Below are 115343 nucleotides of genomic sequence, written 5' to 3' on the forward strand. Positions count from 1 at the left end.
TCATCCCTAAACTTGCCATTAAAACTTTCGTTGGTGCCGTTCTGCCATGGCTTGCCTGGCTCGATCAACATGTTTGTCATCCCATGGCGAGCCGCCCAGTCCAGCAACACCGTACTCACAAACTCCGGGCCATTATCGCTTCGCAGATAGCAAGAGCTGCGCCGGTGGGTCTACGGGGGCGGGAAAGTGCTGCCGGGACTCGTTACTCGGCGCGAGGCTGATGTCGCTTGGCTGCTTCGCAACGCCTGACCGCAGAGGCACGCGGAAGAGCTTGGCGGTAACGAAATTCCCTCCACCGGCCGCACCTGGAACTTGGCCTCGCCGCCGGTCTCCAGCAGCATGACCGCCCCGACTGGGAATGACCTGGCAATGCTCACCAGCAGACTGCGAATGTGCTGGTCATCCCACACCCATCCACGCTGAAAATCCGGTAACTGAATCTTCGCCTTGACGATTTCAGCCAGGATCTCAGGCAATAGCCGCTTGGTGCTGTCGAAAGTGCTCATTGTTCTGCCTTTTCTATGCGGTATTTTTGGCCATGAGTAATCCCATTAACCATCCGCCTACGATTCAAGTAATCCACGCATCCAGGAAGGAGTACGGACATCAAGCTGGCTTGACCTTCACGTAAGTCACATTGAACTCCTTGCACTGTCGATGCTGCTGCATTCGGTTCGCGAAATTGAAGGCATCGTTGAGCTCAAAACGCTGGAACACATCCAGTCCACGACTCAGCACGATCTTCCAGCCGTGGTCGGTCGTAATGTCGCGGTCATGCTTGGTGCCGGTGGTGTCGTATTCCCAGGTGAACTGAATGCCGATGCCAAGGCAAGAGTCCGCCATTTTTTGGAAGTTCTCAGTTTGGCGTTCACCGTTGAACTCATCTTCAGTCGTGATGACATGCACCGCCACCTCGTTCTCTCGGCCGACCTGTTTGCTGATTGTTTCTAGCAATTCCATCATGTTGCGTTGCTGATGAAACATCCGTAAGTAGGGGTCAGTCACAGTGATTCGGCTGGCTCCCATCAAGTAAGGCCCGAACAATTTGTCGAAACTTACGCCGCGTTGGTTTTCCTGGAAGACGAGGTGCGTCTCTTTCAGTAAGGTCGCTGCATCAGGTGAGGCGGCTGTGACGGTTGTGGGTACATTGGAATCAGAGACATCCGTTACCGATGAAGACAATTCTCTCGCTGGAGGCATCGCATCGTCTGAAGCGCCCTCAGCGGCCACGCGGCGATGGTAGGAGTTCGGATATTCCTCCTCTTCCAATGTGGTGACGAGTACCTCTCTACCATCCGGCGTCGAGTAGACAAAGCGCACTGGTGGATAGGTGGTATCAATTCTCAGCAGTTGATCCTTGACCCGTTTTCGGCCCTCAATGGCCACACGCAGGATCTCCTCGATCTCAGCATCGGTTGCCTCACCCTGAGGAAATAAAATCTTCATCAACCCCGAAAAGGTCTTGTTGATGCCGTCACGATCTCGTGTGGAGATATCGTCAGACAGTCGAAATTTTTCTTTGTAACGATCCGAAAAATCGTGACTGCGCAGTGAGCGCAGAATTTCGGCTATGTAGTCCACCACAAAGCCGTAGCCGTCAGAGAACATCTCGCCCCGAATGACATCTACTTCCCAACCTGGGATGTAGCTATGAATTCGGTCCAGAAAGGCTGAGTCGTGAAACTTTTCAGGCAGGGGGTCGAACAGATCCGAATGCTTGAGCATGTATGGCACCGTGTGGTCGGTATTGCCCACGAACACCATGCTGGCCTCGGCACCAAGCGTTTCCACGCCGCGCGAGAAGGACTTGTTCGCCATGTAGTTCTTCATGATGTCCACAAGCGCCTTGTCCACACGCTTCTGCTTGCCAGCGAATTCATCGAAGGCAACCACGTCCCAATAGCCCACTAATCCCAGCTTGCCGGTACCGTTGTGGACGAACAGCTTGGGCACTGTCACCTCACCGCCCGATATCAAAATGCCGTGCGGTGAAAACTCCGAGAAGATGTGCGACTTGCCAGTGCCCTTGGGGCCTAGCTCGATCAAGTTGTAATTGCGCTCACAAAAGGGGATGAGCCGGACCAACTGGCTAAGCTTGTTACGCTTGCCGAACATCTGAGGGTTGAAGCCTACGCTTTGAATCAGCAGGTCAATCCACTCCTCCGTGCTGAACTGCTTGCGCGCTGCCAGGTAACCGTCGAAGTCGAAGTGCGACAGCTGAATTGGCTTGATGGACGCGAGCACCCAAGGCGTCGCGTTTTTGTCCTCCGTGAACATGTACTCCAGGTCAGCGATGCACCACACGCCGCCCACCAGCAGCTTGGGGTGGGCCTTCACCGTGGCGGAGTCGATGATGATTTTCTTGATCCCCAAGTTAGCAAACTCGGCCTCATAGGCATCTGACTTGTCGTTCAGCGCAACGCTGATGCGGTCGATGACCTTGTGTCGGCCCTTTTCCTTGATGGTGGAGCGCACCAGACCCGCCTCGTTGCGATGCACATAGTGCTTGCGCAGAATCTCGCGAACCGTGTCGATCCCCGCCTGGATGGTGGTTTCATCGTTGGTTGCGCAATATTGGCCCAGCAAGTACTCCAGCACATAGGTGGGGACGATGGCGTTGCCCTTCACCGTTTTGACCAGATCCTTGCGGACCACCAGTCCGGCAAAGTGCTGGTTTATTTTGTCATCTAGCTGGCTCATGGGCGGTTCCTCGGGCAATCAATCAAAAATCAAACTCACTGGAGAACGAGCGCCGGATGGCGTAACGCACGGCCTTGTACTTGGAGAAATGCGAGGTTCCGTCAACCTGCTCATCCAACCGCAACTCCACCTGCTGGTTGTTGAAATCGTCGGCCTTGCGGCTCAGGATGAAGCGCACAGGCAACTCACGCTCGCGCGGGTTGTCAGAGGCAAAATCGAAGGTCAGGTCGTGCGTATCTGAAATCGGCTCGCCATCCAGGGTGTAAATGCCAGCCTTCAGTCGCCGCGCCTGCTGCTTTTCCGTGACCGGACCAGTCTGGTAAAGCACAACGGCTAGTTGTCCGGTTGTAATGGTTTTGCCTCCACCGCCGATGAACTCAACGTCCACCCGGCCCACATCGCTTTGGCGCTTTTTATTGATGCTGATGACAGGTATCACCACCTCTTGTAAGGTGGCGCCGCCATGCACAAACCGACTGCCAGAGCCCTTCAAACGCAGACGATTGATGGACTTCGGTATCTGCACTTCCAGCGTGCCCGAGAGCGACAGTTGCTCAGGGCTAAAGGTCTTGAAACTAGGATTGGCGCGCAGTCCCTTGCCCAGCACAAAACGGCGGTCGATGTAGAGTACCTGCCTACCTTCAGGCTCTGCGCTCAAAAAATCGCTCTCAGCCAAAGCGCGGTTTTGGTAGATGAATCCGTGATCTGCTGTAACGAGCAAATTACTCGCATTGGCATTGGTCAATTTCTTCACGAGGCGCAACAACTCGTCCAGCGTTTCTTCCGCCGCACCAAATACGCGCTCCTCGGTATCACGGGTGTCGCCGGTCTTGTCGATCAGGTTGTGGTAGACATAAACCACATCGTTGTCTCGGATCAACGCGCGCGATTCATCCCGCCCCATGCCCAGCACATCCTTGGCCAACACCACGGTTGATGCGGGCACCGACGTAGCCAGAATCTTGGCCCGGTTGACCGAACCCATGCTGCTTTGGCCGTCAACCAGCGCTTGGCCGCTGTCGTCATCCACCAACTGCAAGGTCTGGTTCGGCAATAGTGCGGCCATGCCCAGTTGGGTATAACTAGGCAAGCAAGACAAAGCTGGTTCCAGCTCTGCGTCAAAACGATCTTCACGCCGGATCAGGCTTTGCAACTCTTCGCCAATCTCATAACGGAATGCGTCCGAGATCAGCACACAAACCTTGGTTTTGCGTTCCAGATAGGGCCGCACAAAACGGTTGAAAAATTGAGCCTGAGAAACCACTGGTGCTGCTTCCCAGCGCGCGCTTGCATCCACAAAGGTTTGCCAACGGTCGTTGAGCCTTACCAGAAAGTTGTTCGTGTACAGGTTCTCGATCAGATGGTTCAAGTCCTGTAATAAAGAGGCCTGGCCGGATTCACGCGCGTGGTGGATGAACTTGCGATAGCGCTGATCCAACCGGAACCAGGTCTGGGCGTATTTCTTGACTCCATCCTCCAGCGAGTTCATCTCCAGTTGAGTCATGCCCAACAACTGTATGAACTGCGCGCCGTGTTCAATGGCCAGATAAACGTCTTTGAAACGGTCAAACCAATGCCCCTGCCGACGTTGCCGCACCCACTGTTCTACCTCCTGCGCCGTCACCGTGCGCGCCACCACGTCTCGCACCAAATCACTGAGGATCTTCTGGTCGATCAGCTCGAAATAGTCCAGATCCATAAGGGTGCGGTAATCGATGGCTTGCAATTTCTCATCGATTTGCAAGATCGCCGCGCACTCGTCGGATAAGGTTTCAAAGCGCTGGCTATGGGCTCGACTATCTTTCCAACGCCGAATGAACACTTGCGCCTCGGCAGAAAGACGCGCCTTGTATTCCGGCTCCACATCGGCAAAGAAGCAGGTTTTGAAAAGCTCAATAACAAAGTCGCGTAAGCCAGGCTGTTCAGAGGCATAGCCGTACGCACGCTTCATGCGTTCCCACAGGAACTCACCCAAACCGCTGCGCTCGATCAGTTTTATGCGCGTATCCACGCCCTCGGCCACGTCGGCCAATAGCGCTTCCAGCATCACATCCAGCCGAGGTTCCGTGCCCACGCACACCGCCAGCATCTTTTGGCGCAAGGCATTTTGGCTATCTCCGCTCTCCAGCATCCCGCGCAAGGCTTCGCGCCGTTTGCTGGACTCGAAAAATGCCACATGGGCTTCAAGCAGCGGGTAGCAGTCTGGCCCAAGCTCCAATTCAGCCAGCCACAGCGCCACTTGATCGGTGCGGAAGGTATGGCCACTGGCCAACTGGACATCGAGCAGCCAGTTATGCAGATGCTCGGGCTCCGGTCCGTCACGATAGAGCAGAAACTTTTGAGCTGGCTTCGCGCGCAATACGCGGTGCTTTACACCAAACTCGTTGTTAGCCAGCTCGATCTTCTCAATGCCCGGCAATTCCAGTGCAGCGAAGTCCGCCCGAAACTCATGGCGCGTGTCGTACCAAAAAACTACGCGCTGCTTTTCGAACAGATTGCTGAGTGCCTGGGTGATTTTTGGGTTGCTCATCAGGCTCAGTCCTCTTCCTTTGCATCCAGCCCGACGATTTTCTTCAGGGCTGGGCCGAGCTTGAGGTAATTGACTTTCACCCCGTCGTCCAGATTCAGGAGCTCTTGCTTTGTAGCCAGCGGGTAGAGCACGTCGCGCTCGTAGTCGTCCAACTCCTGCAGCTGCTTCTTGATGGTGTCGATTTCCTTGTTGGCTCGGGTCTTCTCGACCTGGCTGGCCGTGGCGCTGACGCCTACCTGCTGCAAGTAGCTCAGGTGTGCGGCCAGCTTATTACGGAAGTCGCGCAGGTAGCCGTTAAGTACCACACTCACCGTATCCGGGCGGTAGCGATGCAGATAGATCAGCGCGTTGAACGTACCTTTGGGGCTGGAGAACAGCCAGTAGATCGGGCGCTTCTTATAGCGCTTGACGTGATCGCTGTAGAACTCTTTGAGGAAGTAGTCGCGGATCGGTTGCGGCTTGCCTTTCTTGCCCAGCGCCTTTTCGACAAACTGCAGGTTTTCTTCGTAATGCGCCTCGCCAAAAGCCACACGTAAAAACTGGCGGAAGCGCTCGGCGATGTCGTCGGTGAACCAGTCGCCGTCCAGCATAGGAATTACGTTGTCGTCGTCCGCCGGAAAGCTCGGCTCAGGAACCTGCCGCAGGTAGTCCGCGAGGGTTTCCCCCTGGTTGGCTAGGACTAATCCCGACTTGTCGAGGCTGTAGCGGCCAAACATGCAGCCCACGGCATAGCTCACCAGCTCGCGCATGGTGTCGGCCAGCATCAGAGCTTCAAGCTCGTCCTCGCTCTTGTCCCCCCCGTAGCGGTAGTGCGGGTTACAGGTAAGCGTGATCTCGTTCAATGGCACATCTGGCTTCAGCTCATCCTGCAGGCCGTATGCGCCAATGAAAATTCGGTTGTTTTCCTCTTCTAACCGCTGCATCTCTAGCGTCATCTCGTGCCAGTGGGTGCGGAGATTCTGGTACGCAGACTCTATGGTTAATTTCCGGTAGTCGGGATTAAGCAGCGGCAAGCTCGTGAAGTCCCAAGATCTTTCGTAAGAGTCCCAATCGACTTGCGCAGTCTTAATAAGTTTCTCAGGATTAAGGTAGTGATCTTGATCGAAATAATCTTCGAAGACTGGAAGCAAAGCTATTTGCCCAGCCTCAAAGTTTAAAGTTGGGGAGATGCTTGCAAGAATTGATTTTGCTACCGGAGAATTGGCAAATCCCAACAGTGTTTTTAAGTCACGCTTGGTTTCTGAAAAAATTGAGCACCCAGCGACATCAAAGATGAAACCCTCTTGGAAATAGCGCATTGAGAAACCACCGGTCGTAACTTTTGACCAGCTAATCGACGGCTTAAAGTACTCCGAAATACTCTTTATCGTTCTTGTTGGGCTACCATAAAGAGTAGCAGCATAGCCAAGCACTTCCTCACCGTCATTTCCCCAATTTACAACATGCTCACAGTTTCCGTACCAACGGCGATATGCTCCACCCTTATTGTATGGAAACCATTTTTTTCCTGATTCTCTTGCGTCCTCACGTGTCTTCGCTCTGAAGCAAACTCTCTCGATATCAACCTCAAACCATTCGCGTAAGAACCTGTTGTTGTCGCTTGTTGCCATGCCTTGACGAGTGTCGCCTTTTTTCTTCAATGGGATACCTGAGGCAAACGCATTTCTCAGCTTATCTGAAACCCAATATGCAATTGGTGTTCCAGGGATTAGATGCATTTCATTGGATGAAACAGCCGAAAGGCGTTCATTCCTTGGAGGAAACACGAAAGGAATACCTTCATCATCAGTTTCGAAGTAACGAACACAACAGTAATGCCCCTTAAAATCTGGTTTCAGATCTTTCAGTGCTACGAAAGCACTTGTACCGAAGTTGATTCCCATACTTGTCCCCCCCTTGCCTGAATAGGGCATGTGAACAAGTGAGCAAATTGTTGACTGGCTCAAAAGTTTTGTGCGTAATCTTTCGAACGACGAAAGAAACATCCAGCTTTCCATGGTGACCATGGCGCTGAAGCATCGATCCTTTATTAACTCGAGCCCCCTTTCGATGAAGGCAGAAAACAAGTCATACTTGCTGTCTTGATACTGCTCTTTAATCCAAGCGCCCATACGCCCATTCATCCCCTTGCCCCCCATATACGGCGGATTGGCAATCACCACATGGTATTTGGGACTCAGGTAATCGGTCTGCCGCAGGGCTTGCAGCACCTTCTGATGGGTCATGCTGATAAACAGCTGCCCGGAGACGTTCTTTGACTCCAGAATCCTTAACATACCGTCTACATCGGTGACATCGGGTCGGATAAGAGAACCAAAGTTGTCGGCCTCTTCAAACTGGCGTAGCGTCGTTTGTAGCGGTGCGGTGAACAGGTCTCGACCGATAAAGTCCATGTACTCGGTTAGTTCATCCGCATCAAACTTCACGTTTTCCAATACGCAGATGTTGGGCCTGATGCCTTTGTTAAAGAACCTACGCTGTTTGGCGCGTGCCTTCATGGTCAAGGCAAAGGCGGCCAATTCTCCGGCGCGTTCGTCAATCTCGATGCCGTAGAGGTTATGGGTGAGGATCTTCTCCGGAATTTCAGCAGCATCAATGCCTTCTTCTTCATAGATAGCATAGAGCAAATCGAAGGCATAGGTCAGCATGTGGCCAGAGCCACAGGCTGGATCACAGATCTTGATTTCTTCTGGGCTGCTGATCTTCAGAAAATCGGTTTCCGGCTGCTCTGGCTTGATGTAGTAGCCCATCTTCTCGGCCAACCTGGAACTGGGTCGATTGAGCATCCACAGGCGACCAAGGGAGTTTTCCACCAGGTAGCGCACGATCCAGTGCGGGGTAAAAAGCTGGGTGGCAGCGGGGATGTTTTCAGGCGTGATTTTCTGGTTTTTTTTCAGCCCCTCGAAAACCGCATCTTTTTTCTCGGAGATATAGAACTGGTAGAGCCAGCCGATCACCTCGACATCTTCGCATGCATCCGGCGTCATCGCTTCGCGAGTGTAAGCGAGGATGGAGTTGCCCGAGAGCAGGTCGTCGGGCATCAGCAACTCGGTGTAATCGTCGATTCGTTCAAACAGAAATGGCATGGCGCGGTGAAAGGCGTTGCAGGCCGCGACCACCAGCAGGCGATAGGCCTCACCTTGTGGGTCATGACTGGGCGATTTGCCCTCGAGCAGCGCAAAAATTTGCTGGCGCGTTTTTGATGAAGCGCTTTCCGGCAGCATCTCGTCGTCGATGTGCCCCATCTTGGCCTCGGCCAAGATCTCTGGCTGGAACTGCCCCTCGGCGGGGGACACCACGCCGATGCGGGTATAGCGGTTCACATCCATAAAGCGCAGTGCACAAAAGCGGTTGAACCAAGTGTAGGCAACACGCTCAATAACCTGTGCCTCGCCACGCTCCTTGATTGCCTCCTCGAGTTTCTTGATGGCCTCGGCATTTTCACGCCGTGCAGCACTGCTCGGTTGCAAAACCAGTTGCAGGCGCGCCTCAACCAGCTCCATCAGTGTGCGGCGGGCGTATTGAGCGAAGCGGCGAAGTTTGGTTGTTTCCATTGTTCTTATGCTCCTGCGGCAGCGGCAATTCGCGTCACCGGCCACTTGGGGAAATTTTCGTTCCAAGTTTCAATGTTGAAGACTTGGCAGTTTTTCACTGGATGTCTTTTCCAGCGTGGTGAGTACTTATCCGTTGGGGACAGTTTTTTGGCGATTTCATCCGAAAAATTCGGCAAAACCTCGCCCTCAAGGGTGACCAAGCTGAGGTAGTGAATTTCTTTTGACAGCCTGTCTTCAGCCCAGCGGTAGAAAAAGCTATCTATAAATTTCGAGGCAAAAGTCGAACTGAGTCTTCCATCGTTCAGTTCGTCTCGAAACTTTTGAAGACCCTTTTCCTGTGCGTTGGGGTTGCCCGGATCTTTCACTTCAACGAACAGAATGGCCTCGTCAAGCTCGACGATAAAATCCACTCGATGCATTTGGCCAATGCCGTGATAGTTGGGTTGGCTGGACTTCATTTGATCGAAAACCAATGTATCAACCGCATTGGTAAAGTCGATCTCGATGTCTCGCTCCCTGAGTTTCGTGTTCAGCGCGGCACTCATTTCCCCAACCCCCCCATTTTCTTATTCACCTGTTCTTTGGTGAGTTCGTTGAATATGTCGGCAATGGCATTAGGGGTGATTGCACGGTAATCATCCACGCTATCCACTAGAACGCGGCCCTCGGTATCACGATAGAGCGCGTGGAAGCGCACATGATCTTCTTTGCCTTTATCCATCAGCAGATCAAACCACTTGAGCAGAACATAATCGTGCGTTGCCAAGATAATTTGCTGACCGTTGCGTGACAGCTCCAGCAGAATTTCAACCAACAACTTCATCAGCTTGGGATTCATATTGGTTTCGGGCTCATCCCAAAACAGAGCTCCTGTTCGACCAGGGTCAAGCTGATGGTTCTGCAGCAGCAACTGCAGGATGCCGAGTTTACGGATTCCCTCTGCAGCCATATTGGCAGACACACTTTCGCCCTTGTTGGCGACGAACTTTGCCTGCATGCGAGTATTAAGATCGTGCTGCTCCTTGTCTCGCTGGACCTGATACTGCCCGGGATCAAAGGACATATGCACCGACCCACCAAGGTCAGTGAGGCTGAAGCGCCCCTCTAACGCATTCACCAGCTTTTCGTACACTGCGCCGAAACGTGGATCACTTTCGATCATCTCCTCTGCTTTGATGGGCTTTTTAACCATCAACTTTTCGCAGAGGTCCAAATACGTGCTGTCGAAGATGGACTCTATCGTTTTCAGGTCGGCGTCTTTGTTTTTGATACCGCGCAGCAGCGATAGAACTTCTTTCGTTGGGAAAAACAGTGGTGCACCAAGCGCTGGCTGAGCGACGACCACCGGCAACGCAACCGTTTTTGACGCGGATGTGAATCTGGCTTGCAAGCGTTGGCCACCAGCAAAGTGCGCCTCGATTTCAGCGTGCGCCCCCACCGGCGTGCCATGCCGTACCAGTTTGCCCAGGCTGTCGCCAGTCGGTCGGTAGATTCTGCAGAGCCGCTTAGCCAGATCAGCACCTTGCAGCTCATCGCTTAACGCCGCATTGGCCGCGTAGGCGGCCTTAAGCAACTGTGTCTTGCCGGTCCCGTTTTCACCAATAACGATGTTGATGCGCGGCGAGAACTGAATCGGCAGTTCAGCGAACTTGGCAAAATTCTTGAGTTCGAGTTTTTCTAACATCGGGGCCTCTATACCTGCACGCGGTTACCTGCCTGAATTTCCTTCAGCCAGGCTTCACGCTGTTGTTTGAGGTACTCGTCCAACTCAGCCTCGTTGGCCAACCAGGGCTTTGGATACCCGACCTTGATGGTGCGCGCTGGCACCAAGCGAGGCTCCGCAACGACAGACGTGGGGGCAGTTGCCTGTGGCTTGCCACCTTCCACTGGCGGAGTGGTGTCGTTGGGAATTTTCGAGGGCGGCGCAACGGGTTTTGGCTTGGCCAAGCCTTCAAGTTGCAACAACAACTGTGGATAGCGTTCATCCTCAAAGTGACGTAACTGATCGCGGATCATGGCGATCCGTTTCTGACCTTGCAGCGCTTGCCCCGCTTCGGTAAAAGGCTTTGAAAGTCTGGCTTGGTCGTCTGGATTTAGGGTGGCGTATTCTTCGGTGGCTTGAAGACGCAATCCAAGCTCATCCAGTCGGTTGGCTGCGGTTGCCTTTTCGCTGGCTAGTTGATTGGCGATACTCTGCTGCAACGCATCCAGTTGTGGTTTGGCTTGTTGCAGTCGGTTGCCTTGCCATGGGCTTTTGTCGACCAGCAGGGTCTGAACAATCTCAACTTCCGTTGCGGGGACGTAGGCGAAGTTGTCCTCTTGTTCAGCAACGAGTTGGCGAGCTTGATCAAAAATAGCCTTTTGCGGGCTTTTCATGAAGCGGCGCAGCGGGTCAATCAGTTTTTCCTTGGTGTCCAGCAGTGCATCTTCCGCTCGGGCAAGATCGGTCAGGAACCAGTTGACGTTCTTCTCGGATACTTCTTTCAAAGTGACCAGAACGGCATCCAATACATTCAAGAATGGGTACAGGGCTTGTTGAGCGTTTAGCTCGACCAGCTCAATTTCCAGATCCTTGATGGCATCGATCGTCTCGCGAGCCAATGCCCGAGCCTCGTTACTAGCGGCAGGCTTGTCGAAGAAGTCGGCAAAGAATTCTTTGAGTGTGCGTACCTGTGAGGCCGTGAACTCTACCTGTGGCTCCAGGACCAGTGTGGCGTGAGCGTTGGTGTTGCGAAGGCTACGCTCCAGAGCCTCTGCCTCCAAGGTATTGCTGTCTTGACGGATCTCGACCTTGCCACGCGCACTGAGTAGGGCCAGGTTGCACAAAATGGCCGCGTAGTACCAACCGTAGTTCTTGCGCTCGAAGCGCTCGATCAAGCTCTTGACCGTGGTACGCACGCCGCTTCGCGCATTGCTCTGAATGAAGGCGAGCAGTTCTTGCTCCGCCTCAGTCAGACTGGTGGCGTCGTTGGCCAGCAAACCGTCTTCGACCATACGCAGATGCTTGCCCACATCGGCTTCATAGAACGGCAGATCGCGCAACATACGTAGATTCGGGTAAGTGGTCTGGATCAGATGATCGAAACCTTTGAGCACCCGTGTCTGACCATCCTCGCTACTGACATCAACATCTGCTGCGTTGATGATCAGTGCAGCCTTGCCAAGCAGCGCTTTCGCGCGCACTTGCAGGTCGCTTAGACGTTCCGTGTTCTGGAATCCCTTGGCGTCCAGAATTCGTTTGACTGCCTCTTGCTGCGTGTTGCTGTTCTGACGGATATATTTCTCCGTGCGCTTGTGCATGGTCAGGTCTTGCATGAAGCGTGCGTCGGCAGGAAGCACCACACGCAACTCGTCCCGGCCCATGCTTTGCATACGCTGCAGAGTAATGTTGTCAAAGTTGTCGGACAGAGGAGTAATGATGTGAATCGCAAGCTCGTACTCCCGGCTCAGTGCCCGGTCATCCATTTTGCGGGTGTACGCATAGTCCTGGCCGTTGCTGTGCCGAATCTTGCGCTGTTTGATCACACCGTCAAAAAGCAGCGTTTCCAGTTCCTTGATTACGTCGGCCGTTTCGACATCGGTATTCTTAATCTCTTCTTCTACGTCCTTTTCCTCATCGGTCAGGTATTCGTAAAGGTCGCCATTACGCTGAATGTAGGTTTGTTGCTCCAACAGATTCAGCGCCGCTTCCAGCTTTTTACGCTGGGCAGGAACGTCTTCGCCAAAGCGTTCCAACATCAGGACACTCAGATTGCGCAGTGTGGCCTTGAATTCTTTAACGTACTTGACCAGAAAAAGCGCCTTGAGAACGCGGATTGCATAGGGATCACCCAGGTTTCGCTCTGCCGTGTTGATCGCACTCTGTATGCCACTTTTTAGTGCCCCACGAATGCCTTCGAACATGCGGTCGAACGTGGCTAATTGCCCAACTGGTTCGTTATCGATGGCAATGGCTACTTCGCGGAAAACGCCAAGCATGGAGCGTTCACCGACAGAGCTGGCCTTGCCTTCAAATCCGTTGTGGACAGAGATGCCACGAATGGCCGATTGAAACAGCGGGAACTGATACGGTACAAAGGGGTAGGCATAAATGAAGTGATCTTCATCGCGGAAGTTTTGGTAAGCCTGCCCGCCGTCAGCAAAGTCAAACAGGGTTTTGAAGTTGTTGACCTGTTGGGCGTAGGTTGTCTTTAAAAGCTCTGCGCCAATTTCGTTTTTGGTAAGCAGTCGCTTCTGGATCACCTCAGCCACATCGGCGCTGGTAAGCTTAAGACGGTTGGCAAAGCGAGCCTGAATCTTGGTGAAGTCGTTGCTTTGCTGCTTGCTCAAGTCACCTAACACAGAGTTCATGTCCTCCTGTGCTGTGACGATGATCCACGCGCGCCCCTGACATTTGGTGGCCAAGCTCTCAGCCACCGTCTGCAGGTTGGTCATGAGCTTGGTGTTTTCGGCAATGTATTGGCCGACCTCATCCACAAAAAAGTTGAGCCGGAAGTTGGCTGGTTTATTGTCAAGCCAAGCTTTGACCTGATTGCCGAAGTCTTCAATCGAGACGCTGTACTGATTGCGGTACTTGTCGAGAATGCCTTTGGACAAAGCAGGATCTTCACCTGTGATCTCGGCATAGGCTTTGGCAATATTCCCCGCCTCCAAAAGCGCCTGCTCACGCCCCCGCTCCCAAGACTTATTGGCGTGGCGTTGATAAGCGTCCTTGAAGTGCTGTAACTGATCACGCCCATCGAGGTCGCGCTCGAACTGGGCAATGTAGCCCTGCTTGCCAAAATAGCCGCACATCTCGTTGAAGACTTTTACAAAAACCGACAGCAGCGCATCTATTTGCGTTTTGCTAATGATGTCGGCCTTCTGGTCGATATTGAACAAGATACTTTTAGATGGAATGGCGACGGCTTTTTTGAGTGCCGCGCGGAGTAACTCATCCTCTTTCTGTATTTTTGGAAGAAAGATATCTAGCGCGTTATCTCCGTTGACCTGACGGTTTTCCAACAGCAGGGCGAGCATTTTGAGCAGGTGGGATTTGCCGGAGCCAAAGAAACCTGACACCCATACACCATTGGCCCCGTGATAATCGTTGTAGGCATCGAGGAAATGCTCGAGGCGCTTGGCCACTTCGTCCGTTAGTACATATTCACTGAGCTCGTTGTGCAGACTGGACTCATCGTCAGCTTTGATGACGCCTTCGATGGGGCGACTGACGGGATTCAGAAATATACGATTGAGTTCCAAAGTCTTCCCCTCAAACCTGTGTTTCAAAGATGTTGAATGCGCGGTAATACTTGTCGTCGTGCAACAAACCAAAAAGCTCTAGCGATGCGCCTTGCTCAAGCGAGTGGCGGTACTCACCGGGAAAGAACATCACCGTTGGCTTGTCTTTGGCCGTACTCTGCAAATTGTTGAGTACGTTGTGCGAGCGAATGTGAGGAAATACTTCACCTATGCCCGACAAGAAAAGCACGTCGAACTCCGCCTGCCCCAGACGTTCGCCAATTGCTGGAATCAGATAATCCTCAATACCCAGCACGTTTTGGAGTAGTTCAAGAAGACTGTCTTTCTCAACTTCGCTTTCAATTGCAAGGATCTCATCCCACAAACTGCTATCGGGACTACTGCCTTCGCGAGCTTTGAGTAGTTCGATGCACAAATCGTAGAGGTTGATTTCCAGGACCTTGATGCCACGCCCGCCCAAGCATTCGACTGAAAGGCTTGCAAGGGTATTTATCAGCCGGCCTTGCATACGCTGCATCTCGAAGGCCTCGGCGGCCTTGAACTCGCAGATGTAGAACGGCAAATCATTGTTCAATCCGCGCATTTCAAGGAAGCGTTGACTGCTGATCACACTGACCAAGTGTTCAAAACGAGCAGACAGCGGCTGCTGGCTGATTTTCTGGCTCATGTCAGCCACCTTTGTATTTCGTTGTCAGTAGCGGGGAAGACCAACAGATCATCGCGCCCACGACGAGCCAATAACTGCGCAAGCCGAGGACTGAGCATGGCGGCCTGAATGTGCTGTTGATCCGAAATTAAACCGGCATCTCGTAGCATCCGGAACAGATTTTGCCGAAGCTTGTACTGCGTAGACTTAGCGATCTCGTCCAGCTCGGCGTGCCAAAGTGCCTTTGCGTTGTAAAACGCGTCGTAATCCCCAAAAGAGAGTTGGCGACGCATCAGGAGATAGTGCTCGCGCAGCACTTCAATAGCGAAATCATGGATGATGGCGTAGCGGCGACACGCTGCAACCCAGAGCAGGTAGCCGCGATCACGGGCATTACCATTGACTAATTCCTCAAGCTCATCCGATTCGAGCAGCTCCAACCGCGAAATTAATTCTTTACTGATCCTAAGAGCAGCCGCAGCAGTTCTCACCTGAAGCAAGTTGTCATTGCGCACTTGATCGCGAGTTTGCGACCAGTTACGCAGCGCGAGATAGCGCTCGACGATGACGGGAGCCTCCTGCAAGAACAGCCCTCCAGTTGTGAACGATAGGCGGTAGCGATCAACCATCACTCAATCCCCCATCAGGGCCATATCTGGTGCTAGTAGGCAGCTTTTCTGGGGCTACGTAGCCAGGGGCAAGTAATGCGTTTTTCACCCCGTATAGAGCCAAGTGGTCCCTCAGCCAGAGCCGATACTCATGGCCTTGCATACTGTGGTCGGGCGAGGCATCCACACCCCAGTGCAACAACATGTAGCCAGCGACAGCAGCCCGAACACGCATCCGAATCGAACCGTCTAGCATGCCGTAGTCCATCTCGGTTATCTCCGGCCTGGGTCGATCAGGATGTGGTACCAGCTCTAGTTCGACGATTCTGGTCCATTGAATGTCCTGGTCGCTGAGTTCATGGGGCTCGGGCTTATCGCTCCTAAGAACCTTTGGATGCTTTATCCGGGTGACGACGAAGTCTCGGAACTCCTGAGACTTCCGGTCGAACGCGCGCACGTGCCAACGCAGCCCGTTGTCGATTAACGCAAAGGGGACGATCACCCGCTCAGTACAGCCACTAGATATGGAGTAGTACTCAACGCGGAGCGGACACCCCTGATGGATAGCCCGGGTCACGCTCGCCAACACATCCAGATCCGGGTGTGTAAGCCGTGAGGGGCTCTCGCTGACCACCCACGCCTTGAGCCGCATCGGCTCGCCGTCACCAAAGCCCTGAGTCAGCCAAGACAGCACCCGTTCCGGGGGATAGTCGAACACGGGCCGGAAGTCCGGTCCCAGGACGTAAGCCTTGCCTTTGGGGTCGTAGTCGATGTTGCCCGGAGACAACTCCTTATAGAGCGCCAAATCCCGGGTTGCCGCTGCGGACTGGATGCCAAACCGCCCAACCAAGTCCTGCCTACGGATCTCCCCCACGAAGCGCACACGCAGCTCAATGAACGCGAGCCGATCGCGCTGAGGCTGGGTCAATTCTGCAAGTTTGTCTTTGGGCATTCCTGAGTGCTCTATCGGATTAACGAATGCTTGTACGGGTTGTTGCGTGAAGTATATAAGCTGCTCTAGAATGTGGCAATGCAATGTTTTTGATTCTTGTATGCGTTGCATTGTGATTACCACATGACAGGCAATGCCCGCACTTTGGAGCATGGGAGTGAAAGCAGACAAAGCCATCGCGACCTACCGGCGCATGCGGGCGCAGCCGCTGTGGCGTCTGCTTGCCTCGACTACCGGGCCTACCGTCATTGGCCTGCTTCAATCTCATCTGTATGAGAGCGAGCGAAGCCTCCCTGCCTCCATTTTTCACGAACGCATTGCAAGGGATCTGGAGGAACTGCGCGCCCAAGGCGAAGACTTTCCCCAAACGGCACAGGCGTATGTCGCTAGCTGGCTCGCCGATGGGTTCCTGGAGCGAAGCTTCCCGGCTGGGGCTTCAGAAGAAGAATATGAACTCTCCACGGCGGCTGTCGAAGCCATTCGGTTCGTATCTGGACTGGCACAGCCGCACTCCGCCGCGACCGAAAGTCGCCTGACGCTCGTCATTGAGGCATTGGCCCGACTTGCCGAGGACACCGACACTGACAAATTCCGCCGCATCGACCGGCTCATGGCCGAGCAAGCCCGCATCGATAAGGAGATTGATGCCATCCAGAAGGGGCAGATGCGCGTGCTGCCCCAAACAACGGCGCTCGAGCGCACGCGGGAGATCATCACGCTGGCCGACGATCTGGCCGGTGATTTCCGCCGTGTCCGCGATCAGTTCGACCAGCTCAATCGAGATCTCCGTGAACGCATCATGGACAACGATGGCAATCGTGGAGATGTGCTGGATTCGCTGTTCGCCGGAATCGACCTGATTTCAGAGAGCGACGCAGGAAGGACTTTCTCCGCTTTCTGGCGTTTGCTCACGGACCCAGAACAGGCGGCCACGCTTGATCAGGCACTTGATAGCGTCATGTCGCGGGAGTTCGTGGGGCAACTCGAAGCCAAGGAGCGACGGTTCCTTCTGCGTCTAACGCGCACCCTTCTTGAGCAGGGCGGCATGGTTCACGAGGTGCTCCAGACCTTCGCGCGCAGCCTGAAGCACTTCGTCCAGAGTCGTGAATACCTCGAGCAGCGCCGACTCAATCACCTGCTGAAAGACGCCCAGCGCGCAGCACTGGCCCTGAAGAACGAGGTCAGGGCCACAGAAACCCTCCAATACACGCTTGAGCTAACGAGCAGTCGTTTGCGCTCATTGTCTCAATGGGTGCTGCACGACCCATCCCTACAAGCATTGCCCGGGCAGATGGCAGAAGGGGATGCGCCGCCAATCGACCTTGAGTCTGTGAGCGAACTGGTCGCACAGTCCGAGATCGACTTCCGAACACTGAAGGCCAACGTGCTGGCTGTCCTGGAGCAACGCTCCCAGGCATCCATTGCCGACGTGCTGGAGCAGTTCCCCGCTGCACAGGGGCTGGGCAGCGTCGTCGGCCTGCTGGCGTTGGGCAGTCGGCATGGGTTCAAAGCCGACCACAGTGAAACCGTAGGCTGGGTTGGAGGCGACGAGCAGCGTCGTAGCGCCCGAATTCCAAAGATCTTCTTTTTGAGGGAGCGGGCCAATGAACTGGTCTGAGAACGACGAATCGGCAATACCAGCCGAAGCACAAGCGCCAGATGCTGCTCAAGCACCTACCAACACCCTCTTCATGGGTGACAGCGGCGAGTTGCCACTGGATACCCGGCGCGCATTAGTACAACTGCTGGCAGGGCCATCGCTCGACGGACGTCGGCATCCAAAACTCTGGCCGATCTTGGCGCGAGACGAAGCGGTGATCCGTCGGCGTCTTGCCGAACTGTTTCTCGAACTGGTCATCGATCGGGATGTGCAAGTGGCCTTCACGCGTCAGGCAGATACCGGCGACCTTGAAGTGCCCCTGCTGCTGCGTCGCGCCCAACTGACGTTCATTGACTCCATTCTGTTGCTCCACCTTCGCCAGCGATTGACCCAGGCGGACTCGCAGGGGGATCGTGCCGTGGTGTCGACAGATGAGATCACGGAGTTTCTATCCCTCTATGAGCGCGCCGCCAACACCGACCGTGCAGGGTTCGTGAAACGGGTTCATGCCTCCATCGAGAAGATCAAGAAGCACAGCATTCTTCAGAAAATTCGCTCGAGTGAGGATCGCTTCGAGATTTCGCCGACGCTGAAGCTCCTCTTCTCGGCAGAGGAAATACAAGCGCTGACGCACCTGTATCAGCGAATGGCTGCCGGAGAAACGCCAGCGCAGCTGGTTCAGACTGAAGCTGATGAGGAGGCTGGCCAATGATCTCGGAACCCCAAACCGCCTCCTTGTTTGCCCGCGAGCAGTTCCGGATGACCCGCCTGCAGGTTTACAACTGGGGTACTTTCTCCGACCTGCACGACGTACCAATCAGCGAGCGAGGCTTTCTGTTTGTGGGTCGATCCGGCGCAGGGAAGTCGACGCTGCTCGATGCATTTTCGGCGTTGCTGACGCCACCTCGCTGGATCGATTTCAACGCTGCTGCGCGTGAGGCAGACCGCAGTGGCCGAGACCGGAACCTCGTCACCTACATACGTGGTGCGTGGGCAGAACAGAAGGATGGGGAGTCGGGTGAGATCGCAACGCGCTACCTGCGCTCGGGGACAACGTGGTCAGCCTTGGCACTGAGCTACCAGAACGCCTTGGGCCAGTCTGTGGTGTTGGTTCAGGTGTTCTGGCTGCGGGGCAATGCGAACGGCAGCACCGACGTCAAACGCCACTACCTTGTCATGGAGCGGGCCTTTGACCTGCGCGAGCTCGAGGACTTCGGCCAATCCAACTTCGACATCCGCAAGCTCAAGCAGTCCTTCCCGGAGGCATTCGCCCGCGACGAATTTCGTCCCTATTGCGAACGGTTCTGCCGTCTGCTCGGCATCGAGAGCGAAATGGCGCTGCGTTTGCTGCATAAAACCCAGTCGACTAAAAACCTCGGCGACCTCAATACCTTCCTGCGCGACTTCATGCTCGACAAGCCCGAGACCTTCGAGGTAGCGGATCGCTTGGTCAGTGAATTTGGCGAGCTCAATGCGGCCCACCAGGCAGTCGTCACGGCCCGCGAGCAGGTTCAAACGCTCGCGCCAGCGCGGGATCAGCACCTGCGCAGGGACTCGCTGATGCTGCAGCGCAATAGCTTGGATGAGCTTCGGTTGGGCGTGGACGGCTACCGGGAGACCCGCCGCATTGATCTCCTCAAGCAGCATGTCCAATCCCTGCAGGTGCAAGCCAGTGGCACTGAAGGCGAAGTGAGTCGACGTCAAAGCACCCTGGATAACCACACCACGACCTTGCGCGATCTGGAGCGACAGCACCGTGAAGCAGGCGGTGATCAGATCGAGCAATGGGAAGCCGAGAAATTGGGGCTGGAGGGCCAGCGCACAGATCGCCTGCGCAAACGCAGTCAGGCCGAAGAGGCGTGCAAGAAGCTGGGCTGGAGTCTCCCGGATTCGCCTCAAGCTTTCGCTGAACTGTTGGGCAGCGCGCGGCAGGAGGTCGAAAACTGGGAGCAGCGCAGCAACGATAGCCGCGCCGAGCAGTTCCGCCTGGACAGAGAAAAGAAGGATGCCGAGACCGCGTTTTCGCAAGCATTGAAAGAGGTGCAGGCACTCCAACGACAGCCATCGAACATTCCGGCGGACATGCTGGAAATGCGTCGAGACATCGCCGCCGCCATCGAGATCTCGGAGTCGGCACTTCCCTTTGTTGGCGAACTCGTCGAGGTGAAGTCTGACGAGGCCGAGTGGCAGGGGGCCATTGAGCGCGTACTGCACGGGTTTGCGCTCTCACTCCTGGTAGACGAGCGCCAGTATTCAGCATTGGCCAATCACATCAACACCACCCACCTTGGGCAGCGCTTGGTGTATTACCGGACTGGCCGACCGGAGACGTGGCAGGCCAAGCCCATCGGGGCCAATTCGCTCGTCCTCAAGCTGAACGTCAAGGATGGGACGTATGCCGATTGGCTCCAGGCCGAACTACGGCAACGCTTCGATTATGCGTGCGTCGACTCTATTCAGTCCTTCAGGAGCGCAGATCGCGCCATCACCCGTGAAGGCCAGGTCAAGCACAGCAAAACCCGGCACGAAAAAGACGACCGTAGAAGTGTCGGCGACCGACGAAACTGGGTGCTCGGATTCGATAACCGGGAGAAGCTCGGGCTCTTTCAAGCTCAGGCGCAGGAGCTGGCTGACACCATTTCTCGCCTCGGCGTGGAGATCGACAAACTCTCCGACCAAGACAAGAATCGTGCGACCCGAGCGATGCAGTGCCAGACTCTGGTGAATCTCCAGTGGCAGGAAATAGATGTGCTCCCATTACTGGATCGCATCTCCACCATTGAACGGCAGATCCGCGAAGCGCGGGAAGGCAATACAGCCCTACTGCAAATCAGCCAACGGATCGACAAGCAAAAGGACCTGGTTGAGCAGGCTGACAAGGATCTCCGCGAAGCCAAGGTCGCGCATGACTCAGTTCTCAAGCAGATCAAAGACAGCACGCAAAAACTCGAATCCCTCCTTCAAGATGCTTCCAGAGTTTCATTGACCCCCCACCAGATCAAGGGGCTCGACGAACGATTCACCAAGCAGTCAGACGTGATCAGGCTCGAAAGCCTCGACAAGGTAACAACAGCTGTTGAGAGAGGACTCAACACAGAAATCAGTGAGATCAAAGATGAAATCGCCGATTGCGAGAAGGAAATAGAAGCACGCTTTGCCGATTTCAAACGGCAATGGCCGATGGACGCGGGCGACATGGACACGAGCCTTGCCAGCGCGCCAGACTTCTTCGCCAAGCTGGTTCGGCTGGAGACGGATGGTCTGCCCGCCTATGAGCAGCGGTTCTTTGAGTTGCTGCAGAACCAAAGTCACCAGAACCTGGCGGCGCTTTCCACCTACCTGAACGATGCGCGTAAGGCGATCCTGGAACGGATGGATCTGGTCAACGACAGTCTTGGTCAGGTGCCCTTCAACCAGAGCGCCAATCAACGCACCTATCTCCACATCGACGCCAGTGATCGGCAGCTTGTCGACGTCAAGGAGTTCAAGCAGGAGATCCAGCAGGCACTGAGCCATGCATGGACGGAGGATCGAGAGTTTGCCGAGGCGCGGTTCCTGGCCTTGCGACGACTTGTTGATCGACTCGCCAGTCAGGACCCCGAGCAAAAGCGCTGGCGTGAGACTGTGCTCGATGTTCGACAGCATGTCGAGTTCATCGGGCGGGAGATCGATGAAAGCGGCGTCGAGGTCGAGATCTACCGCAGCGGAGCAGGCAAGTCCGGCGGCCAACGGCAGAAGCTGGCCACCACGTGCTTGGCCGCAGCCCTGCGATACCAACTGGGCGGGAACGACCACGGCGTGCCGATGTATGCGCCCGTCGTTCTGGATGAGGCCTTCGACAAGGCGGATAACGAGTTCACCGCTTTGGCGATGAACATCTTTACCAATTTCGGATTCCAGATGGTGGTCGCTACGCCGCTGAAGTCCGTCATGACCCTCGAACCATTCATCGGTGGCGCTTGCTTCGTGGATATCAGCAATCGGCGCGTGTCAGGCATCCTGCTGATCGAGTACGACGGTGATCGTCAGCGGTTGAAGCTGCCAGAGCACGCACGAGAGGAGGCTGGCGTTGAAGCTTCCTGAAGATGTTCGGCAGTTTCTCGCCCGTCGCTTTCAAAGCAAGCACCGCGAGTGGTTGATCGGTGATCCGGGCGAGAGCCAGTGGCCGCTGGAAGTTCCCCTCGGCATACCGACGGAGCAGGCTGCGCTGAGGCAAGTCGACGGCGTTCGCGCTTGGGTGAGCGCATGGCAAGGCTGGCAAGGAGTCGGCACCCTGTCCTGGTGTGAGCGTCGGTGGAAAGCGCTTGGCGTCCAGCGACTGCCAGAGAAACTGGCGTTACGAGGCCCTGAAGATGTTGCCATGTGGATCGGTGCATCCGCACGGTGGGTTCGTTCCCTGTCTCGGTATCAGACGCTCACTGCTCGCTGGCCGGTGCTTGCGCAGCAGTTGCCGAGATATTTTGATGTCCTCGCTGACTACAGCGATGCCGATTTCCGTCGACTGGCAGAGATGCTGGATTGGATCAGTCGCAATCCGAAATCGAATCTCTACCCACGACAAATTCCGGTTGCCGGTGCCGACAGCAAATGGCTGGATTCTAGAAAGGGCATCATCTCTGACTTGATTGCAACGCTCCAGGGTGACCCAACAGGAGAGCGCGACTTCTTCTGGCGCTGCGGCTTGAGGGCACAGCCGCAGTTAATGCGTATGCGCGTTCTAGACCCGGATCTAAGAGCCCGTTTTGGCGGTCTTGGCGATATCTCTGCGCCTTGTGATGAGGTCGCGAGAATTGGTATACGACCAAAGAATGTCTTCGTTGTTGAGAACCTTCAAACTGGCCTGGCCTTTGATGATCTGCCAGGGGCGGTTGTGATCATGCGACTGGGTTACGCGGTTGACGTTTTGGGACAGCTTCCATGGCTACAACAGGCGCAATGTATCTACTGGGGTGACATTGATACGCATGGCTTTGCCATTCTTAATCGAGCCAGAACATACATCCCAAGCCTGAAGACTGTGCTTATGGACGAGTCTACGCTGATGAGTCATCGCGATTTATGGGTCGAAGAGAAAGACCAGCACTCTTCCACAGAGCTCCCACTACTCACCAATACCGAACAAAAGCTCTACCAGTCGATTAAAGGAAATGCCTGGGACCAACAAGTCCGCCTCGAACAGGAGCGGATACGCTGGGATGTGGCGTGGAATGCCATACAGGCAAGTATTCGATGATCCAGGATCAGGGAGGTCAGTCGTGAGTGGAAATCGATGGGACCAGCCGGGTGTGCCCCACAAGGGATGGCACTGCGTTGACGTGGTCGACCTGAGGGCCGATGGCGAGTCAGCAGACGAGACCGACTACGCGACCTGCCAAATGTGCGGCAACGAGAAGATCCGCTACGTCCACATCATGGAGCATCCCGATCTGGACGAGAGCTTCGACGTCGGGTGCGTCTGCGCCGAAAAGATGAGCGACGACCACGAGGGGCCGAAACGGCGTGAAGCCAAGTTGCGCAACCGAGCAGCACGCCGAACCCGATGGCTGCAGCGCAAATGGCGGGTGTCCTCCAAGGGAAATAGTTTTCTGAATGTTGATGGGCACAACCTCGGCGTCCACATGAACAAGTTCAAGCGGTGGGGCTACCGGATCGGCAGCCGGTTTAGCACCAAGACCTACGCAACCAAGGACGAAGCCAAGCTGGCGCTGTTCGATGACTTCTGGGCCACAACCCAAGATGACGACCGGCTGTGGGCCAGTGACTGATCAGGAAAATGGATTCGATGTCGCACAACTTACCTAGCAGCACACCACGAGATGGAAGCCCACTGCTCAAGGGCAAAAGGCCTGATTTGATCGAACTGATCGCCGCCACCCTTCATTCAGTAAAGGCGTATGACTTGCCGGCGGAATGCGAGCGGCTCGGATTGGCGACCGGGACAGGTAGCGAAGCGCACTCCAGCAAGCGCGTGTACGTGCGAAGCCGTCTCCAAGGACTGAGCAACGATCAGCTTCTCCTGCTCGCACGCCAGGTTGAGCAGGATCACGTCAGTTTTTCGCTGAGCGAATTTCTCCGACTGTTGGACGAGTCGAGCGACGGTCAGACAGTCACTGAACTCACGCGGTGCTCAATCCTCAAGCAGCTGAACGACGTGAATCTCTTCGGCGAACTCCCGCTTGTCGAACAATTGGCCAAGATCTGGCCATTGTCGGAAATGCGTGGCGTGGGCATCGAGGCAAACTTGGTGGAGTCCGTCATACGGCACTGCGTGAACAATGAAGACTGGTCCAATGCTGAATTGCTCGAGATGGTGGGTGCACTAAGCAGTTCCCGACAACTGTTCTTCAAGTTGCTTGAGGCGGTCGTCTCTCCGAATGCCCGAAGAGGAAAGGAGCAGACGCAGCTCGTTGAGACACTGAATGCTCCCTTCAAGGCGGACGGCTTCCAACTAAGGCCATCGGGGAGCATCTCAGGATATTCGGCGTTCGCGGTGTGTCGAATCAGTGGTGGCGTATCTGGCGCGCCCAAGAATTTGATCTTCGCGTCAACGGGGCCGAAGCCTGAGATCGTCATCCAGGCCGTGTGGTCGTCGAGGTTGACGGATCACAGCACTTCGCCGAAGACGGGAAGCCATCCCTCGCCAGGTACGCGGACATGGTGGCGGCCGATCGTGACCTACGGCTCGCCTGGTACGAGGTCTATCGTTTTGGGGCCAACGAGCTCACCGGCCACGGGTCAGCTGAACGGATCGAAGCATTCTTTCGGCGCTTACTTCGGAAGCACGCGGTCCTTCCCGGAGCCGGTTCGGCTGAGTGAAACCATACCAACTGATCCGGATTTGCGGACGCGGGTTCAATTCCGTGAATGGGAATCGAACTGGCGGCCGGTTACCTGCACACGGTTGATGCCAACGGGCAGTCGGAACTGGTAGGATAGCGGGCATCAAGGGCTGGATTCCGCACCTTTCCGCAGGAGTTAGAAGCGGTTGTAAGGCGCTGAGTTACTGAGGTTTGGCGCAGGGTTCCACCCCACCCATACCCAGAAATCGTTCGATTCTTTCCGCAGGAACCCGCAGGAGTTCGAAATAGTCCGCACGGGCTGACGGTAGGTTGTTGATTTTGAACAACCCGCTTGATCAGTCCGCGCTTGTGGACTGCGGACTTTCAATGTGCCCCATGACGGCCGCCGCGAGCCACTTCATGTTGCAAAACGTCGGTGCTTATCAATAACTGCCGACAAAACGGAACACATCAGCCAGCACTGGCTTGAGCCGTTGATGTCTTGGTCGACGTCGCCAAGCACGATTCCTCGTAGGCTTCGATGTCGACCTGCCTATACAGCACGCGCCCCTTCAGCTTCATGAATTTCGGCCCGATGCCTTCGCTGCGCCAGCGCTCAAGGCAGGCCTCGCTGAGATGCCAGCGCGCGGCCAGTTGTTTCTGATTGAGGTGAACGACTTCCATTTTGGTCTCCTTCCGAATGAGTTGGCAGGAGTCCATGAAGGCGCTGTTCCGCGCGTGAGCCAAGCGATATGTGGCGCTGACCCATTCGCCGCCAAGAGAAGATCGTGGCGCAGTTCTGAAAACCGCGCCACATTGGGTGTAAATGGGTGTCAATTTGGAATTGAGAGTGGTTCATTATTTCCCGATCGGGAAACAAATGGCCGAATCATGCCCTGAGCACACCGAACATTCCCGATCGGGAAATATCCCTTGCACTTAGTCCGGTTGTGCCCGATAATTTCCCGAACGGGAAACTGAGCAAACCATGACATCCATTCGATCACCTCAACAACTCGGCGATGCACTGCGTGCCGCTCGCAAGCAGCTCGGGCTGACCCAGCCCCAGTTGGCGCTGGCGGCTGGGGTGGGTGTGCGCTTCATTGTCGACCTTGAAGCAGGCAAGCCCACCTTGCGGCTAGAAAACGTGCTGCGGGTCATTGATGCCCTGGGCGGTGAAGTCCAGTTGAGTGGATTGCCATCTGCTGCTTCCGACGATCAACGAGAGGATGACGGCCATGGCACATGAGCTGGAAGTCTGGCTTTTCGCAGATCGTGTCGGCACGTTGGCGCTGGTCGATGGGCGGCTAAACTTTTGCTACGCACCCAGTTGGCTGTCACACAAAGACGCCGTTGCCTTGTCCGCCTCGCTGCCCCTGCAAGCAGAGCCGTTCGATGATCGCAAAACGCGTCCCTTCTTTGCAGGTCTTCTACCGGAAGGGCAGATGCGCCGCCTGATTGCGCAGCAGTTTCAGGTGTCTGGCCAGAATGACTTTGCGCTACTGGACCACATCGGTGGCGAATGCGCCGGAGCCGTGACGTTCCTTGAGCCGGGGCAGGCTTTGCCTGTGTCGACCCGCACCGATGACGTTCAATGGCTGAGCGACGACGAAGTCGTTGCCATCCTGGATGAATTGCCGCGTCGCCCTATGCTGGCAGGCAAAGACGGCTTGCGGCTTTCCTTGGCGGGTGCCCAAGACAAGTTGCCAGTGGTTTTCGATGGTGCGCGCCTCGGGCTGCCTCTCAATGGCACGCCGAGCTCGCACATCCTGAAACCTGCCATCCACGCTGTTGAAGACAGCGTGATCAACGAAGGATTTTGCATGGCACTGGCTGAGGCCATGCAGCTCAAACCGGCAAAGTCAAAAGTTCACAAAGTATTGGATCGCTCCTTTCTACTGGTTGAGCGCTACGATCGACTGATCGATGCCCAGGGGCACCGGCAACGGCTTCATCAAGAGGACTTTTGCCAAGCACTGGGCGTGGTGCCGGAAATGAAATACCAGAATGAAGGTGGCCCGGATCTGGCGCAGTGTTTTGATCTGGTACGCAGTTCGACGCGCCCCAGTGCGCCACAGGTACTGCGACTGCTCGACTACGTGATCTTCAATGCGCTGATTGGCAATCATGATGCGCATGCCAAGAATTTCTCGCTGCTGTACTCAGGCAAGGCCCCCGTTCTGGCACCGTTCTACGACACGCTGTCGACGGCGGTGTATCCAACCCTGACGCAGAAGATGGCGATGAAAATCGGCAGCAAGTACAAGTTCAGCGAAGTGCAGGCGCGGCACTGGGAGCAGTTCGCCGAAGGCGTGGGCTTTACCAAGGCGCAGGCCAAACGGCGCATTCTGGAATTGGCAAAGTTACTGCCAGTGACGGCGCGCAAGCTCCAGTCTGACCCCGGACACCGTTTTGCTGGCAATGTCGTGGTTGAGCAAATCAATACCTTGATTGAACAACGCTGTGCCCTGACGATTCGGCGGCTCACCGACCCCGCCGCCGACAATGACGCAGCCGCCGAGCCCTCCGTTTGAACCACCATGCGGACGCGGGTTCGATTCCGGGTTTGGGATTTGAACTGGCACTGGAACGCAGACGGGTTTGATGCCCGTTCCCGGCGACCAGCCCAGCTAGAAAACCCGCTTGCAGGTCTACAATCCGGCAGGCTTTTCGATGGAGTTCGCACTGGTTCGCAGCAGCCCGCAGCGCTTCGATTGCGTACTTTCAATAGTCGTTTGGTGCGGGGTTCCACCCCACCACCAGTACCGCACATACCAACCCTTCGGGGTTGGTATTTTTTTGCCTACAGCTTTGGGTTCATGCGGGTCTGTGGGGAGTGTTGCGGACTGTGGAGACGGGGGTTCGGGGTGTTAAAAGAGAGGGTTTTGTCTCTGGGGGCGGATAGTCTCTGGGAGTCTGTACCAGTGATATGGGTCGAAGTCCGCGAGTGGTTTTTTATAAACTCTTTAAAATCAATGGGTTACTTGCGGACTGATCGAGCGAGTTTTTGTGTGGCATTGGTAGGCAATCAAAATTTCTCGTCAACGCTTAAATTAGTTGCATAGCTAACTATTTTTCAATATAATAAAAACATGTTCGAACAATGCCTCTACTTCAATACAACATCTTTAGCTCGTCAGTTGGAACGCGAGTGGGTAAAAGCATTCAAACCTTTTGGTCTGACACCCTCTCAAGCATTTATGCTGCGAGTGATTTTAGACAAACCCCAGTCCTACCAAAATGAGCTGGCCAAAGAGATGAACATTACGAAGCCTACGGCCTCAAGGGGGCTTGATGGTTTGGCCAAACTTGGACTGATCGAAAGACGGGCTTCCGAACAGGACGCAAGAGAAATTCAGATTTACCCCACCACCAAAGCAAAAGAGCTGAAAAATGATTTGAATGCGGCAAGTGGTGAGGTCACAAAGAAACTGAAGAGATTATTGGGCTCAAACGAGTTCGATGATGTTGTTGGTAAGTTGAGAGGCATTAGCTCAGCCCTGAGATAGCCCTCTTTTTTTAAACTAATAGTTGCATAGCTAACATTTTGGAGAATGATATGCCCATTTTGAACGTAAAAGTCAGCGGAAAAAAGTCCATCGAAACTACAAAACAGATCAATGAACTTTTGCTTGATCTGACCCATCGTGTATTGGGCAAGAAAAAAGAAGTCACCGCAATTGCCATTGATTACGTAGATCACGACTGCTGGTTAGTCGGCGGTCATCTTCTCAGTGAACAAGGCAAGAACAGCTTTGGGTAACGTAGCCCTCTGGGGTGTTAATGGTGTCTTCTTTCCACATCATTTTTTGTTCGGCTAAGTCAAAGGCAGTCTGACTGTCGGCCCACATACCTGCATCGTGGAAAGCTTTACCTGCCTCGAGCAAATCGAGCAAGTCATCTTTATTGTAGGTAGGCTCATTTTTGCTATTTTTATACTTCATCGCAAAAGATTTGAAGTCTCCATTTGCAAGAGCATTTTTAGCCGCTGCGTCGTCTGAGGTTCTGGGCCCAGCACAACCTGTGATCAGTGCAATCAGGGCCAACACGGCCAGATTTCTGATCGTTCTCATCCGTATGTTCATTTGTCTCGCTCTCTTCTAATAGTGGATTCAACATCATGAGCTGTCTATGCGGGGTCACGCCAAAAAACAGCGTCAAGCGATCTATTCCTCAATGGCGAGGTCACACGCTCACACTTAAACAGTTAAAAAAAGTTAAATATTTGCGAAGAACATACCCCAGAATAAATGACAAGATTCCGCCAATTGAGAATAGTTAATGATTGTTTAATCCCGTGCAAAGGGGATTGCAGATGACTCACTCGCTCTGTATCGACAGAAAAACGTTATAGGCATTCATTTTGTTGGCTGGTTTGAATAATTGAATAAGAGCCAACGCACTACGATTGTTTTATTTCTGTCATATTTCAGCTATAAGATCGACCTCGGCAAGATTTGCCCTACTTTTAATAAAAATGTGCTGTTTGTCTGGTCAAGGCATTGCCTGTAGCAGTTACTTGGGAATGCCCATGAAATATCCCCTCAAATTTATCGGTTCTGTTTTCACGTCACTGCTACTGGCTTACACGCTATCAGGGGTCGCTTGGGCACAGCAACCGGCTTCCATTGAACCGACGAGTGAAACGCTAGAACAGCGGCAACGCAGCCTTGACAGCGCATTGACCTGGATTGATGAGCGCTTCAGCATCCACGGACAAATGACGTCCATTACCCAAGCCTACAGTGCGTTCAATGCGCCCTACTCTGGCGCGAACAGCCTACCCGGCTATAGCGACAGCGCTGGTACCTTCGACGGCAGCTTGTTTTTAGGGGCAAAACTATGGACGGGCGCAGAAGCATATTTCAATCCAGAAATCGAGCAGGGCTTCGGTTTAGCAGGAACCTTAGGGATGGCTGGGTTTCCCAGCGGTGCGGCTTATAAGATCGGCAGCGCCGACCCGTACTACAGAACCTCGCGAGCCTTTATCCGTCAGACCTTTAACCTGGGCGGCGAGACCATCAATCTTGAAAATCAACCCAATCAGTTTGCCAAGGCAATTACGTCAAACAACCTGGTGATTACCGCCGGTAAATTCTCGGTGGTAGATATCTTCGACACCAACAGCTATGCGCACGATCCTCGATCAGACTTCCTCAATTGGGCGGGGATTGACGCCGGCGCATTTGACTATGCTGCTGACGCTTGGGGGTACACGTATGGCGCAGCGATCGAATGGAGCCAAGATTGGTGGACGCTGCGCGGTGGCTTTTTTGACTTATCGGTCATCCCAAACAGCACGCAAATCGACATAGGGTTCAAACAATACGAACTGGTCACAGAATTTGAAGCGCGACACGAGCTCTGGGGACACAAAGGCAAGTTCAAGGTGCTGGGCTTTGTTAACCGAGGCAACATGGGTCGCTATGCCGATGCCGTCGCGCAGGCGCAGCAAACTGGCGGCACCCCCGATACAGCTCTCGTCAGACAAATGGGATGGAGACCCGGCATTGCCCTGAATTTTGAACAAGAAATCACGCCAACGGTGGGGATGTTCGTTCGAGCGAGTCAAAATTCAGGGGCGCAAGAGACTTTTGAATTTACCGATATCAATCAGTCACTGAGCGCCGGCTTGTCGATTAAGGGCACTCTATGGAACCGCCCTGACGACACGCTTGGCATCGCTGGGACGGTTAACGCGATCTCTAAAGATGCTCAGCAATATTTCGCGCTGGGCGGTCTAGGGGTGCTGATCGGTGACGGCGCCTTGAGTTATGGCCCAGAGCAAATACTCGAGGTCTACTACAACTTCACGGCCACTGACTATTTATCGTTCGGGCTCGATTATCAACACATCACCAACCCGGGCTACAACACAGCTCGCGGGCCGGTCAATATCTTCGGGTTTAGAGTCCACACCAGTTTTTAGTCGCTTGAACCTTGGTGGTCAGAGCTAGGGCAGTGTCGGCGATGACCCGCTGTGTGAGCTGACTTTATTACTAAGATTTATTTAATCTCAATGAGATTTTTTCATCACATTGAGATTACAATGCGGACATCGTGACTACGTGTAATTGCCTGCTCAGACATGAAGCTCTGGAGATTCTTCAAAGACACGATGTTATTCGTCATCGTCGGCGTCGCGGGCGTGGTTTTATCAATTTCCACTTTTTTATTGGTGCGGCACACCGAAGCCGAAAAAGAGCAGGCGCATTTCGAGAGAGTTGCTGAGCAGCAGCTCGACATTCTCAGCACCAATATCCGATTAACGCTTGATAATCTTGTCGCTGTGAGCGCATTTTTTGATAGCACGCCCAACATCGATCGTGCCACTTTCAGTCGACTCGTTAAACCCCTGATACAGCGTAATCCAGCGATTCAAGCCTTTGAATGGATACCGCTGGTTACCGACAAACAGCGTGAGCATTTTGAGTTAGCCGCTCACTCAGACGGCGCACCGATGTTTCAACTCAAAGAGCGCAACGGCCAGGGTGAAATGATTGTTGCGCGTGCACGGCATGAGTACTACCCAGTCTATTACGTTGAACCCTACCTGGGTAACGAAAAAGCCATAGGATTCGATCTTGGTTCGGATGAAGCACGCTGGATGGCGCTCGTCAACTCGAAAAAAACGGGTCAACTGGTCGCGACTAGCCGGGTCAAGTTGGTTCAGGAAACCACCGATCAATTCGGATTTTTAGTGTTTCGTCCGGTATACAGTGCACTCAAAACCGTGGAAGATCCGTCCGAGGACAAGCTGCTCGGCTTTGTGCTGGGTGTGTTTCAAATGCAAGATTTGATCGAAAGACTGGATGATCCCTCGCAGGCAAAGAAGCGAAATGGGGTGGCCTTATCGGTCTTCGATCTCGACGCAAAAGAAGGAGAACATCTGCTCTATCCGAAACAGGCCAACATCGATTCTGCGGCTGATTTGCCAGCAGGTAAACGGATTGAGAGACGCCTAGAGGTGGCCGGCCGTCATTGGCTGGCGGTGGTGATTGAGTCTGAGCCGGGCATAACCGATTGGGAGAGCTGGCTCATCTTGCTGGCAAGTTTGCTCATCACCGCGCTTGTGCTTGCCTACCTACGGCAGATGTTGGTTGGTCGCCAGGCCATTGCCGAAAAACTGGCCGCTGAACAAGCTGCTTTCGCAAAATCCCGTTTCCTTGCCACGATGAGTCATGAAATTCGCCTGCCCATGAGTGGGGTGATCGGGATGACAAGCTTATTGCTTGAAACGCCACTCAACGATGAACAACGACGCTTTACCGAAACTGTCAAAGTGTCTGCGACTGCACTGCTGACGGTAATCAATGACATCTTAGATTACTCAAAGCTCGAGGCTGGGCGATTAAGAATCGAACAACAGCCCTTTGATTTGCTCGAACTGACGCAGGGCGTGATCGATATTCTTGTCCCGCGGGCTCACGAAAAAAATCTTTCGTTCACGCAGACGGTGACGCATGAATCCATGGGATGCTATCTGGGCGATGGTGGCCGGTTACGTCAGATCTTGCTTAACCTGCTAGGCAACGCAATCAAATTTACCGAAACCGGCAGTGTTGATCTCACGGTTCGAGTCGCAAACCAGTCTGAGTCTGATGCAACCCTGCAATTCATTGTGACTGATACAGGTATTGGCATTGAAGAAGCAGCCCGACCAAGACTGTTCAACATGTTCGAGCAAGCCAATATCAGCACTGCCCGCAAGTACGGCGGGAGTGGTTTAGGCCTGTCAATTTGCAAGCTGTTGGCAGAGCAGATGTTCGCGACCATTACCTATACCAGCGAGGTGGGTCAAGGCAGTCAATTCACGCTGACCATCCCCTTGACACGTCTTGTCAATGAAGCAGGCGCGACGAACCACAGCAAAACGTCGTCCGCTCATGAGGCACGATCGCAAATGGGTGGATCGACCGAAGACTATAGCGCAGCGAAAATTCTGGTAGCTGAAGATAATCCGATCAACCGTTTAGTGGTCACCACCATGTTAGACAAACTCGGCTATCTGGCAGACGTCGCCGTTGACGGGCGTGAAGCGGTAGACATGGTGAAGGCGAACGATTACGCGCTTGTGTTTATGGATATGCAAATGCCAGAGATGAACGGCTTAGATGCCACGCGACTGATACGCGCCTTACCCTACCCAAAAAACCGCGTGCAAATTATTGCTGTCACCGCCAACATTACCAACGAAGACCGTGAAGTCTGTTTGGCCGCAGGCATGGATGATTTTCTGACCAAACCGTTTACCAAAGAAGTTATAGAAACCATCGTGACGAGTCGATTAAAAAGAACGTCTGATCGCAACCCTGCCGCATCGAGATAAAAAAAGCGCTTTTATGTGCGCTAGCAGACTTACACCCATCGAAGTAAGTCCTACAGTGGCTTGTCGGTCATTATTGACTTACATGAAGGGAGGCCTCTCTTTTCATCGTCTCAGGAGAAACACATGACTATTGAACAAAAACCAGCCATTGCCGCCACTGCCACTGCGCAGCAAAACCACGCCAAAGCAGCTGAACATCATGACGCTGCTGCCGTGGCGCACAAAGAAGCAGCCAAGCAGAGTGCAGCGGGTGATGCGAAACAAGCTGGCTTCCATGCAGCGGTTGCGCAAGGCCATTCTTTGCAAGCTGGTGAGCACAGTGACGCTGCCTGCAAGAAAGCTGCTTCCGCTGCGCCAGCAATGAAATAAGCTGATTAAGCCAACCAATTAGGTGATGCCTATTTGACTGAACAGGTATAGAAGCCAATGGGGTGCTCCTCGCTATGGTAGCCTTTGCCGACCAATGACAACTTCTTCATGTCGAACCCAGCACGGCCTAACAGGCGAATCGCCTCTTCAGCTTCAACGTGCGTATTAAAAATATAAGTAGGCGCTTTTTCGAGGGTCATGATGTGTCCTGAGGTGAGTGAAACGAGACTTGCCAGCGTTGAGCATCGTTTACCGTGGGGCTTGTGTCTGTGCGCTGACGCACCAAACCACACTCAGAAAACATGGTTCCATCAAGGCCGCGTTGTAGCCATCAGCGCAGAAATGATTGTGCTCAATATCATTTATCTTTAAGATTCTGATGGTTACTGCCCAACGAGACCTTATAAAGCGAGACAAAAGATGAGCGAAGTTCTGGAGAATCCCAACGAATTAAACCTTGGTCAACGAGAGTCAATTTATCAACCTGAACAACCGGGATTGATCTTCCCCGATCGACCCCGCTTTGAGTCTTATGCGCAAGAGCGTCAACATTTGAAAGAAAGACTCGTTGCCGCTTGTCGAGCGTTTCATATACACGGCTTTGATTACGGTTTTGCAGGGCATCTGACCGTGCGAGACCCAGAGCATCCCCATCTCTATTGGACAAACCCGATGGCCGTGCATTTCTCAAAAGTGCGTGTTTCAAATCTGATCCTGGCGGATCACGATGGTCGTGTGGTTGAAGGTCGTTATGCGATCAACCGTGCGGGCTTTGTGTTGCACGCGGCTGTGCATGAAATGCATCCAGATATCGTTGCGATGTGCCATGCTCATACGGTTTACGGCACCGCGTTCGCTGCCTTGGGTAAAAAACTCGATCCGATTAGCCAAGATGCCGCGGCCTTTTACGAAGATCACGCCGTCATTGGGGCCGAAGCGGGTCAAGTAGCCGTCGAAGTCAAAGCAGGCGGCAGCGTGGCCGCTCACTTCAAAGGCGTTAAAGCCGCGATCCATCGCAATCATGGTCTGTTAACGGCAAGCCGTCATAGCATTGAGGCAGCTGCGTTCTGGTTTATCGCACTTGAGCGTTGCTGTCAGCAACAATTGTTGATTGAAGCCAGTGGGCACAAACCGATGTTGGTACCTCACGAAAAAGCGTTGTACAGCCGAGAGCATGTGGGCAGCGAATATATCGGCTGGCTGCACTTTCAAACGATCTGGACTCAATTAGTCGAAGACCAACCTGACATGTTCGACTGAATCGAGTGATGCGCCAACCGATGGCTTATGATTCGAACGTTCGATCAAAAAAATAACTTACCATCCGGAGTTTTTATGCAAGCAATCCCTCTCAACATTGCGCTGATCATCTTGATTGCTTTAGCTCAATATTTGTTTTTCACGTTTCGCGTCGGAACCGCACGCGGGAAGTACAACGTGCCAGCGCCAAAAACAACAGGCAATGAAACATGGGAACGTCTGTATCGGGTGCAAATGAATACGGCTGAACTGCTGATTGTGTTCATCCCAGCGGTTGTGATGTTTGCACATTTCGTCAGTGCAACCTGGGCACTGGTGCCGGGGATTGCTTTTATCGTGGGTCGTGCACTCTACGCCAGGCTTTACGTTTCAAACCCAGCAAGCCGTACCCCCGGTGCTGCCTTGAGCCTGTTGAGTAATATCGGCATGGTGGTCATCACGCTGATCGTTGTTATCGTGGATATCGTCAAATAAACAATATCCACGTTTGTTCTGCTCTTGATGAATGGTCGACTCAGACCGCAGTCAGCATGGGGTAGTCGACGTAACCTTGAGCGTGACCACCATACATGGTGGCACGGTCGGGCTGATTCAACGACGCACGATGCTTGAAACGCTCAGGCAAATCTGGGTTCGCGAGAAACAAGGTACCGAACGAAACGGCATCCGCCCCCCCTGTCTCAACGGCGGTCGAAGCGGTTTGCTGATCGAAGCCAGTATTAATCAATAACAAGCCAGAGAAGGCCTGACGAACACGTGGTAACAAAGCGGTGACGCCAGCTGGCAGTTGGGCGGGCTCCATGAAGTGCAAAATACCGAGCTTGCGTTTTTCGAGTTGTTCGACCACATAGAGGTAGGTCTGCTCGGGCTGGCTATCGCTCATCCCGTTATAAGGGATACGAGGCGACAAGCGCACCGACACACGGTCTGGTCCCCAGACGTCCATCACTGCATCGGTTACTTCCAGCAAAAATCGCGCACGATTCTCGATCGATCCACCGTATTGATCAGTCCGTCGATTTGATCCGTCTTCCAGAAACTGTGCAGGTAGATAGCCAAAAGCGCCGTGAATCTCGACGCCGTCAAAGCCAGCGGCTTTCGCTGCTTCTGCACCCGCTTTGAACTGCGCAATCGCTTGTTCAATGTCGGCCAGGGTCATCTCTCGGGGAGTGACCGTGTCTTGAGGGCCACTCTCGGTATACACCTGACCGTGAAAAGAGATTGCTGATGGCGCCAAGGGAAGCTTGCCACCATGAAACGCTGGATGAGAGACGCGGCCGACATGCCACAACTGGGCGAACATCAACCCGCCCGCTTGATGGACCGCCTGAGTGACTTGTTGCCACCCTTGGATTTGTTCATCGGTATGGATCCCTGGCGTAAACACATAGCCGATACCTTGTGCGCTCACCTGGGTGCCTTCGCTGATGATTAAACCAGCGCTGGCGCGTTGCGAATAGTACTGAACCATTAAATCGTTGGGTACCCGTTGTGGGGCCCGTGAGCGCGTCATCGGCGCCATAAACACGCGATTTTTAAAGTCGAAAGGCCCATGCTTGAACGGGCTAAGTAGTTTGTCTGTCGGCACTGAAAACTCCTGGTTGAAGTGGCTTGAAACAGCCGTAGAGCCATCTTATGCTGTATCATTAATAAAAAATATATCGAAAAAATAAACAGATAGTCTCAAAATTGAAACAATTTAATTTCCAAGCGCTTGCCGATTTCAATTTGGTAGCTAGTTATGACGGTTTCGGTAAAGCTAGCCGTGCTAGTGGCAGACCCAAAGCCTCGCTGTCACGCCATGTCGCCGAACTCGAAGAAAGTCTCGGCGTGAGATTGCTCGAGCGGGTTGGTCGGTCATTTCGTTTGTCGGAAGAAGGCAAAACCCTTTACAACCGAACGGCTGGTCTGCTTGGCGAGGTATCCAATGCAGCAGAAGAACTGACCGCAGGGCTGGGTAAGCCGCGCGGCAAGTTAAGGATTAGTGCGCCTGTCACGTTCGGAAACGCTGCCATCGGCAGATTGGCAGCTGAATTCGCCCGCCTTTACCCAGATGTTCAACTAGAAGTAACTGTCGAAGATCATCACGTCGACTTGATTGAAGATGGCTACGATATCGTTATTCGTGTTAATCCAACCCCCGATAACGATCTCGTCGGTCGCTGTTTCTTTCGCGATCGACTTGCTTTGGTGGCGGCGCCGTCGTTGTCTTATCCGCAAGCAACAGGAGGTGCTGGTGCCACGCCCAGTATCCCCGCCATTGTTGGCACCACGATGCCAGATCATGGGACTTGGACAATACGGCGGGGCGGCATCATACAAACCGTGAATCGGCATGCTGTTCTCAAACTCCCAACCCCCTCTATCATCCGAGATGCCGCGATCGAAGGGATTGGGGCTGCTATTCTTGCGCGGAATTTTGTCGAAGAAGACATCGCCAATGGCAAGTTGACTGAATGGGGCGACGTGCCAGATCGTGCGGTTGAGATATGGGTGATGCATTCTTCGCGGCGGTTAGTGAGCAGCAAGGTTGCAGCGTTTGTGCGCTTTTTGTGCGATGCATTTGCCGATCAGTCTATCAGCTTGAGCGGTAAAACACGGCTGTCCTCGTCAAGTGCACTCCCTTAGAAAGCGCTCAGGTCACGCCGACGTGCTAATCAACATCTCCGACTCAGACATTGAATTGACCGCCATGCGGGCTCAAGGTGCGGGTGGCCAAAACGTCAACAAAGTTTCTAGTGCGATACACCTGCGGTTTTACATTCCCACGTCTTCTCTACCCGCTGACGTCAAGGTTCGCCTATTGGCACTCAAGGATCATCGCATCACCCGTGACGGTGCGATTGTGATCAAGGCTCAGACGCATCGAAGTCAAGAACTTAACCGCAGTGAGGCGATTCAACGTCTGCACGATTTGGTCAATAGCGTCGCGCACCCACCCAAACGTCGCTTAGCGACTAAACCAACTTACAGTTCGACGCAAAGACGTTTGGCCGGTAAGCGCAAACAGGCTGAGATTAAGGCAGGTCGAGGCAAGGCGATCGATTGATTGACTGATTGAGCATGCTCCGCTTATTGAATGATCGCCCTGTCTCAGGGGACTATTGGTTGGTTAGCCTTCTTGCATACGACGCCGCATAGGCAGACGAACGAAAGTTCAGCACAGGATCTGCAGTGGGTGCAACCCCATCGCTCATCACTAAGGGATCAAAATTGATTTTTTCGCAATCAGCCCCCTTCTGCGCATAAGCTTTGGTAATGGTCAGGATACCGGCCTTTACCGCCTTACGATCTTTGGGCCAATACACGGTCGGGTTGATCTCTTCATCACCCGCTTGGCCGATCGTGAGCACCATCTCCCATTTGATCGGTCCCGCTTCAGCGCGTTTGGTTATATCTTCATCAAGAAACCTAGCGGGCTTGGACGTGAGTTCTGCGTCAGTCAGCAACTGCACGCCCGCCAAAGGCACAAACTGCCATTTGACCAGGGTCGTTTGATTATTTTGATTAACGAACTTGAACGTGTGAATACTAAAATAATCGCTGGTGGCATAGCTGGCTGGCGGATGATGCGATGCCATGTAATCGCCCAAAGGGGCTACATCAGGATGGCCTGCTCTAAAAGCTTTGAGCTTGTCAGCATCGGGCTTGCCCGTCGCAGGATCAGGCGTACCAGCTTGCACCGCTTCATAAAAAGTAGAGGGCGTCGCGGCACCGAAAACCGGCACGTTCAACATCGTGAAGTGATGCAACTGACCACCAGGCAATTTAAATTCAAGCGCCATGCCACGCGGGCTCTTTGCCGTGTCGGGGGCTTTGGGGTTACCACCAGCCAACGACAGACGACCAAGCACAGGGATAGAAGCGCCAGAGAACAACGCCGACTTAGAATAAGCCTGAACTTCTTTGTTGCCAACAAAGCTGCCTGACACGCAGACCCCGACAATGTGATTGCGACGTTCGCCAGCAGTTACCCCATTTTGCCTTTCGAGCGCATTCACCACTTGCTCGCCCGTCGGTGGTGTTTGAGCCCAAGCACTCATACAGCAACTCAGGCCAGCGACGAAGGCCCCGATTGTCGGTAAACAAGTGGTAGATTTTTTTGCACTCATGTTGATTTCCATCCTTAGTTAGAACATCCACAATACTCTTTTTTTGCCATTTTTCTCTGTCACTTTGCTTGGTATTCAAACAGATGTTTCGGTGCGACAATCGAGTCAATTCAAATAATCCGGAGACTTCAAACATGAAACGCATTTCAAGCTTCACCGCTCTCTGCTTGCTCGCTTTGCTAGCCGCTATGCCTACTGCACAGGCCCAAGAACGGTTCACTCGGGTTCCCGTCGATCAGATGACACCAGAGCAAAAGACATACTTTGATCAACTGATGGCAGGCCCCGTCTCAGCGACGGGTAGTGCTGCCGTACAGGCAGGGGCAAAGAGCGTGGGGGCCCCGTTTAACGTGTATTTGCGCAGCCCACAGTTGGCGCAGGCTCTGCGCCAAACCGGAGAGCAACTGCGCTTTCATAGCTCGTTGCCGGCACGTCTCAACGAATTTGCCATCATCATTGTCGGGCAACATTGGGGTTCACAATATGAGTGGTATGCGCATACCCGCTTAGCGTTGAAAGCAGGGTTAGATCCAAAAATACCAGAGCAATTGGCCAAAGGCGAGCGCCCACAAGGGATGGGGAAGGAAGAAACGGCGATTTACAATTTCAGCCGCGAGCTGCTCGATACTCACCAAGTCAGTGACGAGCATTATGCCGCTGTCAAAGACTTATTCGGTGAACAAGGCGTGGTCGACCTGATGGCGGTGAGTGGCTATTACGTCATGGTTTCGATGATGCTCAATGTCAATCGAACCCCTTTGCCAGCTGGCGCAGAGCCCGCATTTCCGAGCCCCGCTGCAGCGACAAAAACCAAGTAATTAGTTCAGTGGTCGGATCCAGACGTTTCTGAATCTGACGTAACCGTCGAACTGAAACGCCAAGGGGCCGGCGGCGGGCAGCTTGCTGTTTTGCACATCGGCGGTTTTAGTTCCATTAACGGTATACGTCAAATGCGATCCGTTTGCGGTGATGTTGAGCGAATTCCATTTACCCGCAGCTCTTGGGAAGTCAGTCACTTTAGCGACATTGACGATGGCGCCTGTTGCATAAGTTGGGTCGGGCCTGACGTCCCACACGTTAAATTCGTAGCAATCATCAGCATCCACTTTGGGCGGCTTGGCGCAACGAATCATGACGCCCGAGTTGGCAACGCTATCGACATACACTTCGGCTGACAATTCAAAGTTTTGAAATGACTTTTTCGTCAACAGATAACCCGTGCCGACTTCAGCTTTTGCCATGCCGTTCTCGAGGCGAATCGGCGCGTTGCCAACCGGCACAAACGCGTTGAGATTAGTCCCGTCAATCAGCGCAATCCAACCTGCACCCGCTGGCGGTGCAACGGCGACTGGCGCTTGCTCTATCCCCGCACAGCCCGACAACACCAACACCAGCGCACTGGTTGCGCTGGCGATACTGAACTTGATAACTGTCTTCATTTTTATCTCCGGTTAGATCAAGTTCTTTACCTGATCAGTTTTTATAGACGCAACAGCAACGAGTTATCAACCTCAGCCATCGCATATTATTGCGTTGTCATGCTAGCCACATAATCGTGGATGGTCAATCGTGCTTCATTGTGTCGTTCTGAGGGGAGTCTAAATTGAATTTACTAAAAACCGCCATGAAAGCCCGTTTGCAACAAGCCCAAATTCTGCTTGCCCCAGGCATCTACGACGCGCTATCTGGTTTGATTGCAGAGCAAAGTGGTTTCGAAGCTGTCTATTTATCAGGCGCTTCGATTGCCTATACCCTGTTGGGGCGCTCTGATGTTGGTCTGACGACGTTCACCGAGGTCAACGAGAGACTTGCTCAAATCAGCGATCGCATCGGTCTGCCCATCATTATTGACGCAGATACGGGCTTTGGTAACGCGCTCAATACCGAGAGAACGGTGCGCGGATTTGAACGCAGCGGTGCGACCGTCATTCAACTAGAGGATCAAAGCTTCCCCAAACGCTGTGGTCACCTCGACGGCAAAACGGTTGTCTCAACGGTCGAGATGGTTGGCAAAATCAAAGCAGCTGTCGATTCGCGTCATCAAGCCAGCACGCTCATCATGGCCAGAACGGATGCGGTCGCTGTTGAGGGCTTTGAAGCCGCCCTCGATCGCGCCGAAGCCTATTTAGGCGCAGGTGCAGACATACTGTTCATTGAAGCCGTTCGTTCAGATGAACAGATGCGCGTCGTTAACGAGAGATTTAGTGGCCGTGTGCCCTTACTCGCGAATATGGTTGAAGGCGGGAAGACGCCCGTCAAACCCGTTGCTGAGCTACAAGCCTTCGGTTACTCAATCGCCATCTTTCCGGGTGGCGCAGCCAGGACGGTGGCGCATACCTTACAAGGATATTATGCGAGTTTGAAAGCCACGGGCAGCACTGCGGCTTATCAGGACAAGATGCAGACCTTTGACGGATTAAATGCGCTGATCGGCACCCCTGAGCTTCTGGCCCGCGGTCAAAAGTACGAATCGGGCGGTCAATGAACGACCGAACTCCACTGCTATACTGCACGGCATGCTGAGAAAGAGTAAACCCGCTTGGATCTGTGCCTGGCTCACCACGTTGGCGGTGTTGCTCTCGGCATTGATGCCTGCGTTGACGCAAGCCAGTCGGTCCTCTGATGTCTTTTCAAACTCGATTTGTACTTCAGCTGGTCTGTCATGGCTCGATAGCAACCAACAACCGCTTGATCAAGCATCAGGCCAAACGGTACAGCACCTGAGTGGTGAGCACTGTATCTGGTGTAGCGCTCAGCCAATTGATCTGAACCCGAGTCCGACGGTACTGCCCGTGCTGGCGTTGCCGTTTGCGATTGCGCACCCACCAGCCTATGCACTGCCTCAAGTCAGACGCCTGCCTTGGGCGATGGGCTCGCCAAGAGCCCCGCCTCACCTTACCTAAAACGAGCAGCGGCGACGCGACCCTTGCCGACCCGCTGGCCGTCTTCTATCTAAATCGTTTGCTGACCAACTATCGTTGGTCGTGCCATTCATCCATAGAATTTTTTAGGTTTCAACATGATATCTCACCCTTTATCCCGTCTGGGCGCCCTCACGGTTGCGCTGGGCACTTGTTTTGCCGCCCACGCTCAAGAAGCCAAAACCGAAGCACCCGCCTTGGAAGTCATCACGGTGACCGCTGGTCGTGGCACAGATCTTGAAGACATGCCCTTGAGTACGACAGTGCTGGATCGCAACGCAGTCCAGAACATGCCTGAGGCCACGGTTGACCAAGTGATCAATAAAATTCCTGGCATCTATATCAATTCGATTCCGTCTACATCGCTGCATCCCACGGGCAGCACGTTTAATATCCGTGGCTTTGGCACCAGTACCAACGTAAACACCTTGGTGATGCTAGACGGTATCCCCCTGAACGATCCATTTTTTCGGACTATCAACTGGGCACAAGTCCCCAAAAACTCGATCAACAGTATTGAGGTCATCAGAGGCGGTGGTGCAACCAGCCTGTGGGGAAATCTCGCCATGGGTGGTATCGTCAACTTAGTCAGCCGGCCGCCTCAAGATGACAAATTGAGTGTTTATGCCGACTATGGCAGCTACAACACCGTGAACACGGGTATCTCGGGTCAGTTATTTAAAACTGACAAAATGTCGATGGGATTGAGCTTTGATTATTCGAGAAGCGACGGTTTCAACACGACACCTGCAGATTACCGCAACCCGAATATGTCAGCCACCGCTTCGCAGGTATACAACGGCCTGCTATCAACTTATTTCACACCCGATGCGGACTCGACCTATTACTTGAAGTTCAGATTCAACCAGACACAGGAAACCGGTCTGACCTGGAACATCGCTGGCAATCAATGGAACTCGTATCTGCTGTCAGGGGGCGGCTCAACCAGATTTGCAGACGACAGCAGCATCAATTTCAATGCATGGGCAAGCTGGAACCAAATGCAGACCACCAATGCTGGTCAAACGCCATCGTTCAATATTTTGACCCCGAACATTGGCTCTGCTTATGTGAGCCAAAGCGAATTGGATAGCTATCAAAGCTACGGTGGCTCTGTGTTCTATCAAAAAGATGTTGGTCAGTTTAAAGCGGTGAAATTTGGCGCCGATGCTCGTCTTATCACCTCAAACGACAATATCGGGCAGTATGGCTCAACCGGCGCCATCACAGCCAATTTGATCAATAACGGGCAAAACACGTTTCAAGGTTTGTTCGTGTCTGGCACCTATAAATTCGAACAAATACCGCTCGATGTCAGTTTTGGTTTGAGAGAAGATTTCTATCAAATCTCAAACGCCAGTCTGTCGGGCAACGTCTTCTCGACGACAGGTGCGGCGAGCCCGATCAACTCAAGTTTGGCGAACAACAGCTATAACAGTTTCGATCCTAGTCTCGGTCTAAAGTTATACGCCAACGACAATCTGGATTTACGTGCGGCCATCTATCGCAACTTTGCCGCACCGGGCATGAACCAACTTTACCGGACGTATTTAAGTGGTTCATCCATCACGATCGCCAACCCATCGCTCACGCCGCAGACCAATGTCGGTCAAGAAATTGGCTTTGATCTTCACACGGCTCAGAAGGACGCTAAGCTTTCAGTGACCGCGTTCAACAACAACTTGAGTAACTTCCTTGATCTGGCAACAAATTGTTCGTCTGTCTCAACCTGCAACCCGCTGATCGCAGGTACGGGGCTCGCCGCGGGCAGTATCAGTTCGCTGAAGCAGTATGTCAATGCAGGCAACGCAACGATTCGCGGTTATGAGATTTTGGGTGAGGCACAAGTCTTAAAAAATCTTAATGTCAGTCTCGGCTTCACACAGACATGGGCTTACCTGACCAGCTCTGACTACGGCAGCGGCACTTCACCGTCAGACCCGACGAGCGCACAGCTAGGCCAAGTGCCTCCCTGGATGATTCAGGCTGGCGCGCAATGGCAAGCGACGCAAGACCTGATGCTAAGTGCGCATTTGCAGTCATTCCCTGCTTTCTGGCAGAACACGGCCCATACGCAACTCAATGACGGTGCCACGCTCGTCGATGTTGCTTTCAGATACCAATTAGACAAAACTGTGCAAGTGTATGGGGGCATACAAAACGTCTTCAACGTGCAATACCTGTCGCAAGGCTTGGGCGTGACGACCTTTGAGGGCAATACACTCAACACCGGGACGGTACCTTCGCTCGGCCTACCTCGTTGGTTTACCGTTGGCATGCGTGCCACTTTTTAAGCAAAAAAGATCATGAAACTTTCGGCAGGGTTTAACCGTCGGGTCAACGCATCGATGGCCATAGCTGCACTATGCATGGGTGTCCACGGCACCGGTATCGCACAAAGCGAACCCGCCGATCATCATGACGGGCTTGCCGCCAGCACTGCGCCCCCTCACTCGAGCTCAACTTCGATGGATGCTGCATCGGTCAGCCATGCAGCGATGACCCAAGGACAGTGTCAAGATCAGACCTTGCCATGCGCCAAAGCGGCCACACCAGCCTTTGCACCGGATGGGTCTCTATGGTTGACTTGGTCAGGCGGGGGCGCTGTCATGGCAGCGAGATCAACCGACCTGGGTCAATCATTTGGCCCCGCCATTGAAATCGCTAAGCACGACGCCTTTCTTGATACTGGCCCAGATGCCAGACCGAGCATCGTGATTGACAAAGATTACCGTATCTCGATTGCCTACGCTTTCTTCAAAGATAGGCAATGGAATGCTCAGGCAAATATCACGACGTCTCTTGACAGGGGTAATACCTTTACACCACCCCATGCGTTGGCAGATGACCCTTCGAGCCAACGATTCCCCAGTCTGGCGTTGACACCAACAGGCAAGTTGTTTGCCATCTGGATAGACAAGCGTCTGGTTGCAGCAGCAAAAAGGCAAGGCAAGCCCGCTGAGGGTGGGTCGATTGCCTATGCCTGGTCATCCGATATGGGTCAATCCTTTGAACCTGACCATATTTCAGAGCCCTCAAGTTGCGAATGCTGCCGCATCGCACTAGGCCTTAGCAAAAGCGGCCTGCCCGTCGTTGTCTACCGCGCAAACTTTGACGGCACTACCCGAGACCATGCAGCGCAAATATTTTCGTCGGCTACCCAGCCAGGAAGGCCACTGCCCATTGCGGATGATCATTGGGTGACCAACAGCTGTCCTCATCACGGCCCAGCAGTCGCGGTTTCGACATCAGGGATATTGCATACCGCATGGTACACGCAAGGGTCGAATCGTTCGGGCACTTTTTATGCACGTTCGACGGATGCAGGTCTGCACTTTTCGACGCCCATGCAACTGGGCGACAGTGACAAGCTAAGCGGCAGACCTTATCTGCTGACCGAAGGCAAGGCAGTTTGGCTGGTCTGGAAGAATTTCGATGGTCGGCAAGCCTCTGTCTGGTTGCAACGCTCTGTTGACGAGGGCAAGACATGGACGCCACCCAAACAAATCGCGCAGGCCACGGGGTACACCGATCACCCCTTGCTCATCAGTCACGACCAAAACGTCTACCTATCCTGGCTGACCGCAGCACGGGGATATCAATTGCAAGCCATTGAGCCTTAACCATGAATCGAATGAAATCGCTTGTCGGACTCTTCTGTTTGCTCTCGCTGCTTTGCACTCACGTGATGGCAAAGCCAGTGACCCCTTATCACGGCGGGGACTGGGCCAAACTGCTTGCGCAAGCCCAAGGGCACAACGCCATTATTCACATCTGGGGCTTCAGTTGCGGGCCCTGCGTGACAGAGTTACCTGCTTGGGGGTCATTTATGCAAACTCACCCCGGCGTGCTCGTCGCGTTTCTTGAGGTAGACCAAGTCCCCGAAGACATGACAATCAAAACCTTGACGCAAGCTAACTTAATAGAAGCGCTCCATTTCGTCTCTGCCGACTATTTTGATGAATACATGCGTTACGAGATTGACCCTAAGTGGCAGGGCGAATTGCCCATCACCTTATTGATCGACGCCCAAGGCAATACCCAAAAAATACGCGGAAGCGTGGATTTCAACCGGATCACCCGATGGCTATCGAAAGTGACTAAAGACGACTAACTCGCCACGGTATAGAATCAGGTGATCATTAGAAGTCACCAACCGAGACAGCGACATGAAAACCTATAAAATCGCGACCATTCCCGGAGACGGGATTGGCAAAGAAGTCATCCCTGAAGGCAGAAAAGTGCTCGAAGCACTTGCTGCTCACAATACCGCGCTCAACTTCGAGTTCGAGAATTTCGGATGGGGGGGTGATTACTATCGCCAGCACGGCATCATGATGCCAGACGATGGTCTTGATGCTCTGCGAGACAAAGATGCCATTTTATTTGGCTCTGCGGGCGATCCGGACATCCCGGATCACATCACGCTTTGGGGTTTGAGACTAAAAATTTGCCAAGGCTTCGACCAGTATGCAAATGTTCGTCCAACTCGTATTTTGCCAGGTATTGATGCCCCCCTAAAGCGCTGTACCCCTGAGCAACTGAACTGGGTGATCGTGCGCGAAAACTCCGAAGGCGAGTACGCGGGCGTTGGCGGCCGTGCCCACCAAGGCCATCCGATTGAAGTGGCGACAGACGTGAGCATGATGACCCGTGCAGGGGTTGAGCGCATCATGCGCTATGCGTTCAAACTGGCACAGGCCAGACCCCGTAAGCTATTGACGGTCATCACCAAATCAAACGCCCAAAGACACGCGATGGTCATGTGGGATGAAATCGCTGTACAGATATCGAAAGAATACCCAGATGTGACCTGGGATAAAGAACTCGTTGATGCAGCCACTGCCCGCATGGTCAATAAACCCGCGACGATGGACACGATTGTTGCGACCAACTTGCACGCAGATATTTTGAGCGACTTGGCAGCGGCACTGGCCGGCAGTCTTGGCATTGCGCCAACCGGCAACATCGATCCCGAGCGGCGCTATCCATCCATGTTTGAGCCGATCCACGGATCGGCTTTTGACATCATGGGCAAGGGCCTGGCCAATCCCATCGGTACTTTCTGGTCCGTGGTGATGCTACTCGAACATCTCGGCGAAAGCGCGGCGGCTGTAACGCTCATGCAAGCCATTGAAGCGGTCACGGCCGACAAAAAACTGCACACTCGGGACTTGGGTGGCTTAGCCAGCACAGCACAAGTCACTGCAGCCCTACTCAGTGAGATTGCAAAATGAATAAATCTACGTTTAAACGCAGCGTGACGGCCCTGTTGCTGACACTGTCCGGTAGCTTGTTCGTGTCGCAGGCGCAGGTGATTTCGGACAAACCGATACAGTATGTCATCCCATTTCCTCCGGGCGGTGAGTCGGATATCGTGGCTCGCTTGCAAGCTGACATTTCTTTTCAGCAGTATCACCAGCAAATGGTTATCCTGAACAAAGCGGGTGCTGGTGGCGGCATTGCCTGGGGCCAGATCAATAATTTCGCCAACGACGGCACGAGCATTGTGGGCGTGAACCTACCGCACGTGGTATTGCAACCGCTGCAGGAGGGCGCACAGTTCAAGACCGCCGACATCAGTGCCGTTTACTACTTTCACTACACGCCTGACGCCTTGATGGTTTCGGCAGATAGCCCTTACAAGACTTATCAAGATTTCGTGGCTGCCGCCAAGAAAAATCCAGGCAAATTGTCGCTGGCAGGATCCGGTCAGTACTCAGGTGCACAGATGGCAACCGAGCGACTTAAACGGTTAGCGGGCGTCAACGTTGAGTATGTTCCCTTCAAAGGCACAGGCGACCTCATCTCGTCGTTGATTGGCATGCACGTCGATGGGGCGATGGGGTATCTGCCACTGTCTATTCAACAAAAACAAAAAGTGCGTACCTTAGCGATCGCGACTGAACAGCGACACCCTTCATTACCAGACGTGCCAACCTTCAAAGAGCTAGGTTTAAACTGGGTCGATGGCGCCTATCGTGGCATCGCAATGCCCAAGAGTACGCCAGATGCGATTAAACAAAAGATGTCTGACTTTATGGCAAAACTTAATCGCGACCCGAAAGCGAAAGCACAACTCGAAGAAGGAGGCTTCGTTGTCGTCGATGTGCCATTCGAGAAAATGCAGGCTTTCATGGCAGAAAAGACGCCCTTGATCATGGATGATGCCAAGAACTCAGGCTTGTTGGATCGCTGAACATGCAGCACAGCGCGGACAAGTCTCTAAAGAGCCCTCTCCCTTTTCGAGGTTTGGTCGTCGTCGAATTGGGTCACAGTGTGGCGGCGCCTTTTGCGGGGCAAATTTTTAGTGAACTCGGCGCGCATGTCGTCAAGATCGAAAAATCTGATGGAGATGACGCACGCAAATGGGGGCCGCCTTTCTGGGAAGGTGCCTCCGCTTTTTTTCAATCGCTGAACCGAAACAAGCAATCGGTCGTCTGCGACCTGCGCGACCAAGAGCAACTTAACGCGCTTAAGGACTATATCAGCAAGCACGCAGATATCGTCATCCAAAATCTGCGCCCAGGCCACGTTGAAAAGTTAGGTTTGGATGGTGCAAGCCTGCTCGCGCTAAAACCTTCGCTCATCTACTGCAACCTCGGCGCCTTTGGTCATCTTGGCCCCTTGAAGGACAAACCTGGATACGACCCTCTCATGCAAGCCTTTGGCGGCATCATGAGCACGACAGGTGAACCAGGACGTCCCGCTGTTCGGGTGGGCGCATCCATTGTGGATATGGGGACGGGAATGTGGGCGGTGATTGGTGCACTCACTGCCCTTTATGAACGGCAAACGACAGGCATAGGCAAAGTCATTGACGTTTCTCTGTTTGAAACGGCGACAAGCTGGGTCTCGTTACTGGCATCGCAATATCTCGCCTCGGGCCTTGTGGCTGAGAAGCAAGGCTCTGGTGCACCAGGGATCGTCCCCTACAAAGGCTACCTCACCAACGATGGTGAGATTGTTGTGGCGGCCGGGAGTAACGCTTTGTTCAAATCATTGGCCACCGCACTTGGTCATGATGACTGGATCAACAACCCTAAGTTCATTGACAACCCAGCCCGCGTCGCCAATCAAGTGGAGTTATACGGGATGATTGATGCCATCATGTTGTCGCAATCGACAGATCACTGGATCAGCGTGCTGGAAGCGGCGGGGGTGCCCTGCTCGCCCGTCAACAACCTTGCGCAAATGCTCGCCCACCCGCAAACTGAAGCCATGGGGGTGGTGCAACCTGTCCCGGGCACTGAAATGAAGTTTATTGGTCTGCCTTTGAGTTTTGACGGGATTAAGCCCAGCCCTTATGGTGCGCCACCTAAGCTCGGTGAGCATACCAACCTGATCATTCAAAGCCCTCAAGGACAAGACGCATGAGTACGCTACCACGCTATGAAACAATTGCTTGCGACATGGTCGATGCGCATGTATTGAAGGTAACGCTGAACCGCCCCGCCGTCGGAAACTCAATCAATACTCAGATGGGACACGATCTGCTCGATCTTTGGAATCGACTGACAGCAGAGCCAGAGGATGTAAGGTGTGTCGTGCTGACGGGGATGGGCGAAAAAATATTCTGTGCTGGTGGTGATCTGAAAGAACGCAACGGCATGACCAAAGATCAATGGACTCGGCAACATGAATTGTTTGAGCGCATGTTCTGGACATTGGTCGATCTGCCCCTGCCTGTGATCGTTGCTGTGAATGGTCACGCTTATGCAGGTGGGCTTGAGATGGCACTCTGTTGCGACTTCATCTACTCGAGTCAGGCCGCGCGGTTTGCACTCACCGAAGTCACTTTAGGCATCATGCCCGGTGCTGGTGGTACACAAAATCTGCCACGTGCAGTCGGCGACCGTCGAGCCAAAGAAATCATCATGACCGGCAAACCCTTTCAAGCCGAGCAAGCCCTGCAATGGGGTTTAGTCAATGCTGTTTACGATCCGCAGGATGTGTTGACAAAGGCTATTGAAACGGCCCAAACTATCGCAGCCAACGCGCCTCTGTCAGTTCGGCAAGTTAAAAAATCGATCAGATATGGTGGGCAAATGGAACTTCGCACAGCATTTCGCTTCGAAGTCGAAGCCTACAACCACTTAGTCGATACTGAAGACCGATTGGAAGGCGTCGCTGCCTTTAATGAAAAACGTCAAGCAAATTTCAAAGGTCGCTGAATCTAAACCGTAGAGAGGCAAGGTCGTCATGAAGCAAAAAGTCACTGTCCGTGAAGTCGGATTGCGCGATGGTCTACAAATTCATCCGACCTTCATGCCTACCAACGCCAAAATGGCCTGGATACAAGCCGAGGCCACTGCTGGTCTGAGCGAGATTGAGGTCACGTCCTACGTCCCCGCAAAGCTGATCCCACAGTTCGCCGATGCGGCTGAAATCACTGAACAAGCGCTAAAGATACCGGGCCTGCTGGTCGCGGCGCTTATCCCCAATATGCGAGGTGCCCAGCGTGGCGTTGAACTTGGGGTTCATAAATTGAACTTTGTCATGTCAGTCAGTGAAACGCACAACATGAAGAACGTGCGTCGTCCACGCGAGGAGTCAGTCGCGGATTTTCGCGACATTGTGGCGATGATCAAACAACAACCAGAAGGTAAACGTCCTTTGATTGTGGGGGGATTGTCGACCGCTCTGGGTTGCTCATATGAGGGTCGTGTCTCGGTCGCTGAGGTTGTTAAATATGCGACAGCACTCGTCGAGGCGGGTGCCGACGAACTCGTGATTGCTGACACCGTGGGTTACGCAGATCCTAATCAAGTACGAGGTGTTTTTAAGGCGGTGCTTGCTGAGATTAATCGGCTGCCGATTGCCGCCCATTTTCATGACACCAGAGGCACGGGGCTAGCGAACGTGACCGCTGCCCTTGAATGTGGCATCGTGCATTTCGATGCTTCATTGGCCGGGCTCGGGGGATGTCCTTTTGCGCCGGGTGCAAGCGGCAACATTGTCATGGAAGACCTGTGTTTCATGCTTGACTCGATGGGCCTTGACACTGGCGTCGACCTCAACAAACTGGTCGAGGTGCGCAAAATCATTGCAGCGTCTTTGCCAGACATCCCTATGCAAGGCGCGCTTGCTCGAGCCGGTCTGCCACGCAATTACTTAACCGCATCAGAGCGACTGGCTGCTGCATAAAGCAGCCCGCTATTTCAGCGCATATTCAAGTACCCACCCACCGTGTCGGATTTCAAATGAACCAAGATTTAACGATTGCAATCGGTGAAGATTACGCAGATATCCGCGAAGCAGTACGCAAAGTTTGTGCGGATTTTCAAGGGCCCTACTGGCGCGACTTAGAAGCGAATGAAGCCTACCCGACAGCGTTCGTTCAAGCCTTAACGAAGTCTGGATTTTTGAGTGCACTGATCCCGCAAGCGTATGGTGGCAGCGGTATGCCCTTGAGAGCGGCGGCCGTCATCCTTGAAGAAATCCATGCATCGGGTTGCAACGCCGGGGCCTGTCACGCGCAGATGTACACCATGGGAACGGTCTTGCGCCATGGCAGCGAGGCTCAGAAACAACAATACCTGCCTGCGATCGCCAGTGGTGAGTTGCGACTGCAGGCCTTTGGCGTGACTGAACCCACGTCCGGCACAGACACCACGAAGCTGAAAACGCGTGCCGTTCGCGACGGCGATAGCTATGTGATCAACGGCCAAAAGGTTTGGACGTCTCGCGCGCTGCACTCAGACTTGATGTTGTTGCTCGCCCGTACGACACCGATCGAAGCCTGTCAAAAGAAAAGCGAGGGCCTGTCGGTTTTTTTACTCGACATTCGCGACCTGAGAGACAAGGGACTGGATATTCGTCCCCTCAAGGCGATGATCAACCACAACACCACTGAAGTTTTTTTTGACAATGTCCGAATTCCAGCGTCAAGCTTAATTGGTGAAGAAGGCAAGGGCTTTAAATATATTCTCGATGGAATGAATGCTGAGCGGATTTTAGTGTCAGCCGAAGCGATTGGCGATGGACGTTGGTTTACCAAGACGGCCATCAACTACGTCAAAGAACGCCGAGTATTTGACAGGCCGATTGGTCAAAACCAATCAGTGCAATTTCCGATTGCGCGGGCTTACGCTGAAATCGAAGCCGCCGATCTGGTCCTGCGTCGCGCGGCGGCCATGTTCGATGCGGGCCTGCCTTGCGGGGATGATGCCAACATGGGCAAACTGCTCGCGGCAGATGCCACCTGGCACGCAGCAGAGGCGTGCCTACAGTGCCACGGTGGCTTCGGTTATGCACGTGAATATGATGTTGAACGGAAATGGCGTGAAACGAGGTTGTTTCAAATCGCCCCGATTTCAACCAATCTGGTGTTGTCTTATATCGGTGAACATATGTTGGGGATGCCTCGATCTTTCTAGCCTTGGGTCTTGCACCGCGTTAGCCTACCCCGCGGTCACGCGAAATCCGCCATCAGCGCCGTCGATCAACAAAATTAGCACTTAGGGAGTCACCGACATGTCAGGCCTTACCGCAGCACTCGGCCACTACGTTGCACATCCAGGTTTTGCAGGCAAAGAAGACGAGGCCTGTGCCGTCGCCAAGACGGGATTTATCGATACGATTGCCACGATGATTGCAGGCAGCAATGAGCCCGTCGTGAAAATTATCCAAACGTTTTTTGGTGAAGGGCGTTTGAGTGATCAGGGTACTGATCTGGCGCCTGTGCCATTTGCAGGCAACTATCGGCCTGCTCATCAAGCAGCGTTTGTGACCGCCGTGGCAGGTCACGCACTGGATTATGACGACGTCGCTTTATCGGGACACACCAGCACCGTGCTCGTCCCGGCTATTCTCGCCGAGAGCCATGTACTGGAAGCGACTGGTCGCGACGCGTTGCTGGCGTATGTGGTCGGCTACGAAGTCTGGGCCGAGTTAATTAAGCGAGAGCCTGATCAATACCATCTCAAAGGCTGGCATCCCACCGGCGTGCTAGGCGCCGTTGCATCCGCAGCCGCAGTGGCTTATCTGAATCGGCTGGATGCTGATGTTGCGGCACGTGCCCTGGCCATTGCTGCCAGTATGGCAAGTGGTTTGGTGGCCAACTTCGGCACCATGACCAAGCCTTTTCACGCAGGCAGAGCGGCTTCACACGGCATCGAAGCCGTGCGCCTTGCCAAACTAGGGATGACCGCGGCGCCTGATGCCTTTGAGCATCACGCGGGCTATTTGGCGGCGCTCTCACCGAGTGGCCGAGTCGATCGCCAGCGAGCTGCGGCATCCTTGGGGGGCACACCTCGCATACTCGAGAGTGGTGTCTCTATCAAGCGCTATCCAGTCTGTTATTCCTGCCATCGCACGATCGACGGGGTGTTGGCGATCGCCGAGCGCGAAAATCTCACCGCAGCGGAAATTAAAGCGATGCACCTGACGACTGGGGCTGCACAGGCATCGATGTTGCGCAATCATCACCCAAAAACCGGCCTTGAGGCCAAGTTCAGTGCAGAGTTTGCGATCGCGTCTGCCATCGTGGCCAGAGAAGTTGGTTTAGCTCAACTGACCGATGCTTTCGTCAACCGCGCAGATGTCAGCAGCTTGTACAATAAATTGTCTATTTCAATCACTGACAAGGCCTGCCCCATCGACCCCTCATTTGCCCTTACTGACCGCATCGTGATTGAGACAATCGATGGCAGGGTTTTTGACTCAGGCGACATCCGTTTCCCGTTGGGCAACGCGTTGAACCCCATTGATACAGCTGGGCTCAAACAGAAATTCGATGACTGCGTCACGACCGGTCAGATGAACAACCCATCACTGACGGGCGTTGAACCGAGTTTGTATCACCGCTTGAACACACTCGAAGCCATCTCTAACATGCGTCACCTATTTCAAGCAGTATGAACCATTTAGTCTGGTTTCGCTATCTCATCGCGCTTGACGAGCATAAGCACTTTAGTCGAGCGGCCGACGCTTGCAATATCACCCAACCGGCCTTATCGAACGCGTTAAAAGCGCTCGAAGAAAGTTACGGCATCAGCATCATCAGTCGAGGCCGCAGCTTTATCGGGTTCACTGATGAGGGTCAAAAAGTCCTGGCAAGTGCCCGCCGCATCATGCGCGAACACGAAACGCTGCAGCAAGAGATTCACGGCGGTTCGTCCGAACCGACTGGGCAATTAACCATTGGGGCGATCCCCACTGCGATGCCTATCGCAAGCAGGTTTGCCGCCTTCATCCAAGCAAAGCATACGGCTGTGTCGATCGACGTAAAAAGCCTGAGTTCCCAGGATTTGGAAGCGAGCGTCGAGAATGGCTCACTTGATATGGCCTTAGGCTATGCGAAACGACTCTCTAGCCGGCATAGCCATTTAACGGTAATGCACCAATACGACGAACAGTATTACTTTGTCCAAAAATACCAACCATCTGAACGGGTTAATGGTCAAAAAGGATCACCGATCGCGTGGGCTAACGCGGCTAATCACCCTTTGTGCCTGCTGTCCAAAGCCATGCACAATCGCCATATCATTGATCAGACCTTCAAAGACGTTGGTGCGACCCCTCACGTCGTCATTGAAACGAATTCGATTGCGACGCTCGGGATCGTGGTGATGGCGGGTCATGTGGCGACCATCATGCCCGGTGCCTTGGTCTATCAGATGCGCGCTGAACCGGATATGGAAATCCACCCTCTGATCTCGCCCGAGATCAACACCGACATTTCGTGGATTTTGCTCAAAACAGAAAGGCAATCACATGTGCTGAGCGCGGCGCTCGCCTTTGCTCAATCGCCCGAGTGGGCTCTGCAACTGCAGCAGCATGCAGGTGCGCTGTCGGCCTAATCGGGCCACCAAACGCTCGATCATCCCATCCTAGGGATTTCCCTTCATTCAGCGAGTGAATCGTCACATTATTGAAATAAATTGGCGTGCCATCCTATAGTTATGGAATCATCTCGCTCGCGAGGAGATCCTTTCAAAAAACCAACAGGATGCTTAACTATGTCTGTAGACGCAGCAGTTGCAAACGCCAGCAGTAGCTGGTTGGATAAAGAGAGAACCATTGCTGGTTCTGGGTTCAACCGGTGGCTCGTGCCGCCAGCTGCACTTGCCATTCATCTGTGTATCGGGATGGCTTACGGCTTTTCGGTTTTCTGGATTCCACTGTCTAAAGCCATCGGTATCACGGCGGCCAAAACCTGCCCGCCGACCATGGGGATTTTGACCGAGTTGTTCACAACTGATTGCGATTGGCGCATCTCCAGCCTAGGCTGGATGTACACGCTTTTCTTCGTGATTTTAGGTCTATCAGCGGCAATCTGGGGCGGTTGGCTCGAGCGCGTCGGCCCTCGTAAAGCGGGTGTTGTCGCAGCCGTTTGCTGGTGCGGTGGTCTGTTCATTTCTGCGCTTGGCGTTCACCTGCATCAACTATGGATGCTGTGGCTTGGTTCTGGCGTGATTGGTGGGGTTGGTTTGGGTTTGGGCTACATCTCGCCAGTTTCAACCTTGATCAAATGGTTTCCTGACCGTCGCGGCATGGCGACTGGCATGGCCATCATGGGATTCGGGGGTGGTGCGTTGATTGGCTCACCATTGGCTGCGATGTTGATGTCTTACTTTGCCAGCACCACGAGCGTTGGTGTAATGCAAACATTCATCGTGATGGGATTGATCTATTTCGCCTTCATGATGGCAGGCGCACTGGCTTATCGTGTGCCACCGACGGGATGGAAGCCCGAAGGTTGGACGCCCCCCATCGCTCAGGCCAGCAATGCCATGATTACGCAGAAGCACGTTCACGTGAGCAAGGTCTGGGGTATCCCCCAGTTCTGGCTCATCTGGATCGTTCTGTGCATGAACGTCAGTGCAGGTATTGGTGTGATCGGAATGGCAAGCCCCATGCTGCAGGAAGTGTTCGGTGGACAACTGATTGGCGTTGCCAAGAAGTTCGGTGAACTCAACGCTGGAGAGAAAACGTCTATTGCCTTGGTTGCCGCTGGTTTCGCTGCCTTGATCAGCTTGTTCAACATTGGTGGCCGGTTTGTATGGGCCAGCTTCTCTGACAAGATTGGTCGCAAAACAACTTACTTCGTGTTCTTTGTCCTCGGCGCAATCCTTTATGCCAGCATCCCAGTCAGTGCGATGAAGGGCAGCGAGTTCTTCTTTATCGCCGCTGTGTGTGTGATTCTCAGTATGTATGGCGGTGGCTTTGCTACAGTACCTGCCTACTTGGCTGACATTTTCGGCACGCAAATGGTTGGGGCAATTCACGGCCGTCTGCTCACGGCATGGTCAACGGCTGGCATCTTAGGGCCTGTGGTTGTGAACTACATGCGTGATTATCAGATCACGATGGGCATCCCCGTAGACCGCGTCTACAACCAGACCATGTACATTCTGGTCGGCTTTCTCGCCATTGGCTTTATCGCCAATTTGATGGTGAAGCCCTTGGCTGACAAATGGTTCATGACGCCCGAAGAGCTGGCGCGCGAAAAGCAACTTGCGCATGAACGTGCGCTGGCCAACGAGGTCGGGTCAGCCAACGGATCAGTCACCAAAACGCCCCTGGTCATCGTCGTCGTTGCTTGGCTGGTTGTCGCCATACCTTTGGTTTGGGCAATTTACAGAACGTCGCTAAGCATTGCCAAAATGTTTAATTAAGTCACCTATTTAAAGAGAAAAGCATGACTGTCGATGCATTACCTGTCAGCGAACAACAAAAGCTAACGGTTCATGAGGTCTTGCATCGGCGCAAAGATGAACCCGGCGCGCTCATGCCGATTCTGCATGACATCCAGGACGCGCTTGGCTACATCCCAAGCCAGATGGTTCAAGATATTGCCAGCGCGCTCAACCTGTCTCGGGCCGAAGTACACGGGGTCATTACTTATTACCATCACTTTCGCATGACCCCTGCTGGGCGCCATGTCGTTCAGATCTGCCGCGCAGAATCCTGCCAGGCCATGGGTGCTGAAGCCCTGTTTGCTCACGCCCAGCAGCACCTGGGCTGTCAAGCGCATCAGACGACCGCTGACGGTCAACTCACGCTTGAAGCAGCCTACTGTTTAGGGCTTTGCGCGTCATCGCCCGCAATCGCCATCAATGACGAGGTGCATGCACGCGTTACACCCCTTAAGTTTGACCGTTTGATGGCAGAAACCAGGGGGCAGGCATGAGTATCACCGTTTTCGTTCCCAGAGATTCTGCTGCGCTAGCGGTTGGTGCCGACCGTGTGGCCAAGGCGGTTGCTGCTCAAGCACAAACGCGCAACATGGATATTCGGTTGGTGCGCAATAGTTCGCGTGGCATGTTCTGGCTAGAACCGCTGCTTGAAATCAACACGTCTGACGGACGCGTGGCTTTCGGGCCAGTTGAACCAGAAGATATCGTCGATATTTTCGAACAAGGGTTGGGACAAGCAACTCAACACCCGCTCTATCTCGGCAAAACGCAAGACATCCCGTATTTGAAGAACCAAGAACGCTTGACCTTTGCTCGGATGGGTATCACTGACCCTCTGTCCTTAACAGACTATGAAGATCACGAGGGCTTTGCAGGCTTACAGCGTGCTTTGACTATGTCTGGCCAGGACATCATTGCACAAGTGCTGGAGTCGGGCCTGCGTGGGCGTGGCGGTGCTGCCTTCCCCGCCGGCATCAAATGGAAAACCGTGGCTGCAACCCCTGCCAAACAACGCTATATCGTCTGCAACGCAGATGAAGGTGATTCAGGGACGTTCTCTGATCGGATGACGATGGAAGGTGACCCCTTCATGCTCATCGAAGGCATGACGATTGCAGGCATTGCAACGGACGCCACGATTGGCTATATCTACGTGAGATCTGAATACCCTCACGCCATCGCCGTGCTGAACGAAGCCATCCAAATCGCTGAAGCGGCAGGCTATCTTGGGGCGAACATTCTCAATAGCGGCAAATCATTTTCTCTCATTGTTCGTAAAGCGGCTGGTTCTTATGTTTGTGGTGAAGAGACCGCGCTACTGGAAAGCCTTGAGGGCAAGCGAGGCATCGTGCGCGCGAAACCCCCACTGCCCGCGATCGAAGGTTTGTTCGGTATGCCTACCGTCGTCAATAATGTGATTACGTTAGCCAGTGTGCCCATCATCATGGCACGAGGTGCCGCTTTTTACAAAAACTTTGGTGTTGGTCGTTCAACAGGCACGCTACCTTTTCAACTGGCCGGCAATATCAAGTTTGGCGGGCTGGTCGAAAAAGCCTTTGGGTTAACCTTGCGCGAACTGGTGTTTGATTTTGGTGGCGGCTCAGCGTCTGGCCGACCGATCAAAGCGATTCAGTCTGGCGGGCCCTTAGGCACTTACATCCCTGAATCGCAATGGGATTTGCCGCTGGACTATGAAACCTACATCGGTATCGGTGGCACCTTAGGACATGGTGGCATGGTGGTCCATGATGACACCGCTGACATGTCCAAACTCGCCCGCTACGCCATGGAGTTCTGTGCGCTTGAATCCTGTGGCAAATGCACCCCCTGCCGGATTGGGTCAACGCGCGGAGCGGAGGTGATCGACAAGATTACCTCGGGCAAAGATCGCGAACATCAAGTGGTGCTGCTCAAAGACCTTTGCAACACCATGACTTACGGCTCATTGTGCGCAATGGGCGGGATGACCCCGAATCCAGTGTTATCTGCACTGAATCATTTTCCCGAAGACTTTGGACTGACCCACGCACCAGTTACCGCGTAATCGCACAACACTGACGCAAAAGGAACCGACATGCTTGAGCAAGTCATACAACGCGATTTTGGCACGCCAGAAGTCGTGTCTGACAAAACCGTCACGCTGACCATAGACGGCACTGACGTGACGGTTGCTGCTGGCACCTCGTTAATGCGTGCTGCCATGCTCGCAGGCACCAAGATACCGAAGTTATGTGCCATCGATAGCCTCGAACCCTTCGGATCCTGTCGCCTGTGCCTGGTTGAGATTGAGGGGCGCAAAGGGTTCCCCGCTTCTTGCACAACGCCCGCTGAACAAGGCATGCGTGTCTGGACGCAAACCTCTAAGTTGCAGGATTTGCGTAAAGGCGTGATGGAGCTCTATATCTCTGATCATCCACTCGACTGCCTCACCTGTCCCGCCAATGGTAACTGCGAATTACAAGACATGGCAGGTGTCACGGGCCTGCGCAACGTTCGCTACGGGATGGAGGGTAAGAATCACATCCATATGACCAAGGACGAATCGAATCCTTACTTCACCTATGACGCCTCAAAGTGCATTGTTTGCAATCGCTGTGTACGTGCCTGTGAAGAGACGCAAGGCACGTTTGCGTTGACCATCAGTGGCCGCGGCTTTGACTCGCGCGTGTCGCCCGGTCAGGACGAAGCTTTCATGTCTTCAGAGTGTGTCAGCTGCGGGGCTTGCGTCGAAGCCTGCCCGACCGCCACGCTGCAAGAGAAATCAGTGATCTGGCTCGGTCAGCCTGAGCACAGCGTCACAACCACTTGTGCCTACTGTGGAGTCGGCTGCGGCTTCAAAGCCGAGATGAAAGGCAATCAGGTGGTTCGCATGGTTCCCTGGAAGGACGGGAAGGCCAACGAAGGGCACTCTTGTGTCAAAGGCCGCTTCGCTTGGGGCTATGCGACACACAAAGACCGTATGACCAAACCGATGATCCGCCACAAGATCACGGACCCTTGGAAAGAAGTTAGCTGGCAAGAAGCGATCAACCACGCGGCCTCTGAATTCAAACGTATTCAAGCCAAATACGGCAAAGACTCGATTGGTGGCATCACGTCGTCTCGTTGCACCAATGAAGAAGTCTATCTGGTTCAGAAACTTGTTCGCGCAGGCTTTGGCAATAACAATGTAGATACCTGTGCAAGGGTCTGTCACTCTCCGACAGGATACGGTTTGGGTCAGACCCTGGGTACCTCGGCAGGGACGCAGACCTTCAAGTCGGTGGAACACGCTGACGTGATCTTGGTCATGGGTGCCAACCCCACCGATGGTCATCCTGTGTTTGCCTCACGCATGAAGCGGCGGTTACGTGAAGGCGCTCGCCTGATTGTGATCGATCCACGTCGCATTGACTTAGTCAAATCCCCTCATATCAAAGCGGATTACCACCTTGCTTTGAAACCCGGGACGAACGTCGCCATGATCAGTTCGCTGGCACATGTGATTGTGTCAGAAGGATTGTTGGATGAGGCCTTTGTGCAATCACGCTGCGACGACAAATCTTTCAGGGATTGGAAAGCCTTCATCACTCGCCCAGAAAACTCCCCTGAAGCGATGGCTGACATTACTGGGGTTGCTGCCGAGTTGGTGAGAGGCGCTGCCCGACTGTTTGCTAAAGGCGCGCAGGGTCAAACGCTCAGTGGCCCCGCGGGTCGCGTCAACAGCGCCATTTATTATGGTCTGGGTGTGACCGAGCATGCGCAAGGATCAACGACGGTCATGGGGATTGCGAACCTCGCCATGGTAACTGGCAATATCGGTCGTGAAGGCGTTGGCGTTAACCCGCTTCGTGGGCAAAACAACGTCCAAGGCAGTTGTGACATGGGCAGCTTCCCGCACGAATTACCCGGGTACCGCCACATCTCTGACACCACCACTCGCGCTCAGTTCGAAGCGGCTTGGGGGGTCACGCTGGATGCTGAACCCGGCTTACGCATCCCCAATATGTTTGATGCGGCGATGGATGGCAGCTTCAAGGGCTTGTTCTGTCAAGGCGAAGATATTGCGCAATCCGACCCAGATACCCAGCACGTAGAGTCAGCGTTGAAGGCAATGGAATGCATCGTTGTTCAAGATATCTTCTTGAACGAAACCGCCAAATTCGCGCACGTCTTTTTGCCAGGCGCATCGTTTCTTGAGAAGGACGGTACCTTCACCAATGCTGAGCGTCGCATCAGCCGCGTGCGTCAGGTGATGCCACCGATGGCCGGCTTCGGCGACTGGGAGGCGACGCAAATGCTCGCCAACGCGCTTGGCTACGAGATGAACTACAGTCATCCTAGCGAAATCATGGATGAGATTGCCGCCTTGACCCCAAGTTTTAGTGGCGTCAGTTTCGACAAGATCGATCACCTTGGCAGTCTGCAGTGGCCTTGCAATGCAGAAACAGATGTTGCGGGCACCGCCACCATGCACATTGATCGTTTTGTGCGTGGCAAAGGACGTTTCATCATTACTCAGTACGTGGCCAGCACAGAGAAAGTGACCCGCAAGTTTCCATTGATTCTGACCACCGGCCGCATTCTGTCGCAATACAACGTCGGCGCACAAACTCGACGCACTGACAACAATAGGTGGCACAGCGAAGATACGCTGGAGATTCATCCGCATGATGCAGAAGAGCGTGGTATCAAGACGGGTAATTGGGTGGGGATTCAAAGTCGAGCAGGCGAGACTGTGTTGCGGGCAACAATCACAGAGCGAGTGCAACCAGGTGTTGTTTACACCACATTTCACTTCCCTGAGTCAGGGGCGAATGTGATCACCACAGATAACTCTGACTGGGCGACAAATTGTCCTGAGTACAAGGTAACGGCGGTTCAAGTGGTCCCGGTCACTCAGCAGTCGGCGTGGCAAGCGGATTACGCTCAGTTTAACGATCAGCAAATGAGGCTGCTGCATCCGAAAGATGAGACGTCGTCCGTTGTCACCAGCTAAGGCGTTGCCTTGAAACCAGAGATTCCGCCTGGCTGCTCAACCCCCGGTGCAAGCCAGGTGACGGTGCGAGTTGTGATCGGTGCTCAGATAGGCGATGCGTCAATCGATTGGGTTGCCCAAGAGAGACCCGTAGCGCTCGAATTCAATGGCGTGTCTCATGCCGTCATGTTGGCCACACCAACAGAGCTCGAAGACTTTGCACTCGGCTTTGCTGTGACTGAGGGTATCGTTGAGGCGGCAAGTGACGTTTATGGCGCTGAGGTCGTCGAGCATGCCGACGGTATTGCGGTAAAGATCGATATTGCTAGCCGTTGTTTCGTTCAATTAAAGGACAAGCGACGCAACCTCACGGGTCGAACAGGTTGCGGGCTTTGCGGCACAGAGAGCCTCAGCCAAGTCATTCGTCCTTTGCCATTGATCGCAACTGACGCAAAAAACATTCCAGCCGCCTCCATCAGCCATGCACTGGTGCAATTGCGCAGCCATCAACAGCTTCAGCAAACCACTGGGGCGACACATGCTGCGGCCTGGTTTGATACGCACGGCGAACTTCAACTGATCCGCGAAGACGTCGGGCGGCACAATGCACTCGACAAGCTCATCGGCGCGGGCCTGCGCAGCCAACGACAGAGCTGGCGGCAAGGCATGATCCTAGTGACAAGTCGTGCAAGTATGGAGATGGTTCAAAAAACGCTCATCGCAGGCTTTAACACCTTGGTTGCTATCTCTGCCCCCACCCAACTGGCGATTGAACTAGCACAAGCCCACGGCCTATGTCTTGTCGGTTTTGCCAAACCTGACCGATGGATTATTTACAGCCATGCAAATCGAATTGAAGGATTAGCACCATGAACAGCAACAACCTTGTCTCAATGGCCAATCAAATCGGCGATTTCTTCGCTGCGATGCCGGATCACAATGAAGCACTTGATGGTATTGCCGATCACATCAAAAAGTTCTGGGATCCGCGCATGCGCCGTGCATTGAAGCAACATATTGACCAAGAGAACGGACAAGGTTTGAATGCACTGGTCCGTGAGTCTTTGCTATCCCGCGCTCAAATATGGATGTGATCCAAACCTAGAACACGCTGTTCGTCGCACCTTCAAAATCTTCTCATTCAGCCTGCTGACTTGTCCACAAAAACTGTGGATAACCCTGTAGGTATGTCAGCGATATGACATACCGATCAAGCATTTAGCGCATAAGCGTAATTGCTAGTCACTTGGCGACTCACCTGAATCAATGGGTCTGCTTCACCGTCAGCACCTCACCCTCAGCGGCTGTAAGAATCAGGGATTGGCGTTATGCTATGTGACCTTTGACTCACGTAGCAATGAGTCGGCCCAATTCGCCAGTGTGCTGATGCTTGAGCACCCAACACGCTGATCAATATAATGAAATCGAAATGACTAACGAACTCCAGCTAGTCTTATCCATGGCACTATTCGCCTTTGTGTCCTCCATCAGTCCTGGCCCAAACAACATGATGCTGTTGAGCTCAGGTGTCAATTTCGGCTTTAGACGCACGTTGGCGCACATCTTTGGGATCTCGTGCGGGTTTTCTGTGATGCTTCTCGCGGTTGGTAGCGGCCTGATGGGAATCTTTCAAGAAATCCCGCTAATCTATCAGGTGATGAAGGTCGCTGGCTTTGCTTACCTGCTCTACTTAGCCTGGGGTATTGCCAACAGTGGCGCCCCCAGCAAATCCAAAGACGACACCGCTCGACCAATGAGTTTTATGGCCGCCGCACTCTTCCAGTGGATTAATCCTAAGGCATGGTTGATGTGCATTGGGCTCTTCAGCAGTTACATGCCTGCTGATGCCTCTGCTGGGTTTATCTTTGCCATGTGCTTTATGTTTGGCATCATCAACTGCCCATCTTGCGGCGTTTGGGCACTGATTGGCAACCAACTGGTGCATCGTCTTCAAAACCAAAAATATCGACAAATTTTCAACTGGGTGATGGCAGGCTTGTTGATCTTATCGATGATTCCGGTGCTATTTGTTTAATCACCGGTCGATGTCTTGCGAGCGGCGAGCGGCGAGCGACAATTGTTCAGCGATCAGACACGACTCGTCCTTGAGCCAAGCGAATGACATGATCACCCAACACGAAGGCATCCTGTTCGTCATGTGTGATCAAGATCATGGGGATATTGAGTTCTTTCTGTAACAAGCTCACTTCTTCTCGCATCCGTGCTCGTAAAGCCTGATCCAATGCAGCAAAAGGTTCATCCAGCAAGAGGACGTGCGGATTAGCGACCAGCGCGCGAGCTAGGGCCACCCGTTGCTTTTGGCCACCCGAAATCTGGTGTGGATAGTTCAATGCCACTGCCCCTAACTCAAACTTTTGGATCCACTCGACCACCTCGGGGGAAGAGTCCTGTTTAGAGGGATTCAGCCACCCCTTGCTCAACCCAAACGCAATGTTTTGTCCAACGGTGAGATGGGGAAACAGGGCATAGTCTTGAAAAAGAAGCCCCGTCTTGCGTGCACACGCGGGCAGATGAACGCGGGCCTTCTTATCGAAATAGACTCGACCATCAACAATAATTCGCCCTGCATCTGGCTTGATTAAACCAGCAATAATTCGCATCGTCAGACTCTTACCTGCACCGGATGGGCCCAACAAAACCAAGCGACGACTATCCGTTTCAAATGACACATCAAGCTCAAATTCGCCGCTGTCGCTGACCAAGGTCTTCTTCAATACCACGTCAATCAGACTCATTGCCGCACCCTTTGCCTTGCGTACCGCGGCGCTAGCCGCCCTGCAACCATCAGCACGACAATGCAGGTCAGCGACGTGAGTAACACCATCACGAGCGCACTATCATCGTCACCTGCTTGCACGGCTTCGTAAATGGCGACGGACAGCGTCTGCGTGCGGCCAGGCAAGTTGCCAGCAATCATGAGTGTTGCGCCAAACTCACCCAGCGCGCGCGCAAAGGCGAGCAGAATGCCCGCCATAATCCCACGAGAAGCGAGCGGCAGCGACACCCTGAAAAAAAGCGCAACCTCTGATAATCCCAAAACGCGTGCAGCATTTTCCAATAACGGGTTGACCCCCTCTAGCGCCGCCCGCGCAGAGCGCAAGACCAGAGGAAAAGATACGACGCTGGCAGCGATCACGGCCCCTTGCCAAGTGAACACAAGCTCAATCCCCAGCTGGCTCAGCCATGATCCAAATACGCCACGCCTGCCCAGTAAGACCAATAAATAATAGCCCAGCACGGTTGGCGGTAGCACCAAGGGCAGTGTCAGTAACGAGTCGACAACGTGAGCGAAGGGCGAACGCCATCTTGACAGGAGATAGGCGGCGGCAATGCCAAGCAAAGCGTTGATGGCCGTCGCCCAAAGCGATACTTTCAACGATAGCAACAGCGGCATCCAGATCGACTGAGAATACGTCACTAAAACATTGCCTCTTCAGGATTAACTAACATTTGATGAAAATAGCCGATATTGTCAAAAAGACAGGCTTTCCTTTTGCCATCCTATCACCAGCGTCAACGGGAAGCTTAGGGCTCAATCATCTCTCATTCTAATCGGACAGCATTTGAACATCGCCCCTGCGAATATTAAGCAAAGACCCGCTGATCAGGTTACGATTGAGCAACGCCTCTCGCTGCATACGATATGTCCTATCAACTCGTCTGGTTCAAGCGCGACTTAAGACTCCATGACCATGCCGCGCTGCAGGCTGCAACGGCCAAGGGGCCTGTGGCTTGCCTCTACATCATCGAGCCGAGCCTCTGGGCGCAAGCTGATTACTCTGCCCTGCACTACGGCTTTCTCATTGAGAGTCTAAGAGACCTGCACGCCCATCTCAAGCAACTTGGCGCAACGCTCTATATTCTGACGGGAGAAGCCATCGAGGTGCTGGATCAAATCTATGCCAAGGCGCCGTTTGAAGCACTGTACTCGCATGAAGAGACAGGCAACGCGTTTACCTTCAAGCGAGATAAACAAATCGGCAACTGGTGTAAGGATCGTGGTCTAAAGTGGCACGAGTTCAGGCAGTTTGGCGTCGTCCGCAAACTAAAAAATCGCAATGACTGGAAAGACGCGTGGGATTTACACACCTCTCGACCGTGCCTTCCCGTACCAAGCCTGACCCACGCTGCTCTGCCCTTACCAGCACCTCAAGTGCCGTTGGTAGACTCCATGCAGATTGATTCACACCAAGCGCCGCGCCGGCAGAAAGGTGGACGTCAAGAGGGTTTGAACGTGCTCAACAGTTTCATCGACCATCGTAGCCAAAAATATCGTGGTGGAATTTCTTCGCCGCTGTCTGCCCCGACGGCCTGCTCCAGGATTTCACCTTATCTTGCTTTAGGCTGCGTCAGTCTTCGTGAAATCGTCAAAGCCACTCAACTCAAACTCTTGCAATTACCGCTTCATGAGACAAAACAACGGTTAGGGTTAAATGCCTTTGTGAGCAGACTTTACTGGCACTGCCACTTTATCCAGAAGCTTGAAAGTGAACCCGCGATTGAGCATCAAAACATGCACCGAGGTTACAACGGGTTTCGCGAGAAAGACTTTAATCAGGCGCACTTTGATGCGCTGATCACTGCCAGAACAGGCTGGCCCATGGTCGATGCCAGTGTGACCATGCTTGCACAAACCGGGTGGTTGAACTTCAGAATGAGAGCCATGCTCGTATCCACTGCCGCCTACCCTTTGTTTTTGCATTGGCGTCCGGTCGGTGAATGGTTAGCGCGGCAATTTCTGGATTACGAGCCGGGCATTCACTGGAGCCAGATGCAGATGCAATCCGGCACCACTGGGATTAATGTGCCTCGGATTTACAATCCGATCAAACAAGCGAAAGACCACGATCCTCAGGGGCAATTTGTACGACAGTGGCTACCGCATTTGCGTCAAGTACCAGATAGCTGGCTCTTTGAGCCTTGGCGCATGCCAAAAGACATTCAAGAGAAGTGTGGCGTCTTTGTTGGTAAAGAGATCCCCATCCCTGTTGTCGATTTGGATAGAGCGACTCGAGAGGCCAAGTCCAAGCTCTTTGCCTTACGAGAAAAAAAATCAGTCAAAGCAGGCAAAGCGGGCATCATTGAAAAACATGGTTCGCGCAAACCGCTGGTGAAAACCCCTCGAAAACCGGCTAGCAAAAACAATGACCAGTTGGGCTTCGATTTTTAGCGTCATGCCCGAACATCCCCTCGTTCGGGCGGAGGATGTCAATCACGCGACCAAGTCATCGATTGCATGCGCCAGCTCGATGTCGCGCGATGAGATCCCGCCGGCTTCATGAGTAGTCAACGTAATCTCGACTCGGTTAAAAAGATTGAACCATTCGGGATGATGGTTGCTACGCTCGGCAATGAGGGCGACTCGGGTCATGAACGCGAAAGCATCAGAAAAGTCTTTAAAGGTTATCGTTCGTCGCAACACACCACCACGTTCTGCCACGCATTCCCAAAGACTTTCTTTACCTAAAAGCTCAATGGCTTCAAAGGGTTGTAAACGGACGGCTTTCATCGTGACAGGTACCTCATGCGTCTTTCACGCTTGATTCACTCGGAAGCATTACCACCACCAGTGCCGTCAGGACAGCCACAACGGTCATGATCGTGAACAATGCGCTAAAACCCATTTGTTTGACCACCGGTCCCAACAGCCAGACCGCTGCAGAGCTAATCCCAAGCGATACCGCCAACCTGATACCAGCCACTCGTGAGCGCACGCGATCATCGACATAACGCACAATCAACACATCGGTAAACGGTACCGCACCAAACACAAACACCATCACACCCAGCATCGCCACAAACATCCACCATCCTTGTGCTTGTGCGGCAAAGATGACGAAAGGGATTTGACACAACACAATCCCCAAAAAGATGGGCTTAGCAGGAAACCGATCCACCAATCGCCCCACCACGACTTGCGCCAGTGAGGCCACCACGTAGATCACGGCCAACAACATCCCAAGGACCGCAGGGTCATCAACAACCCCCCTGAATCGTTCAATCATTAATTGACTGTTGCCATTGGTCGTGAAGTTAAACAAGATACTGCCCGCCACTGCCGCAGTTGTCACCACCAACAGGACGCGGGCCAGCATGTTCGCGGGTAACTGAACCTTGACCGCGCTTTTGCGCTTAGCAGGTGCAGCGACTTCGATGGGGCAGAACCGAATGAACAAAAAGCCGCACAACAACGACAAACAAGCGGGAACGGCAAACGCGGCACGCCAGCCCAACCACTTGACTAAAAACCCCGTCAACATCGCCGCAAGTGCGACACCGAGATTACCTGCCAAACCGTTAATCCCAATCACCGCCCCTGGTTTGGCGGCAGATTGCACCAACATGGGCACCCCAACCGGGTGGTAAATCGAGGCAAATGCCCCCATCAATGCCAAGGCAACACCTAACGCCCAAGCCGAGGGCACGACGGCCACCAGCAGCGCCGAACCGCCCATCCCCAGAAAGAACACCACCATCATTTGACGGCGCCCCCACAAATCTCCCAGCCGTCCGGCTGGGATAGAGCCAAGTCCGAACAGCAGAAAAGCCCCTGCCCCATAGGGCATGAGATCCTCCCAATTGCTGAAGCCGAACTCTTGAGATATCACCCCGACAGAGGCCGCAAAGATTAACAAAAACATGTGGTCAATGGCATGGCCCACATTTAATAACAACCGAACGGCAAGCGAGTGATCTTTCATGAGTGTGGTCTTTGATTGATAGCGATAGATGATTTGATCGGCGAGCGCTTATGCGCTTGTGTGCTTATGCGCGCCCAATAATGAACGCGGTGCGCATGAGTTCTTCGAGCAAGGCAATCGACATCGCACCAGACACAGAATACGGATCAAGCTCTGGTTTTTCTGAATACTTCAAAATCACCGACGTATTCAGTTTGCTCAAATTGACTTGCCCCATCGTCCAGTTGCCGAAACGGCGCTCAGCGATCTCTTCGTAATGCAACAAAACGACGTCCTTGTGCCGCTTGTCTTTCACAATATGACTGTACAGTTCATTGACTTGACGGCGTCCACCTTCGAGTGCCTGAAGGTAAATGCCCCCGCCATAACAAAGAATGCCGGTGATGCCGTTGCTGACATTGTGCTCGCGGGCAGCGTCCATAATAGTTTGGACATCGATCAACGAATCCGGATCAAGCGCTCGACTGACGTATAACAGACGTACCAGCATGATTAATCCTCTCGATGGATTAAAGAAAGAAATTCGCGACGCAAATTGACGTCTTTGAGAAACGCCCCACGCATGACCGAGTTGATCATGCGAGTGCCCATATCTTTAACGCCACGCCACGACATGCAATAGTGCGTTGCATTCATGACGACCGCCAAACCGTCGGGTTGCGTCTTTTCTTGAATCAAATTGGCGAGTTGAACTACTGCCTCTTCTTGAATTTGCGGTCGACTCATGATCCACTCGGTCAAGCGTGCATACTTGGACAGACCAATCACATTGGTGTGTTCGTTGGGCAAGACGCCAATCCACACTTTGCCAATGACTGGGCAGAAGTGATGGCTGCAGGCGCTTCGAACGGTGATCGGGCCCACAATCATCAACTCGTTCAAATGTTCAGCGTTCGGAAACTCGGTGATCGCCGGTTGACCGACATAGCGGCCACCAAAGACTTCCTGAAGGTACATTTTTGCAACCCGACGAGCGGTATCGTTGGTGTTGTGGTCGTGTTCAGTGTCAATCACCAAGCTTTCAAGAACACCTTGCATTTTGACTTCAACTTCATCGAGCAACAAGCCGAGCTCACCAGGCTCAATAAACTCGGCAATATTGTCGTTGGCGTGAAACCGCTTGCGCGCGTGTCGAATCCGCTCTCGAATCACGACAGAGATGGGCCGACCAGTATCTTGATCAATCATATTCATGGTGTTTGATGCTCGCCTTTTTTGTCAGCGCTAATGTTGTCGGTGCAATAAGCATTAGAACCGACAGATGTCTCATCTTACCGTTTAAGTGCATTCTGACAAAATGAATGAGAGAATGCAGGATTCAGTCTTGATTAAACCCGTTTTGGAAGGCACAGGAGCAAAGCTTTGGCGCAATCAGTCTATGGTCTTCGCGGTATTGCGGTTGCACCGCATTCACTGGCCGCAGAATCGGCAGTTGCGGTGTTGCGCGAAGGTGGCAACGCGCTTGAGGCAATGATTGCGGCGGCGGCAACGATTGCGGTCGTCTACCCACACATGAACTCGATCGGTGGAGACGGTTTCTGGGTCATTAACGGCCCAAATAATCGACCCATGGGAATTGACGCCAGCGGGCGTAGCGCCAAAGCGGCAACGATCGATTGGTACGCCAAACAGGGTATCCATCAAAGTATCCCTTTTAGGGGTGGGGTTGCTGCCAACACGGTTGCAGGGACAATCTCAGGTTGGGGTGCCGCCCACGAATTATCAAAAACGACCATGGGTGGCAAATTGCCATTGAGCCGGTTGTTATCAGACGCCATCTATCTGGCTGAAAACGGCATTCCCGTCACGGCGAGCCAATCTCTTTGCACGCAGGCCAAACGGGCTGAGCTTGAAGCGCAACAAGGTTTTGCGGAAACCTTTTTGCCTCAAGGCGAGGTGCCGCGCCAAGGGGTTTTATTTAAGCAATTTCGGCTTGCAGATACCCTGGCAACCATTGCGACAAAAGGCACAGAGAGTTTTTATCGCGGTCAGCTGGCTGAATCATTAGCCGCCGAACTCGGCCGAGCAGGCAGCCCAATCACGCTGTCAGATTTGAATGACCATCAGGCTCAGATGGTCAGCCCACTGAGTTTGCAGCTTGAGAATCGCGGGCACAACACCCGCGTTTTCAACATGACCCCTCCTTCTCAAGGATTGGTCTCATTGATGATTCTGGGCCTCATGGATCGTGTCAAGGGGTGGGATCTTGACCCTGAAGGCGCCGCGTTCATACACGCCCAAGTAGAAGCAACCAAGCTAGCGTTCAGTATTAGGGATCAGCATCTGACCGACCCCGCCTTCATGACGATCGATCCCGCGTCGTTGCTCAGCGACGCACACCTCGATTCACTTGCCAAGCGCCTTGACCTCAGCAAAGCTGCGGCGTGGGGCAAAAAAACGTCACCGGGGGACACCGTCTGGATGGGTGTCATCGATAAAAACGGGATTGCCGCATCTTTTATTCAAAGCATTTATCATGAGTTTGGCTCTGGCGTGGTTCTGCCGACGTCAGGGGTCAATTGGCAAAATCGGGGTTGCAGCTTCTCGCTAAACCCATCACACATCAATGCATTATTGCCTGGCAAAAAGCCCTTTCACACGTTGAATCCCGCCATGGCGTGGCGGGAAGATGGCGGCTTGATGGTATACGGCACCATGGGGGGTGATGGACAACCGCAAACACAAGCAACCATCTTTCAACGCAACGTCGCATTTGGCGATCATCCCCAGCAAGCTATTGAAAGACCCCGATGGCTCTTGGGCCGCACGTGGGGCAATGCTAACGACTCACTCAAACTTGAGAGCCGCTTCGACACCAACACAGTGAATGCGTTGCGTCAGCTGGGGCATGACGTCGAAACGATTGGTGCTTGGGATGAAGCTGTTGGACACGCGGGCATGCTGATTCGTCATCCGAACGGGGTTATGGAAGGCGGCTACGACCCTCGTTCAAACGGGGGTGCGGTGGCTTTCTAATGTTTTCAGAGCCACTTTTGCATCAAGAGCGCTTGTCCGTGTTCTGACAGCAACTCATAGCGCTCGAAGCCAAACCGTTGGTAGGATCGCATGGCGCTTTGATTACCACTGAGGACTTCTAGTGTTAACTTGCAACACCCTTGGCTGACTGCATGGGATTCGGCAGCCGCGAGCAAGGCCTGAGCCACCCCTTGCCCGCGAAACGCCGGCATGACTGCAATGTCGTGTGCATTGAGTAGCGGCCTAGCCTTGAAAGTCGAGTAGCCCATGAGCGCGTTAAGCAACCCCACAGGCTGGTCGGCCAGATAGGCGATAAAGCTGATCGCACCGGGATTTTTCGCCAAATCAGCACACAAACGCTGTTTCACGTCCTCGCCCAACGCCTCACCCCCGCCCATCGGATCACGTGCATACATATCGAGCAAACCGATCAGCGCTTGCTGCTGAACAGGATCATGAAAGTCAACGACACGCACTGAAATATTGCTGAGCATAAAGAGTTACTGTGGTCAAACGTCTGCAAGCTTGTCTGGCAAACGAGGCCCGCCGCCTGACGCCAGGGTGTTATAAAGATTGGGCAGAATATCATACCTTCTGTCGACCGATCTCATTAGAACAAGACTGACCTCAGACAATCATGACGCAACCCACCCCTCTCCCCCTAGACGGCATCCGAGTGGTTGAATTCACCCATATGGTCATGGGGCCCACCTGCGGCATGATCTTGGCCGATCTTGGTGCAGAAGTCATCAAAGTCGAACCCCTGACGGGTGACAACACTCGCAAGCTGCTCGGTTCCGGTTCGGGATTTTTCCCGATGTTTAACCGAAACAAAAAAAGCATTGCCGTCGACGTGAAGACCCCCCGCGGTCAAGAGATTGTGTTGAAGCTGATCGCTGGCGCCGACGTGTTCAGCGAAAATTTCAAAAGCGGTACCGTGGATAAACTGGGTTTCAGTTACGCAGCCTTATCTAAACTGAACGAACAACTGATTTATGTGTCGCATAAGGGCTTTCTGCCAGGCCCTTACGATCATCGCACTGCGCTCGATGAGGTCGTACAAATGATGGGCGGGCTAGCCTACATGACCGGGCCTGCTGGTCGGCCGCTGCGGGCTGGTAGCAGTGTCAACGACATCATGGGCGGTATGTTTGGCGCCATCGGGGTACTCGCCTCGTTGCAACAGCGTGCGCGTACGGGTAAAGGTCAAGAAGTCGCAAGCGCGTTGTTTGAAAACAATGTCTTTCTGGTCGCTCAGCACATGATGCAATTCGCGGTGACGGGCAAGGCAGCGAATCCCATGCCGGATCGCATCAGTGCTTGGGGCGTTTATGACGTATTTACCGTCAAAGACGATGAGCAGATTTTTTTATCGGCTGTGAGCGACACACAATGGGCCATTCTCTGTCAAGCCTTCGGGTTTGACGATTTGCGTGACGATACCCGCTTGGTGACCAATAACGATCGAGTACGCGCCCGCGAGTGGCTCATCCCCATCCTACGTGAAAGATTTAGCAACTACAGCGCAACGGAATTAAGCTCAATATTTGAGCAGGCTGGGTTGCCTTACGCACCCATCACCCGACCTCAAGACTTGTTTGATGACCCTCACCTGCTGGCGACGGGCGGCTTAGCCCCTGTCACGATTGCCGCGGACAATACCGGTGCAGGCAAAACGATTGAAACTCGCGTCGCGCTATTACCGCTCGCACTCAACGGAGACCGTCTCGGCGTTCGGAGCGCCCCGCCTCGTTTAGGCGCAGACACTCAAGCAATTTTAAAAGGCATCGGTTACAGCGACGCCGACATTCACACCCTGCTCGCGGACGGCGTCGTAGGGGCATCGACCCACTCTGAAGAAGGACAACACTGACATGGATTTACATCTTAACGATCAGCATGTTTTGATTACTGGCGGTAGCAAAGGCATCGGCCTCGCATGCGCACGCGTGTTTTTACAAGAGGGTGCCAAGGTCAGCCTCGTGTCGCGAGACCCAGCCAACCTCGATCAGGCTAAGCAAGCACTCAGCAAAGAGACGCCCGCGTGGGGGCACAGAATTGCTATTTTTGCAGCAGATCTGGTCAGTGCGGACGCTGCCTTACTCGCTGTTAATGCGGCCGAGGCGGCCATGGGCCCCATCGATGTTTTGGTCAATTCGGCGGGCGCTGCAAAGCGCGTGGTCGCAGGTGAGCTTACGCCAGCGCGCTGGCGCGACGCTATGGATGCGAAATTCTTCACCTATATCAACGTGCTAGATCCGGTCATCAAACGAATGGGCGAGCGTCGCAAAGGGGCAGTGGTCAATGTCATCGGGGCCGGCGGCAAGGTGGCGTCCACGGTTCACCTCTCGGGTGGCAGCGCCAACGCAGCCTTAATGTTGGCCACCGCCGGTCTTGCTGCCGCCTACGCACCTATGGGTATCCGGGTCAACGCAGTCAACCCCGCATCGACGTTAACAGAACGGTTGAAAGAGGGGATCAAAGTCGCAGCAGCAAACGACAACGTGTCTGAAGAACAAGCGTTGAAAGACGCAACACGAAAGGTACCGCTTGGCCGCCTGGCAACGCCAGAAGAGGTCGCTGACACGGTCGCCTACCTCGCGTCAGATCGGGCCAGCTACGTGACGGGAACCATCATCACCATGGATGGCTCACAGACCCCCTTGGTGGTTTAAGTTGATGGCTTAAAGATGTAATCACGGCGCCACGGATAAGCCTGATCGTCAGGCTTATCTAGTTCGTCTGCACGCCCGGTGGCGAGATGTTGTCCCAAAATCTGGTGTAAGGACACCCACCCTTGTTCAAACGCCAACGCACATCCCGCTAAATAAAACCGATAGGCTCTGATCGCCCGGCGCCCTTGCTCACCCGGCAACACGGCGGCGGCCGCAGCCAGCTGTTGCTCAAGCGAGTCACTCCAGGCCCAGAGCGTCCGAGCGTAGTGAGGTCGCAAATTCTCGATATCGACTGCCTCTATCCCACCGTCGGTCATGTGGGCAAGCACCTGACTAATGTGACACAACTCACCACCCGGAAAGATATAACGCTCAATGAAGTCGCCAATCCCGTTTCCGATCATTGGGTTATCGGGCGTCGCGGCCGTGATGCCATGATTCAATACCAAACCCCCGGGCCTCAGCAGGGATTGCAGCTTGCTAAAGTAGCCAGTCAAGTTTGCTCGGCCCACATGCTCAAACATCCCCACTGACGAGATCTTGTCGAACAAATGATCGGGATTGAGCTGTCGATAATCAAGCAACTGCACCTGAACTCGACCGCCTAGCCCTTTTTCGGCGATGAGATTGTTGACATAGGTGCATTGGTTTTTAGACAGCGTTATACCTGTTGCAACGACCCCATAATGCTCAGCTGCCCAGAGCAGCAAGCCGCCCCAACCCGAGCCGACATCCAGATAGCGCTCGCCCGGGGCGAGCTTTAACTTTCGGCAGATCAGATCTAGTTTGGCCTCTTGGGCTTGGGCAAGCGTGAGATCCGGCTCTTGGTAAAACGCACATGAATACACCCGTCGGGGATCGAGCCAGAGACGATAAAAGTCATCGGACAGGTCGTAATGAAATTCGATCTGTTGAGCATCTCGCTCGAGTGAGTGCCGAGCAGCCGACTTAAATCCATCCAGAATTCTGCCCAGCCATGAGGAGCGCCCCTCTAAGACGGGATTCTTCGGTAACAAAGCGATGGCGGCGGCCATGATATCACGCATCGACCCATCGATTTCACACCGACCTTCGACAAAATCAGCAGCAATATGCCCCACGTCACCAGCTGCCAAATCCAACAATACCTTTTTATCTTTAGCGTGTAATTTGATCGGGGCCTGAGCATCGCCTAGCTGAGTTCCGTCCGGAAGCACCAGGCAGAGTTTGACCGGTAACGATGCTAGTTTTTCACCAATGACATGAGCAAACGGATTCAAACTGATGTCCTCCAGAACCATCCCAGAATAGATTACAAGTGCGTGGCGCAAGACAATTCAATCAATTTATCTAATTTTTGATCAAAAGGAAATATTTCCCTTGTTATTGCAAGAGATGTGCCTGTTCGTATCTGAGCGATAATGCCGAACTATTCAATCACCTCGGATCGGTCATGACAAAAAAGCTGGCCTCCCCTTACATGCCTGGCTGGCTTGTCTTGATGGGGGCGTTAACTGCTATTGCACCTGTCTCTATTGACATGTACCTCCCGACATTTCATTTGATCGCACAGGATTTTCAAGTGCCTTCGGGGGATGTTGAACGTACGCTTGCCGTTTATCTGTTTGGCATGGCGATCTCACAATTGCTTTATGGCCCACTGGCTGACCGCTTTGGGCGCAAACCCCCTTTGCTGGGTGGCTTAATTGTCTATCTGCTGGCATCCATTGGTTGTGCGCTATCGCCCAATATCCACCTGCTGACAGTCTGCCGCCTATTTCAAGCGATTGGTGGGGCGGCGGGCCTTGTGGTGCCTCGTGCCGTGATCCGCGATCACTATGACACGCAACAGGCCGCCCGTGCGCTCTCTTTGTTAATGTTGATCATGGGGGTCGCCCCCATTCTTGCGCCCGTCATTGGGGGGCAGCTGGTTGGATTGCTTGGATGGCGCGGTATTTTCGGTGTCATGGTGGTGGGGTCAATGGTTCTTTTCATGACCGTAAGCCGGATCATGACCGAATCACTCAACCCTGATAACAAGACGTCGCTTCATCTGACAACAATTTTAAAAACCTATACAGAACTGCTCTCGACACGGCGTTTCGTGGCCTTCGCGGTGTCGGGCGGGATGATTTCGGCCGCCATGTTCAGTTACATCGCTAGTTCGCCCAGGATTTTTATTCAACATTACGGCGTCGACCCACAGTATTACGGACTACTTTTTGGCTCAAATGCGCTCTGCTTGATCGTTGGCTCACAAGTCAGCGCCAGGTTGCTCAAAACCAGACCCCCGATCGCCATTTTGCCGAAAGCGCTTGCGGGGACAGCCCTGGCAGGGATGGCAGCACTATTATTTAGCCTCACTGGGCTGATGACCCTGCCACTGCTGATGGCGTGCTTGATGATGTTTATGTTCTCAATGGGCTTTGTCGGCCCCAACTCGGCCGCCATGGCACTGGCAGACCAAGGACGGCATCTGGGGTCGGCGTCAGCCATGCTCGGGACGTTGCAGATGTCTTGCGGGGCAATCGCCGGGGCGGTGATCAGTCTGATCCCCTGGCCAGGCCCTTTGCCGCTGACTTTAATGTTGGCTGGATGCACGACTTTAGCCTGGGTAATCGGGTTAATTGCCAGAAGGACTTGATTAGCAAGTGGTTTCCGTAATAGAATAGAAGGCTAACTGTAAAAAGAGGTGCAATCATGGCACGCGTTTGCCAAGTAACCGGTAAAGCCCCAATGGTGGGCAACAATGTTTCTCACGCTAACAACAAAACCAAGCGTCGTTTTCTGCCGAATTTGCAGTCACGTCGTTTCTGGGTTGAGAGCGAAAATCGCTGGGTGCGCCTGCGCGTATCCACTAACGCCCTGCGTACGATTGATAAACTCGGCATCGATGCCGTGTTGGTTGATCTGCGTGCCCGTGGCGAAATCGCCTAAAGGAGCACATCATGGCAAAAGGTATCCGCGAAAAAATCAAACTCGAGTCCACTGCTGGCACGGGTCATTTCTACACGACAACTAAAAACAAACGCAACATGCCAGAGAAAATGCTGATCAAGAAATTTGATCCAGTTGCTCGCAAGCATGTTGACTACAAAGAGACCAAACTGAAGTAATTCAGCGCGCGCTCAAGTTTACAGTTGCTGTATTGCACTGCCTGACAACCCCGCTTGATGCGGGGTTGTTCGTTTAAACGATTTTTATTGGCCCATCTCCATGCAGGATCGCTACCAGCCCACCGTTGTTGAAATCGCCGCGCACACCAACTGGGAGGCTCGTGATGCGTATCGCGTCACCGAGTTTGCCAAGGATGCCTCTGGTCAATTAAAGCCCAAGTTCTATGCGTGTTCAATGCTGCCTTATCCAAGTGGCAAACTACACATGGGGCACGTTCGCAATTACACCATCAACGACATGATGACCCGACAGTTGCGCATGAAGGGATACAACGTATTGATGCCCATGGGCTGGGATGCGTTCGGCATGCCCGCTGAAAACGCAGCGATCAAATCCAAGACCCCGCCGGCAAAATGGACGTACGACAACATCGCTTATATGAAAAAGCAGATGAAAGCGATGGGGCTTGCGATTGACTGGTCACGTGAGATGGCGGCCTGCGATCCCAGCTATTACAAATGGAATCAATGGCTATTTTTAAAGATGCTCGAAAAAGGCATCGCCTATCGTAAAACCCAAGTCGTTAATTGGGATCCGGTTGACAACACGGTCTTGGCCAATGAGCAGGTGATCGACGGCCGTGGCTGGCGCTCTGGTGCCCTCGTTGAAAAGCGTGAGATCCCGGGCTATTACCTTCGCATCACGGATTACGCCAGCGACTTGCTCGATCAAGTGAAATCAGGCCTTGATGGCTGGCCTGATCGCGTGCGTGCAATGCAAGAGAACTGGATAGGCAAAAGCGAAGGTGTTCGCTTTGCGTTTACCCATGACATCAGACAAGAAGATGGCAGCCTCATTCAGGATGGCAAACTGTTTGTCTTTACGACGCGTGCAGACACCATCATGGGGGTCACCTTTTGCGCGGTAGCGCCCGAGCACCCGCTTGCTCAGTACGCGGCGAGATCAAAGGCTGCTGTGGCGGACTTTATCGAGCATTGCAAACAAGGGGGTACGACTGAGGCAGAACTCGCCACCCGAGAAAAAGAAGGCCTCGATACTGGCCTGTTCGTGACGCACCCCATCACCAGAGAAGCGGTGCCTGTCTGGGTCGGTAATTATGTCCTGATGAGCTACGGTGACGGGGCAGTGATGGGTGTACCTGCTCATGACGAACGCGATTTTATTTTCGCGAACAAATACCGTCTGCCTATCAAACAAGTCGTTCAAGTGGGCGATAACGCCTTTGATTCAACGGTTTGGGCTGACTGGTACGCTGACAAGACCGCCGGCAAGCTGGTTAACTCTGGCCGTTACGAGGGCTTGTCTTCAGCACTAGCCGTTGATGCCATTGCCAAGCAGCTTGAGGCCTTAAGCCTCGGTACTCGGCAGACCACCTGGCGTTTGCGCGACTGGGGCATTTCGCGGCAACGGTACTGGGGTACGCCCATACCGATTATTCATTGTGCAGACTGTGGTCCTGTTCCTGTCCCCGAGGCTGATCTGCCGGTGGTTTTGCCCGACGACCTGATCCCTGATGGCAGCGGCAATCCGTTAACCAAGCACGAGGGCTTTTTGTCGTGCCAATGCCCCACTTGCGGCAAGCCAGCAAGGCGCGAAACCGACACCATGGATACCTTCGTCGATTCGTCCTGGTATTTCATGCGGTACACCTCGCCTGGCAACGATCAGGCGATGGTCGATGAGCGCAACGATTACTGGATGCCGATGGATCAGTACATCGGGGGTATTGAACATGCCGTACTGCATTTGTTATACGCACGCTTCTGGACCAAGGTCATGAAAGACCTGGGTCTGGTGAAGTTTGATGAGCCTTTCACAAAGTTATTGTGCCAAGGCATGGTGCTGAATCATATTTATTCTGCCAAAACCGAGATCGGCGGTATCGAATATTTCTGGCCAGACGAGGTTGCCAACACTTATGACGCCAAAGGTGCCATTACAGGGGCGACGCTGAAATCGACGGGTCGAGAAGTGACCTATGGCGGTGTGGGTACGATGTCAAAATCGAAAAACAATGGGGTTGATCCGCAATCACTGATAGACACTCAAGGTGCTGATACCGCGCGCTTGTTCGTGATGTTTACTAGCCCGCCTGAACAAACCCTCGAATGGTCTGACGCAGGGGTTGAAGGGTCTAACCGATTCTTGCGCCGTCTCTGGTCTCTTTGCTTCAAACTCAAAGACACCGTCGCTCGCGGACTTCCAATCAGCTCACCGGCTTGGTCAGACGCCCCAACAGAGATCAAAAAGCTGCGCGTTGAGATGTACGGCCTGTTGAAACAAGCAGACTACGATTATCAACGGATTCAATACAATACCGTGGTGTCCGCGTGTATGAAAATGCTCAATGCGATCGATGATGCAAGTTTTGCCCCATCGGCTCATGCGGATGCAGTGACCTCAGAATCACTTGGTATCTTATTGAGAGTTTTGTACCCTGTCGTGCCACACATTACTTGGACACTTTGGGCTGAACTTGGCTTTGCACAGCACTATGGCGACCTGCTGGATGCGCCCTGGCCTCAAGTGGATGAGGCGGCCCTGGTTACCGATGAAATCGACATGGTCTTGCAAGTCAACGGTAAACTAAGGGGCGCTTTAAGCGTGGGACGCGATGCGACGAAAGAGCAAATCGAACAAATCGCCTTGGGACATGAAGCGGTCGTTCGTCATCTCGACGGTAGAGCGGCAAAGCGGGTTATTGTTGTGCCCGGTAAACTTGTTAACGTAGTGGGCTAGTCTCCACCCAGTGACACCCCAAAGGATCACCTGATGTTTGAGTTATCGAAGTCGCGAAGCTTAATGAAACTGCTGGGTCTGGCGAGCTCGTTATCGCTGTGTTTGGCGATCTCTGCCTGCGGTTTTCATCTCGCTGGCGAAAGCCCACTGCCTTTCGATAGTCTCTACATTGGCGTTCAAGAAAACAGCAAATTTGGTGCTGACATGCGCCGCGCTTTCAAAGCAACTTCGCCTAAGACCAAGATCGAAGAAAATCCGATCTTGGCTGAGGTACAGCTACAACAGATTGCATACAGCAAGTCGTTGAGAGAGATCTCGCTGAACTCCCTGGGTCAAGTCCAAGAGTATGAATTGACGCTGGTCATTGTGATTCAACTCACCGATAAAGACGGCCAGATCATCATGCCGTCAGAAGAGTTTCTCAGCGTACGTGATTTGCCATACGATCCAAACGTGATTCAAGCAAAAGAAGGGCAAATTGCCAGCGTCTTCAAAGACATGGAACAAGCAACGATTTCTCGAATCGTCAGACGCGTCACGTCACCCGAAGTAATTGACCGAGCAGAGCGACTTATGGCCACGGGTTCAACAGATTTGTCGGGTGAGCCGGCTCAAGTTGCTCGTCCAATTCGGGGGCCTTCTGAACAATTGCCCGATGCCGTCCAGCGCTCGCAACTGATGCCCAAACCTGACGTTATTCAAAAGTAAGCAGGGCTGTGAGCGCCGAGCGTCTTCTCAGACAACTTGATAATCCCGACGCATCGCTAAGTGCGTTGTTTGTGATCACGGGCGACGACCCGTTACTGACCATAGAAGCCAGTGATCGTGTGCGGATCGCTGCCCGGCGTGCGGGTTACACCGATAGAAAGTCGCTCGTGATGGATGCCCGCAGTGATTGGGGTGAAGTCGCACTGACGACTCAAAGTGGCTCACTGTTTGGTGACAAAACCCTGCTCGAAATCTCTATCCCCACCGGTAAGCCCGGTAAGACGGGTGCCGACACGCTGATTGGGGTTGCCACCGCCTCGCAGGGGGTCACGGGTTCGGATGTTCTCACGATTGTCACCCTGCCCCGACTGGACCGGGCGACGCGAGAATCAAAATGGGCTCAACAGTTGTTTGCTGCATCGTCTCTCATTGACTTGCCCAACGTTGAACGCCATCAGCTTCCACAATGGATCGCCGAACGACTGAGTCATCAACAGCAAAGCGTGCAACCAGATGTTTTGCAATGGCTTGCCGACAAAGTTGAGGGCAATTTGCTCGCGGCACACCAAGAGATATTGAAACTGGCCCTTTTATTCCCAGAAGGCGAACTAGACGCGACTGAGGTCGAACAGGCCGTGATGAATGTCGCACGCTATGACGTTTTTGGCTTGCGTGACGCGATGCTAGTGGGCGATGTCGAACGAATGCTTAGAACGATGGCTGGCTTGCGGGCAGAAGGCGAAGCCTTACCGCTCGTGCTTTGGGCCATCGGAGAAGAAATCAGATCGCTCGCTCGTGTGGCTCAGGCTATCAGCCAAGGGCAAGATGCATCTGGCATACTGAGAGCCTTAAGAATCTTCGGCGCACATGAGCGATTGGCGCGTCAAGCGATCGCCCGCGTACCTGCCAATAGTTGGCCGGCCGCCGTGCAGCACGCTCACGAGGTCGACCGACTGATCAAAGGCATTCAGGTGTCAGGCCGCCTGCATGATCCTTGGGAAGAAATGACCCGTCTCGCGATGCGGGTGGCGGTAGGTTCAAGCAACAGGTAATAGTAAAAATGAATTCAATACAAGAACACATGCACATGATGGGGCGGCAAGCCAGAGCGGCGTCGCGCCTGCTACTCAAAGCGAGTACTCAACAAAAGAACCATGCATTACTCGCGATGGCCGAAGGCCTTGAGGCGGCGCGCGTTGAACTGAAAAAGGCAAATGCGATTGATCTCGAGGCTGGCAAAGCCAAGTCATTGTCAGCACCACTGCTTGATCGGTTAACGCTGTCTGATAAAACGATTGACACCATGAGTGACGGATTGCGTCAGATTGCAGCGCTGCCGGACCCCGTTGGAAGTCTGACAGCCAGTATCGTTCGGCCAAACGGTATGCGCGTGGGACAGATGAGGGTGCCGATTGGCGTGATCGGTATCATTTACGAATCACGGCCTAACGTCACAATCGATGCCGCAGCACTTTGTTTAAAATCCGGCAACGCCTCGATTTTGCGAGGTGGCAGCGAAGCCTTGCATTCAAACATGGCCTTGAGTCTGATTGTCAACGCGGGACTACAAAAAGCGGGTTTGCCTGCGCACGCAGTGCAAATCGTCGATACGGCTGATCGCGACGCTGTTGGCGAAATGATCACCATGACTGAACATATAGACGTCATTATCCCTCGAGGGGGTAAAAGCTTGATTAGTCGACTCGCTGAACAGGCCCGAGTCCCCATGATCAAGCACCTCGATGGCAATTGCCATGTATATATTGATCAGTACGCGAACCTCAGGCAGGCCGACGATATTGCGTTCAATGCCAAGACCTATCGCTATGGCGTTTGTGGCTCGATGGAGACTTTGCTTGTACACGCTGCGGTTTCAGCCGAGTTATTGCCCGCCTTAGGGCAACGATTGATTGCACACGGGGTGACCCTTCGCGGTTGCGAGAGAACCAGACAACTTGTGCCCGACGCCGAAGTGGCGATAACTGAGGACTGGGAGACCGAGTACCTCGGCCCTACGCTTGCGATCAAGGTTGTCGACCATCTGGACGACGCCATCGCGCACATCGCGACGTATGGCTCTGGGCACACAGATTCGATCGTCACCGAAAGCATTGCATCAGCAGACAAGTTTCAGCGCGAAGTCGATTCTAGTTCGGTCTACGTCAATCTGCCCACTTGCTTTGCAGACGGTTTCGAATACGGACTGGGTGCAGAAATCGGTATCTCGACGAATCGTCTCCATGCTCGCGGGCCTGTCGGTCTCGAGGGTCTCACCACCTTGAAATGGGTGCTTGAAGGTACGGGTCAACTAAGACATTGACCGTCGCTCTTATTAAGGATTGAATCAACATGCTTTGGGTAAAAACGTTCCACCTTGTTTTTGTCGCATCCTGGTTTGCAGGTTTGTTTTACTTGCCACGGATTTACGTCAACTTGGCACAAACGCAAGACGAGGCGTCGACTCAGACCTTAATTGGGATGGCGCAGCGACTGTATCGCTTTATGACCATTCTGGCGATCCCTGCGGTGTTGCTTGGTCTATGGCTATTGTTGAGCCATTATGGGGTTGGAAGTGGGCCAGGCAGCTACTGGATGCACGCTAAATTGCTATTTGTCGTGTTGATCATCGGTTATCACCATGCCTGCGGCGTCATGTTGCGTAAATTTCAAGCGGGTGCCAACCAACGATCGCATGTTTTTTATCGCTGGTTTAATGAAGTCCCCGTTGTGCTTCTCGTCGTGGTCACTGCACTTGTGGTGGTCAAACCCTTTTAATGACGACTGAATCACCATGACACCTCCCATCAAGACGCTGACGCTTAAAGCCAAGCCCAGCGCATCCGCTACGAACGCCGATCAAAACACTGATCGTAAAACGGATCCCCGAACCAAGCCCAAGACACGCATCGGTGCACGCGCAAGACAGGTCGCCCAATTGACGCTCGAAAAAGCTAAACAGGCTCGTTTGAAACAAGCCAATGAGCCCGCGAGCGAACCCAATGATGTCCCCGTAGAGCGACCCTATGACCGCAATAAGCGCGGCAATCCGCGACGCGATCCCGCGGACAGAATTCAGCTGGTTGAGCGAACTCGTCTCGTGCAGACCACCGAGCTGTTTGCTGCTTTCGCACCTTGCCCAATGGGTTTGGAAACGGTGCTTGCCGACGAACTTGAGGCTTTAGGTTTCAACAAAGTAGCGCCAACGAGGGCGGGTTGTCATTTTGAGTGCGATTGGCTTGGCGTTCAACGAGCCAACCTGTACTCGCGACTGGCAACACGGATTTTGGTGCGTGTTGGGCAAGCCCCGGTCGTCCACGAAGACGACATCCTTGAATTGGCGCGCTCTATCCCTTGGGAGCGCTGGTTCGGTGCCGAGCAAACGCTTCGCGTTGACACCTCAGCGGTGCGCAGCCCGATGCAAAGCCTGCAGTATTGCAATTTGCGCGCAAAGGACGGGATCTGCGATCGTCTCAGAGAACTCGAGGGCGAGCGTCCTTCAATCGATACTGTCAGGCCGGATGCACGCGTCCATCTGTTTTTGTCCGAAGACACCGCGACGCTCTATCTCGATACCTCGGGCGAATCCTTATTCAAACGTGGCTGGCGGTTTGACAAAGGCGAGGCACCTTTGCGCGAAAATCTGGCTGCGGGTCTGCTCGCCTTGTCCGGCTGGGATCCCGCGGGTGCCCTCCTGGATCCCTTTTGCGGCAGTGGCACGGTGCTGATTGAAGCCGCTTGGATAGCGCTCGGCGTCCCACCGGGCATTGCCCGTCCATTTGGGTTTGAGCGGTTGCGGGATCACGATGTTCGCCAATGGGATGACCTCAGAGCCGAAGCACAAGACAATATTTTGCCCGAGCTAGACGCCCCGCTAATTGGTATGGACATTGATCCAGCTGCGATTGAAGCTGCTGAGCGAAACGCCGAACGAGCCTACCTCACCCCCGAGACGATTCAATTCAAAGTAGGTGATGCTAGAGATGCTGTGGCACCCGTGAAGTCAGGTTGGTTAGTCACCAACCCACCTTACGGAGACCGCCTAGAAGAACAGGATCTTGAATTCTGGCGAGACTGGTCGGCCAATCTCAAACGAGAGTTTACGGATTGGCAGGTCAGCGTGATCACCTCCGATCACGACTTGCCAAAGCATATGCGGTTAAAGCCGTTACGGCGGTACCCGCTCTTTAACGGGGCACTGGATTGTCGTTTGTTTACCTTCGAACTCGTGGCGGACAGCTATCGACGAGACTAAGTTGTTGGCAAAGAGTTGCTGCGTCGCAACAACTGCGTGCCCATCGCAACGGTGGCTTGCTTTCGACTAGGGTTTTCCCTATAATTAGGGTAATCCCTAACGGATAAGGAAGCCATCATGAAATTCAACACTGACACACGCCTGACCGACACCCTCGAACGCGAGATTCTCGCGCAAGTGCTCGAAGACCAATATCGCTTCAGCCCACTGCGTTCTATCCAGAAATTGGTGAGCAAAGCCGCCAAGTTGAGAGAAAAAGGTTTAGTTGCCCGTGGCAATACTGCTGTTGCGACAATGATGTAAGTCGTCAGTGCCAGAAAGTGCGGGATAATAGTGGGGATGAATATCTCTACACCTGCCCTGTCTGACATCGTGCCCCAAGCACCCCCGCGATCTAGGCGTTTTGCGTCGATGATCTACGAGGGTGTTTTGCTTTTTGGGGTCGTCTTTATTGCCGACTATGCATTTGATACCTTGACGCAAAGCCGCCACGCTTTGATGTTGCGACATTCTCGGCAAATTTGGCTCTTTCTCGTCATCGGTTTGTATTTCATGGCCTGTTGGCGCCGCACGGGTCAAACCTTGCCCATGAAGGCTTGGGATATTCGTTTGGTCGACAAAACCGGCGCAAAACCCAGTATTGCGACGCTTCTGTTTCGTTACGCTCTCATGTGGGTCATCCCAACAGCAGTCACCGCCGTCATTTGGGCGGTGACCCATTTAATCGGATGGCCAACCCTGTTGATGCTCTCTGTTGCCGCCCCCTTTGCCAATCTCATCCCGACATGGTTTACCCAAGGACAGCAGTTTTTGCATGACCGTCTGGTTGGCACGGCTTTAATCGGCTTCAAACGTTAAAACAAACTAGTAAAAACCCTAGGTTTGAGCGCAGATGCTTAAGCGGTAGTTGCATCAAAAGCGTCGCTGGGCCATGCTATGGGGATTATGTCTTTCGACCCGCAGAATGTCTGACCAATACGCTCATTATTACGACTCGTTTCGCTGGTTGGTACCGTCCAGCCTGAACATCGGTGTTGAATGTTGCCATCGCTGGGCACAGAGCACAGCGCACGCTCGCCAGATCGCTATTTATTTTGAGCACGAGTCTGGGCAAAGAGAAATCTGGACCTATGAGCGCCTGTCTCAGACGGCCAATCAGCTCTCTAACGGGCTCACCCGAATGGGTGTCAAGCGGGGCGATAGGATTGCTGTCGTGCTTGGGCAACGGCCCGAGAATGTCGTTGCGCACATGGCGATCTACAGCCTCGGCGCGGTCGCCCTGCCCCTGTCAAACCTGTTCGGACCAGAAGCACTCGAACAACGGATCAAAGATGCCGAGGCACGGGTCGCCATTTTTGACGAAACATCAAGCACCAATGTGTTGGCCACATTACCGCGTTGCCAGACGTTGAAGCAGCTGATTGGTATCAACGTTCAGGATGAGCGCGTTTTGCATTGGCGCAGTCTGCTCATCCGGCAATCGACTGAGTTCAAACCAGTACAAACTCGCTCAACCGACCCCGCCTTATTGTTGTACACCTCAGGCACCACCGGGTCACCTAAAGGGGCGTTGCTGCCTCACAGTGTGTTAATTGGTAATTTGCCTGGCTTCGTCGCGTCTCAAAACTGGTTTCCTCAGCCAGGGGATGTCTTCTGGTCACCGGCTGACTGGGCTTGGACAGGGGGCCTGATGGATGCCCTATTACCCACACTCTATTTTGGGCAATCCATTGTCGGTACCCGAGGTCGTTTTAGTGCTGAGAGAGCCTTCGAGATCATGGAACGCTACCGCGTGACCAATACCTTCTTGTTCCCGACCGCACTAAAAATCATGATGAAGGCAGTCCCTGTGCCCAGTGAACGTTATCGCTTGGTGCTTCGCTGCATCATGAGCGCCGGAGAAAGCGTGGGTGAAACCGTTTTTTCCTGGTGTCAGCAGGCGTTGGGTATTACCCCCAACGAAATGTTCGGTCAGACTGAAATGAACTATCTCGTAGGCAACAGCCACCAGAAGTGGCCGGCGAAGCCGGGTAGCATGGGTAGACCCTACCCTGGGCATCGCGTGGCCGTGATTGACGATGATGGCAATATTTGCCCTCCTGGCGAGATCGGCGACGTTGCACTCAATCGGTTTGATATCCACGGTCACCCAGATCCCATTTTGTTTCTCGGCTATTGGCGCAATGAAACGGCAACCAATGAGAAATTTACGGGGGATTGGTGCCGCACGGGCGATCTGGCAAAGATGGATAGAGAGGGCTACCTTTGGTATGCGGGTCGAGCCGACGATGTCTTCAAATCCTCAGGTTATCGAATCGGCCCGGGTGAGATTGAGAACTGCTTGCTTGAGCATCCCGCCGTTGCCAACGTCGCCGTCGTCCCGAAACCAGACGAAGAACGAGGCACGCTTGTCAAAGCCTTTATCGTGCTGACCAGTGAATATCAGCGCCATGAAAAACAAGCGGTGATTGAGTCACTGCAACAACATGTGAGCACTCGCTTAGCGCCTTATGAATACCCCAAAGAAATTGAATTCATTGCCGAATTGCCCATGACGACAACGGGCAAGATCCAACGACGCGTCTTGAGACAACTCGAAGAAGGCCGCATCCATCCAAACAAAGTAGCTACCCGCAAGCACAAGCCTCATTAAGCGATCAAACGAGTAAAATCACGCTCATAGTCAACTGACAGGCGTGATTCAATGGCACTTTATCAATTGGGCGACTTAGCGCCTCAAATTCATCCCACGGCATTGGTGTTCGACTCTGCTGATCTGATTGGCGACGTGGTCATCGAAGAAGGGGCCAGCGTTTGGCCTAACGTCAGTATTCGAGGTGATAACACACGCATTCTGGTGGGTGCTCAAAGCAATATACAAGAAGGTAGCGTCTTACACTCAGACGCAGGCGTGCCACTGACCATTGCCCCACGAGTCACTGTCGGCCACCAAGCGATGTTGCATGGTTGCACCATCGACACCGGCACGCTCATTGGGATGCAAGCAATTATTCTGAATCATGCCAAGATCGGTAAAAACTGTTTGATCGGTGCTGGGGCAATTGTCCCTGAGGGGCGCGAAATCCCCGAGGGCAGCTTAGTGATTGGTGTGGGCAAAATTGTGCGTACGATCTCAGCCGAAGAGATTGAAACCATCCAAAAAAACATCATGAACTACGCTCAACGCGCGCAAATGTATCTTAAACAACTCAAGCGTATTGGTTAAGGGGCGTTATGACAGACACGCTCAAAAAATACCTGTTTGCCGATCGCAGTGTTCGCATAGAAAGCGTTCATCTCACCGACACTTGGCGAGCGGCACAAGCTCACCACGACTACGCAGCACCCGTGGCCAGCTTGCTTGGCGAACTCGTGGCAGCCGCCGTCTTGCTGGCCGCCAATCTCAAGTTTGATGGCTCGCTTTTGTTACAAATGCAGGGGGATGGTGCCATCGCACTGATGGTTGCTGAATGTCGTGCCGACTTGAGTGTTCGAGCTACCGTCAAACTGCGTGATCAACCGTTGCCTGAATCAGGTGACTTACAGGCACTGCTCAACCCACACGGCACGGCGAGGTTTATCGTGGTGCTTGACCCCCCGAAAAACACCCCTGGCCGACAAGCTTATCAAGGCATCGTTCCTCTAGAAGGCGATAGTATCAGCGAGGCACTCGAACAGTACATGATTCGATCCGAACAATTGCATACCCAAATTTGGCTATCGGCAGATCGACAAACCTGTGCAGGCTTGCTGCTACAAAGAATGCCTGTGAGTGGTGGCGACGCACAAACCAGTGAAGACGCTGCCGCATTGTCATGGGAGCGCGCGACCGCGTTGAGCAACACGTTAACCGGTCAAGAATTGCTAGAAACGCATCAGGATACGATTATTCATCGTCTGTTCTGGGAAGAAAGTTTGCTCGGTTTTGACGCACAACCAATTACTTGGAAGTGCTCTTGCACCCGCGAACGTGTCACCGACATGCTCAAAATGCTAGGGCAAGCTGAAGTTGACGATATCTTGACAGAACAAGGTAAGGTCGAAGTTGCCTGCGAGTTTTGCGGCAAACCTTATCTCTTTGATGCGATTGATGCCACGAGCCTCTTTCAAACGGTGACGGTCGCAGATAACAAGACGTTACACTGACGACGGTTGTTTCACCAGCATCGATTGCGATGCGATCCTATTGAATTCAAGCGTGGTGGGGTGCGATGTTTATCAACTCTCTTTTTGCATCGATGGTCATCGGGGTTGCGACCTTAATCGGATCCCCCGTTCAAGCGGCTTACCCTGATAGGCCGATCAAAGTCATTGTCCCGTCTGCTGCCGGCGGCGCGGCCGATGTTTTGGTACGAACCCTCACCAATCAAATGTCGATCGACTTGGGCGTGCCCTTTATCGTTGAAAACAAACCCGGTGGCTCATACGTGATCGGGACGATGGAGGCAGTGCGGGCAGCCCCAGATGGCTACACCCTGCTCTACGCAAACGCGGTTTCGCTCGCCACTAACAGTTCTCTGATCAAAAACATCCCGTACCACATTGACACTGATCTCACCATGATCGGCAATGCTTTGCGGGTAGTCAATTTAATGGTGGTCAACAAAGACGTCCCTGTTAACAACGTGCAAGAGCTCATTTCGTACGCGAAGCAGTATCCGGGGAAGTTGGCCTATGGGTCTGAAGGCAACGGCACCACGTCTCACTTGGGTATGGAGCTCTTCAAATCCATGACGGGTATCGATATGGTGCACGTCCCCTACAAAGCCGCAACCAATGCAGTCACTGATTTGTTGGGTGGCAATATTCAGGTGCTGATGATCAACGCCCCCAGCACGGCTAGTCATGTTGAAGCGGGCCGTATGCGAGCCCTTGGTGTCTCAAGTAGCAACCGATCGCCCAGTTTCCCGACCATCCCCACCATCGCTGAGCAAGGGGTCACGGGCTTTGAGTTCACGGCATGGGGAGGCTTGGTCGGGCCCGCGAATCTGCCACAAGATATTGTCGAGAAGCTCAATGCTGCCATGAGAAAGGCGCTAACCAATCCCACCTTGTTAGAAAAGTTTAAGGCCACGGGATCCGAAGCTGAACCAAGTACGCCTGAAGCTTTTCGTCAGATGTCTATCAGCGAGACGGCCAAATGGGCGACAGTCGTGAAGCAATCAGGGGCAAAGGTCGATTGAACCTGTTGTCAGCTCGGTCGCTTAAGCAGTTGGTACGTCACGTTAATCAACGATCTCCGTTCAAACCTCACGCCGCAATAGTCTGCCGGGTCTCTGCCCGGTCGAGCCACCGTCACGCCACACCACCTGCCCGTTGACGATCACGGTATCAATCCCGATAGCTGGCGCGATCGGTTTTTCAAAAGTCGCCCCCTCGTCCACGGTATCGGGGTCGAGTAACGTAAGGTCTGCATAGGCACCTGCTTTCACCAGACCACGGTCTTTAAGGCCGAAGTTTTTGGCAGTCAGGCCCGTCATCTTATGAATCGCAGTCTCTAGAGAAAACAAGCCCATTTTTCGACCATAATGCCCCAGCACACGGGGAAAGCTACCCCACAGTCTTGGATGCGGTGCGGCATCGTGTGGCAGGCCATCTGATCCGATCATGGTGTCGTCAAACTGAAGAATCCGCTGCACATCTTTATCGTCCATCATGTAATAGATGGCACCCGCTGGCAGCAAGCGTTCGACCACCTCTTCGACCGTGCCCCCCATTTTTGCGACGATGTCAGACAAATCCATGCCAGCATACTCGGGCAGTGTCTCTGACCACGTGACCGTGACACGAGTTGCATTGACAACGCGATGCGCAGACAAGATCGTTGAAGATGCGGGGTAGGGATAGCAATCCAGACAGATCTTCTGGTGCTTCATGTGTTGAGAGATGAAATCCAAGGTCTCAGCAGATCGCCCGTAATTTTGAACACCAACCACTTTATGGTGCGATAACACGACCGGGACATCCAACTCACGGCCGATCCTAAACGTCTCAGTCATTGACTCAATAATGTCATCCCCTTCATTGCGCATGTGGGTGCAATAAACACCCCCTAGCTCTCGCATCGGTGCGCAAATGGCAATCACCTCTTCCGTTGGCGCAGCAATGGCGGGCTCATAGTACAAGCCCGTTGAGACACCGATGGCGCCCGCCTCTAGCGCCTCTTTGACCAACGCACGCATGGCCGCGATTTCAGTGTCGTTAGCCGGTGCGTCTAAATCGTCCATGGTGGCTACGCGTAACGTGGTGTGGCCGACCAGCATGGCACAGTTAGTGGCCGCGGGCTGATCGCTCAGGGCTTTGACGTAACTCGCAAAATCTTTGAATCTGAACCACTCGCCATCGCCATCCAATAAATTCAACGGTGGGGTCACTGGGTTGGGAATAGGTCGAGGCATCGGTGCCAACGAGATCCCGCAGTTACCGCCGACGATAGTGGTAATGCCTTGGCTCACCTTGGGGGCCATATCCCCACCCGACAACATCAAACGATCATCGTGGGTATGAGCATCGATAAAACCGGGGGCAACGACTTTGCCGCTGGCATCAATGTCGATATCACCGCTTGCTCGCGAAAGATCGCCAATGCTCGCAATTCTCTCGCCCTTGACGCCGACATCGGCGCTGAATTTTGGGGTACCGGTGCCATCCACGACCCAGCCATTGCGGATCAGTACATCGTAGTGTTCGGTCATGTCGCTATCTCGTGTTGGTTGATGTTGGTGAATATTGAGTCGCGTTGCTTGGCTTCATCGAATTCATCGATTATTGCGTATTTTTGCTAATCGATCACGATATTCAAAACAAGCACACTGGCTTCACACTGCTGTCCTCACTCATTGCACCAGTTCAATAAGCCGATTCATGATTCAACGCGCCAAGCACTGCAGCCCCAAGCACTACAGCCACAACCACAACAAGAACCAACGAGGTGCCAGCTTTGTCGAATTCAACATCGTCGCCCTACCCTTGATCTGCTTATGTTTGCTGGGGATGGAGCTGATTTACTTTAATCAGACGCGTCTGATGGTCACGTTAGCTCTCAACGAAGCCATGCGAACCTGCATCACGCATCATCAACAGCCTTCAGTTACCCTAAGCGCGTTCAATACCGCTTTATTGCCGTTATTCGCCCCCGCAGGCAAACACGCGAGCCTGCGCGCAAAGCAGACTTGGGTGCATCAAGACTTTCTGGCACGGCATCGCTTGCCACCTTGGCAATTACTACATCTCGGCCCAGATCATCGCGACTTTACCGATTTCGCCCACCCCCTGCTGACCCAACGAAATGGGCAAGCCACCATTCGCAACACTTACCTGCTTGAGCAACATCAAGAAAACATACGATTGGGCTGGGTCAATGGCAAAGGTCCTGTATCCCGTCGTGACGTTTTCGAGGCGAATACCGCCTGGCTGCAGTTGACTTACCTGCATCAACCATTCACCCCCGGGGTGGCGCTTGTCATTAAAGCACTCCTGAGGTCGGACGATGAGTACATCCAACGCGCCTATCAACAAGGCTTAATTGCCATTCGGGTAGAACAAAAGGCCTTAATGCAAAGCGACCCGCAGCAGTGGTGAGGTGATCGCTTAACGGACGGGGGGCTTTGCCCGAGAGGGATTGGCCGCCGGGGTTGCGACAACTGGGGGTTTTGCCGCTGATGGTTTCACTTCGGCGGGTTTCGCTGCAGGGGGCTTCACATCGGGCGGGAGTACCTGCACGAAGATCTCATCTTTCTTCATCATCCCAAGCTCACCACGGGCAATTTCTTCGCCTGCTTGTGTGCCAGACTCGAGATCGTTGATCTCTGCCTGAAGGGCCTGATTTCTGAGCATCAAGCCCTCGTTGATATTTTTTTGACCGGCCAGTTGCTCTTGTAGTTCTCTGACTTCAAACCAGCCACCGCGCCCTTTCCAGAGTGGATACTGAATCAGGGCGACGAGTGCCAGCAGAATAATGAACAGCAAGCGCATTGGCTCGGCTTATCCGCGATTAACGCAAATTGTAGAAAGCTTCACGACCTGGATAGCTAGCCACTTCAGCAAGTTCTTCTTCAATACGCAAGAGCTGATTGTATTTCGCCATGCGATCTGAGCGCGACAATGAGCCTGTTTTGATTTGCATCGCGTTGGTCGCCACGGCAATATCAGCAATGGTCGAGTCTTCAGTTTCACCTGAACGATGTGAGACGACTGCCGTGTAACCTGCACGTTTGGCCATTTCGATGGCAGCAAAGGTTTCGGTCAAGGTGCCAATCTGGTTGATCTTGATGAGGATCGAGTTGGCAATCCCTTGCTGAATTCCTTGCTTCAGAATCTTGGTGTTCGTGACGAACAGATCATCACCCACCAATTGGACTTTTTTACCCAACTGGTCGCTGAGCAACTTCCAGCCGTCCCAGTCGTTCTCAGCCATCCCATCTTCAATCGAAATGATGGGGTACTTATCGCACCAGGTTGCTAATAAATTAGTGAATTCTTGTGACGACAACTTGATGCCACCTTCCCCTTCAAGCACGTATTTACCATCACGGTAAAACTCAGAGGCAGCACAATCCAGGCCCAAGGCAATCTGACGGCCTGGCTCGTAACCAGCCATTTCAATAGCACGCAAGATCATTTGAATCGCTGCCTCGTGATTTGGTACGTTGGGGGCAAAACCACCTTCGTCACCCACAGCGGTCGACATGCCTTGGTCATTGATAATTTTTTTCAGTGCATGAAAAGTTTCTGCGCCCATCTGCATGGCCTGACGAAAACTCGATGCACCGATCGGCAAAATCATCAGCTCTTGCAGGTCAAGCGTGTTGTTGGCATGCGCACCGCCATTGATCACATTCATCATCGGCACGGGCATGCTCATCGGGCCACTGCCGCCGAAATAGCGGTACAACGAAAGCCCTGACTCATCGGCAGCCGCGCGAGCGACAGCCATGCTGGCCGCCAGAATGGCGTTAGCGCCCAAACGCCCTTTCGCCTCGGTACCGTCCAATTCAATCAGGGTACGGTCAACAAACGTTTGCTCTTGTGCATCCAAGCCCATCAGCGCTTCGGATATTTCGGTATTGAGATTTTCAACCGCGCGCAACACGCCTTTACCCAAGTATCGTTTTTTGTCGCCATCGCGCAACTCAATGGCTTCACGTGAGCCAGTCGAAGCACCCGACGGGACAGACGCCCGCCCCATGGCACCTGATTCAAGCAGCACGTCACACTCGACCGTGGGATTGCCGCGCGAATCGAGAATTTCGCGGCCGATAATGTCAACAATTGAACTCATTGCTTGATTTCCTATATTTAAAAATGAATCTATGCCACGGTGTTGATTGTGTTTTCAAGAAAACCCGCTTTCTTGACCACTGAATCAATGTCCATCAACGTCGTCAGTAACGCTTTCATGGCGTACAACGGAACCGCATTGGGGCCATCAGACATTGCCTTGGAGGGATCGGGATGAGTCTCCATGAAGAGACCCGACACACCGGCTGCAACTGCCGCACGTGCCAGCACGGGCACAAACTCTCGCTGACCACCCGACGACGTCCCTTGCCCACCGGGCAGCTGTACCGAGTGCGTTGCATCGAACACCACTGGGCACGCGGTTTCGCGCATGATCGCCAGCGAACGCATGTCAGACACCAAGTTGTTGTAACCAAATGACGCACCACGCTCACAAACCATCAAAGCCTCTGCCACACCAGCAGCTTTTGCCGCTGCGCGGGCTTTTGTTACCACTTGCAACATATCGTGTGGGGCCAGAAACTGACCTTTCTTGATATTGACCGGCTTACCACTTGCTGCGCAAGCGTGAATAAAGTCAGTCTGTCTGCACAAAAACGCGGGGGTTTGCAGCACATCAACCGCTTGCGCCACCACCTTAATTTGATCAATGCTGTGTACGTCAGTCAGAACAGGGACGCCCAACGCCGCCCGAATGTCAGCCAAAATCTGCAAGCCTTCATGCATCCCCGGGCCTCGGTACGAAGAACCAGAGCTTCGATTGGCTTTATCGAACGAGCTTTTATAAATAAAAGGAATCCCCAGACCCGCCGTCACTTCTTTCAGCAACCCTGCCGTATCGAAAGCCATCTGACGCGATTCAATCACGCACGGCCCCGCAATCAGAAAAAAAGGCTGGTTTAAACCAATCTCAAATCCGCAAAGCTTCATGATTTCACTTGGCCAGCTTGCTGTTTAGCCAACGCGGCGCGCACATAGCTGGTAAACAAGGGATGACCGTCTCTTGGTGTAGAAGTAAATTCTGGATGAAACTGCACACCAACAAACCAAGGATGATCTGGGATTTCAGCGATCTCGGGCAGGTTCTCTGTCGGCGTGCGGGCACTGATCACCATACCGGCTGCTTCAAGCTTAGGCACGTAGAGGTTATTGACTTCATAACGATGCCGATGACGCTCGTTGACCTCGTCCCCATAGATCTCATGCGCGAGCGTATTGGGCTTGACGGGGCAACGTTGTGACCCTTTGCGCATGGTGCCGCCAAGATCCGATTGCTCATCGCGGCGTTCAACTTTACCTTCGCGATCCATCCACTCATTGATCAAAGCAACGACAGGGTGGGGAGTCTCAGCATTAAATTCAGTACTGTTTGCATCGGCCAAACCGGCCACATCACGGGCAAACTCAATCACGGCCAGTTGCATGCCCAAACAAATGCCCAGGTAAGGCACCTTGTGCTCACGAGCGAAACGGATTGCGGCAATTTTTCCTTCGGTCCCCCGTTTACCGAAACCACCGGGCACGAGAATGGCATCAAAGCGCTCGAGGATCGCCGTGCCCTTCTCTTCGATCTCTTCAGAGTCAATATATTCGACCACGACATTAGCGCGCGTGTGAATGCCGGCGTGAATCAAGGCTTCGGTCAGCGATTTATACGATTCAGTCAGGTCAACATACTTGCCAACCATGGCGATATGAACTTCGTGCTCAGGATGTTCAAGCGCTTGAACCAAGCCGTCCCACATCGTGAGATCTGCAGGCGGTGCCTGGATATTCAAGGCCTCGAGGATCAAGTCATCCAAACCCTGTTTTTGTAACATGGTTGGGATTTTATAGATGGAATCCGCATCCCAGACCGAAATCACCGCATCCAGCGGCACATTCGAAAACAAGGAAATCTTGGCACGTTCTTCGTCGGGCACTGGCCTATCCGCACGACAGAGCAGCGCATGGGGGATCACGCCGATTTCGCGCAATTTCTGCACAGAATGCTGTGTTGGCTTAGTCTTGAGTTCGCCCGCAGAGGCGATGAAGGGCAATAGCGTCAAGTGGATAAACGCCGCGTTATGACGCCCCAGCCGAAGACTCATCTGGCGCGCCGCCTCTAAAAACGGCAGAGATTCGATATCGCCGACCGTGCCACCAATCTCAACGATCGCCACATCCGTTTGCCCATCCCAAGCCTGCTCGGCCCCGCGCGCAATGAAATCCTGGATCTCATTGGTGATATGGGGAATCACCTGTACCGTCTTGCCCAGATACTCGCCCCGGCGCTCTTTGCGCAACACAGATTCGTATATCTGGCCGGTCGTGAAATTATTGGATTTGCGCATCTTCGACGAAATGAAGCGCTCGTAATGGCCGAGGTCAAGATCGGTCTCGGCACCGTCTTCGGTGACGAAGACCTCGCCATGCTGAAACGGGCTCATCGTGCCCGGATCGACGTTAATGTAGGGATCTAATTTGAGCATCGTGACTTTCAAGCCACGTGACTCGAGGATTGCTGCAAGAGATGCGGCGGCTATCCCTTTACCTAAGGAAGAAACCACGCCACCGGTGACAAATACGTATTTGGTCATGTCATATACGCGCCCGAGAAGAAGCGCATGCTGGAAATTTGGATTATAGCCTCGCAAGTAAACTCTGCGGTGCTGTCAATCGGCCAAACACCAATAAATTTATACTCAGACCGGTTCTGTGCGTGTCATTAACCAAGTAAGTGCGTCGCCAGACAGCCTGGGGGCCAGACGCTCTCTCACCGTGGCGTGGTAGCGATTGAGCCAATCTTTCTCGGTTTGATCTAAGTGATCCAATAAAATCGGCCGGGTATCAATGGGACACAGCGTCAACGTTTCAAACTGTAAAAACTCGCCAAATTCTGACTCACCTGCCGACTGATTGCACACGAGATTTTCGATCCGAATCCCCCACCGCCCTGGTCGGTATAAGCCTGGCTCATTCGAGGTAATCATGCCCACACGCATGGCGGTGTGCAGAGCAGGCTGTGCCCGATAGGAAATCACCTGTGGCCCTTCGTGCACATTGAGAAAATAGCCAACGCCGTGCCCCGTCCCGTGGCCATATTCAGCCAGTCTAGCCCACAAAGGTGCCCTGGCCACCACATCTAACATGGGCGCGGGCACCCCTTCTGGAAATTTCAGCCGCGACAACGCAATCATCGCCTTCAAGACCGACGTGTAATCTTCTTTTTGTGCTTGGCTCGGCTGCCCGACGGGGACCACACGGGTGATATCTGTCGTGCCACCTAAATACTGCCCGCCCGAATCAATCAATAACAGCCCGTCGCCCTCAATTTTTGCAAAGGATTCGGGGGTGGCTCGGTAATGCGGCATCGCACCATTGGCGTTGAAAGCAGCGATTGTCGCAAAGCTCGGTGACACAAACCCGAATTGAGTGGCCCGCAAATCAAGCAGCTTCTCATCAATCTGCAGCTCGTCAAGTGCGGGCTGGTCTGGTTGATTCACGTGGGCTTCAAACCAGGCAAAAAACTCGCACAAGGCAGCGCCATCAAGCTCCATGACCCGTCTGACATGCCTGAGCTCATGTCGGGTTTTTTGCGACTTCATGAACGTGCTGGGATTGATCTGACGCACGGTTTTGATGGTGATCTGATCGATCAAACCGCACGTGGTACGGGCCGGATCAAACAGCAAGGTGTCTGTGACAGGCAGCCCTCTTAGCGTGACAGCGGCATCTTCATACGGTAAAACCACCACTCGCTCGGCTTTCAGCTCATCCGCAAGCGGCGGCGGGATTTTACCTTTGGCAATGAATAACCTCGTTAACCCTTCGCTGATCAACAGGTGTGACAAGAAGACTGGGTTGTAATCGACGTCGCTGCCACGCAGGTTCAATAACCAGGCAATATCGTCGAGCGTCGAGATCAGATGCCATTGCGCGCCTGCGTCTCTCATCGCCTCACGCACTCGGGCAATCTTGGCTGTGCGCCCTTCGCCGGCATACTCAAGAGAAAAATCCAGCACGGGCGCTTTCGGCAAGGGGGGACGATCTGCCCAGCAGAGCCCAGGTACATCGAGATCTAATCTGAGAATAATGCCTGCGTCTTTGGTCTCAGCAACTAGCGTGTCACGAGCACTCAAACTCAAAGCCCGACCATCAATGACAATCGTGTCGCCCGCATTCAAGTGACTTGCCAGCCACTCGACGTGCCCTGGATCGCCGCCGCTACCTAGCTTCATCATCACAAAGCCAGTGCCTGCTAACTCTGTCTCAGCTTGCACCCAATAGCGACTATCAACCCAGACGCCAGCAAAATCCTGAGTGATCACCACCGTACCGACCGAGCCCGTAAAACCAGTCAGCCAACGGCGTATCTGCCAGTATTCGGGCAAGTATTCTGACAAATGCGGATCTGCCGAAGGGATTAAGCACGCCTGAACACCTTCGCGGGACATGACACTGCGTATTGCAGCTAGCTTGAGGGATTGATCCATGGTGACTCGCGATTTAACTTGCACGGTGACGGTTGCCAATGCGTTCACCCAGGTAAGCAACGAAACCGGGTAACAACGACAGAATAATAATAGCGATAAGCACCAAGGTCAGGTTATCGCGAATGAAGGGCAGATTGCCAAAAAGATAACCGACCAGCGTGAGTGAGATCACCCAAAGCAAGCCACCGCTCACGTTAAACAGAAAAAATTTGCTGGAGTGCATCCGACCAAACCCCGCGGCGAAGGGTGCCATGGTTCGCACAATGGGCAAAAAGCGAGCGATGATAATGGTCTTACCACCGTGGCGCTCAAAAAAACTTTGTGTGTAAACCAAATGATCTTGACTAATCAATCTGGTGCGTTGAATCAAAGCCTGACCGAACCAGCGCCCCACCGCATAGTTCACGGCATCACCAAGGATAGCGGCGACAGATAGCAAACCCATCACCAACAAAGGATCCATCTTACCAACGGCACAAATCGCGCCTGCCACAAAAAGCAGCGAGTCACCTGGCAAAAAGGGGGCAAACACCAGGCCCGTTTCGGCAAAAACAATGATGAATAACAGCGCGTAAATCCAGTTACCATTTTGCGCAATGAAATCCAACATCGTTTTGTCGATGTGCAACAGAAGATTTAATAAGCTTGTGATGAGATCCATTGGATTACCGTTAGTTTGACGACAGACACGAAGCGTGAAAGTTGCCGCATTGTAGTCATCGAACGGTCAGTTAATGTCAATGTCATTAAAGTACAGGCCTGTATCAGGCTGAACGTAAACCCCGGACAAGCGCCGGTTTTTAACAAACAAAATATCTGACGTCACGAGAAAAGCCCACGGTGCCTCACGCCAAATAATGTCTTGCGCGTCTGCATACAGCCTAGCGCGTTCAGTGTCGTCACGAGTTTCGAGCGCCGCCGCAAGCTCTGCATCGACCGTATCATTTGAGTAATAAGCGGTATTGTTCGCATTGGGGGGGGCTGAGGCTGAACCGAACAACGGCTGCAACGCCCAATCAGACTCACCCGTGCCCGACGACCACGTCGAGTAATAAAGCCTGACTTTTGCATCTTCTGGCTTCTGCACCTTGGTCACGCGTGCCGCCCGATGAGCGTTGTCCAGAATATCAATGGTGGTTTTGATCCCAACTTCATTGAGGGCCGATTGCAAAAACTGCACGATCCGAATGGACACCGGATCGTCATACGCAGACCATAACGTCGTTTCAAATCCATTGGGGTATCCCGCTTCAGCCAACAACTGTTTTGCTTGATGAGGATCGAAAGGCCAAGCACCCGTTCGTTTGGAATATTGCACCCCGATTGGCACGACCCCCGTGGCGGGATTCGCGTGACCAAGGTAAATCACTCGCGCAAGCGCCTGCTTATCAATTGCGTAATTGATTGCCCGTCGAACCTTTACATCGTTAAACGGTTTCTCTCTGACATTCATCGACACGTAGCGAGCCATGATTGAAGGCCCATTATCGACAACTTCTAGGTTTTCACTTTGTTTGAGTTCATCAATCACCTCAAGTTTGACCGGATATTCGAATTGCACCTCGCCCGATTTGATCAGGGCAACTCGAGCGACGTCATCAAGCACGGTACGAAAAGTCAACGTATCAATCTTGGGCAGGCCTTTAGCCCAGTAGCGATCAAACTTTTCAACTCGCAAATACTCATTAGGCTTAAAGTCAACAAACTTAAACGGACCAGTGCCAACCGGATGGCGGTTAATGGCCCCACCATACTCAGCCAACGCTTTGGGTGAAATCATCATGGCACCGGGGTTGGCCAGCACGTTGAGAAAGGCAGAATAAGGCTCACCCAAGGTCACACGGACGGTGTAAGGATCTATCACCTCAGTCTTTTTAATTCGACTGAATTGCCAGTGGCGGGCCAACTTTAGCTCAGCGCTGGACATCCGATCGAGATTGACTTTGACGGCTTGCGCATCGAATTTGCTACCATCGTGAAACCTGACGTTGGGTCTGAGCTTAAGGTAATAGACGAGGCCGTCACGAGAAATGCTCGCCCCAAGCGCCAGCTTTGGCTGCAATTTCAGATGTTCATCAAACTCGTACAGACCTTCGTAATAGGCTTTACCGACGGACAGCGTCATAGAGCTTGTCGAGTCATGCGGGTCAAGCGTATCTAAAACCACCGAGACAGCCAGGGTAACGTCCTTGGATGCGAATGCGGGTGCAGAGATCGACAGACTCGCGGCTAGCCAAACGGCCGCGTAAAAACGATTCAATAATCGAAAACACATTGCAGAACATCCTATGACAAGTCGGCATCGAATCTTAATTATTCTTAGTGTCTAATTCTACCCTTCAAGATATACCGCCAACGGCATGGCGAGCAACAAAATGATCGGGCCCGACCTGCACCAAGGGCGAGACAAGAGGATTATCGTTAAGACCTCGGATGGGGCTCGGTAGCTCGTCGACTGCCAGTACCCGATGATTGTTACGCCGACTCGGATCCGCGATAGGCACTGCTGCCATGAGCTTACGCGTGTAGGGGTGCTGAGGATTCTGAAAAATTTCTCGCCGTGGGCCAATTTCAACGATTTGCCCTAGGTACATCACGGCCACACGATGACTAATACGTTCAACCACCGCCATATCGTGCGAGATAAACAAAAACGCGACGCCAAGCTCTTGTTGCAAATCAATCAGTAAATTGATGATCTGGGCCTGAATGGAGACATCCAACGCTGAGACGGATTCGTCTGCAATGACCACTTTAGGATTTAACGCAAGCGCACGCGCAATGCAAACACGTTGCCGTTGACCGCCAGAAAACTCGTGTGGATAGCGCTGCGCCATCTCACACGATAAGCCGACTCGATCCAGTAATTGACCGACGCGTTCGCGTGCCTCTGCCGGGCTGCAGACTTTATGAATCAGCAGCGGCTCCATGATCGAGTAACCCACTGTCAAGCGAGGATCAAGAGAGGCAAAAGGATCTTGAAAAATAAACTGAATGTTTCGGCGCAATGATTGAAGCTGTTGATGCTTCAGCGCCAATACATCTTGCCCGTCAAATTTGATTTGACCGCCTTGAATATCAACTAGCCTCAGTAACGATCGACCCGTCGTGGATTTGCCACAGCCCGATTCGCCCACCAATGCCAGTGTTTCCCCCGGAAACAAATCGAAGCTCACATGCTCAACGGCATGCACTCGACGCTGTACGCGATTGAGGATACCGCCCCTCAGATCAAAACGTGTCACCAAGTCGCGCACGCTCAAAATGGGTTCATGATGGCGATAAGGCAAGATCAGCGCACCCGGATCTACGCTGGATCCGTCTGCTTGGCCGCTTGCTTCCTCACTTTTCACGCTGCTTGCTTTGCTTGCACTGACTGGCTCATCACTTGCAGCGCTGGTCTCAGTGGGTGTCACTAACGCAAACCGAGCGGGTAAATCCGTGTCAGCCATCGAGCCAAGGCGAGGCACTGCTGCCAGCAACGCTTTTGTGTAGGCGTGTTGTGGCGCTGAAAATAGTCGTGTCGATTCGCCCTCTTCGACTTTTTCGCCTTTGTACATCACAAGGACTCGGTCAGCCACTTCAGCCACGACGCCCATGTCGTGGGTAATGAAAATAACCCCCATCTGCATTTCTTGTTGCAGCTGTCTGATGAGTTGCAGGATTTGCGCTTGTACCGTCACATCCAAGGCAGTGGTGGGCTCATCAGCGATCAGTAACGCCGGCTTGCACGCCAGTGCCATTGCAATCATGACACGCTGACGCATGCCACCTGATAATTGATGCGGATACCGATCAATGACAGATTTGGCGTCTGGGATTCGCACCTGCTCGAGCAGTCGAAGCGTCTCGGCACGGGCTTGCGAGGCACTCGCCTGCTGATGCAAGCGGATCGACTCGGCAATTTGGTCACCGGCAGTAAAAACTGGGTTGAGCGAGGTCATCGGTTCTTGAAAGATCATGGCCATGTCTGCGCCACGCACCGACCGCATGGTGTGCGAGTCAGCGTGCGATAAATCGACAAGCGAACCGTCTCGGCGACGCAAGGTCATCGAACCACTGATCAGACGCCCGCCCCCATACTCAACTAAACGCATCAGGGCGAGTGATGTCACCGACTTACCAGATCCCGACTCGCCGACAATGGCGAGCGTCTCGCCTCGCGCGACATGAAAGGACAGGCGCTTAACGGCATCAACCGTCCGTTCAACCCCGGCAAAACGCACACTGAGGTCATCGACGTGGACGACGTCGCGATCGGCGAGTTGGCGCGTGGGGGCAGACTGAATCATGATGGATAAATCTCGGTGACAGGTGCATGCCCAACGCGGGCATAACCTCGGTACATGCCTTCGGTATTGAAAGGCATCTCAATGTTGCCCGCAAAATCCACAGCAATCAAGCCCCCTTTGCCACCAATCGACGATATAGCCTCGAAGATGACCGCATGCGACGCTTTGGCCAAGCTATCACCGGCGTACTTCATCCTTGCTGCGACGTCGTACGCGGCGACCATGCGGATGTACATTTCACCCGTGCCAGTGCCTGACACGGCGCAACTATCGTTGCTGGCATAACACCCCGCCCCAATGATGGGTGAATCGCCTATTCTGCCCGCCTGCTTATTGGTGATGCCGCCCGTTGAAGTCGCGGCCGCCAGATTGCCGTGCTGATCCAATGCCACGGCACCGACTGTCCCAAATTTCTTGTCAGCGTCTAGGGGATGTGCCGTCACTTCTCGTGGTGGCTTTGCTTGTTGTTCTGCCACTAACGCCTGACCATCATGATCCAGCACCGCCGCGTTGGGATTTTCTTTTTGCACGCGTAATAATTGCTCTTGCCTAGCAGGGGTCGAAAAGTAGGACGGCTCGACCATTTCAATGCCTTGCGACTCGGCAAACCGCTCGGCGCCCTGGCCCGCAAAAAAGACATGGCGACTATTTTCTAAAACCTTACGCGCTGCAAGAATGGGGTTTTTAATGCGATGCAGGTCGGCAACCGCCCCACAACGCAGGGTTTGACCATCCATCATCGAGGCATCCAACTCGTGGGTCCCCTCGCTAGTCAATACTGCACCATACCCAGCATTGAATAGCGGGCAGTTTTCAAGTTCGACCACCGCCACCGTGACGGCATCCAATGCAGACCCACCTTCTGCAAGCACTGCTTGACCGCTCAGTAACGCCTTGCTGAGTGCATCTCGGTACTCTCTTTCTTTTTCTGGCGTGATGGAGGCACGACTCAACGTACCAGCCCCACCATGAATAACGATTACTGGGTTCAATATGCGTCTCCTGTCAGGGTGAGGTTAACAAAAAAAAGGCGGCTAAAAGCCGCCTCTTCTTCAACGGTCACTGAAGGCCGTAAAAATGCTGTCGAACTGCTAAATACCTGAGGTATCGAGCTTGGCTGCCGTCTTGGACTGAATCTCCTCGACGGTCACGCCGGGGGCAAGCTCAAGTAGCTTGAGACCGTCAGCGGTCACAGCCATCACCCCTAAATCAGTGATGATCATGTCAATCACACCAACACCAGTCAATGGCAACGTACATTTGGGTAACAATTTCAAGTCGGTTGTACCGTCTTTCTTGGTAGCGACATGCTCCATCAAGACCAGCACACGGCCAACCCCTGCGACCAAATCCATTGCCCCGCCCATGCCTTTGACCATCTTGCCGGGGATCATCCAGTTTGCCAAATCACCCGTTTCTGAGACTTGCATCGCGCCCAGAATAGCCAGATTGATTTTGCCGCCACGAATCATGGCGAATGAATCCGACGATGAAAAAATTGACGAACCTGGGATCGTCGTGACCGTCTGCTTGCCAGCATTGATCATGTCAGGATCGACCTCATCTTCGGTCGGAAATGGCCCTATGCCCAACAACCCGTTTTCAGATTGAAGCCAGACCTCCATGTGATCAGGGACATGGTTGGCAACCAGCGTCGGCAAACCAATCCCCAAATTCACGTAAAACCCATCTTGCAATTCGCGCGCCGCACGTGCGGCCATTTCGTCACGAGTCCATGCCATGTCTTGTGCTCCTTAATTCGCTGCGCGCACGGTGCGCTGCTCAATACGTTTTTCTGGGGTGGCGTTGATCACAATGCGATGAACGTAAATGCCAGGCAAATGAATCTGATCTGGATCAAGTTCACCGTTTTCGACGACCTTCTCGACCTCAACCACGGTCACTTTGCCCGCCATCGCAACAGGTGGGTTGAAATTTCGTGCCGTTTTGTGAAACACCAGATTACCGCTGCGGTCGGCGATGTACGCCTTGACCAGTGAAACGTCAGAGACCAGACCGCGCTCCATGATGTATTGATCGCCATCGAACTCTCGGACTTCTTTGCCTTGCGCAACCAAGGTGCCCACGCCAGTGCGGGTAAAAAATGCAGGTATCCCAGCACCGCCCGCGCGAAGACGTTCAGCCAACGTGCCTTGGGGCGTGAACTCTAGCTCTAGTTCGCCCGCCAAATATTGACGTTCGAATTCTTTATTCTCGCCAACATAAGACGCGATCATCTTTTTTACCTGACGAGTATGCAGCAAGATCCCTAAACCAAAGCCATCCACGCCTGCATTATTACTAATGCAGGTCAGGTTTTGAACGCCAAGCTGCTTCACCGCATCAATCAGCGCTTCAGGGATCCCGCACAGACCAAAACCGCCCACGGCAAGGGTTTGTCCATCTTTTACAAGGCCGGTCAGCGCCTCAAGGGCGCTTCCATATAGCTTATTCATGCCAACTGCTCCTTTCTGGGTTTCTGCATTATTTGCTTCTATGATTAGAGTAACTCACTCTGAAGTCACTCGGTACGCAGAGATGGCTTTAGCCATGAACCGCAGCATGTCCTCAGACCAAGGCACGGCGCGATTGGATGCATTGCTGGTGTAGACCAGTACCCACTTGCCGCGCGCATAGGAACCACTTGACAGATCACCTGCCACGTAAAGATCAGCCTCGGCCTCGAGGCTGCTTCGTCCGAGACGAATCACGCGGTTGCGAATTCGGATGCGCGCCGGATACATCACGGGTTTAATGAAATCGCAACTGGTCGATACGACGACAGATGAATAATCATCCGAGAATTTCTGACCATCGACATAAAGCATCTGCATACGAGATTCTTCGAAATAACGGAAATACATCGCGTTATTCAAATGGTTCTGGCTATCTGCATCTGCCCAGCGCATGGGGATTTCAAAATCGTACTGATCCCCTACCTGCAATAAATCGGTTGAATTACTTATCAAGACGGACCACCTCACCAGAGCAAAAGTGTTAGTTTGTTGATTTGCAAGGCAAAGAGATCGTCTATCGTTGCGCTGTGCAATACAATCCAAGCCGGAATCATACCTATTTACTTAGCTATTTAGAAAAACTTGGGGGCTGTCATGTCAGAACGCGAATCGATGGAATATGACGTGGTCGTCGTGGGTGGTGGCCCAGGCGGCTTGGCGACTGCCATCCGGCTCAAACAATTGGCGGCGAAAGAAGGCCAAGAGGTGTCAGTTTGCGTGCTTGAAAAAGGCAGTGAAATAGGCGCTCATATCTTATCGGGCGCTGTCATGGATCCACAAGCCTTGACAGAGTTGTTGCCCGACTGGAAGAACTTGGGTGCCCCGTTAGACACCCCGGTTATCGAAGACGAGTTTTTGTTCTTAACTGAAACCGGAGCGCGTAAAACGCCCAATTGGCTGTTACCTGAGTGTTTTCAGAACCATGGAAATTATGTTATCAGCCTCGGTAAGGTTGCTCGCTGGCTAGGCGAACAGGCAGAGGCCCTTGGGGTTGAAATCTTCCCGGGGTTTTCTGCTGCCGAGGTGTTGTACAACGGTCAAGGGGCTGTGTGTGGGGTAGCGACGGGGGATATGGGTGTTGGACGCGACGGTGAACCCACTGATCAATACCAGCCCGGGATGGAGCTTCACGCAAAATATACGATCTTCGCGGAAGGCGCCCGAGGTCAACTGGGCCGACAATTGATCGAAAAATTCAAACTGGGAGACGGCCGCGACCCACAAGCGTACGGCATCGGGATCAAAGAACTGTGGGAAATTGACCCTGCTAAATCGCGCCCAGGTTTGGTTGTTCACACAGCAGGCTGGCCTCTGGATTCAGACACCTATGGCGGATCATTTCTGTATCACCTTAACGACAATCAAGTAGCCGTGGGGATGGTCGTCGGCTTAGACTATGCGAACCCTTGGCTCTCGCCGTTTGAAGAGTTTCAACGCTACAAAACGCACCCCTCGATACGCAAACATTTTGAAGGTGGTAAGCGCATCGCATACGGCGCAAGAGCGATCACCGCTGGCGGTTTGCTCTCGTTGCCTAAGCTTGTTTTCCCCGGTGGTGCGCTGGTCGGCTGCGAAGCCGGTTTCTTAAACGCCTCACGCATCAAGGGCAGTCACGCGGCCATTAAGTCTGGCATGATGGCGGCAGAGGCTGCCTTTGCCGCCCTGGCGACTGAACGTGCGAACGACGAATTACTGGCCTATCCCGCTGCATTTGAAGCATCTTGGCTGCACACTGAACTCAACAAGGCACGCAATTTTAAACAGTGGTTCAAAAAAGGCCGGGCGGTGGGAACCCTGATGACGGGGATTGAACAGTGGTTACTCAAGGGAAACATCCCTTGGACGATCCATCGCAACAAACCAGACTATGCTTGTCTGCAACCCGCTGATCAGTGCCCCAAAATCGACTATCCAAAGCCGGATGGCGTGTTGACTTTTGATCGACTGAGTTCAGTGTTCATCTCAAACACTAACCACGAAGAGAACCAACCGATTCACTTAACCCTCAAAGACCCGTCTACGCCAGTGACCATCAATTTGGCTAAATATGGAGGGCCAGAGGCACGCTATTGCCCCGCTGGGGTCTACGAGTTTGTGAAGGACGAAGACAATTCAGATCGTCTGCAAATCAACGCTCAGAACTGCGTTCACTGCAAAACCTGTGACATCAAAGACCCCACACAAAACATCGTCTGGGTAACACCGCAAGGTGGTGAGGGACCGGTTTACAGCGGCATGTAAGGCATGAAATACGAACTTTTTTACTGGCCTTTTCTTCAGGGGCGTGGGGAATTCATTCGTTTGGCGTTTGAATATACCGATACCCCTTATGTTGATGTTGCTCGACAGCCAGAGGCCGAGGGGGGTGGTGTACCTGCGCTTCTCAAGATCATGAATGCACCCGTAGCCATGGCACCGCCCCTTGCGCCGCCCTTTTTGCGAGCAGGTGCTTTGCTCATCGCGCAAACCGCCAATATTCTGCAATATCTAGGCCCCAACATTGACTTGGCACCCAACGACGAAGCGGGTCGTTTATGGGCAAATCAATTACAGCTAACGATCGCTGACTTTGTGAAGGAAGTGCACGACACGCATCACCCGATCAGCAGTGGTTTGTATTACGAGGATCAGAAGCCGGAAGCGCTGCGTTATACGGCTCAATTTCTGGAAGTCCGCGCCGCTAAATTGGTCGCCCTTCATGATCGCATCGCAGCCCACGAGAGGATGGCCGCCTACCTAAAGTCGCCTCGAAGAATCGCGTTCAACGAGAACGGGATCTTTCGCCGTTACCCTGAGCTTGATCTATCGCGCTAATTAGTCAAGTATTAGCGCCTCATGGCGGATGACCTCACCCCACTGCGGAACTTCTTTTTCGATGCGATGCTTGAAAGCGACGGGGTCCAAGATCAACGCTTCACCGTTCAACGTTAACGCAGCCATCGCTCTGCTGTTTTGAGTAATCTGCTTGGCGGCTTCATAGATCTTTTGTACGATTGGATCCGGTGTGCCCGCGGGTGCTAGCAATCCCATCCAAAAAAATACTTCAAAATTTTCGAACCCAGCCTCACCCATCGTTGGGACGTCCGGTAGCTCTTTGAGTCTCTTGTCCGCGGTAACCGCTAGCGCTTTGAGCTTGCCGGCTTTAGCGCTAGGGATTGCACTCAAGGTGTCGAAGTTGGCATCCAACTCTCCACTGATTAAGGCCAGTTGAGATTGGGACGCGCTCTTGTAGGGAATGTGGGTGGTTTTTACACCTGCCGCATTACTCAATGACACAAACATCAGATGCGAGATATTGCCTTGGCCGGCAGAACCAAAGCTCAATTTGTCTGGATGACGTCGAGCGTATTCGATCAGTTCTTTCGCCGTCTTTACGTCATTCTTGTTTGCCCAGTCGCGATTAACTGTCAGAATAAACGGGGCTTCAAGTATGGTGAACACGGGTGCAAAGTCAGACGCTCGATAACTGATTTGCTTATACAGTTGGGGATTGATGGTGATGCTACTAGAGTTAGTGACGAGCAGCGTATAACCATCTGGCAGCGCGTGCGCCACTTCACCCGCGCCGATAACGCCGTTGGCACCGGGTTTGTTCTCCACAACGACAGCTTGACCGAGCGAGGTCGATAATTGCTCCGCGAGCAAGCGAGCGATCGTATCGGTCAGCGACCCCGCGGGGAAACCCACCACGATGCGAATGTGCTTCTCAGGCCATTTCTTTGCCCCCTCTTGGTCTGGCGCTGAACGCTGGGCGTACACAGACGCCGTTGTTAGCAACAGCAGGTTCATTACCATCAGCAAGTTCAGCAACCGAGATAAGGTCTTCATTTGTTTGTCGTCCCGCGTCTATTTAAAAAGCGATTTAGCATTTTGGGTGTGCTTCGTTCCCGATCACGCCTGCGGCCTCAAGTTTTGCGCATTCGTCAGACGATAATCCAAGCAATTGCGCCAGCACGTCATTGGTATGTTGACCCAGCGTTGGCGCCGGACACTTAATCGGCATGGGTTCGCCATTCAAGCGAAAGTAGGTGCTACTAGAAATGTAATGGCCGATGTAAGCCCTGGGTAACTTTTGCCAAAAACCTCGCTGATTAAGATGAGGGTCTTCAAGCACTTGAGTAAGCGTCTGAACAGGGCCCGCCGCAATACCTGCCTGCTGTAGCGCAGCGACCGCCACCTCAACTCGTTGCTGCCGACACCAGTGAGCAATTTCTTGATCAAGTAGCGGTTGCTTGGCGAGCCTTCCTGCGCTGCTGACCAGCGTCGGGTCGGTCAACCAATGCTCTTTATTCATCAAACGACATAGCGAACGCCATTCGCTATCGCCGGTGATGCTTAAGACAAGCCACGTATCGTTGACCAAACAGGGATAGACCCCGTGCGGAGACCGCACGGCATGGCGATTGCCTTGCCGAGCAGAGACTCGACCCGTCAATGACTGTTCAAGCATGAAGGGCGCAGTCAAGGTCAGCATTCCCTCTACTTGAGACATATTGATATGCAGACCTTTACCAGTGGTTCGTTGCACCAGAAACCCCAGCAGCATCGCAGCAGTGGCATTCAAACCACCGTTCGGATCCCCGTACGCATACGATGTCATGGCGGGTGGCCCGTCCGGATGGCCTGTATACAGAGGCAAGCCGCTCGCTTGTTCAAGCGTGCCACCGTAGGCCCGGGTATTGCTCCATGCGTTGCCTAACCCAAAGGCGGGCATCGAAAGCATCAAGAGATCTGGATTTGCTCGGCGGATGACTTCGTAATCCAAACCGAGTTTTGGTAGTACTTCAGCTGAATAGTTTTCAATCAACGCATCCGAGCGCTTAATCAAATCGATGAATAGCTGTTTGCCCTCTGGCTTGGTGAGATCGATCGCCAAACCCGATTTATTTCGATTCATCAAATTGAAGTTATTGTTTTTTTCGTAAACTTTGTCACGATAAAACTCTTCTGTATAGTTTGTTCCGCGCCACCAATCGGGGTAGCTTGGGCTCTCTATCTTGATCACCTCTGCCCCCAAATCTGCTAGCTTTCTAGAGGCGAAAGGGCCAGCCCAACCCATCGATAAATCAACAATACGTAAGCCTTCCAGCGGCAATTTTTCAGTTGGCGCCGAAGGCATATATTTTGATCGTGCGGCACGTAGTAAGCCTGCATTTTTGTAATAGCTGGTGTCTGCGCCTAGCTCAGGAGCAGAGCCGCCCAGCAGCGGCCCAGCTGCGCCTAATCGTTGCGGTAAAACCGGGCCTTCTAGACCGACACCACCAACCTCAATCGGCACAAAGGCATGCCGCTCTCGATGAATCGATTGCTGCAACAGTTGTTCCATCGTCGGTACAATGACAGCCGGGAATTTTTCTGCAGTCAGTGCGGTCACCGCTGCTTGTGTCGAGCGTTTAATAAAGGCATCAGTCAATAGACTGTCAATCAGATCTGCGTGCTGCATACGATCAGCACCCGTAGCAAAGCGCCTGTCATTGGCGAGGTCTGGACGATCAATCGCTTTGCACAGCCCTGTCCATTGAGCAAGGGTGTTGGTGAAGGTACCAATCCAACCGTCACTGGTTTGATAGATGCCCGCAGGATGTGTAATGCCAAACCGATTCACACCACGGCGCGGACTATGTCGCTTATCCTGTACCATCGCCGCTTCCATCTCGACCATGCTGAACATAATTTCATGGACACTCAGAACGTAGCGACGAGAACCATCTTGGCGGCCTAACCAAGCGGCAAGCGCGACCGAAAAGCTCGCCAGGCCCACGGCAATGCCGGTTTGTACATCGTGCGGCATATGGGGTGGGCCGTCTTCGGGGCCGCTGCCATGAACCGCACCGGCCATGGCACGGCAGACGGCGTCAGTGCCGATATAGTCAACATAGGGGCCGCTGTCTCCGAACCAAGTGATATCCACCTCGATGGGGCAATGCTCTGCGGCGTCATTCAAGTTGTCAGACCACACTCGGTGCGCCAACACATCAACACCCAACGTCAACGCGCGTGCATCGAGAATGATGTCGCAGCTTCTCGCCAACTCTCCAAGCCATGTTTGGTCTTGCGTCTGTGCAACATCCGCGACGACACTGCGCTTGTTCGTGTTCATCCAACCAAACAAAGCGCTTTCTGGTCGATTTCCTGGGGTGCGCACGCTAATGACTGGCGGCATGGATCGCCAGGCATCGCCGTTTGCAGACTCGACTTTGATGACCTCGGCACCGAAGTCTGCAAAAACTTTACCCGCGTAGGCAAGGCCAGCACCTTCCCCGATCTCGAGGACACGCAAACCTTTGAGTGCTAATTGGTCGACTTGAGGCAGCGCTATCATCTCACGGGTCACCACGCGTCAACGAATGATCTCGTCTGGACATGAGATCGAAGCACACTCGCCGCAATCCCCTTAACAAGCCATCGTCTTGTTTCTGCAGGGTCAATAACTGCATCAATTTCGACGTGAGCCGCTACGTTCAAGGCGTGTCCTCGCTCATACATTTGCGCAACCAGTTTGTCATAGAGCGCTTTCCGCGCTGCGCTGTCTGCAACCGCATCGAGTTCCTTTTTAAAGCCGAGTCTGACCGCACCTTCCAGCCCCATGGGACCAAATTCGCCCGTGGGCCATGAGATTTTGCAATCCGCACTGCGAAACCCACCGCCTGCCATCGCCATTGCACCCAGTCCGTAGGCCTTGCGAAGCGTGACTGCCAATAAGGGCACACGCAATTTTGCCCCGATCAAAAACATGCGAGAAACATGACGCACCTGCGCCTTAGCCTCCACTTCAGGTCCGACCATAAAACCCGGCGTGTCAATCAACGACACAATCGGCAACCCGTGCGCGTTGCATAACTGCATGAATCGCGCTGCCTTGTCGCCCGCATCTGCGTCAATGGCGCCACCCAACACCTTAGGATTGTTTGCAACGATGCCAACGGGCTTGCCCTCAATTCGGGCCAACGCCGTATGAATGCCCGTACCGAAACCAGCCCTGAGTTCAAGAACGCTACCCACATCAGCGATGCCTTCGATAGCACGACGTGTATCGTAGGCGTGCAGGCGATTTTCAGGGACGACACTTCTCAGCACTCTAGCGTCTGGTGCCTGCCATTGCTCAATCGATCCCTGAAACATCGAGAGGTAGTGTTTTGCTGCCGCCACGGCCTGTACTTCGTTATCGACAAGCACATCGATGACGCCATTAGCGAACTGCACACTTGCCGGACCAACCTCCTCAGGCCGAAAAATACCGAGCCCGCCGCCTTCAATCATCGCGGGCCCTGCCATGCCAATGTTGGCAGATCGATCAGCGATGATCACATCGCAGCACCCCAGAAATGCTGCGTTCCCAGCAAAACATCGTCCCGAAACAATCCCCACGACAGGCACTTCTCCGCTCAGTTCAGCAAATGAAGCGAAAGACGGTTGATGTAGACCAGAGATAGAAGGGATGTCGACCTCACCTGGCCGTCCGCCACCGCCTTCAGCAAATAGCACGAAGGGAAATTTATTGCGCATCGCGACTTCAACCAGTCGGTCAGTTTTGACATGATTTCGTTTGCCCTGCGTGCCCGCCAAGACAGTTGCGTCGTATGCCATCACTGCACTCGTTCGATGCGCCTTGCTGACTAATGCACCATTGATATCGCCGACGCCCGTAATCAAACCATCAGCTGGCGTGTTGGCAATGAGGTCTTGTTTGGCTCTACGCGTCGCTTGCGCAGCCACAGCCAATCCGCCATACTCGACAAACGTGTCGGGGTCGCAGAGGTCGGCAACGTTTTCACGGGCGGTGCGTTGTCCCCTTGAGCGCCGACGGGCAACCGCATCCGGCCGATTCTCATCAAGCAAGTAAGCCTGTCGATCAATCACTTTTTGCAAATCAGGTCGTATCTGATTGGGATCTGGGCTTGCCGATGTTGAGCTCATTGCCGTTTGCAGGTCGGTCATCGCTTCAAGGGCAATCAAAATTTGACCTCGTTGAACAAGCTCACCGATGTGAGCCCTGAGGTCGACGACTATACCTGCTGATTCGGTCACCACCAGATGCTGCATTTTCATAGACTCTATCACTGCCAGCGTCTGCCCAGCGACTACTGTGGCACCTTTGGTGACCGTCAGCTCAGCGAGCGATCCGTGAGTCACCGCACGCACGGCTACCAGCGACTGGTCTTCCAGCATCTCTTGTTTGTTCATCGGGCTCAGGGGGCCGTTTGCCGCCTCATGCTTTAACCGAGACAGCAATTTGCCGTTTTGCTGCTCCTCGATGACTCCTTTTTGGGCAAGCAAGTGGCCCAAGTGCTCGTCCCAATAACGCGTATGTATTTGCTGGTTTACAAAATCGTCGCTTTCCACGAGAGCGCTCAGCAGCGAAAGGTTAGTTTGCAAACCATCGATTTGAAACTCTGTCAGGGCACGTCGTAGACGTCGAACAGCGTCCGTGAAGTCAGCACTCGCACTCGTTACGATCAATTTGGCCAACAAGGTATCGTAATAAGGTGATGGTGTGTAACCCGCATAGCCATGTGTATCGAGGCGAATCCCCATGCCGCTGGGCGGTTGAAACACCAACAGTTGACCCTGTGCCGGGTGAGAGAGCCCCCTGTCATCAGTGCTCTCATGGTTAATGCGAACTTGTATCGAAAAACCTGTCGCAACCGTTGGTTGCGCTCTGTGAAATCCCAGCTGTTCTAGCGTCTTGCCTCTCGCAATTTCCAACTGCGTCGCCACAAGATCTACCCTGGTGACCTGCTCAGTCACGGTATGTTCAACTTGCAAACGAGGATTGGTCTCGATAAAAAAGAAATCTGACTGATTGCCCGACGCATCCTCTTCCACCAAAAATTCAAATGTTGCGAGACTAAGATAATTGAGCCTCTGAGCCATGGCGAGAGACGCTTGAATCATGCCTGCTCTCAAGCGAGACAACAACTTCGGGCTGGGCGCTATTTCAATCAGTTTTTGAAATCTCCGTTGCAACGTGCAATCACGCTCACCGAGGGCCACGACGGTATTGCCGTCACCAACAATTTGTACTTCGATATGTCGAGCGCGCACCAGCAGTCTCTCGGCATACACGGCGGCCAATCCAAAAGCAGAAAGAGCCTCTGACTTACAACGCAGATACGCTGGTTCGATTTCTTCTGGACGAGTAACGACGCGCATTCCTCTGCCACCGCCACCACCTAACGCTTTGATGACAATGCCGCCCGAACCATGTAGATCGAAGAACTTGATCACTTGTTCAAGCGAAGCATCGCCGGGTGTTGATGGCAACGTGGGTACGCCCACGGTGTTGGCGAGATCAATGGCTTGTGCTTTATCGCCAAATCGCTTCAGTTGCTCTGGCGTCGGCCCGATAAAGACGAGACCTGCGGTGGCGCAAGCCATCGCAAAATCCTCTCTTTCGCTCAGGAACCCGTAGCCAGGATGGATGGCATCTGCGCCTGTCTGCTTCGCAGCACTAACAATCGCCTCAATATCAAGATAGGCAGCAGACCCTTTGCCTTTCAAGGCAACTGCTTCGTGCGCCATGCCGACATGAACACTTCGTTCGTCGTCTTCGGCATAAACGGCCACTGCTTGCATGCCCAAGTCTGACACAGCGCGAATGACGCGAACAGCAATTTCACCGCGATTGGCAATCAACACTTTTCTCAAGACTTGTCCCTTGATCTTATTTTTTTATAGATCTTGTACTACTTGAACCAGCATGCTCAATCGAACATGCTAATTTCACTGCCCGTGATTGGATAATTTGCGGTTCAACCGTTGGCTATCGTCACTCTTCGAGCAAGCTTCTCAGCATCCAAGCCGTTTTTTCGTGAATATTTTGTCTTTGCGTGAGCAAATCAGCTGTCGGTTGATCGTTTGCTTTTTCAACTAGCGCAAACAATTTGCGAGCTGTTTTTGAAGTCGCCTCTTGCGCTTTCACCAGATGTTTGACCATCTCTAGGGCTTTGGGGTTGCCAGAGACCTCCTCGATCGAGGTCAGCTTAGCAAATTCTTTGTATGTCGCCGGTGCCGGTTCACCCAGTGCGCGAATCCGTTCTGCAATTAAATCCAACGCTGTCCACTGCTCGGTGTACTGGGCCATAAACATGGTGTGCAATGTGTTGAACATCGGCCCTGTGACGTTCCAGTGGAAGTTATGTGTCATCAGGTACAAGGAATAGCTGTCTGCCAATAGCGCAGATAAGCCTTTGGCAATGGCTTTACGATCTGCCTCTTCAATACCAATATCAATTTTTCGGCTCATTTCGTCTCTCGTTAAAAAATGAATTTCAAAACTTAGCTTAATACAATTTGGCGTGGTTGGGGGTAAAGCACAAGGCTGACAACCGGGCACCGACTCCCCGTTGATATCCAAGAAGCCTGCGGGTACAAGCCTTGCATGATTCCGTTTCTTTGCCAGTCGATGGTTCTTTTCAGTGTTAACGT

At 53.3% G+C, this 115343-nt stretch carries 98 protein-coding genes and 5 pseudogenes; 61 read left to right on the forward strand and 42 right to left on the reverse strand.

Annotated features, from left to right (window positions below):
• Positions 1-149 (reverse strand): annotated as a pseudogene (locus AC1W8Y_RS09035) (integrase core domain-containing protein); the annotation flags it as partial.
• Positions 150-153: 4 nt separating this feature from the next.
• On the opposite strand from AC1W8Y_RS09035, the pseudogene AC1W8Y_RS09040 reads away from it, so the two are divergent.
• Positions 154-249, forward strand: a pseudogene (locus tag AC1W8Y_RS09040) (glycoside hydrolase family protein); the annotation flags it as partial.
• A 92-nt stretch (positions 250-341) separates the two neighbouring features.
• On the opposite strand, the pseudogene AC1W8Y_RS09045 reads toward AC1W8Y_RS09040, so the two are convergent.
• The 10 genes and pseudogenes from AC1W8Y_RS09045 to AC1W8Y_RS09090 form a co-directional block, all read right to left on the reverse strand.
• Positions 342-506 (reverse strand): annotated as a pseudogene (locus AC1W8Y_RS09045) (DUF262 domain-containing protein); the annotation flags it as partial.
• Between the two features lie 100 nt (positions 507-606).
• Entirely contained in the window at positions 607-2700 is a 2094-nt protein-coding gene (gene brxL, locus AC1W8Y_RS09050) for a BREX system Lon protease-like protein BrxL (protein WP_482014153.1), read from the reverse strand.
• Positions 2701-2722: 22 nt separating this feature from the next.
• On the reverse strand, positions 2723-5230 hold the full coding sequence (gene pglZ, locus AC1W8Y_RS09055; protein ID WP_482014154.1) for a BREX-1 system phosphatase PglZ type A: 2508 nt from the start codon (positions 5228-5230) through the stop codon (positions 2723-2725).
• Positions 5231-5235: 5 nt separating this feature from the next.
• Entirely contained in the window at positions 5236-8784 is a 3549-nt protein-coding gene (gene pglX, locus AC1W8Y_RS09060) for a BREX-1 system adenine-specific DNA-methyltransferase PglX (RefSeq protein WP_482014155.1), read from the reverse strand.
• A 5-nt stretch (positions 8785-8789) separates the two neighbouring features.
• On the reverse strand, positions 8790-9329 hold the full coding sequence (locus AC1W8Y_RS09065; protein ID WP_482014156.1) for a hypothetical protein: 540 nt from the start codon (positions 9327-9329) through the stop codon (positions 8790-8792).
• Positions 9326-10468: an AAA family ATPase gene (locus tag AC1W8Y_RS09070; protein WP_482014157.1), complete on the reverse strand. Its 1143-nt coding sequence runs from the start codon at positions 10466-10468 to the stop codon at positions 9326-9328. Before AC1W8Y_RS09070 ends, AC1W8Y_RS09065 begins: the two co-directional genes overlap by 4 nt.
• Before the next feature lie 8 nt (positions 10469-10476).
• Positions 10477-14028, reverse strand: a complete 3552-nt coding sequence (gene brxC / locus AC1W8Y_RS09075) for a BREX system P-loop protein BrxC (protein WP_482014158.1) — start codon at positions 14026-14028, stop codon at positions 10477-10479.
• Between the two features lie 10 nt (positions 14029-14038).
• Positions 14039-14695, reverse strand: a complete 657-nt coding sequence (locus tag AC1W8Y_RS09080; RefSeq protein WP_482014159.1) for a DUF1788 domain-containing protein — start codon at positions 14693-14695, stop codon at positions 14039-14041.
• Positions 14692-15303 (reverse strand): DUF1819 family protein, encoded by a 612-nt coding sequence (locus tag AC1W8Y_RS09085; RefSeq protein WP_482014160.1) that lies wholly within the window; start codon positions 15301-15303, stop codon positions 14692-14694. Before AC1W8Y_RS09085 ends, AC1W8Y_RS09080 begins: the two co-directional genes overlap by 4 nt.
• Positions 15296-16234, reverse strand: a complete 939-nt coding sequence (locus AC1W8Y_RS09090; RefSeq protein WP_482014278.1) for a WYL domain-containing protein — start codon at positions 16232-16234, stop codon at positions 15296-15298. Before AC1W8Y_RS09090 ends, AC1W8Y_RS09085 begins: the two co-directional genes overlap by 8 nt.
• Before the next feature lie 133 nt (positions 16235-16367).
• Here AC1W8Y_RS09090 and AC1W8Y_RS09095 point away from each other — a divergent pair, with 133 nt between their 5' ends.
• From AC1W8Y_RS09095 to AC1W8Y_RS09120, 6 genes are read left to right on the forward strand one after another with little or no spacing between them, the layout of a single operon-like run.
• Positions 16368-17852 carry a DUF3375 domain-containing protein gene (locus AC1W8Y_RS09095; protein WP_482014161.1) on the forward strand — a complete coding sequence of 495 codons (1485 nt, stop codon included), beginning with the start codon at positions 16368-16370 and terminating at the stop codon, positions 17850-17852.
• A complete protein-coding gene (locus tag AC1W8Y_RS09100; RefSeq protein WP_482014162.1) occupies positions 17839-18546 on the forward strand; it encodes a DUF4194 domain-containing protein in 708 nt (235 codons plus the stop codon). The genes AC1W8Y_RS09095 and AC1W8Y_RS09100 overlap by 14 nt, the downstream gene beginning before the upstream one ends.
• Positions 18543-21917, forward strand: a complete 3375-nt coding sequence (locus AC1W8Y_RS09105) for an ATP-binding protein (protein ID WP_482014163.1) — start codon at positions 18543-18545, stop codon at positions 21915-21917. Before AC1W8Y_RS09100 ends, AC1W8Y_RS09105 begins: the two co-directional genes overlap by 4 nt.
• Complete coding sequence (locus AC1W8Y_RS09110) at positions 21904-23067, forward strand: Wadjet anti-phage system protein JetD domain-containing protein (RefSeq protein WP_482014164.1); 1164 nt, start codon at positions 21904-21906, stop codon at positions 23065-23067. The genes AC1W8Y_RS09105 and AC1W8Y_RS09110 overlap by 14 nt, the downstream gene beginning before the upstream one ends.
• Before the next feature lie 22 nt (positions 23068-23089).
• Positions 23090-23599, forward strand: a complete 510-nt coding sequence (locus AC1W8Y_RS09115; RefSeq protein WP_482014165.1) for a hypothetical protein — start codon at positions 23090-23092, stop codon at positions 23597-23599.
• A gap of 8 nt (positions 23600-23607) precedes the next feature.
• Complete coding sequence (locus tag AC1W8Y_RS09120; protein WP_482014166.1) at positions 23608-24765, forward strand: AbiJ-related protein; 1158 nt, start codon at positions 23608-23610, stop codon at positions 24763-24765.
• A gap of 319 nt (positions 24766-25084) precedes the next feature.
• Here the strand turns inward: AC1W8Y_RS09120 and AC1W8Y_RS09125 are convergent, their stop codons facing one another.
• Positions 25085-25297: a helix-turn-helix transcriptional regulator gene (locus AC1W8Y_RS09125; RefSeq protein ID WP_090539654.1), complete on the reverse strand. Its 213-nt coding sequence runs from the start codon at positions 25295-25297 to the stop codon at positions 25085-25087.
• 304 nt (positions 25298-25601) lie between these two features.
• On the opposite strand from AC1W8Y_RS09125, the gene AC1W8Y_RS09130 reads away from it, so the two are divergent.
• The 4 genes and pseudogenes from AC1W8Y_RS09130 to AC1W8Y_RS09145 form a co-directional block, all read left to right on the forward strand.
• Entirely contained in the window at positions 25602-25862 is a 261-nt protein-coding gene (locus AC1W8Y_RS09130) for a helix-turn-helix transcriptional regulator (protein ID WP_482014167.1), read from the forward strand.
• Positions 25852-27147 (forward strand): HipA domain-containing protein, encoded by a 1296-nt coding sequence (locus tag AC1W8Y_RS09135; protein WP_482014168.1) that lies wholly within the window; start codon positions 25852-25854, stop codon positions 27145-27147. The genes AC1W8Y_RS09130 and AC1W8Y_RS09135 overlap by 11 nt, the downstream gene beginning before the upstream one ends.
• A 558-nt stretch (positions 27148-27705) precedes the next feature.
• On the forward strand, positions 27706-28122 hold the full coding sequence (locus AC1W8Y_RS09140; protein WP_482014169.1) for a MarR family winged helix-turn-helix transcriptional regulator: 417 nt from the start codon (positions 27706-27708) through the stop codon (positions 28120-28122).
• Between the two features lie 50 nt (positions 28123-28172).
• Positions 28173-28367: pseudogene (locus AC1W8Y_RS09145) on the forward strand (tautomerase family protein); the annotation flags it as partial.
• Here AC1W8Y_RS09145 and AC1W8Y_RS09150 read toward each other — a convergent pair.
• Positions 28345-28698 carry a hypothetical protein gene (locus AC1W8Y_RS09150; protein ID WP_482014170.1) on the reverse strand — a complete coding sequence of 118 codons (354 nt, stop codon included), beginning with the start codon at positions 28696-28698 and terminating at the stop codon, positions 28345-28347. The pseudogene AC1W8Y_RS09145 and the gene AC1W8Y_RS09150 overlap by 23 nt on opposite strands.
• A 446-nt stretch (positions 28699-29144) precedes the next feature.
• Between AC1W8Y_RS09150 and AC1W8Y_RS09155 the strand changes: the two genes are divergently transcribed.
• The 3 genes from AC1W8Y_RS09155 to AC1W8Y_RS09165 all read left to right on the forward strand — a co-directional run bounded on the left by AC1W8Y_RS09155 (position 29145) and on the right by AC1W8Y_RS09165 (position 33311).
• Positions 29145-30542, forward strand: coding sequence for a carbohydrate porin (locus AC1W8Y_RS09155; protein ID WP_482014171.1), 1398 nt, complete (start codon positions 29145-29147; stop codon positions 30540-30542).
• A 159-nt stretch (positions 30543-30701) separates the two neighbouring features.
• Positions 30702-32942 carry a CHASE domain-containing protein gene (locus AC1W8Y_RS09160; protein WP_482014172.1) on the forward strand — a complete coding sequence of 747 codons (2241 nt, stop codon included), beginning with the start codon at positions 30702-30704 and terminating at the stop codon, positions 32940-32942.
• 123 nt (positions 32943-33065) lie between these two features.
• The gene (locus AC1W8Y_RS09165) at positions 33066-33311 is read left to right on the forward strand and encodes a hypothetical protein (RefSeq protein ID WP_482014173.1); all 246 of its coding nucleotides are present in this window, start codon (positions 33066-33068) and stop codon (positions 33309-33311) included.
• 29 nt (positions 33312-33340) lie between these two features.
• Here the strand turns inward: AC1W8Y_RS09165 and AC1W8Y_RS09170 are convergent, their stop codons facing one another.
• Positions 33341-33511 (reverse strand): hypothetical protein, encoded by a 171-nt coding sequence (locus tag AC1W8Y_RS09170; RefSeq protein ID WP_482014174.1) that lies wholly within the window; start codon positions 33509-33511, stop codon positions 33341-33343.
• Positions 33512-33731: 220 nt separating this feature from the next.
• Between AC1W8Y_RS09170 and AC1W8Y_RS09175 the strand changes: the two genes are divergently transcribed.
• Together AC1W8Y_RS09175 and AC1W8Y_RS09180 are read left to right on the forward strand one after the other, a co-directional pair.
• Entirely contained in the window at positions 33732-34571 is an 840-nt protein-coding gene (locus AC1W8Y_RS09175) for a class II aldolase/adducin family protein (protein WP_482014175.1), read from the forward strand.
• A 75-nt stretch (positions 34572-34646) separates the two neighbouring features.
• Positions 34647-35045, forward strand: a complete 399-nt coding sequence (locus AC1W8Y_RS09180; RefSeq protein ID WP_482014176.1) for an MAPEG family protein — start codon at positions 34647-34649, stop codon at positions 35043-35045.
• Positions 35046-35085: 40 nt separating this feature from the next.
• Here the strand turns inward: AC1W8Y_RS09180 and AC1W8Y_RS09185 are convergent, their stop codons facing one another.
• Entirely contained in the window at positions 35086-36159 is a 1074-nt protein-coding gene (locus tag AC1W8Y_RS09185; protein ID WP_482014177.1) for an alkene reductase, read from the reverse strand.
• A 101-nt stretch (positions 36160-36260) separates the two neighbouring features.
• Between AC1W8Y_RS09185 and AC1W8Y_RS09190 the strand changes: the two genes are divergently transcribed.
• Entirely contained in the window at positions 36261-37199 is a 939-nt protein-coding gene (locus AC1W8Y_RS09190; RefSeq protein WP_482014178.1) for a LysR family transcriptional regulator, read from the forward strand.
• A 22-nt stretch (positions 37200-37221) separates the two neighbouring features.
• Entirely contained in the window at positions 37222-37620 is a 399-nt protein-coding gene (gene arfB, locus AC1W8Y_RS09195; protein ID WP_482014179.1) for an alternative ribosome rescue aminoacyl-tRNA hydrolase ArfB, read from the forward strand.
• Positions 37621-37672: 52 nt separating this feature from the next.
• Here arfB and AC1W8Y_RS09200 read toward each other — a convergent pair whose 3' ends face one another.
• Positions 37673-38683 carry a catalase family peroxidase gene (locus AC1W8Y_RS09200; protein ID WP_482014180.1) on the reverse strand — a complete coding sequence of 337 codons (1011 nt, stop codon included), beginning with the start codon at positions 38681-38683 and terminating at the stop codon, positions 37673-37675.
• Between the two features lie 134 nt (positions 38684-38817).
• On the opposite strand from AC1W8Y_RS09200, the gene AC1W8Y_RS09205 reads away from it, so the two are divergent.
• Positions 38818-39501, forward strand: a complete 684-nt coding sequence (locus AC1W8Y_RS09205) for a carboxymuconolactone decarboxylase family protein (protein ID WP_482014181.1) — start codon at positions 38818-38820, stop codon at positions 39499-39501.
• Here AC1W8Y_RS09205 and AC1W8Y_RS09210 read toward each other — a convergent pair whose 3' ends face one another.
• Positions 39502-40122: a 3-keto-disaccharide hydrolase gene (locus AC1W8Y_RS09210; RefSeq protein WP_482014182.1), complete on the reverse strand. Its 621-nt coding sequence runs from the start codon at positions 40120-40122 to the stop codon at positions 39502-39504.
• A gap of 185 nt (positions 40123-40307) precedes the next feature.
• Between AC1W8Y_RS09210 and AC1W8Y_RS09215 the strand changes: the two genes are divergently transcribed.
• The 20 genes from AC1W8Y_RS09215 to AC1W8Y_RS09310 all read left to right on the forward strand — a co-directional run bounded on the left by AC1W8Y_RS09215 (position 40308) and on the right by AC1W8Y_RS09310 (position 63238).
• On the forward strand, positions 40308-41168 hold the full coding sequence (locus AC1W8Y_RS09215; protein WP_482014279.1) for an isocitrate lyase/PEP mutase family protein: 861 nt from the start codon (positions 40308-40310) through the stop codon (positions 41166-41168).
• Positions 41169-41199: 31 nt separating this feature from the next.
• Complete coding sequence (locus AC1W8Y_RS09220; RefSeq protein ID WP_482014183.1) at positions 41200-41586, forward strand: DUF2946 domain-containing protein; 387 nt, start codon at positions 41200-41202, stop codon at positions 41584-41586.
• A 116-nt stretch (positions 41587-41702) separates the two neighbouring features.
• Positions 41703-43898: a TonB-dependent receptor plug domain-containing protein gene (locus AC1W8Y_RS09225; protein ID WP_482014184.1), complete on the forward strand. Its 2196-nt coding sequence runs from the start codon at positions 41703-41705 to the stop codon at positions 43896-43898.
• A gap of 12 nt (positions 43899-43910) precedes the next feature.
• Positions 43911-45227 carry a sialidase family protein gene (locus AC1W8Y_RS09230; protein WP_482014185.1) on the forward strand — a complete coding sequence of 439 codons (1317 nt, stop codon included), beginning with the start codon at positions 43911-43913 and terminating at the stop codon, positions 45225-45227.
• Between the two features lie 2 nt (positions 45228-45229).
• Positions 45230-45718 carry a TlpA family protein disulfide reductase gene (locus AC1W8Y_RS09235; RefSeq protein ID WP_482014186.1) on the forward strand — a complete coding sequence of 163 codons (489 nt, stop codon included), beginning with the start codon at positions 45230-45232 and terminating at the stop codon, positions 45716-45718.
• Between the two features lie 55 nt (positions 45719-45773).
• Positions 45774-46841, forward strand: coding sequence for a tartrate dehydrogenase (locus AC1W8Y_RS09240; protein ID WP_482014187.1), 1068 nt, complete (start codon positions 45774-45776; stop codon positions 46839-46841).
• Entirely contained in the window at positions 46838-47803 is a 966-nt protein-coding gene (locus AC1W8Y_RS09245) for a tripartite tricarboxylate transporter substrate binding protein (RefSeq protein ID WP_482014188.1), read from the forward strand. Before AC1W8Y_RS09240 ends, AC1W8Y_RS09245 begins: the two co-directional genes overlap by 4 nt.
• A gap of 2 nt (positions 47804-47805) precedes the next feature.
• Positions 47806-48981: a CaiB/BaiF CoA transferase family protein gene (locus AC1W8Y_RS09250; RefSeq protein ID WP_482014189.1), complete on the forward strand. Its 1176-nt coding sequence runs from the start codon at positions 47806-47808 to the stop codon at positions 48979-48981.
• Positions 48978-49778, forward strand: coding sequence for an enoyl-CoA hydratase/isomerase family protein (locus AC1W8Y_RS09255; protein ID WP_482014190.1), 801 nt, complete (start codon positions 48978-48980; stop codon positions 49776-49778). The genes AC1W8Y_RS09250 and AC1W8Y_RS09255 overlap by 4 nt, the downstream gene beginning before the upstream one ends.
• Positions 49779-49806: 28 nt before the next feature.
• Positions 49807-50751 carry a hydroxymethylglutaryl-CoA lyase gene (locus AC1W8Y_RS09260; RefSeq protein ID WP_482014191.1) on the forward strand — a complete coding sequence of 315 codons (945 nt, stop codon included), beginning with the start codon at positions 49807-49809 and terminating at the stop codon, positions 50749-50751.
• Between the two features lie 56 nt (positions 50752-50807).
• Positions 50808-51983: an acyl-CoA dehydrogenase family protein gene (locus AC1W8Y_RS09265; protein ID WP_482014192.1), complete on the forward strand. Its 1176-nt coding sequence runs from the start codon at positions 50808-50810 to the stop codon at positions 51981-51983.
• A 97-nt stretch (positions 51984-52080) separates the two neighbouring features.
• Entirely contained in the window at positions 52081-53466 is a 1386-nt protein-coding gene (locus AC1W8Y_RS09270) for an MmgE/PrpD family protein (RefSeq protein WP_482014193.1), read from the forward strand.
• A complete protein-coding gene (locus AC1W8Y_RS09275; RefSeq protein WP_482014194.1) occupies positions 53463-54407 on the forward strand; it encodes a LysR family transcriptional regulator in 945 nt (314 codons plus the stop codon). Before AC1W8Y_RS09270 ends, AC1W8Y_RS09275 begins: the two co-directional genes overlap by 4 nt.
• 159 nt (positions 54408-54566) lie before the next feature.
• Positions 54567-56225 (forward strand): OFA family MFS transporter, encoded by a 1659-nt coding sequence (locus AC1W8Y_RS09280; RefSeq protein ID WP_482014195.1) that lies wholly within the window; start codon positions 54567-54569, stop codon positions 56223-56225.
• A gap of 23 nt (positions 56226-56248) precedes the next feature.
• Positions 56249-56740: a formate dehydrogenase subunit gamma gene (locus tag AC1W8Y_RS09285; protein ID WP_482014196.1), complete on the forward strand. Its 492-nt coding sequence runs from the start codon at positions 56249-56251 to the stop codon at positions 56738-56740.
• Positions 56737-58290 (forward strand): formate dehydrogenase beta subunit, encoded by a 1554-nt coding sequence (locus AC1W8Y_RS09290; protein WP_482014197.1) that lies wholly within the window; start codon positions 56737-56739, stop codon positions 58288-58290. Before AC1W8Y_RS09285 ends, AC1W8Y_RS09290 begins: the two co-directional genes overlap by 4 nt.
• Before the next feature lie 30 nt (positions 58291-58320).
• Positions 58321-61224 (forward strand): formate dehydrogenase subunit alpha, encoded by a 2904-nt coding sequence (fdhF, locus tag AC1W8Y_RS09295; RefSeq protein ID WP_482014198.1) that lies wholly within the window; start codon positions 58321-58323, stop codon positions 61222-61224.
• Between the two features lie 9 nt (positions 61225-61233).
• Positions 61234-62076: a formate dehydrogenase accessory sulfurtransferase FdhD gene (fdhD, locus tag AC1W8Y_RS09300; RefSeq protein ID WP_482014199.1), complete on the forward strand. Its 843-nt coding sequence runs from the start codon at positions 61234-61236 to the stop codon at positions 62074-62076.
• Positions 62073-62297, forward strand: a complete 225-nt coding sequence (locus AC1W8Y_RS09305; protein WP_482014200.1) for a formate dehydrogenase subunit delta — start codon at positions 62073-62075, stop codon at positions 62295-62297. Before fdhD ends, AC1W8Y_RS09305 begins: the two co-directional genes overlap by 4 nt.
• A gap of 335 nt (positions 62298-62632) precedes the next feature.
• Positions 62633-63238, forward strand: a complete 606-nt coding sequence (locus tag AC1W8Y_RS09310) for a LysE family translocator (protein WP_482014201.1) — start codon at positions 62633-62635, stop codon at positions 63236-63238.
• Between the two features lie 46 nt (positions 63239-63284).
• Here the strand turns inward: AC1W8Y_RS09310 and AC1W8Y_RS09315 are convergent, their stop codons facing one another.
• Together AC1W8Y_RS09315 and modB are read right to left on the reverse strand one after the other, a co-directional pair.
• A complete protein-coding gene (locus tag AC1W8Y_RS09315) occupies positions 63285-63959 on the reverse strand; it encodes a sulfate/molybdate ABC transporter ATP-binding protein (RefSeq protein ID WP_482014202.1) in 675 nt (224 codons plus the stop codon).
• Positions 63956-64618, reverse strand: coding sequence for a molybdate ABC transporter permease subunit (modB, locus tag AC1W8Y_RS09320; RefSeq protein ID WP_482014280.1), 663 nt, complete (start codon positions 64616-64618; stop codon positions 63956-63958). The genes AC1W8Y_RS09315 and modB overlap by 4 nt, the downstream gene beginning before the upstream one ends.
• A gap of 249 nt (positions 64619-64867) precedes the next feature.
• On the opposite strand from modB, the gene AC1W8Y_RS09325 reads away from it, so the two are divergent.
• The gene (locus AC1W8Y_RS09325; protein WP_482014203.1) at positions 64868-66394 is read left to right on the forward strand and encodes an FAD-binding domain-containing protein; all 1527 of its coding nucleotides are present in this window, start codon (positions 64868-64870) and stop codon (positions 66392-66394) included.
• Positions 66395-66436: 42 nt separating this feature from the next.
• Here AC1W8Y_RS09325 and AC1W8Y_RS09330 read toward each other — a convergent pair whose 3' ends face one another.
• The 4 genes from AC1W8Y_RS09330 to folE form a co-directional block, all read right to left on the reverse strand.
• Positions 66437-66733 (reverse strand): 4a-hydroxytetrahydrobiopterin dehydratase, encoded by a 297-nt coding sequence (locus AC1W8Y_RS09330; RefSeq protein WP_482014204.1) that lies wholly within the window; start codon positions 66731-66733, stop codon positions 66437-66439.
• A gap of 13 nt (positions 66734-66746) precedes the next feature.
• A complete protein-coding gene (locus tag AC1W8Y_RS09335) occupies positions 66747-67925 on the reverse strand; it encodes an MFS transporter (RefSeq protein ID WP_482014205.1) in 1179 nt (392 codons plus the stop codon).
• A 64-nt stretch (positions 67926-67989) separates the two neighbouring features.
• A complete protein-coding gene (locus AC1W8Y_RS09340; RefSeq protein ID WP_482014206.1) occupies positions 67990-68415 on the reverse strand; it encodes a BLUF domain-containing protein in 426 nt (141 codons plus the stop codon).
• A 2-nt stretch (positions 68416-68417) separates the two neighbouring features.
• On the reverse strand, positions 68418-69119 hold the full coding sequence (gene folE / locus AC1W8Y_RS09345) for a GTP cyclohydrolase I (protein ID WP_482014207.1): 702 nt from the start codon (positions 69117-69119) through the stop codon (positions 68418-68420).
• 168 nt (positions 69120-69287) lie between these two features.
• On the opposite strand from folE, the gene AC1W8Y_RS09350 reads away from it, so the two are divergent.
• Positions 69288-70901 (forward strand): gamma-glutamyltransferase family protein, encoded by a 1614-nt coding sequence (locus tag AC1W8Y_RS09350; protein WP_482014208.1) that lies wholly within the window; start codon positions 69288-69290, stop codon positions 70899-70901.
• Between the two features lie 5 nt (positions 70902-70906).
• On the opposite strand, the gene AC1W8Y_RS09355 is transcribed toward AC1W8Y_RS09350, so the two are convergent.
• Positions 70907-71395: a GNAT family N-acetyltransferase gene (locus AC1W8Y_RS09355; RefSeq protein WP_482014209.1), complete on the reverse strand. Its 489-nt coding sequence runs from the start codon at positions 71393-71395 to the stop codon at positions 70907-70909.
• 143 nt (positions 71396-71538) lie between these two features.
• Between AC1W8Y_RS09355 and AC1W8Y_RS09360 the strand changes: the two are divergent.
• Positions 71539-72738: pseudogene (locus tag AC1W8Y_RS09360) on the forward strand (CaiB/BaiF CoA transferase family protein); the annotation flags it as partial.
• Positions 72739-72775: 37 nt separating this feature from the next.
• Positions 72776-73576, forward strand: coding sequence for an SDR family oxidoreductase (locus tag AC1W8Y_RS09365; RefSeq protein WP_482014210.1), 801 nt, complete (start codon positions 72776-72778; stop codon positions 73574-73576).
• On the opposite strand, the gene AC1W8Y_RS09370 is transcribed toward AC1W8Y_RS09365, so the two are convergent.
• A complete protein-coding gene (locus tag AC1W8Y_RS09370; RefSeq protein WP_482014281.1) occupies positions 73573-74835 on the reverse strand; it encodes a class I SAM-dependent methyltransferase in 1263 nt (420 codons plus the stop codon). The two genes, AC1W8Y_RS09365 and AC1W8Y_RS09370, sit on opposite strands and share 4 nt — an antisense overlap.
• Positions 74836-75008: 173 nt before the next feature.
• On the opposite strand from AC1W8Y_RS09370, the gene AC1W8Y_RS09375 reads away from it, so the two are divergent.
• From AC1W8Y_RS09375 to AC1W8Y_RS09445, 15 genes are all read left to right on the forward strand, one after another.
• On the forward strand, positions 75009-76199 hold the full coding sequence (locus AC1W8Y_RS09375) for a multidrug effflux MFS transporter (RefSeq protein WP_482014211.1): 1191 nt from the start codon (positions 75009-75011) through the stop codon (positions 76197-76199).
• Positions 76200-76255: 56 nt separating this feature from the next.
• A complete protein-coding gene (gene rpmB, locus AC1W8Y_RS09380) occupies positions 76256-76492 on the forward strand; it encodes a 50S ribosomal protein L28 (RefSeq protein ID WP_106227788.1) in 237 nt (78 codons plus the stop codon).
• Positions 76493-76503: 11 nt separating this feature from the next.
• Complete coding sequence (gene rpmG, locus AC1W8Y_RS09385) at positions 76504-76671, forward strand: 50S ribosomal protein L33 (RefSeq protein WP_003810296.1); 168 nt, start codon at positions 76504-76506, stop codon at positions 76669-76671.
• A 100-nt stretch (positions 76672-76771) separates the two neighbouring features.
• Positions 76772-79432 carry a leucine--tRNA ligase gene (leuS, locus tag AC1W8Y_RS09390; protein WP_482014212.1) on the forward strand — a complete coding sequence of 887 codons (2661 nt, stop codon included), beginning with the start codon at positions 76772-76774 and terminating at the stop codon, positions 79430-79432.
• 33 nt (positions 79433-79465) lie between these two features.
• On the forward strand, positions 79466-80140 hold the full coding sequence (locus AC1W8Y_RS09395) for an LPS-assembly lipoprotein LptE (RefSeq protein ID WP_482014213.1): 675 nt from the start codon (positions 79466-79468) through the stop codon (positions 80138-80140).
• Between the two features lie 8 nt (positions 80141-80148).
• Positions 80149-81192: a DNA polymerase III subunit delta gene (gene holA, locus AC1W8Y_RS09400; protein WP_482014214.1), complete on the forward strand. Its 1044-nt coding sequence runs from the start codon at positions 80149-80151 to the stop codon at positions 81190-81192.
• An 8-nt stretch (positions 81193-81200) separates the two neighbouring features.
• Positions 81201-82460 carry a glutamate-5-semialdehyde dehydrogenase gene (locus AC1W8Y_RS09405; protein ID WP_482014215.1) on the forward strand — a complete coding sequence of 420 codons (1260 nt, stop codon included), beginning with the start codon at positions 81201-81203 and terminating at the stop codon, positions 82458-82460.
• 29 nt (positions 82461-82489) lie between these two features.
• Complete coding sequence (locus AC1W8Y_RS09410) at positions 82490-82915, forward strand: CopD family protein (RefSeq protein WP_482014216.1); 426 nt, start codon at positions 82490-82492, stop codon at positions 82913-82915.
• Positions 82916-82931: 16 nt separating this feature from the next.
• On the forward strand, positions 82932-84392 hold the full coding sequence (locus AC1W8Y_RS09415) for a THUMP domain-containing class I SAM-dependent RNA methyltransferase (protein ID WP_482014217.1): 1461 nt from the start codon (positions 82932-82934) through the stop codon (positions 84390-84392).
• Positions 84393-84509: 117 nt separating this feature from the next.
• Positions 84510-84695 (forward strand): hypothetical protein, encoded by a 186-nt coding sequence (locus AC1W8Y_RS09420; protein WP_482014218.1) that lies wholly within the window; start codon positions 84510-84512, stop codon positions 84693-84695.
• A 36-nt stretch (positions 84696-84731) separates the two neighbouring features.
• Positions 84732-85250 carry an RDD family protein gene (locus AC1W8Y_RS09425; protein ID WP_482014219.1) on the forward strand — a complete coding sequence of 173 codons (519 nt, stop codon included), beginning with the start codon at positions 84732-84734 and terminating at the stop codon, positions 85248-85250.
• A gap of 106 nt (positions 85251-85356) precedes the next feature.
• Positions 85357-87045, forward strand: coding sequence for an acetate--CoA ligase (locus tag AC1W8Y_RS09430; protein ID WP_482014220.1), 1689 nt, complete (start codon positions 85357-85359; stop codon positions 87043-87045).
• A gap of 51 nt (positions 87046-87096) precedes the next feature.
• Entirely contained in the window at positions 87097-87618 is a 522-nt protein-coding gene (locus AC1W8Y_RS09435; RefSeq protein WP_482014221.1) for a gamma carbonic anhydrase family protein, read from the forward strand.
• 8 nt (positions 87619-87626) lie between these two features.
• Entirely contained in the window at positions 87627-88538 is a 912-nt protein-coding gene (gene hslO / locus AC1W8Y_RS09440; protein WP_482014222.1) for an Hsp33 family molecular chaperone HslO, read from the forward strand.
• Between the two features lie 65 nt (positions 88539-88603).
• Positions 88604-89575, forward strand: a complete 972-nt coding sequence (locus AC1W8Y_RS09445) for a Bug family tripartite tricarboxylate transporter substrate binding protein (RefSeq protein ID WP_482014223.1) — start codon at positions 88604-88606, stop codon at positions 89573-89575.
• 60 nt (positions 89576-89635) lie between these two features.
• Here the strand turns inward: AC1W8Y_RS09445 and AC1W8Y_RS09450 are convergent, their stop codons facing one another.
• Positions 89636-91087 (reverse strand): N-acyl-D-amino-acid deacylase family protein, encoded by a 1452-nt coding sequence (locus tag AC1W8Y_RS09450; RefSeq protein WP_482014224.1) that lies wholly within the window; start codon positions 91085-91087, stop codon positions 89636-89638.
• A 169-nt stretch (positions 91088-91256) separates the two neighbouring features.
• On the opposite strand from AC1W8Y_RS09450, the gene AC1W8Y_RS09455 reads away from it, so the two are divergent.
• Positions 91257-91973, forward strand: a complete 717-nt coding sequence (locus tag AC1W8Y_RS09455) for a TadE/TadG family type IV pilus assembly protein (protein ID WP_482014225.1) — start codon at positions 91257-91259, stop codon at positions 91971-91973.
• A gap of 9 nt (positions 91974-91982) precedes the next feature.
• Here AC1W8Y_RS09455 and ftsB read toward each other — a convergent pair whose 3' ends face one another.
• The 12 genes from ftsB to AC1W8Y_RS09515 all read right to left on the reverse strand — a co-directional run bounded on the left by ftsB (position 91983) and on the right by AC1W8Y_RS09515 (position 105368).
• On the reverse strand, positions 91983-92366 hold the full coding sequence (gene ftsB, locus AC1W8Y_RS09460; protein WP_482014226.1) for a cell division protein FtsB: 384 nt from the start codon (positions 92364-92366) through the stop codon (positions 91983-91985).
• A gap of 19 nt (positions 92367-92385) precedes the next feature.
• Positions 92386-93672 carry a phosphopyruvate hydratase gene (gene eno, locus AC1W8Y_RS09465; protein ID WP_482014227.1) on the reverse strand — a complete coding sequence of 429 codons (1287 nt, stop codon included), beginning with the start codon at positions 93670-93672 and terminating at the stop codon, positions 92386-92388.
• 29 nt (positions 93673-93701) lie between these two features.
• Positions 93702-94562 (reverse strand): 3-deoxy-8-phosphooctulonate synthase, encoded by an 861-nt coding sequence (gene kdsA / locus AC1W8Y_RS09470; protein ID WP_482014228.1) that lies wholly within the window; start codon positions 94560-94562, stop codon positions 93702-93704.
• A complete protein-coding gene (locus tag AC1W8Y_RS09475; RefSeq protein WP_482014229.1) occupies positions 94559-96211 on the reverse strand; it encodes a CTP synthase in 1653 nt (550 codons plus the stop codon). The genes kdsA and AC1W8Y_RS09475 overlap by 4 nt, the downstream gene beginning before the upstream one ends.
• A gap of 105 nt (positions 96212-96316) precedes the next feature.
• A complete protein-coding gene (locus AC1W8Y_RS09480) occupies positions 96317-98107 on the reverse strand; it encodes a M24 family metallopeptidase (RefSeq protein ID WP_482014282.1) in 1791 nt (596 codons plus the stop codon).
• 13 nt (positions 98108-98120) lie between these two features.
• Positions 98121-98768 (reverse strand): DedA family protein, encoded by a 648-nt coding sequence (locus AC1W8Y_RS09485; protein WP_482014230.1) that lies wholly within the window; start codon positions 98766-98768, stop codon positions 98121-98123.
• A 66-nt stretch (positions 98769-98834) separates the two neighbouring features.
• Positions 98835-100382: a glutathione ABC transporter substrate-binding protein GsiB gene (gene gsiB, locus AC1W8Y_RS09490; RefSeq protein ID WP_482014231.1), complete on the reverse strand. Its 1548-nt coding sequence runs from the start codon at positions 100380-100382 to the stop codon at positions 98835-98837.
• A gap of 64 nt (positions 100383-100446) precedes the next feature.
• Positions 100447-102399, reverse strand: coding sequence for a dipeptide ABC transporter ATP-binding protein (locus tag AC1W8Y_RS09495; protein WP_482014232.1), 1953 nt, complete (start codon positions 102397-102399; stop codon positions 100447-100449).
• The gene (locus tag AC1W8Y_RS09500; RefSeq protein WP_482014283.1) at positions 102396-103394 is read right to left on the reverse strand and encodes an isoaspartyl peptidase/L-asparaginase family protein; all 999 of its coding nucleotides are present in this window, start codon (positions 103392-103394) and stop codon (positions 102396-102398) included. Before AC1W8Y_RS09500 ends, AC1W8Y_RS09495 begins: the two co-directional genes overlap by 4 nt.
• A 96-nt stretch (positions 103395-103490) precedes the next feature.
• Positions 103491-104141, reverse strand: coding sequence for a 3-oxoacid CoA-transferase subunit B (locus AC1W8Y_RS09505; protein WP_482014233.1), 651 nt, complete (start codon positions 104139-104141; stop codon positions 103491-103493).
• A gap of 12 nt (positions 104142-104153) precedes the next feature.
• Positions 104154-104855, reverse strand: coding sequence for a CoA transferase subunit A (locus AC1W8Y_RS09510; RefSeq protein WP_482014234.1), 702 nt, complete (start codon positions 104853-104855; stop codon positions 104154-104156).
• 54 nt (positions 104856-104909) lie between these two features.
• Entirely contained in the window at positions 104910-105368 is a 459-nt protein-coding gene (locus AC1W8Y_RS09515) for an acyl-CoA thioesterase (protein ID WP_482014235.1), read from the reverse strand.
• 141 nt (positions 105369-105509) lie between these two features.
• Here AC1W8Y_RS09515 and AC1W8Y_RS09520 point away from each other — a divergent pair, with 141 nt between their 5' ends.
• The gene (locus AC1W8Y_RS09520; protein WP_482014236.1) at positions 105510-107156 is read left to right on the forward strand and encodes an electron transfer flavoprotein-ubiquinone oxidoreductase; all 1647 of its coding nucleotides are present in this window, start codon (positions 105510-105512) and stop codon (positions 107154-107156) included.
• 3 nt (positions 107157-107159) lie between these two features.
• Positions 107160-107729, forward strand: coding sequence for a glutathione S-transferase (locus AC1W8Y_RS09525; RefSeq protein WP_482014237.1), 570 nt, complete (start codon positions 107160-107162; stop codon positions 107727-107729).
• Here AC1W8Y_RS09525 and AC1W8Y_RS09530 read toward each other — a convergent pair whose 3' ends face one another.
• From AC1W8Y_RS09530 to AC1W8Y_RS09545, 4 genes are all read right to left on the reverse strand, one after another.
• Positions 107730-108743: a tripartite tricarboxylate transporter substrate binding protein gene (locus AC1W8Y_RS09530; RefSeq protein ID WP_482014238.1), complete on the reverse strand. Its 1014-nt coding sequence runs from the start codon at positions 108741-108743 to the stop codon at positions 107730-107732.
• A 34-nt stretch (positions 108744-108777) separates the two neighbouring features.
• Positions 108778-111237 carry a CaiB/BaiF CoA-transferase family protein gene (locus tag AC1W8Y_RS09535; RefSeq protein WP_482014239.1) on the reverse strand — a complete coding sequence of 820 codons (2460 nt, stop codon included), beginning with the start codon at positions 111235-111237 and terminating at the stop codon, positions 108778-108780.
• Positions 111238-111245: 8 nt separating this feature from the next.
• Positions 111246-114563: an acetyl-CoA carboxylase family protein gene (locus tag AC1W8Y_RS09540; protein ID WP_482014240.1), complete on the reverse strand. Its 3318-nt coding sequence runs from the start codon at positions 114561-114563 to the stop codon at positions 111246-111248.
• A gap of 121 nt (positions 114564-114684) precedes the next feature.
• The gene (locus AC1W8Y_RS09545) at positions 114685-115161 is read right to left on the reverse strand and encodes a Dps family protein (protein ID WP_482014241.1); all 477 of its coding nucleotides are present in this window, start codon (positions 115159-115161) and stop codon (positions 114685-114687) included.
• Between the last annotated feature and the right edge of the window lie 182 nt (positions 115162-115343).

The organism is Jezberella sp. (genome assembly GCF_964834465.1).

What these genes read in the sequence shown, in the direction of transcription:
- leuS (WP_482014212.1), top strand. Translation starts at nt 76,772, where the DNA reads ATGCAGGATCGCTACCAGCCCACCGTTGTTGAAATCGCCGCGCACACC.
- AC1W8Y_RS09155 (WP_482014171.1), top strand. Translation starts at nt 29,145, where the DNA reads ATGAAATATCCCCTCAAATTTATCGGTTCTGTTTTCACGTCACTGCTA.
- AC1W8Y_RS09270 (WP_482014193.1), top strand. Translation starts at nt 52,081, where the DNA reads ATGTCAGGCCTTACCGCAGCACTCGGCCACTACGTTGCACATCCAGGT.
- kdsA (WP_482014228.1), bottom strand. Translation starts at nt 94,562, where the DNA reads ATGAAGCTTTGCGGATTTGAGATTGGTTTAAACCAGCCTTTTTTTCTG.
- AC1W8Y_RS09285 (WP_482014196.1), top strand. Translation starts at nt 56,249, where the DNA reads ATGACTGTCGATGCATTACCTGTCAGCGAACAACAAAAGCTAACGGTT.
- AC1W8Y_RS09330 (WP_482014204.1), bottom strand. Translation starts at nt 66,733, where the DNA reads ATGAAAGCCGTCCGTTTACAACCCTTTGAAGCCATTGAGCTTTTAGGT.
- rpmG (WP_003810296.1), top strand. Translation starts at nt 76,504, where the DNA reads ATGGCAAAAGGTATCCGCGAAAAAATCAAACTCGAGTCCACTGCTGGC.
- AC1W8Y_RS09310 (WP_482014201.1), top strand. Translation starts at nt 62,633, where the DNA reads ATGACTAACGAACTCCAGCTAGTCTTATCCATGGCACTATTCGCCTTT.
- AC1W8Y_RS09140 (WP_482014169.1), top strand. Translation starts at nt 27,706, where the DNA reads ATGTTCGAACAATGCCTCTACTTCAATACAACATCTTTAGCTCGTCAG.
- AC1W8Y_RS09505 (WP_482014233.1), bottom strand. Translation starts at nt 104,141, where the DNA reads ATGGCATGGACTCGTGACGAAATGGCCGCACGTGCGGCGCGCGAATTG.
- AC1W8Y_RS09125 (WP_090539654.1), bottom strand. Translation starts at nt 25,297, where the DNA reads ATGGAAGTCGTTCACCTCAATCAGAAACAACTGGCCGCGCGCTGGCAT.
- AC1W8Y_RS09175 (WP_482014175.1), top strand. Translation starts at nt 33,732, where the DNA reads ATGAGCGAAGTTCTGGAGAATCCCAACGAATTAAACCTTGGTCAACGA.
- AC1W8Y_RS09205 (WP_482014181.1), top strand. Translation starts at nt 38,818, where the DNA reads ATGAAACGCATTTCAAGCTTCACCGCTCTCTGCTTGCTCGCTTTGCTA.
- AC1W8Y_RS09450 (WP_482014224.1), bottom strand. Translation starts at nt 91,087, where the DNA reads ATGACCGAACACTACGATGTACTGATCCGCAATGGCTGGGTCGTGGAT.
- AC1W8Y_RS09150 (WP_482014170.1), bottom strand. Translation starts at nt 28,698, where the DNA reads ATGAACATACGGATGAGAACGATCAGAAATCTGGCCGTGTTGGCCCTG.
- AC1W8Y_RS09220 (WP_482014183.1), top strand. Translation starts at nt 41,200, where the DNA reads ATGCTGAGAAAGAGTAAACCCGCTTGGATCTGTGCCTGGCTCACCACG.
- AC1W8Y_RS09340 (WP_482014206.1), bottom strand. Translation starts at nt 68,415, where the DNA reads ATGCTGGTACGTCTGTTATACGTCAGTCGAGCGCTTGATCCGGATTCG.
- AC1W8Y_RS09410 (WP_482014216.1), top strand. Translation starts at nt 82,490, where the DNA reads ATGCTTTGGGTAAAAACGTTCCACCTTGTTTTTGTCGCATCCTGGTTT.
- AC1W8Y_RS09445 (WP_482014223.1), top strand. Translation starts at nt 88,604, where the DNA reads ATGTTTATCAACTCTCTTTTTGCATCGATGGTCATCGGGGTTGCGACC.
- AC1W8Y_RS09435 (WP_482014221.1), top strand. Translation starts at nt 87,097, where the DNA reads ATGGCACTTTATCAATTGGGCGACTTAGCGCCTCAAATTCATCCCACG.
- AC1W8Y_RS09095 (WP_482014161.1), top strand. Translation starts at nt 16,368, where the DNA reads ATGCCCGCACTTTGGAGCATGGGAGTGAAAGCAGACAAAGCCATCGCG.
- hslO (WP_482014222.1), top strand. Translation starts at nt 87,627, where the DNA reads ATGACAGACACGCTCAAAAAATACCTGTTTGCCGATCGCAGTGTTCGC.
- eno (WP_482014227.1), bottom strand. Translation starts at nt 93,672, where the DNA reads ATGAGTTCAATTGTTGACATTATCGGCCGCGAAATTCTCGATTCGCGC.
- modB (WP_482014280.1), bottom strand. Translation starts at nt 64,618, where the DNA reads ATGCCGCTGTTGCTATCGTTGAAAGTATCGCTTTGGGCGACGGCCATC.
- AC1W8Y_RS09315 (WP_482014202.1), bottom strand. Translation starts at nt 63,959, where the DNA reads ATGAGTCTGATTGACGTGGTATTGAAGAAGACCTTGGTCAGCGACAGC.
- AC1W8Y_RS09290 (WP_482014197.1), top strand. Translation starts at nt 56,737, where the DNA reads ATGAGTATCACCGTTTTCGTTCCCAGAGATTCTGCTGCGCTAGCGGTT.
- ftsB (WP_482014226.1), bottom strand. Translation starts at nt 92,366, where the DNA reads ATGCGCTTGCTGTTCATTATTCTGCTGGCACTCGTCGCCCTGATTCAG.
- AC1W8Y_RS09525 (WP_482014237.1), top strand. Translation starts at nt 107,160, where the DNA reads ATGAAATACGAACTTTTTTACTGGCCTTTTCTTCAGGGGCGTGGGGAA.
- pglX (WP_482014155.1), bottom strand. Translation starts at nt 8,784, where the DNA reads ATGGAAACAACCAAACTTCGCCGCTTCGCTCAATACGCCCGCCGCACA.
- AC1W8Y_RS09495 (WP_482014232.1), bottom strand. Translation starts at nt 102,399, where the DNA reads ATGATTCAGTCTGCCCCCACGCGCCAACTCGCCGATCGCGACGTCGTC.
- brxL (WP_482014153.1), bottom strand. Translation starts at nt 2,700, where the DNA reads ATGAGCCAGCTAGATGACAAAATAAACCAGCACTTTGCCGGACTGGTG.
- AC1W8Y_RS09355 (WP_482014209.1), bottom strand. Translation starts at nt 71,395, where the DNA reads ATGCTCAGCAATATTTCAGTGCGTGTCGTTGACTTTCATGATCCTGTT.
- AC1W8Y_RS09545 (WP_482014241.1), bottom strand. Translation starts at nt 115,161, where the DNA reads ATGAGCCGAAAAATTGATATTGGTATTGAAGAGGCAGATCGTAAAGCC.
- AC1W8Y_RS09325 (WP_482014203.1), top strand. Translation starts at nt 64,868, where the DNA reads ATGTCCTATCAACTCGTCTGGTTCAAGCGCGACTTAAGACTCCATGAC.
- AC1W8Y_RS09275 (WP_482014194.1), top strand. Translation starts at nt 53,463, where the DNA reads ATGAACCATTTAGTCTGGTTTCGCTATCTCATCGCGCTTGACGAGCAT.
- AC1W8Y_RS09230 (WP_482014185.1), top strand. Translation starts at nt 43,911, where the DNA reads ATGAAACTTTCGGCAGGGTTTAACCGTCGGGTCAACGCATCGATGGCC.
- AC1W8Y_RS09235 (WP_482014186.1), top strand. Translation starts at nt 45,230, where the DNA reads ATGAATCGAATGAAATCGCTTGTCGGACTCTTCTGTTTGCTCTCGCTG.
- AC1W8Y_RS09080 (WP_482014159.1), bottom strand. Translation starts at nt 14,695, where the DNA reads ATGAGCCAGAAAATCAGCCAGCAGCCGCTGTCTGCTCGTTTTGAACAC.
- AC1W8Y_RS09395 (WP_482014213.1), top strand. Translation starts at nt 79,466, where the DNA reads ATGTTTGAGTTATCGAAGTCGCGAAGCTTAATGAAACTGCTGGGTCTG.
- AC1W8Y_RS09240 (WP_482014187.1), top strand. Translation starts at nt 45,774, where the DNA reads ATGAAAACCTATAAAATCGCGACCATTCCCGGAGACGGGATTGGCAAA.
- AC1W8Y_RS09480 (WP_482014282.1), bottom strand. Translation starts at nt 98,107, where the DNA reads ATGGATCAATCCCTCAAGCTAGCTGCAATACGCAGTGTCATGTCCCGC.
- AC1W8Y_RS09280 (WP_482014195.1), top strand. Translation starts at nt 54,567, where the DNA reads ATGTCTGTAGACGCAGCAGTTGCAAACGCCAGCAGTAGCTGGTTGGAT.
- AC1W8Y_RS09520 (WP_482014236.1), top strand. Translation starts at nt 105,510, where the DNA reads ATGTCAGAACGCGAATCGATGGAATATGACGTGGTCGTCGTGGGTGGT.
- AC1W8Y_RS09415 (WP_482014217.1), top strand. Translation starts at nt 82,932, where the DNA reads ATGACACCTCCCATCAAGACGCTGACGCTTAAAGCCAAGCCCAGCGCA.
- fdhF (WP_482014198.1), top strand. Translation starts at nt 58,321, where the DNA reads ATGCTTGAGCAAGTCATACAACGCGATTTTGGCACGCCAGAAGTCGTG.
- AC1W8Y_RS09510 (WP_482014234.1), bottom strand. Translation starts at nt 104,855, where the DNA reads ATGAATAAGCTATATGGAAGCGCCCTTGAGGCGCTGACCGGCCTTGTA.
- AC1W8Y_RS09215 (WP_482014279.1), top strand. Translation starts at nt 40,308, where the DNA reads ATGAAAGCCCGTTTGCAACAAGCCCAAATTCTGCTTGCCCCAGGCATC.
- AC1W8Y_RS09475 (WP_482014229.1), bottom strand. Translation starts at nt 96,211, where the DNA reads ATGACCAAATACGTATTTGTCACCGGTGGCGTGGTTTCTTCCTTAGGT.
- AC1W8Y_RS09245 (WP_482014188.1), top strand. Translation starts at nt 46,838, where the DNA reads ATGAATAAATCTACGTTTAAACGCAGCGTGACGGCCCTGTTGCTGACA.
- AC1W8Y_RS09165 (WP_482014173.1), top strand. Translation starts at nt 33,066, where the DNA reads ATGACTATTGAACAAAAACCAGCCATTGCCGCCACTGCCACTGCGCAG.
- AC1W8Y_RS09200 (WP_482014180.1), bottom strand. Translation starts at nt 38,683, where the DNA reads ATGAGTGCAAAAAAATCTACCACTTGTTTACCGACAATCGGGGCCTTC.
- AC1W8Y_RS09085 (WP_482014160.1), bottom strand. Translation starts at nt 15,303, where the DNA reads ATGGTTGATCGCTACCGCCTATCGTTCACAACTGGAGGGCTGTTCTTG.
- AC1W8Y_RS09535 (WP_482014239.1), bottom strand. Translation starts at nt 111,237, where the DNA reads ATGATAGCGCTGCCTCAAGTCGACCAATTAGCACTCAAAGGTTTGCGT.
- AC1W8Y_RS09130 (WP_482014167.1), top strand. Translation starts at nt 25,602, where the DNA reads ATGACATCCATTCGATCACCTCAACAACTCGGCGATGCACTGCGTGCC.
- AC1W8Y_RS09210 (WP_482014182.1), bottom strand. Translation starts at nt 40,122, where the DNA reads ATGAAGACAGTTATCAAGTTCAGTATCGCCAGCGCAACCAGTGCGCTG.
- AC1W8Y_RS09065 (WP_482014156.1), bottom strand. Translation starts at nt 9,329, where the DNA reads ATGAGTGCCGCGCTGAACACGAAACTCAGGGAGCGAGACATCGAGATC.
- AC1W8Y_RS09365 (WP_482014210.1), top strand. Translation starts at nt 72,776, where the DNA reads ATGGATTTACATCTTAACGATCAGCATGTTTTGATTACTGGCGGTAGC.
- AC1W8Y_RS09070 (WP_482014157.1), bottom strand. Translation starts at nt 10,468, where the DNA reads ATGTTAGAAAAACTCGAACTCAAGAATTTTGCCAAGTTCGCTGAACTG.
- AC1W8Y_RS09225 (WP_482014184.1), top strand. Translation starts at nt 41,703, where the DNA reads ATGATATCTCACCCTTTATCCCGTCTGGGCGCCCTCACGGTTGCGCTG.
- AC1W8Y_RS09455 (WP_482014225.1), top strand. Translation starts at nt 91,257, where the DNA reads ATGATTCAACGCGCCAAGCACTGCAGCCCCAAGCACTACAGCCACAAC.
- AC1W8Y_RS09180 (WP_482014176.1), top strand. Translation starts at nt 34,647, where the DNA reads ATGCAAGCAATCCCTCTCAACATTGCGCTGATCATCTTGATTGCTTTA.
- AC1W8Y_RS09250 (WP_482014189.1), top strand. Translation starts at nt 47,806, where the DNA reads ATGCAGCACAGCGCGGACAAGTCTCTAAAGAGCCCTCTCCCTTTTCGA.
- AC1W8Y_RS09120 (WP_482014166.1), top strand. Translation starts at nt 23,608, where the DNA reads ATGGATTCGATGTCGCACAACTTACCTAGCAGCACACCACGAGATGGA.
- AC1W8Y_RS09375 (WP_482014211.1), top strand. Translation starts at nt 75,009, where the DNA reads ATGACAAAAAAGCTGGCCTCCCCTTACATGCCTGGCTGGCTTGTCTTG.
- AC1W8Y_RS09420 (WP_482014218.1), top strand. Translation starts at nt 84,510, where the DNA reads ATGAAATTCAACACTGACACACGCCTGACCGACACCCTCGAACGCGAG.
- AC1W8Y_RS09485 (WP_482014230.1), bottom strand. Translation starts at nt 98,768, where the DNA reads ATGGATCTCATCACAAGCTTATTAAATCTTCTGTTGCACATCGACAAA.
- gsiB (WP_482014231.1), bottom strand. Translation starts at nt 100,382, where the DNA reads ATGTGTTTTCGATTATTGAATCGTTTTTACGCGGCCGTTTGGCTAGCC.
- AC1W8Y_RS09335 (WP_482014205.1), bottom strand. Translation starts at nt 67,925, where the DNA reads ATGAAAGATCACTCGCTTGCCGTTCGGTTGTTATTAAATGTGGGCCAT.
- AC1W8Y_RS09530 (WP_482014238.1), bottom strand. Translation starts at nt 108,743, where the DNA reads ATGAAGACCTTATCTCGGTTGCTGAACTTGCTGATGGTAATGAACCTG.
- AC1W8Y_RS09265 (WP_482014192.1), top strand. Translation starts at nt 50,808, where the DNA reads ATGAACCAAGATTTAACGATTGCAATCGGTGAAGATTACGCAGATATC.
- AC1W8Y_RS09170 (WP_482014174.1), bottom strand. Translation starts at nt 33,511, where the DNA reads ATGACCCTCGAAAAAGCGCCTACTTATATTTTTAATACGCACGTTGAA.
- AC1W8Y_RS09090 (WP_482014278.1), bottom strand. Translation starts at nt 16,234, where the DNA reads ATGCCCAAAGACAAACTTGCAGAATTGACCCAGCCTCAGCGCGATCGG.
- AC1W8Y_RS09425 (WP_482014219.1), top strand. Translation starts at nt 84,732, where the DNA reads ATGAATATCTCTACACCTGCCCTGTCTGACATCGTGCCCCAAGCACCC.
- rpmB (WP_106227788.1), top strand. Translation starts at nt 76,256, where the DNA reads ATGGCACGCGTTTGCCAAGTAACCGGTAAAGCCCCAATGGTGGGCAAC.
- AC1W8Y_RS09100 (WP_482014162.1), top strand. Translation starts at nt 17,839, where the DNA reads ATGAACTGGTCTGAGAACGACGAATCGGCAATACCAGCCGAAGCACAA.
- folE (WP_482014207.1), bottom strand. Translation starts at nt 69,119, where the DNA reads ATGAATATGATTGATCAAGATACTGGTCGGCCCATCTCTGTCGTGATT.
- AC1W8Y_RS09105 (WP_482014163.1), top strand. Translation starts at nt 18,543, where the DNA reads ATGATCTCGGAACCCCAAACCGCCTCCTTGTTTGCCCGCGAGCAGTTC.
- AC1W8Y_RS09255 (WP_482014190.1), top strand. Translation starts at nt 48,978, where the DNA reads ATGAGTACGCTACCACGCTATGAAACAATTGCTTGCGACATGGTCGAT.
- AC1W8Y_RS09430 (WP_482014220.1), top strand. Translation starts at nt 85,357, where the DNA reads ATGTCTGACCAATACGCTCATTATTACGACTCGTTTCGCTGGTTGGTA.
- AC1W8Y_RS09135 (WP_482014168.1), top strand. Translation starts at nt 25,852, where the DNA reads ATGGCACATGAGCTGGAAGTCTGGCTTTTCGCAGATCGTGTCGGCACG.
- AC1W8Y_RS09405 (WP_482014215.1), top strand. Translation starts at nt 81,201, where the DNA reads ATGAATTCAATACAAGAACACATGCACATGATGGGGCGGCAAGCCAGA.
- AC1W8Y_RS09260 (WP_482014191.1), top strand. Translation starts at nt 49,807, where the DNA reads ATGAAGCAAAAAGTCACTGTCCGTGAAGTCGGATTGCGCGATGGTCTA.
- AC1W8Y_RS09305 (WP_482014200.1), top strand. Translation starts at nt 62,073, where the DNA reads ATGAACAGCAACAACCTTGTCTCAATGGCCAATCAAATCGGCGATTTC.
- pglZ (WP_482014154.1), bottom strand. Translation starts at nt 5,230, where the DNA reads ATGAGCAACCCAAAAATCACCCAGGCACTCAGCAATCTGTTCGAAAAG.
- AC1W8Y_RS09160 (WP_482014172.1), top strand. Translation starts at nt 30,702, where the DNA reads ATGAAGCTCTGGAGATTCTTCAAAGACACGATGTTATTCGTCATCGTC.